Origin of the sequence: Leptospira tipperaryensis (assembly GCF_001729245.1) — a bacterium.
GTDB lineage: Bacteria > Spirochaetota > Leptospiria > Leptospirales > Leptospiraceae > Leptospira > Leptospira tipperaryensis.
The window spans coordinates 2,620,705-2,725,000 of sequence record NZ_CP015217.1; the positions used below are offsets into that span (position 1 = coordinate 2,620,705).

95 protein-coding genes and 2 tRNA genes (2 of these 97 running past the window's edge) are annotated in these 104,296 nt (G+C 43.2%); 48 read left to right on the top strand and 49 right to left on the bottom strand.

Annotated features, from left to right (window positions below):
* From A0128_RS12350 to A0128_RS12360, 3 genes are all read right to left on the bottom strand, one after another.
* Nucleotides 1-1,003: the 5' portion of an adenylate/guanylate cyclase domain-containing protein gene (locus tag A0128_RS12350; protein WP_069607798.1), read on the bottom strand. It extends 323 nt beyond the left edge of the window; the window shows 1,003 of its 1,326 coding nt (coding positions 1-1,003); the start codon lies at nucleotides 1,001-1,003; the stop codon falls past the left edge of the window.
* A gap of 122 nt (nucleotides 1,004-1,125) precedes the next feature.
* A complete protein-coding gene (locus tag A0128_RS12355; protein WP_069607799.1) occupies nucleotides 1,126-2,034 on the bottom strand; it encodes a glycosyltransferase family 2 protein in 909 nt (302 codons plus the stop codon).
* Nucleotides 2,031-4,088, bottom strand: a complete 2,058-nt coding sequence (locus A0128_RS12360) for an O-antigen ligase family protein (protein WP_069607800.1) — start codon at nucleotides 4,086-4,088, stop codon at nucleotides 2,031-2,033. The genes A0128_RS12355 and A0128_RS12360 overlap by 4 nt, the downstream gene beginning before the upstream one ends.
* Nucleotides 4,089-4,233: 145 nt before the next feature.
* Here A0128_RS12360 and A0128_RS12365 point away from each other — a divergent pair, with 145 nt between their 5' ends.
* The 6 genes from A0128_RS12365 (at nucleotide 4,234) to A0128_RS12390 (ending at nucleotide 9,096) form a co-directional block, all read left to right on the top strand.
* Complete coding sequence (locus A0128_RS12365) at nucleotides 4,234-4,536, top strand: sulfate transporter (RefSeq protein WP_069607801.1); 303 nt, start codon at nucleotides 4,234-4,236, stop codon at nucleotides 4,534-4,536.
* The gene (locus A0128_RS12370) at nucleotides 4,533-4,973 is read left to right on the top strand and encodes an LIC_11090 family protein (protein ID WP_069607802.1); all 441 of its coding nucleotides are present in this window, start codon (nucleotides 4,533-4,535) and stop codon (nucleotides 4,971-4,973) included. Before A0128_RS12365 ends, A0128_RS12370 begins: the two co-directional genes overlap by 4 nt.
* A 78-nt stretch (nucleotides 4,974-5,051) precedes the next feature.
* Nucleotides 5,052-5,993 (top strand): MbnP family copper-binding protein, encoded by a 942-nt coding sequence (locus A0128_RS12375; protein ID WP_069607803.1) that lies wholly within the window; start codon nucleotides 5,052-5,054, stop codon nucleotides 5,991-5,993.
* Nucleotides 5,994-6,036: 43 nt separating this feature from the next.
* On the top strand, nucleotides 6,037-7,236 hold the full coding sequence (locus tag A0128_RS12380; RefSeq protein ID WP_069607804.1) for an MbnH family di-heme enzyme: 1,200 nt from the start codon (nucleotides 6,037-6,039) through the stop codon (nucleotides 7,234-7,236).
* Nucleotides 7,211-8,089 (top strand): laminin/fibronectin-binding adhesin Lsa30, encoded by an 879-nt coding sequence (gene lsa30 / locus A0128_RS12385; protein WP_069607805.1) that lies wholly within the window; start codon nucleotides 7,211-7,213, stop codon nucleotides 8,087-8,089. The genes A0128_RS12380 and lsa30 overlap by 26 nt, the downstream gene beginning before the upstream one ends.
* Complete coding sequence (locus tag A0128_RS12390; RefSeq protein WP_069607806.1) at nucleotides 8,089-9,096, top strand: LIC11086 family outer membrane transporter; 1,008 nt, start codon at nucleotides 8,089-8,091, stop codon at nucleotides 9,094-9,096. Before lsa30 ends, A0128_RS12390 begins: the two co-directional genes overlap by 1 nt.
* 8 nt (nucleotides 9,097-9,104) lie before the next feature.
* Here A0128_RS12390 and A0128_RS12395 read toward each other — a convergent pair whose 3' ends face one another.
* The gene (locus tag A0128_RS12395; protein WP_069607807.1) at nucleotides 9,105-9,707 is read right to left on the bottom strand and encodes a hypothetical protein; all 603 of its coding nucleotides are present in this window, start codon (nucleotides 9,705-9,707) and stop codon (nucleotides 9,105-9,107) included.
* A gap of 28 nt (nucleotides 9,708-9,735) precedes the next feature.
* The gene (locus A0128_RS12400; RefSeq protein WP_069607808.1) at nucleotides 9,736-10,740 is read right to left on the bottom strand and encodes an adhesin OmpL37 family surface protein; all 1,005 of its coding nucleotides are present in this window, start codon (nucleotides 10,738-10,740) and stop codon (nucleotides 9,736-9,738) included.
* A gap of 523 nt (nucleotides 10,741-11,263) precedes the next feature.
* Between A0128_RS12400 and A0128_RS22265 the strand changes: the two genes are divergently transcribed.
* A complete protein-coding gene (locus A0128_RS22265; protein ID WP_069607809.1) occupies nucleotides 11,264-11,998 on the top strand; it encodes a hypothetical protein in 735 nt (244 codons plus the stop codon).
* Here A0128_RS22265 and nhaC read toward each other — a convergent pair.
* The 8 genes from nhaC to A0128_RS12445 all read right to left on the bottom strand — a co-directional run bounded on the left by nhaC (nucleotide 11,995) and on the right by A0128_RS12445 (nucleotide 21,333).
* On the bottom strand, nucleotides 11,995-13,410 hold the full coding sequence (gene nhaC / locus A0128_RS12410; RefSeq protein WP_245667151.1) for a Na+/H+ antiporter NhaC: 1,416 nt from the start codon (nucleotides 13,408-13,410) through the stop codon (nucleotides 11,995-11,997). The genes A0128_RS22265 and nhaC overlap by 4 nt on opposite strands.
* Nucleotides 13,407-14,438: a pseudouridine synthase gene (locus tag A0128_RS12415; protein WP_069607810.1), complete on the bottom strand. Its 1,032-nt coding sequence runs from the start codon at nucleotides 14,436-14,438 to the stop codon at nucleotides 13,407-13,409. The genes nhaC and A0128_RS12415 overlap by 4 nt, the downstream gene beginning before the upstream one ends.
* 5 nt (nucleotides 14,439-14,443) lie before the next feature.
* Nucleotides 14,444-15,523, bottom strand: a complete 1,080-nt coding sequence (locus tag A0128_RS12420; RefSeq protein WP_069607811.1) for a PilZ domain-containing protein — start codon at nucleotides 15,521-15,523, stop codon at nucleotides 14,444-14,446.
* A 110-nt stretch (nucleotides 15,524-15,633) separates the two neighbouring features.
* Nucleotides 15,634-17,913 (bottom strand): alpha-hydroxy-acid oxidizing protein, encoded by a 2,280-nt coding sequence (locus tag A0128_RS12425; RefSeq protein ID WP_069607812.1) that lies wholly within the window; start codon nucleotides 17,911-17,913, stop codon nucleotides 15,634-15,636.
* 15 nt (nucleotides 17,914-17,928) lie between these two features.
* Nucleotides 17,929-19,062 (bottom strand): tRNA 2-thiouridine(34) synthase MnmA, encoded by a 1,134-nt coding sequence (gene mnmA, locus A0128_RS12430; RefSeq protein ID WP_069607813.1) that lies wholly within the window; start codon nucleotides 19,060-19,062, stop codon nucleotides 17,929-17,931.
* Nucleotide 19,063: 1 nt separating this feature from the next.
* Nucleotides 19,064-20,023 carry a pepsin/retropepsin-like aspartic protease family protein gene (locus tag A0128_RS12435; protein ID WP_069607814.1) on the bottom strand — a complete coding sequence of 320 codons (960 nt, stop codon included), beginning with the start codon at nucleotides 20,021-20,023 and terminating at the stop codon, nucleotides 19,064-19,066.
* Nucleotides 20,002-20,232 carry a hypothetical protein gene (locus A0128_RS12440; protein WP_069607815.1) on the bottom strand — a complete coding sequence of 77 codons (231 nt, stop codon included), beginning with the start codon at nucleotides 20,230-20,232 and terminating at the stop codon, nucleotides 20,002-20,004. The genes A0128_RS12435 and A0128_RS12440 overlap by 22 nt, the downstream gene beginning before the upstream one ends.
* 42 nt (nucleotides 20,233-20,274) lie before the next feature.
* Nucleotides 20,275-21,333, bottom strand: a complete 1,059-nt coding sequence (locus A0128_RS12445) for a sensor domain-containing diguanylate cyclase (protein ID WP_069607816.1) — start codon at nucleotides 21,331-21,333, stop codon at nucleotides 20,275-20,277.
* A 201-nt stretch (nucleotides 21,334-21,534) separates the two neighbouring features.
* Between A0128_RS12445 and A0128_RS12450 the strand changes: the two genes are divergently transcribed.
* Nucleotides 21,535-21,607, top strand: a tRNA-Met gene (locus A0128_RS12450).
* A gap of 243 nt (nucleotides 21,608-21,850) precedes the next feature.
* Here the strand turns inward: A0128_RS12450 and proC are convergent.
* Genes proC through A0128_RS12465 form a run of 3 tightly spaced genes read right to left on the bottom strand, consistent with a single transcriptional unit; the run spans nucleotide 21,851 to nucleotide 24,010 of the window.
* Nucleotides 21,851-22,624, bottom strand: a complete 774-nt coding sequence (gene proC, locus A0128_RS12455) for a pyrroline-5-carboxylate reductase (protein ID WP_069607817.1) — start codon at nucleotides 22,622-22,624, stop codon at nucleotides 21,851-21,853.
* 2 nt (nucleotides 22,625-22,626) lie between these two features.
* A complete protein-coding gene (locus tag A0128_RS12460) occupies nucleotides 22,627-23,295 on the bottom strand; it encodes a YggS family pyridoxal phosphate-dependent enzyme (RefSeq protein WP_069607818.1) in 669 nt (222 codons plus the stop codon).
* A gap of 1 nt (nucleotide 23,296) precedes the next feature.
* On the bottom strand, nucleotides 23,297-24,010 hold the full coding sequence (locus tag A0128_RS12465) for a hypothetical protein (RefSeq protein WP_069607819.1): 714 nt from the start codon (nucleotides 24,008-24,010) through the stop codon (nucleotides 23,297-23,299).
* A gap of 137 nt (nucleotides 24,011-24,147) precedes the next feature.
* On the opposite strand from A0128_RS12465, the gene A0128_RS12470 reads away from it, so the two are divergent.
* Nucleotides 24,148-24,870 carry a flagellar assembly protein FlaA gene (locus A0128_RS12470; RefSeq protein ID WP_069609276.1) on the top strand — a complete coding sequence of 241 codons (723 nt, stop codon included), beginning with the start codon at nucleotides 24,148-24,150 and terminating at the stop codon, nucleotides 24,868-24,870.
* On the opposite strand, the gene A0128_RS12475 is transcribed toward A0128_RS12470, so the two are convergent.
* Nucleotides 24,842-25,459, bottom strand: coding sequence for an HAD family hydrolase (locus tag A0128_RS12475; RefSeq protein ID WP_069609275.1), 618 nt, complete (start codon nucleotides 25,457-25,459; stop codon nucleotides 24,842-24,844). The two genes, A0128_RS12470 and A0128_RS12475, sit on opposite strands and share 29 nt — an antisense overlap.
* A gap of 6 nt (nucleotides 25,460-25,465) precedes the next feature.
* On the opposite strand from A0128_RS12475, the gene A0128_RS12480 reads away from it, so the two are divergent.
* Nucleotides 25,466-26,722, top strand: a complete 1,257-nt coding sequence (locus A0128_RS12480; RefSeq protein WP_069607820.1) for a 3-deoxy-D-manno-octulosonic acid transferase — start codon at nucleotides 25,466-25,468, stop codon at nucleotides 26,720-26,722.
* A gap of 241 nt (nucleotides 26,723-26,963) precedes the next feature.
* Here the strand turns inward: A0128_RS12480 and A0128_RS12485 are convergent, their stop codons facing one another.
* The gene (locus A0128_RS12485; protein ID WP_156781832.1) at nucleotides 26,964-27,926 is read right to left on the bottom strand and encodes an SRPBCC family protein; all 963 of its coding nucleotides are present in this window, start codon (nucleotides 27,924-27,926) and stop codon (nucleotides 26,964-26,966) included.
* A gap of 208 nt (nucleotides 27,927-28,134) precedes the next feature.
* Here A0128_RS12485 and A0128_RS12490 point away from each other — a divergent pair, with 208 nt between their 5' ends.
* A complete protein-coding gene (locus A0128_RS12490; protein ID WP_069607821.1) occupies nucleotides 28,135-28,662 on the top strand; it encodes a DUF1564 domain-containing protein in 528 nt (175 codons plus the stop codon).
* Nucleotides 28,663-28,903: 241 nt separating this feature from the next.
* Here A0128_RS12490 and A0128_RS12495 read toward each other — a convergent pair whose 3' ends face one another.
* A complete protein-coding gene (locus A0128_RS12495) occupies nucleotides 28,904-31,018 on the bottom strand; it encodes a sodium-translocating pyrophosphatase (protein WP_069607822.1) in 2,115 nt (704 codons plus the stop codon).
* Between the two features lie 13 nt (nucleotides 31,019-31,031).
* On the opposite strand from A0128_RS12495, the gene A0128_RS12500 reads away from it, so the two are divergent.
* From A0128_RS12500 to A0128_RS12540, 9 genes are all read left to right on the top strand, one after another.
* Nucleotides 31,032-32,252, top strand: a complete 1,221-nt coding sequence (locus A0128_RS12500; protein WP_069607823.1) for a tetratricopeptide repeat protein — start codon at nucleotides 31,032-31,034, stop codon at nucleotides 32,250-32,252.
* A gap of 276 nt (nucleotides 32,253-32,528) precedes the next feature.
* Nucleotides 32,529-33,044 (top strand): adhesin Lsa14, encoded by a 516-nt coding sequence (gene lsa14 / locus A0128_RS12505; protein WP_069607824.1) that lies wholly within the window; start codon nucleotides 32,529-32,531, stop codon nucleotides 33,042-33,044.
* The gene (locus tag A0128_RS12510; protein WP_069607825.1) at nucleotides 33,041-33,367 is read left to right on the top strand and encodes a TRL-like family protein; all 327 of its coding nucleotides are present in this window, start codon (nucleotides 33,041-33,043) and stop codon (nucleotides 33,365-33,367) included. The genes lsa14 and A0128_RS12510 overlap by 4 nt, the downstream gene beginning before the upstream one ends.
* Nucleotides 33,364-33,726: a TRL domain-containing protein gene (locus A0128_RS12515; RefSeq protein ID WP_069607826.1), complete on the top strand. Its 363-nt coding sequence runs from the start codon at nucleotides 33,364-33,366 to the stop codon at nucleotides 33,724-33,726. Before A0128_RS12510 ends, A0128_RS12515 begins: the two co-directional genes overlap by 4 nt.
* A gap of 348 nt (nucleotides 33,727-34,074) precedes the next feature.
* Nucleotides 34,075-34,431, top strand: a complete 357-nt coding sequence (locus tag A0128_RS12520; RefSeq protein ID WP_069607827.1) for a hypothetical protein — start codon at nucleotides 34,075-34,077, stop codon at nucleotides 34,429-34,431.
* Nucleotides 34,428-34,760 (top strand): hypothetical protein, encoded by a 333-nt coding sequence (locus tag A0128_RS12525; protein ID WP_069607828.1) that lies wholly within the window; start codon nucleotides 34,428-34,430, stop codon nucleotides 34,758-34,760. The genes A0128_RS12520 and A0128_RS12525 overlap by 4 nt, the downstream gene beginning before the upstream one ends.
* Nucleotides 34,761-34,762: 2 nt before the next feature.
* Nucleotides 34,763-35,500, top strand: coding sequence for a hypothetical protein (locus tag A0128_RS12530; RefSeq protein WP_427854307.1), 738 nt, complete (start codon nucleotides 34,763-34,765; stop codon nucleotides 35,498-35,500).
* A complete protein-coding gene (locus tag A0128_RS12535; protein ID WP_069607829.1) occupies nucleotides 35,497-36,381 on the top strand; it encodes a hypothetical protein in 885 nt (294 codons plus the stop codon). Before A0128_RS12530 ends, A0128_RS12535 begins: the two co-directional genes overlap by 4 nt.
* 293 nt (nucleotides 36,382-36,674) lie before the next feature.
* Nucleotides 36,675-37,301, top strand: coding sequence for a hypothetical protein (locus A0128_RS12540; RefSeq protein WP_156781833.1), 627 nt, complete (start codon nucleotides 36,675-36,677; stop codon nucleotides 37,299-37,301).
* Nucleotides 37,302-37,412: 111 nt separating this feature from the next.
* Here A0128_RS12540 and A0128_RS12545 read toward each other — a convergent pair whose 3' ends face one another.
* Together A0128_RS12545 and A0128_RS12550 are read right to left on the bottom strand one after the other, a co-directional pair.
* On the bottom strand, nucleotides 37,413-38,150 hold the full coding sequence (locus A0128_RS12545; RefSeq protein ID WP_069607831.1) for a hypothetical protein: 738 nt from the start codon (nucleotides 38,148-38,150) through the stop codon (nucleotides 37,413-37,415).
* 15 nt (nucleotides 38,151-38,165) lie between these two features.
* Complete coding sequence (locus tag A0128_RS12550) at nucleotides 38,166-38,573, bottom strand: hypothetical protein (protein ID WP_069607832.1); 408 nt, start codon at nucleotides 38,571-38,573, stop codon at nucleotides 38,166-38,168.
* Nucleotides 38,574-39,524: 951 nt separating this feature from the next.
* Between A0128_RS12550 and A0128_RS12555 the strand changes: the two genes are divergently transcribed.
* The gene (locus tag A0128_RS12555; protein ID WP_069609279.1) at nucleotides 39,525-39,986 is read left to right on the top strand and encodes a hypothetical protein; all 462 of its coding nucleotides are present in this window, start codon (nucleotides 39,525-39,527) and stop codon (nucleotides 39,984-39,986) included.
* 2 nt (nucleotides 39,987-39,988) lie between these two features.
* Here the strand turns inward: A0128_RS12555 and A0128_RS12560 are convergent, their stop codons facing one another.
* From A0128_RS12560 to A0128_RS12570, 3 genes are read right to left on the bottom strand one after another with little or no spacing between them, the layout of a single operon-like run.
* Nucleotides 39,989-40,798, bottom strand: a complete 810-nt coding sequence (locus A0128_RS12560; RefSeq protein ID WP_069607833.1) for an ABC transporter permease — start codon at nucleotides 40,796-40,798, stop codon at nucleotides 39,989-39,991.
* Nucleotides 40,795-41,577: an ABC transporter permease gene (locus A0128_RS12565; protein WP_069607834.1), complete on the bottom strand. Its 783-nt coding sequence runs from the start codon at nucleotides 41,575-41,577 to the stop codon at nucleotides 40,795-40,797. Before A0128_RS12565 ends, A0128_RS12560 begins: the two co-directional genes overlap by 4 nt.
* The gene (locus A0128_RS12570) at nucleotides 41,577-42,554 is read right to left on the bottom strand and encodes an ABC transporter ATP-binding protein (RefSeq protein WP_069607835.1); all 978 of its coding nucleotides are present in this window, start codon (nucleotides 42,552-42,554) and stop codon (nucleotides 41,577-41,579) included. Before A0128_RS12570 ends, A0128_RS12565 begins: the two co-directional genes overlap by 1 nt.
* 118 nt (nucleotides 42,555-42,672) lie before the next feature.
* Here A0128_RS12570 and rlmD point away from each other — a divergent pair, with 118 nt between their 5' ends.
* The 5 genes from rlmD to A0128_RS12595 all read left to right on the top strand — a co-directional run bounded on the left by rlmD (nucleotide 42,673) and on the right by A0128_RS12595 (nucleotide 49,715).
* Entirely contained in the window at nucleotides 42,673-44,037 is a 1,365-nt protein-coding gene (gene rlmD / locus A0128_RS12575) for a 23S rRNA (uracil(1939)-C(5))-methyltransferase RlmD (RefSeq protein WP_069607836.1), read from the top strand.
* Nucleotides 44,038-44,125: 88 nt separating this feature from the next.
* Nucleotides 44,126-45,250, top strand: coding sequence for a SpoIID/LytB domain-containing protein (locus tag A0128_RS12580; RefSeq protein WP_069607837.1), 1,125 nt, complete (start codon nucleotides 44,126-44,128; stop codon nucleotides 45,248-45,250).
* A 252-nt stretch (nucleotides 45,251-45,502) separates the two neighbouring features.
* The gene (locus A0128_RS12585; protein ID WP_069607838.1) at nucleotides 45,503-46,204 is read left to right on the top strand and encodes an ABC transporter ATP-binding protein; all 702 of its coding nucleotides are present in this window, start codon (nucleotides 45,503-45,505) and stop codon (nucleotides 46,202-46,204) included.
* Between the two features lie 7 nt (nucleotides 46,205-46,211).
* The gene (locus A0128_RS12590) at nucleotides 46,212-48,701 is read left to right on the top strand and encodes an ABC transporter permease (protein WP_069607839.1); all 2,490 of its coding nucleotides are present in this window, start codon (nucleotides 46,212-46,214) and stop codon (nucleotides 48,699-48,701) included.
* Nucleotides 48,702-48,782: 81 nt separating this feature from the next.
* Entirely contained in the window at nucleotides 48,783-49,715 is a 933-nt protein-coding gene (locus A0128_RS12595; protein ID WP_069607840.1) for a hypothetical protein, read from the top strand.
* Between the two features lie 12 nt (nucleotides 49,716-49,727).
* On the opposite strand, the gene A0128_RS12600 is transcribed toward A0128_RS12595, so the two are convergent.
* Nucleotides 49,728-50,435 (bottom strand): hypothetical protein, encoded by a 708-nt coding sequence (locus A0128_RS12600; protein ID WP_069607841.1) that lies wholly within the window; start codon nucleotides 50,433-50,435, stop codon nucleotides 49,728-49,730.
* A complete protein-coding gene (gene pyrE / locus A0128_RS12605; protein WP_069607842.1) occupies nucleotides 50,428-50,991 on the bottom strand; it encodes an orotate phosphoribosyltransferase in 564 nt (187 codons plus the stop codon). The genes A0128_RS12600 and pyrE overlap by 8 nt, the downstream gene beginning before the upstream one ends.
* 114 nt (nucleotides 50,992-51,105) lie before the next feature.
* Between pyrE and nadE the strand changes: the two genes are divergently transcribed.
* Entirely contained in the window at nucleotides 51,106-53,040 is a 1,935-nt protein-coding gene (gene nadE / locus A0128_RS12610; protein WP_069607843.1) for an NAD(+) synthase, read from the top strand.
* Between the two features lie 2 nt (nucleotides 53,041-53,042).
* Here the strand turns inward: nadE and A0128_RS12615 are convergent, their stop codons facing one another.
* Together A0128_RS12615 and A0128_RS12620 are read right to left on the bottom strand one after the other, a co-directional pair.
* Complete coding sequence (locus A0128_RS12615) at nucleotides 53,043-53,354, bottom strand: HigA family addiction module antitoxin (protein ID WP_069607844.1); 312 nt, start codon at nucleotides 53,352-53,354, stop codon at nucleotides 53,043-53,045.
* 154 nt (nucleotides 53,355-53,508) lie between these two features.
* Nucleotides 53,509-54,210 carry an LIC_20245 family lipoprotein gene (locus A0128_RS12620; RefSeq protein WP_069607845.1) on the bottom strand — a complete coding sequence of 234 codons (702 nt, stop codon included), beginning with the start codon at nucleotides 54,208-54,210 and terminating at the stop codon, nucleotides 53,509-53,511.
* A 120-nt stretch (nucleotides 54,211-54,330) separates the two neighbouring features.
* Between A0128_RS12620 and A0128_RS12625 the strand changes: the two genes are divergently transcribed.
* The 6 genes from A0128_RS12625 to recJ all read left to right on the top strand — a co-directional run bounded on the left by A0128_RS12625 (nucleotide 54,331) and on the right by recJ (nucleotide 60,346).
* Nucleotides 54,331-55,071, top strand: coding sequence for an LIC11073 family putative lipoprotein (locus A0128_RS12625; protein ID WP_069607846.1), 741 nt, complete (start codon nucleotides 54,331-54,333; stop codon nucleotides 55,069-55,071).
* Entirely contained in the window at nucleotides 55,068-55,835 is a 768-nt protein-coding gene (rsmI, locus tag A0128_RS12630) for a 16S rRNA (cytidine(1402)-2'-O)-methyltransferase (RefSeq protein WP_069607847.1), read from the top strand. The genes A0128_RS12625 and rsmI overlap by 4 nt, the downstream gene beginning before the upstream one ends.
* A 12-nt stretch (nucleotides 55,836-55,847) precedes the next feature.
* Nucleotides 55,848-56,171, top strand: coding sequence for a flagellar biosynthesis anti-sigma factor FlgM (locus A0128_RS12635; protein ID WP_069607848.1), 324 nt, complete (start codon nucleotides 55,848-55,850; stop codon nucleotides 56,169-56,171).
* A gap of 82 nt (nucleotides 56,172-56,253) precedes the next feature.
* Entirely contained in the window at nucleotides 56,254-57,420 is a 1,167-nt protein-coding gene (locus A0128_RS12640; protein ID WP_069607849.1) for an iron-containing alcohol dehydrogenase, read from the top strand.
* A gap of 671 nt (nucleotides 57,421-58,091) precedes the next feature.
* Entirely contained in the window at nucleotides 58,092-58,412 is a 321-nt protein-coding gene (locus tag A0128_RS12655; RefSeq protein WP_069607852.1) for a bactofilin family protein, read from the top strand.
* 2 nt (nucleotides 58,413-58,414) lie between these two features.
* Nucleotides 58,415-60,346, top strand: a complete 1,932-nt coding sequence (gene recJ, locus A0128_RS12660; RefSeq protein WP_069607853.1) for a single-stranded-DNA-specific exonuclease RecJ — start codon at nucleotides 58,415-58,417, stop codon at nucleotides 60,344-60,346.
* On the opposite strand, the gene pcnB is transcribed toward recJ, so the two are convergent.
* Entirely contained in the window at nucleotides 60,343-61,872 is a 1,530-nt protein-coding gene (gene pcnB / locus A0128_RS12665) for a polynucleotide adenylyltransferase PcnB (protein WP_069607854.1), read from the bottom strand. The genes recJ and pcnB overlap by 4 nt on opposite strands.
* Nucleotides 61,873-61,925: 53 nt before the next feature.
* Here pcnB and A0128_RS12670 point away from each other — a divergent pair, with 53 nt between their 5' ends.
* The gene (locus A0128_RS12670; protein WP_069607855.1) at nucleotides 61,926-62,942 is read left to right on the top strand and encodes a M23 family metallopeptidase; all 1,017 of its coding nucleotides are present in this window, start codon (nucleotides 61,926-61,928) and stop codon (nucleotides 62,940-62,942) included.
* Between the two features lie 156 nt (nucleotides 62,943-63,098).
* Nucleotides 63,099-64,031 (top strand): prolipoprotein diacylglyceryl transferase, encoded by a 933-nt coding sequence (locus tag A0128_RS12675; protein WP_069607856.1) that lies wholly within the window; start codon nucleotides 63,099-63,101, stop codon nucleotides 64,029-64,031.
* Nucleotides 64,032-64,840: 809 nt separating this feature from the next.
* Here A0128_RS12675 and A0128_RS12685 read toward each other — a convergent pair.
* Together A0128_RS12685 and A0128_RS12690 are read right to left on the bottom strand one after the other, a co-directional pair.
* The gene (locus A0128_RS12685; RefSeq protein WP_069607858.1) at nucleotides 64,841-65,053 is read right to left on the bottom strand and encodes a hypothetical protein; all 213 of its coding nucleotides are present in this window, start codon (nucleotides 65,051-65,053) and stop codon (nucleotides 64,841-64,843) included.
* Nucleotides 65,054-65,066: 13 nt separating this feature from the next.
* On the bottom strand, nucleotides 65,067-66,452 hold the full coding sequence (locus A0128_RS12690; protein WP_069607859.1) for a protein-disulfide reductase DsbD family protein: 1,386 nt from the start codon (nucleotides 66,450-66,452) through the stop codon (nucleotides 65,067-65,069).
* A gap of 278 nt (nucleotides 66,453-66,730) precedes the next feature.
* Between A0128_RS12690 and A0128_RS12695 the strand changes: the two genes are divergently transcribed.
* The gene (locus A0128_RS12695) at nucleotides 66,731-67,459 is read left to right on the top strand and encodes a hypothetical protein (RefSeq protein ID WP_069607860.1); all 729 of its coding nucleotides are present in this window, start codon (nucleotides 66,731-66,733) and stop codon (nucleotides 67,457-67,459) included.
* Nucleotides 67,460-67,930: 471 nt separating this feature from the next.
* Here A0128_RS12695 and glnA read toward each other — a convergent pair whose 3' ends face one another.
* Nucleotides 67,931-69,352 (bottom strand): type I glutamate--ammonia ligase, encoded by a 1,422-nt coding sequence (gene glnA / locus A0128_RS12700; protein ID WP_069607861.1) that lies wholly within the window; start codon nucleotides 69,350-69,352, stop codon nucleotides 67,931-67,933.
* Between the two features lie 327 nt (nucleotides 69,353-69,679).
* Between glnA and A0128_RS12705 the strand changes: the two genes are divergently transcribed.
* From A0128_RS12705 to A0128_RS12715, 3 genes are all read left to right on the top strand, one after another.
* Nucleotides 69,680-70,966, top strand: a complete 1,287-nt coding sequence (locus A0128_RS12705; RefSeq protein ID WP_069607862.1) for a hypothetical protein — start codon at nucleotides 69,680-69,682, stop codon at nucleotides 70,964-70,966.
* A 76-nt stretch (nucleotides 70,967-71,042) separates the two neighbouring features.
* Nucleotides 71,043-71,116: transfer RNA gene (locus A0128_RS12710), tRNA-Met, on the top strand.
* A 20-nt stretch (nucleotides 71,117-71,136) separates the two neighbouring features.
* On the top strand, nucleotides 71,137-71,421 hold the full coding sequence (locus A0128_RS12715) for a Cys-rich protein (protein ID WP_069607863.1): 285 nt from the start codon (nucleotides 71,137-71,139) through the stop codon (nucleotides 71,419-71,421).
* A 344-nt stretch (nucleotides 71,422-71,765) separates the two neighbouring features.
* Here the strand turns inward: A0128_RS12715 and thiH are convergent, their stop codons facing one another.
* Entirely contained in the window at nucleotides 71,766-72,884 is a 1,119-nt protein-coding gene (gene thiH / locus A0128_RS12720) for a 2-iminoacetate synthase ThiH (protein ID WP_069607864.1), read from the bottom strand.
* Nucleotides 72,865-73,692 (bottom strand): thiazole synthase, encoded by an 828-nt coding sequence (locus A0128_RS12725; protein ID WP_069607865.1) that lies wholly within the window; start codon nucleotides 73,690-73,692, stop codon nucleotides 72,865-72,867. The genes thiH and A0128_RS12725 overlap by 20 nt, the downstream gene beginning before the upstream one ends.
* Before the next feature lie 557 nt (nucleotides 73,693-74,249).
* Here A0128_RS12725 and A0128_RS12735 point away from each other — a divergent pair.
* Together A0128_RS12735 and A0128_RS12740 are read left to right on the top strand one after the other, a co-directional pair.
* Complete coding sequence (locus A0128_RS12735; RefSeq protein WP_069607867.1) at nucleotides 74,250-75,155, top strand: HD domain-containing phosphohydrolase; 906 nt, start codon at nucleotides 74,250-74,252, stop codon at nucleotides 75,153-75,155.
* A gap of 100 nt (nucleotides 75,156-75,255) precedes the next feature.
* On the top strand, nucleotides 75,256-75,780 hold the full coding sequence (locus tag A0128_RS12740; RefSeq protein ID WP_069607868.1) for a DUF1564 domain-containing protein: 525 nt from the start codon (nucleotides 75,256-75,258) through the stop codon (nucleotides 75,778-75,780).
* Nucleotides 75,781-75,928: 148 nt separating this feature from the next.
* Here the strand turns inward: A0128_RS12740 and A0128_RS12745 are convergent, their stop codons facing one another.
* Nucleotides 75,929-78,703, bottom strand: a complete 2,775-nt coding sequence (locus tag A0128_RS12745; protein WP_069607869.1) for a chromosome segregation SMC family protein — start codon at nucleotides 78,701-78,703, stop codon at nucleotides 75,929-75,931.
* A 90-nt stretch (nucleotides 78,704-78,793) separates the two neighbouring features.
* On the opposite strand from A0128_RS12745, the gene A0128_RS12750 reads away from it, so the two are divergent.
* The gene (locus tag A0128_RS12750) at nucleotides 78,794-80,632 is read left to right on the top strand and encodes a motility associated factor glycosyltransferase family protein (RefSeq protein WP_069607870.1); all 1,839 of its coding nucleotides are present in this window, start codon (nucleotides 78,794-78,796) and stop codon (nucleotides 80,630-80,632) included.
* Between the two features lie 398 nt (nucleotides 80,633-81,030).
* Here the strand turns inward: A0128_RS12750 and A0128_RS12755 are convergent, their stop codons facing one another.
* The 7 genes from A0128_RS12755 to A0128_RS12785 form a co-directional block, all read right to left on the bottom strand.
* Nucleotides 81,031-81,615 carry a hypothetical protein gene (locus tag A0128_RS12755; protein WP_069607871.1) on the bottom strand — a complete coding sequence of 195 codons (585 nt, stop codon included), beginning with the start codon at nucleotides 81,613-81,615 and terminating at the stop codon, nucleotides 81,031-81,033.
* A 138-nt stretch (nucleotides 81,616-81,753) separates the two neighbouring features.
* Complete coding sequence (locus A0128_RS12760; RefSeq protein ID WP_069607872.1) at nucleotides 81,754-81,966, bottom strand: hypothetical protein; 213 nt, start codon at nucleotides 81,964-81,966, stop codon at nucleotides 81,754-81,756.
* Between the two features lie 113 nt (nucleotides 81,967-82,079).
* On the bottom strand, nucleotides 82,080-82,826 hold the full coding sequence (locus tag A0128_RS12765) for a hypothetical protein (protein WP_069607873.1): 747 nt from the start codon (nucleotides 82,824-82,826) through the stop codon (nucleotides 82,080-82,082).
* A complete protein-coding gene (gene plsY, locus A0128_RS12770; protein ID WP_069607874.1) occupies nucleotides 82,801-83,451 on the bottom strand; it encodes a glycerol-3-phosphate 1-O-acyltransferase PlsY in 651 nt (216 codons plus the stop codon). The genes A0128_RS12765 and plsY overlap by 26 nt, the downstream gene beginning before the upstream one ends.
* A complete protein-coding gene (gene der, locus A0128_RS12775; protein ID WP_069607875.1) occupies nucleotides 83,448-84,920 on the bottom strand; it encodes a ribosome biogenesis GTPase Der in 1,473 nt (490 codons plus the stop codon). The genes plsY and der overlap by 4 nt, the downstream gene beginning before the upstream one ends.
* A 21-nt stretch (nucleotides 84,921-84,941) precedes the next feature.
* Nucleotides 84,942-85,427 carry an SsrA-binding protein gene (gene smpB / locus A0128_RS12780; RefSeq protein WP_069607876.1) on the bottom strand — a complete coding sequence of 162 codons (486 nt, stop codon included), beginning with the start codon at nucleotides 85,425-85,427 and terminating at the stop codon, nucleotides 84,942-84,944.
* 102 nt (nucleotides 85,428-85,529) lie between these two features.
* Complete coding sequence (locus A0128_RS12785; RefSeq protein WP_069607877.1) at nucleotides 85,530-88,562, bottom strand: AAA family ATPase; 3,033 nt, start codon at nucleotides 88,560-88,562, stop codon at nucleotides 85,530-85,532.
* A gap of 165 nt (nucleotides 88,563-88,727) precedes the next feature.
* Between A0128_RS12785 and A0128_RS12790 the strand changes: the two genes are divergently transcribed.
* Nucleotides 88,728-89,840, top strand: a complete 1,113-nt coding sequence (locus A0128_RS12790; protein WP_069607878.1) for a pyridoxal phosphate-dependent aminotransferase — start codon at nucleotides 88,728-88,730, stop codon at nucleotides 89,838-89,840.
* Nucleotides 89,824-90,681: a prepilin peptidase gene (locus A0128_RS12795; protein ID WP_069607879.1), complete on the top strand. Its 858-nt coding sequence runs from the start codon at nucleotides 89,824-89,826 to the stop codon at nucleotides 90,679-90,681. The genes A0128_RS12790 and A0128_RS12795 overlap by 17 nt, the downstream gene beginning before the upstream one ends.
* An 816-nt stretch (nucleotides 90,682-91,497) precedes the next feature.
* On the opposite strand, the gene A0128_RS12800 is transcribed toward A0128_RS12795, so the two are convergent.
* From A0128_RS12800 to A0128_RS12830, 6 genes are all read right to left on the bottom strand, one after another.
* Nucleotides 91,498-91,887, bottom strand: a complete 390-nt coding sequence (locus tag A0128_RS12800; RefSeq protein WP_069607880.1) for a hypothetical protein — start codon at nucleotides 91,885-91,887, stop codon at nucleotides 91,498-91,500.
* A gap of 635 nt (nucleotides 91,888-92,522) precedes the next feature.
* Nucleotides 92,523-93,743: a hypothetical protein gene (locus tag A0128_RS12810; protein WP_069607882.1), complete on the bottom strand. Its 1,221-nt coding sequence runs from the start codon at nucleotides 93,741-93,743 to the stop codon at nucleotides 92,523-92,525.
* Nucleotides 93,744-93,805: 62 nt separating this feature from the next.
* Nucleotides 93,806-94,522, bottom strand: coding sequence for an ABC transporter ATP-binding protein (locus A0128_RS12815; RefSeq protein ID WP_069607883.1), 717 nt, complete (start codon nucleotides 94,520-94,522; stop codon nucleotides 93,806-93,808).
* Nucleotides 94,523-94,524: 2 nt separating this feature from the next.
* Nucleotides 94,525-95,763, bottom strand: a complete 1,239-nt coding sequence (locus A0128_RS12820) for an ABC transporter permease (RefSeq protein WP_069607884.1) — start codon at nucleotides 95,761-95,763, stop codon at nucleotides 94,525-94,527.
* Complete coding sequence (locus tag A0128_RS12825; RefSeq protein WP_069607885.1) at nucleotides 95,763-96,578, bottom strand: secretion protein HlyD; 816 nt, start codon at nucleotides 96,576-96,578, stop codon at nucleotides 95,763-95,765. Before A0128_RS12825 ends, A0128_RS12820 begins: the two co-directional genes overlap by 1 nt.
* Nucleotides 96,579-96,594: 16 nt before the next feature.
* The gene (locus tag A0128_RS12830) at nucleotides 96,595-97,311 is read right to left on the bottom strand and encodes a TetR/AcrR family transcriptional regulator (protein WP_173662792.1); all 717 of its coding nucleotides are present in this window, start codon (nucleotides 97,309-97,311) and stop codon (nucleotides 96,595-96,597) included.
* A 365-nt stretch (nucleotides 97,312-97,676) separates the two neighbouring features.
* On the opposite strand from A0128_RS12830, the gene A0128_RS12835 reads away from it, so the two are divergent.
* Complete coding sequence (locus tag A0128_RS12835; RefSeq protein ID WP_069607887.1) at nucleotides 97,677-99,653, top strand: LTA synthase family protein; 1,977 nt, start codon at nucleotides 97,677-97,679, stop codon at nucleotides 99,651-99,653.
* Nucleotides 99,654-99,849: 196 nt separating this feature from the next.
* On the opposite strand, the gene A0128_RS12840 is transcribed toward A0128_RS12835, so the two are convergent.
* The gene (locus A0128_RS12840; protein ID WP_069607888.1) at nucleotides 99,850-101,766 is read right to left on the bottom strand and encodes a phosphoethanolamine transferase family protein; all 1,917 of its coding nucleotides are present in this window, start codon (nucleotides 101,764-101,766) and stop codon (nucleotides 99,850-99,852) included.
* 662 nt (nucleotides 101,767-102,428) lie between these two features.
* On the opposite strand from A0128_RS12840, the gene A0128_RS12850 reads away from it, so the two are divergent.
* The 3 genes from A0128_RS12850 to A0128_RS12860 form a co-directional block, all read left to right on the top strand.
* Nucleotides 102,429-102,890 carry a DUF2721 domain-containing protein gene (locus A0128_RS12850; RefSeq protein ID WP_069607890.1) on the top strand — a complete coding sequence of 154 codons (462 nt, stop codon included), beginning with the start codon at nucleotides 102,429-102,431 and terminating at the stop codon, nucleotides 102,888-102,890.
* 194 nt (nucleotides 102,891-103,084) lie between these two features.
* A complete protein-coding gene (locus A0128_RS12855; RefSeq protein WP_069607891.1) occupies nucleotides 103,085-103,891 on the top strand; it encodes a hypothetical protein in 807 nt (268 codons plus the stop codon).
* Nucleotides 103,892-104,076: 185 nt separating this feature from the next.
* Nucleotides 104,077-104,296, top strand: the start of a protein-coding gene (locus A0128_RS12860; RefSeq protein ID WP_069607892.1) for an IPT/TIG domain-containing protein. The gene runs 767 nt beyond the window's last position; 220 of the gene's 987 nt are visible here — the first part of the coding sequence; it begins with the start codon at nucleotides 104,077-104,079; the stop codon falls past the right edge of the window.

Consider the following 104,296-nt stretch of genomic DNA (forward strand, 5'->3'; position numbering starts at 1 on the left):
AAGCATTCACCGCGTTGTGAATATCGTTCGCGCCGTCCGAGATCGGAGCTCCAAAAACAGCCATAAAGCCATCGCCAAGAAATTTATTGATCATCCCGTTGTGCATGTTTACGATATCGATCAAGTGGGTAAAAAGATAGTTGAGATAATCGATCACTTCACCGGGTGATCTTTTTTCGGAGAATCTCGTAAAGTTACGGATATCCAAAAACATCACACAAACGTGTTTGAACTCGGAAAAATTTTCGTTCTTCTGCTCGAGCAAACGATCCACAACTTCCGGTGAAACATACTGACCGAACATTCCAATTACCTTATTCTTTTCTTGAACCGCATCCGTCGCAGAAACCAAGGTCTTTTTTAACTGAACCGCAACCAAACCGGAAACAAAACCGCCCGTCACCAAAAGACATCCCTTTCCAAAAAAGGGCATAAAGGAATTAAAAAACTGGAGTTCAAGCTTCACTTGGCTCGCTGGAATGTAAAAAAACGCGAGACCGAACAACTGAACCCCCGCCACTAAACCCGTAAAAACGCTCAGAGAAAACTCAAGACGAAGAACGGAAAGAATGATAAAGATAAAATAAATATAAGGCGCCGGAGAATAAAGAGGAATCAGAGGAGAATCAAAAGAGTTGATATTCAGCCACAAAAGCAAAGTGACAAAGGAAATTTCGACAAAAGCGTTTCCAAATCTTGCGGGTGGAAAAACGACCTTTCGTTTTCTCTGATACGATTGAAAAATTCTATAAACGATGTATTCGTATAAGGAAATGCCGAGGCCGGTAAGAACAATCGCTTCAAATGGAAGACGAACTCCGACTTCTTTTGTCATTCTATCCCCAAGCAAAAAATAGACCGTGCCTACCACGAGACTCGCGACAAAAAAGAAACGGAACAAAATCCGCGTACGAACGATTTCACTTTTTAAAACTTCAAAAGAAAGTGCATCCATCACGAGCATTCTTTTTCTATGAATGAGTTCTTGAAAACCTTTGAGCATCTAAAATTCTCCAGCGGATCTCGATTTTAACATAAAACGATCCAAGTGGGAATTATATTTCAGATCATGAATAAAAAGAAAACCAGAAATCTATTCAGAGTTAAAAAACGAAACGAACTTGATTAAGCGCGAGTCCAGTTTTCACTCGCGAGCAAAAACTTTCGCAAGGATTCTCCGGAAGGAGAAAGGAAACCATCTCGTATTGTTTCATTCCAGAGAAGATCCAATGTTTCATTCCAAGTATTTCTTTTGAGTCTTCCTTGTTTTAATACATTCCACTTTATAAACAGAATTGCCTTCGCCTGCTCTTTTTGCGCGTCGGTCAATCGTTGCGTATTTAATAATTTTAGAATGGAGTAAATTCGAAATCGATCCATGACCGGGAACTGAAACGAAAGCTGATCTTCGTGACCACCGTAACGAATCAAAAGTTCTTCGCTTAACAACGCGACCTCGTTTTGAGAACTGATCCTTAACCAGAGGTCGTAGTCTTCACACGCGGGAAGATCCTCGTCCATTCCGCCGCTTAGCACATAGAGTTCTTTTTCTAGGATCACCGAAGAAGGAGTGATGGCGCAGAACTCGAGGCTTTCCGAAAAAATCGATCCGCCTTTTTTTTGTAAATAAATCGGAGGATTGACCCTTTTCCCGTTTCGAATCCAGACCTCTAAGGATTGAAGAATTCTTATCTCCGGATGTTCCTGAAGATATTTCCATTGTCTTTCCAGCTTCAAAGGAAGCCATTCGTCGTCCGAATCAAGAAATGCGATCCAGTTGGATCTGGCTTTTTCCACTCCGAGATTGCGCGCGGAACTCACGCCCTTATGTTCTTTGGAAAGAATCTGAATTCTTTGAATAGAATTTGAAAATCGTTCTCGAATGTTTGCGACCGTCTCGTCCATAGAACCGTCGTCCACGATTAGAATCTCTGCAGGCAATTGAGTTTGTTTTAGAACACTCTCGATCGCATTTAAAACTTTTTGCTCTCGATTGTAAGTGGGGATGATTACTGTGATCGGGAGAGAATTCATAAAAGACTTTTTCGAATCGTAATTTGCCCGCAAAGCTTTCGAGGCTCCGGATCCAAAACTTCAGGACTCCAGAAAAAAATTTGCTTCCATCCGCTGTTCTGCTCACTTATAGAACATTCAAATTTTAGAATATTATCACCTTCGATTGTTCGAAAGTCGATATCGTCTTTAGGGATCATCGTCTTCAAAAATGGATAAATCTGACGATATCCGCCTTCTATATCGATCTTGGAAATTCCGTTTGGAAAATCCGAGTTGAAGCCTACGGAATAAATGTCGGGCTTCGAGACTAATACGATCCGACTATGACCTTCCAAAATCCAAGCCGTAAACTTGTCCCCGCCGGGAGGAAAGTAAACTCCGGATCGAAACATTTTCGTGGGAAATAAATAGAGGGAGAAAAAAAGTAGAATTGCCAGAGAAAATAAAAACTTTAAAACATTCTTTTTTTGGAATATTCTAAAAACAACATTTTCCCATAACGAATTTCTTGCTCCGAAATAGGCAAACAAAGCGATCCACTGAAGATAAACCGCGCGTAGATAAAACCATTCTTGAAAAAAGGAATAGATAAAAATCGCGACGACGGAACCGAAATACAAGGCGCGAGCCCCGATGGATTCTTTATTTTCCTTTTTTGCAAACGCAATCGAATCCAAAAGAAATCCCCAGAGAAGGGCATAAAAGAATGCACCGAAAATTCCCAGTCCCGAAAAAATTTGGATCCACTGATTGTGAGTCGTGTGATACGGACTTTCTTTTCCGCTTTGCGTCAGACAACATTCGTTGTACCAGCCATAGGATTCAAAACCTCCCCCAAAAAGCGGCTTACTCAAAAAAAGTTTCCAACCTCCCAGAAAATGAGAAAGGCGTTCGGGATCACCGGCTCCGAGTTTTGTATAGATTACAAGGATTGGAAATCCAATTCCGCAAAGAATGAGGAACACGATTCCAAAACGAATCGCCCCTTTTTGAATGGATTCTTTTTTTACCAATCGGAAGAAGAGAAAGTAAACTCCCGCGCTGATCCAAAGAACCAAAAACGAAAGCATTCCTCCTCTCGCTCCGATCCACACAAAGGTCAGACTCAAAACGATAAAAGCACCCAATAACAAAAAAAGTCGGATTCGATTCTTACTCTTGAATGTCTTTGAGTTTGTATCCGATCGATCGTCTGCAAACGAATCGTCCTTGTTTTGAAAAAGAACATAGAATAAAAAAGGAAGACCGGAGATGAGATACACTGCAAACCAACTTCGATTCCAAAACAAGGATTGAATCGCAAACTGGTTCTGCAAATCTTCCATCCACGAAAAATAAGAATGAGGAAGCGCGATCAGTTTGTATCCGTCGAGCCAGAAGTGATACGCGTCTAACTTCGATTTTGCGAAAGGAAAAAAATATTCCATCCATCCCACAAAGACGGAGATCGATAGACCGATAACGATTCCGACCGCAAAAAAATACAAAAGCCGATCCGGTTTTCGAGTTTCACCTAACCATTCCCTTCTCGCGTGTAATCCGATCCAAAATAGAATTCCGATTCCCAAAAGTTTGATCGGATACCAAGGTTCCAACTCCGTGGAATGCAAAAACCAGAACCATCCTTTTTGATAAAAACGGATATCGGATACGAGTTCCGGATTGGCGAGAAGGCTCACGATCCCCGAAGCAAAAAAACAAAGAAGAAGAATTCCGATCGGACGTTTCCAAAATTCCAAAGAAAAAACGGAAGTTCCGGAAAACTTGAGTTCGATGATTCCACGAAGAGACCAATAGATCCAAAAAGAATCTTGGAGTTCTAAAAATCTTCCTCCGGGATGATTCCCGAATAAAACGCCGGTACTCGCGAGAATCGCTGTGGCGACTAACGGAGAAAACAAGTCGATAAGAACAAAGACAAACATCAAAACTGTGAAAGCGATTCTATACTTCCAGGGATAGAAGCTCAAAAGAGGAAGTAGGAGCAAGATGGAAAATCCAATCCAAAATGCGATCTTCGTGGAAGAAATCTGCAAAGGAATGAAGAATGGATTTCGCTTCTGGTTTTGCATAAGGATACAGAAATTCAAAAGGATTTTTTCCGAAACGATAAAATGGATCACTTTCGGTTTGAATTTAGATTCTTATCCCGAAAGTGGATTTTTTTGTTTCCAGGAAAAACTCACCTCTGAAATAGTTGTATAGAAGTTCCCTTTTATGCAACAACTGGAAGAATCCACAATCTACCCCGATAAAAATCAGTTCCGCGTAGTATTTCGTAAGAATATCTGTTCCGTGGAATCCGAAGAAATCGAAATCATCCTTTCTCAGATCCGTGAAGTTCGTCCGAATTCTGTGCTTTTGGATCTCACCCCGGTCGTTGCGATTCCTTCTATGGTCCTCAACCGAATTCTAAAATTAATCTCCGACTTAAAGAAGGAAGAAATTCAAATCTCGGAAGTTAAATTGAGCGAAGGATTGCAACTCGTGCTTTCCAAACTCAAGATCAATTTGGGATGAAACTCCTTCTTTCCTTTTATCTCTCGATCACAATCCTCTTTCAAGCCGTCGTATTTTCCAGCGGTCTTTTCGGTTGTGTATTGGCGGAACAAGCCAAGATCTGCGAGTGTAATCATGGAAGCCGGGTTCAAAAACATTCCAACAAAGAAGACGATCGTTTTTCAAAGGTCGTTCGTTCTAAATCCGAAACGTCCCACGTTTCTAAAAAACTTCCGGATTGCCATTCCGCAAAGTCGGGTGAAACACACGCCTGCGCTTGTAAAAAATCGGAAAACAAGGCTTCTCAACTCAGCGCTTTCCACTCCGTTCTTTTTAATCCGGCAACCTTTTGGATCGTAGAACCCGTTTCCGATCTTTTAGAAATCATCGTATTCAAAGATTTGAATACTGGCATCCATTCTTCTTTTTCCCTTCTCAAACCCCCTCAATTCTCCTAAATTTTAAATCCGCTTAGGAACCCTCACCGAAGATTTTCTAAGTTTTTAAATCGGTATTTATATTTCAGGAGAATTCTCATGACTAAAAAATTATTAGTCGTTTTGACAATTGTATTTATAGGTTTTACTTTCATTCACTGTCCTTGGGACAAAAAAAAGAACGACGACGATATGACCGCGCTCGCCGCAATCGTCGCGTTAGGCGGTGCGCCGGGGATTCAATTTTCCGCATATGCAGGATCTCAAAAGTTAGAATGCGGACAGACTCTCAAAGGTCACGCCTTGACTTTAGAATCGCTTCCCTTTATTCCTACGGCTCATATCGCGGAGAGTACGACGTTTCAGTTACATGACTTTAGACTTTATGTTCACGGAGTCACTCTTATCGGAGCGGACGGAAACGAAATTCCTCTCACTTTGACCCAAGACGGAAAGTTTCAAAATGGAAACGTGACACTTTTGGACTTTGAAGACAAGACCGGAAAGTGTACTGGAACTACGGAGACCAACAACCTCGTTATGGCCGCGATCCCACCCGGAGCCTACAAAGGTATCAAGTTTATCGTCGGAGTTCCGGAAAATAAGAATCACTTAGACGCGGACAACCAACCTTCTCCAATGAATCTAAGCGGTATGTTCTGGGGTTGGACCGGAGGTTACAAATTTTTCAAATTAGATTTTGAAACGGCCGAAACCGGAGCGGGAGGAACCTCGGTTCATATCGGATCCGGAACTTGCACTGGCACCGGAAGTACGAGCACTTGCACAAGACCCAATCGTGTTACCGTTTCTCTCACTCCCGACGGAGGTTTTAACCCGGTGACCCAGGCGATCAAGATCAACGTCCAAAGCTTATTACAAGGAATCGATCTGACAGCAAACGCGAATAACGCGCTCTGCATGTCCGGACTTGCGGATGCGGGTTGTGCAACCATCTTTCCGAATATCGGCTTGAACCTTACGACCGGACTACCGATCACTCCGACTCAAACCGTGTTTACCGTCATTCCGAAGAATTAATTCCAAAAAAGTCCGATTTATCGGGCTTACTGGGGATAAAAACATGAAACTTTTTGTATATTCTATTTTTATACTATTTTTTTTGAATTGTGGTTCCGGAATTCTTCCGATCGATCCTTTCAAAAAGAAAGAATCCAATAACGACGACGCGCTCCTTCTGTTGCTCCTGCCTCAGAATTCCTATGTTTGGAACCTTCCTCCCGGATTTCCGGTTCCACTCGTCCCGGCCTCCAATCCGATGACTCAGGAAAAGGTGGATCTCGGAAGATTCTTATTTTATGATAAACGAATTTCCGGAAATCAAACTCAGTCCTGCGGATCTTGTCACAAACAATCGAAAGCGTTTACGGACGGATTCGTTACGGCGGTAGGTTCTACGGGAGATATTCATCCTAGAAATTCTCAAGGAATTATCAACGTCGCCTACAACATTCGCCAAACTTGGGTTAACCCGAATCTGAAAAATTTAGAGGATCAGATGTTGGTTCCGATTTTCGGGGAACATCCGGTGGAACTCGGACTTGCCAATAGGGAAAACGAAATGTTGGATCGTCTTCGTTCGGATAACCGTTATCAGGCGATGTTTGCAAGCGCCTTTCCGGGAGGAGATCCTTTTTCGACGGCTAACGTGGTAAAGGCGATTGCAAGTTTTGAAAGAACTCTGATCTCGGGACGTTCTCCTTATGATAAGTATCTCTACGACGGGGACGTCTCAGCTCTTGGAAATTCCACGCAGAGGGCTTCCATCCTAAGAGGAGCCCAGATCTTTTTTTCCGAAAAAGGAGAATGTTTTCACTGTCACGGAGGTTTTAATCTCGCGGCGACCAGCGTTCACGTAGGAACCGTTTTGGAGGAAGTCACCTTTCACAACAACGGACTCTACAATATCGGCGGAACCGGAAGTTATCCCACAGGCAACCAAGGTCTTTTTGAATTCACGGGTGTTGCATCCGATAAGGGAAAATTTAGAGCACCATCGATTCGTAATATAGAATTGACCGCGCCTTATATGCACGACGGTTCGATCGACACTCTTGAGAATATCGTGGAACACTATAACGCCGGTGGAAGAAACATCACAACCGGACCCAATACCGGAGACGGAAGGACCAATCCCAACAAGAACAACTTCGTCTTTGCGATCGGACTTACCGCGGGTGAAAAAACGGACCTCGTGAACTTTCTCAAAAGTTTAACCGATACGGAATTTGTGAACAATGCGAAAAACAGCGATCCTTTTTAGTCTATTCTGTATCTTTTCCCTTCTCGAATCGTGCACGTTCGGCTCGGTTGGAGACTCGGAAAAAGAAGAAGCTAAGATGTTGCAGAGACTTTTGACTCTTTTTAATCAAAGGCCTTCCACCTTTCAAACTGGGATCTATTTTACGGACGATCAGCAAGACGCAAACATCGGTACCTTTAGTCTTGTATCCGGCGCGACGACTTACAACTTACAGTTGTTAGCCGGATCTAAGATCGTTTGGGACGGAGTCGGCGTTCGAGTCAATCCCAATCCGGTTCCTACAGTTCCGAATCAATCGAGAACGATAGGCAAGGACGAACATTCCGCAGCTTCTCACACTCCTTATACCGTTCCGTTGGATTTGCCGGTGACTTCTCCTTATGGAGTTGAATACGGAACTCCTTCCTTTACGGACTTGAGTCTGGAAGTAGTCAACGGATCGATTCTTACGGGGGACGTTCATTCTTCCGTCGTTCCTCGTGTCCAAGGGATTCCTTCCGGTTATCTTGCTTCGGTGAAATATAAGGTGCAATCGTTAGATCTAACCTTTCAGATCACCGCCCCCGGACCCATCAACACTACGGTAAGAATCCAACTGGCTCCCTTCGTAGTAGAATTGTTTCCAAGATGCAGATTCGATATCGTCCCGGAAAAGCTCGGTAGTTTTCCGGTGACTTGGAACTTGACGGGAATTCTACAGGATCAAGGCGGGACTTCCCTCTTGGGTTCGATTCCCGCTGCCGGAACTTTTAACATCAATCCATATCAGAACGGAACACTTTACAATCTGATCTTGGCGAATTTTCAACAACAGGACAGGGTTTTGTATCAGACGGGATGCAGTCTATTTTAATGAAACTGAATATTCTAATTTTATTGATCTTTTCTATTTTTTTATCGTCACGTTCAGCTCTCGCCCATCACACAGGAATGGCGGGAAGTGATCAATCCTCCACCCGTTTTGTGGATCCTTTTACGGGAAAGAGGGAAAAACCGGCAAACTACTTTGTGTTGACTCAGGACTTCTACAAACAGACCGCCGAAAACAGCAACATCCATACGACCACGTTCTACGGCGAAATGAATCTTAAAAACGGAATGTTCGCGCTCAATCTAAGCACGCCTTATACCTACTATGAACAAAAAGATCGATCGGACGCGGCTCGAATAGGAAAGACATACATCGGAATGAAGTATCTTCCTCTGATCGACTTTCAAAAAAATTATTTTGTCGTGCTCAGCGCGAACGTAGGTTTTCCTTCCGGACCCGACACGGATAAGTTCACGGGTGGAAATTATTATTCCGGAATTCCGGGGCTCACTCTCGGTTATCTTTTGGGAAAGTTCAGCTTCGTGACGAGACTCAGCGGAATTTTTCCTCTTACTCGATCGCAACCAAACAACTTACAAGACAACGACGGAATCGTATATTGGCTTCGCGATCCGTCTTCCTCTCCCCCGGAAGAAACGTATTTACTCAAAAAAACAACTCTGCTCTCGGGTTACGTAACTTGGCTTTGGAAACCGGGGCTTTCTTTTTTTACGGGATATCTTTATAGAACTCCTTACGAAGGAGTGGATCTCAAAAGGACCGATCAAGGAAAAGTCCCTTCGATCTTTAGAGAAGTCAGCGTCGGATTCTCCGCAAACGTTTCGGAAAAACTCAACTTCAACCTCGCCTATCGTTATCCTCTCTTTCGAGGAGAAGAACATAGATTGTATGATTATGCGATTACGGCCGCTGTCTCGATCGAGATCTCAGGTTTGGATGACGAGGAAAACGAGGTTAAAAAAGAATCTGACGCAAGATCTCCTCAGGAACCCGATCCAAAATCGGAAACCAAAAAGGAAGAAAACTAATCGCCTAATTACGATTTGATTTTCTTTTTAAGAATTCCTTCGTAACCCTTTGGAGGATCTAAAGAAAGAGAATCCATCGCTTTTAAAGAATATTGAATGGATCTTCCATAAAGAACAAGCGCGTAGAAGTCATTTCGATCTCGATCAAACTTCTCGGCTTGATTGAATTCTTCTTTTGCCATACGAAAGTAGTTCGAAGATTTTTCCTCGTCTTTGACGTTAAGCGGAGTTTCCTCAGGATGATTCTTTTTTTGTAAGTATACTTCGGAATAACGTACGATGAGATTTTTCGCGGATACTTTTCCTTCCGCGGCAAACTCGGAGGTGATCTGAGGAACAGCTCTCTCCAGAAGGAGCAAGGATTCCTCTCTTTCTTGAATACTTCCGGAACGTGCAAAGTTTTGAAAACGTTCTTTTAGATTTTGAAGTTTCGACCAGTTCTCGTCTTGTTTGTTATAAGGAATCGCCTTTTTAGAATCTTCCAAAATTTTGATCTTTCTTTCGATCGATTTTTTCTTTTCTCGAAAGGAAAGAGTTCCCGCGTCTGCAAAACTTTGAAAAACGAAAAAGCTGATTAAACAAATAAAGAAATATTTTTTGGATCGATTCATAAATCTATTTCCTGATGAAAATCGAATTTTAGTTTCCGGTTTTTGCAGGAATCGGAGGAAGAGTTTCCTTCTGAATCATATCGTCGGTTTTGATTTCGTCGTTACTCATATCCATAAAAGAAACTCTTCCGGAGGTGATAAAAGAATAATTATCATCATGAATTTCTAATATATCGATGGGTTTATCCTTGGATTCGCCCGGAGGAACGATTTTTCTTTGAATGAGATCGTTATCGATATAATTGATCAGAGTATTGCGAATTCTTTCATAATCGGAAATACTTTCTTTTTCGGCGGCCGCCCTAATATCGTCGAGGTTTACAAACTGATATTCCGGTTTATCCTCGGCCGGTGTTTTAGACGCGATCATAGCGAGTAACGCGAATCTTCTCGCCCTTCTCGCAATCTTGATTCCTTCGCTATGAAGTAAAAGTTTATAACGAAACTGATAAGGTGCTGAATTGTAGGCCGTCGTAAAATGATCTTCGGAACTTTTAAGATCTCGAAATCCGAGACGAAGGAGATGTTGCGCGATCTTATCGTTACTTCTCACGATTAAGGGAGAAGCGTATTCTAAAATCACCCGTGAATTTTGAAGATATTGTTCGTGTGTGGCTTGATAAAGATCTTTCATCTCGCCTTGAGCGCCGCGAAGATTTTTAAAAGAAAGACTATAATTGCTCTGATAATACCACATGTTCCCGTTAAAGTCGAACTGATTTGCTTTTTTCAAACTCGTATAAGAAGGAAGCGCGTTTAATTTTTTATACTGCTCTTCGTTTCCAGCCGTGTTTCCGGTCTGGGCTTGAGTTCCCGCTTCCGCCTTCGTACTGTTTGGCGGCGTTTTTTCTCCGGCGGCTCCCTCTTCGAGAGGCGGTGAAAGGTTACTCACGCAGATATTGATAAACTTCAGATTGATTTTATTTTCGCCAATCAATATCCCGAGATTGGTTTGATCCGGAGATACAGCCCACAAAAGGCCGCCGGAAAGGGAGATGAGTACGATCAGTGCTGTTTGAATTCTGGAAACCATGGCTTTCTCTACCTTTTTATATCGGCCTTCCCCCCTTTTTCCAAGGCAAAAAAAGCTCGAAATTCCGATTTTGACCCCGTTGTTTTCCGAGTTAAAAAGGTTTTTCTCCGAGTCCTTTTTTAAAAATCGAAAAGATCGATCTTAGGATCGCTCTGAAAAACGGATCCCAAGTGGACGATGCAAAATAGACGGTTTGCTGGATAACAGCAACGAAAATCTAAACAAAGCGACTAACGATCCAAACTTTGCTTCGGATAAGTTTTCTCGAGAATTGGCAATATAAAAACAGTAGAATCGTTCCGTTAAACTTCGATTTGACGAAAGGTAGCAAGAATGATATTCAATACCGGTGTCTCTTCTTTCTTCCGGCCGCGTTGGTGTTCTGCGAAACGCGGATCCTAAATCGATTCTTCCGAATTTTCGAGATCCATTCTTCTCTTTTCCTTAATAATTTATAGACTCAAATTTATAGAAATGATTTTCTGAGATTCCATTCCGACCGGGAAAGGAGAGACGTATCTCTATGAAAATAGACAAAATAACCCTGCTAAAATCGACCGCCAAAGCCTCTTTCACCGGCCTTTTTAACATAGCTTTCTTTACCTTAATTGGACTTACTTTCAACTGGATTCTTCTTGCGTTTCTTTTTCCCGAGATGAAAACTCTGTCTTCCAATTTAGGCGGTGTTCCGGCCGCAAGAGCTGGAGGAATCGGAGCCGCCATCGCTCTCGTTTTTATCCTGATCGAACTTTGGCCGGTCACCTTAATCGTGTTAGGTTTTGGAATCGTATTTCCAGGACTCCATTTCCTTTTTGGAAAAAAATATGCGGTCACAAAAGCGCTCTATCAACTCCTCGGTGACAACCGCGGGATCATCAGCGAATACCTTTCGGAACGTCTGGAAGAATCCATCCGTAAAAAAGTCGAAACGGACAATGCAAAAGGGAAAAGTTTTTCTATCGCGCAACAGATTCAGAATCTTCCCTATTATCTGACAAAGTTAGACAACCTTCCCTTTCCTCTCACGGCTCTCGTTTCAAGACTTGCACAAAAACTAAAAGTCGAAACTCTTCTGAAAGAAATTTCCGCGAAAATTCCCGATCAGGAAAATCCGAATTCCGAAACCTTACAAAACGCCCTCAAAAAAACGATCGACTTCGCGATTTTGGAAACGATCTCGTCTCCGAGTTTTCAATGGTTTTATATCTTAGGCGGAATCAATTTGAGTATATTCATCATTTTGAAAGTGTTGATTTAGGTTTCGGATTCTTTCTTACGGATCGTCCATCCCGTCCAAGCGCAGATCAAAGAAATGATGGGACTGCTCAAATTCAAAAAGGCATAGGGAAGAAATACGATCACAGGAACGCCTAACGTGGCCGCCATAAACGAACCGCAGGTATTCCAAGGAACAAGCGCGGAAGTCATTGTCCCGGAATCTTCCAGCGCTCTTGAAAGATTTTTCGGATCCAACCCTCTTTCTTCATAGGCTTTTTTAAACATCTTTCCCGGAACAAGAATCGAAAGATACTGATCGGAGGAAAGTAGGTTCGCGGCAAAACTCGTAAGAATCGTTCCCGTCAAAAGAGAACGATCGGTTGTCGCGAATCTTAGGATCGCAGTCGTTATCTTCTGAATAAATCCGGCACCTTCCATCGCACCCGCAAAAAACATCGCCGAAAAAATAAGCCAGACCGTAGGAAGCATCGAGGCCATCCCTCCCCTCGAAAGAAGGGCGTTTGTGAGAGTATTTCCTGTCTCCATAGAATTTCCTTTCGAAGCCGCATTCAAAATCTGTCTATAGGCTTCTTGAAAACTCAAATCAGGATGTTGTAAAAAAATACCGGAGAGGATTCCGGAAAGAATTCCCGCCAAGATGGAAGGAATTGCGGGAATCTTAAAGTAGATCAAAACAAAGGTGAGAACGGGTGGAAAGAGCAACGCCGGATGAATCCGAAAGGAAGACTCGAGTAAACGAATGACCTCTTCGGTCTTTTGATTGGAAACGGGTCCGGAAAATTCTCCAAAACCGATCCAGGCAAATGCAACGAGCGCCACACAAAGCGCCGGAATCGTTGTATATAACATATGTTGAATATGCGTAAAAAGTGGTGTTCCCGCGATCGAAGAAGCGAGATTGGTAGTCTCCGAAAAGGGAGAAAGTTTATCTCCGAAGTAAGCTCCGGAAACGATTGCGCCCGCGGAAATTCCGGGTGGGATTCCCAAGGTGGTTCCGATTCCCATCAGAGCGACACCTACCGTACCGGCGGTGGACCAAGAACTTCCCGTGATCAAAGAAACCACGGAAGAAAGAAGACAGGCCGTGATCAAGAAGTAAGAAGGATGTAAAATTTTTAAACCCCAGACGATCATCGAAGGAACGATCCCGGACCAGATCCAAACCCCGATCAAGGAACCGATCAACAAAAGGATGAGTACCGGTTTTAAAACATTCTTCAGTGATTCTAAGATCTGATCTTCTAAGGTTTCCCATTTTACTCCGAGACGAAGTCCGAGTAAACTCGCGACCGTCCCCGATAAAATCAAAAGCATCTGAGCGGGTCCGTCCACGGTTCCGTTTCCGAATACAACGCCTGCGTATCCAAGGCCCAAGACCAAAACAAAAACCGGGATGATCGATTCAAACAAGCCGGGTTGAATGATTCTCACAAAAAATCCTCCGGTAACGGAGATCTAATTTTCATCTTCTGATTTGTATCCGGATGCAAAAAACAAACCGCATACGCGTGTAAGGCCTGTCTTTCCATTCCCAATCTTTTGACCAGATCGGGTTTTTTTCCTTCTATGAATTCTAAAAAAACTTCTTCGTCTTTGCCGTAGAGTTTATCGCCGAACAAAGGATAACCGAGGCCGTAAAGAGTCGCGCGGATTTGATGCATTCTTCCCGTAATCGGCTTACAAAGAACATACGAAGATATATTATAATGATTTGATGTTTCGATCCGATCTGATTTTATTCTGCGAAAATAGGTCAAGCTAACCTCTTCCTCTAAGGAAGTTTCCGTCTCCAGAAGCAGATTTTGTTTCGATATAAATTTCTTTTTTTCCAAGGGTAAAAACTTTCTCTTTTTGCGGATCTTAGATTTGTCGTCGAATTTTAGAATTCCATAACCCGACACAGAGGCTGGAAAACTACCCCATACTTTTGTAATATAGAATTTTTGAATATTCCCGCTGCTAAAGAGTCCGGAAAGTTTGGACGCGGTCTTTTGATTTTTTGCAAAAAGGATCACACCCGAAGTCTCTCGATCCAGACGATGAATCGTATAGAGTTCTTGAAACCTACCGGATTCTTGCAAAAGAGTGAGAAGATTTCCCTTTCTGTAGATTCCCGCCGGATGTACGGGAAGATCTCCCGGTTTATCCACGGCAACGAGCCATTCGTCCTCAAACAGAATTTTGTAATCGGTCCTTACGGGAGGTTCCGTTTTGTTTTCAATTTGATAAACGACTTGGTCTCCTTCTCGTAGGATGATACCCGGTTTTACTTTTTTGCCGGAGAGAAGAATTCTGCCGGCTGAAATTTCTTTTTGCCAAACGGTCCTTGAATGATAAGTGAATTTTCTGGATAGAAAATGATCGAGTCTGACGGAAGAATCCTCGGCACGAATCGTAATTTGCAAAGACTCAGACTCAGATTCTTCCGGTTCCAAGATTTGAGAAGGCGCGATTAAAATCGGATTCAGGACGCCTGTTCCTTGGAATCGATATAACTCTGAATCATCGATTCTTCTTTTTCATTCAGGTTGAAGAATTCGCAACCGATACGAAACATCTTATCCGTGTTGTTGATGTTTCGGATCACGGCTCGAAAGGTTCCTTTGCTTTCGGACGAAAGATTCAGATCGAAAAGAATCGTTTCACCGACGGTAAAACTTCTTGAGAAGAAGATGGACTGAGGATGAAAAAAACCGAGACCTTGCAGTGAAACGTTATCCACCGTACATTTCTCTTTGGATTCCTGAAAGAAACCGGAAGCGATGACGTCCTTGGAAACCGCGCTCGCTGAAATATTGGCCGCGTTGAAATCGTTCGTATTCAATTCATTTTCGGAAAGAATCTGAACGTAACCGAGCGGAGTATAACCTTTGTAACGAATCATGATCGATACTTCAGAGGTGATACCGGATTCTAATTTATGGACCGTAAGCAATTTTTGATATTCCGGAAACGGAAGAAACTGAAAACCTCCGCTCCCATCCCCTTTTGAATAACGATCCAAAACATAAATCGACTGATCGAAGTTATACATCAATCGCAGACGATTGTCCATTCGATCGGAAAAGAATATTGTGGAATTCGGATATTTTTCCCTGAGAAGTTTCGCGTGTTTTTTTACGATCTCGTCGATCTTTTTATCAGCAAATGCTAATGTCTTTCTAAGATTCCCCTGATTGATAATGTTTGTAAGCATCGTCTGAGATCCGGAAGACGCATCGACACGGATTCGTTCTTCCGTTCTTTGAGCGATCGTGACTTGAATCGAAGTCGCAAGCAACAACTCGACTCCGTTGGAAGGATTGTGCATTTCGACGGCAAAGTTCGCCGCAAAACGATGATTGTTATGAATCAGATATAACTTTCGATTCGGCTCCGGAGTTGTTCCGGCGGGAAGCGTCACCACGAGACGGATTGCGTCCTTAAGTCCGACAACTCTTACGGGAAGAGGACGATTCCCCACAACGATCGCAACGGGAAGTCTCGTAAAAAGAGACTGTAGAATTTTGTGAATCCCTTCCGGGTCGTTGATGAGTTTATCCATGATTCTATTGTTACTATATAAAATCCATTTTAGTATCGGATTCTATAAACTGACGATCGTAAGTTTGAATATTCAATCTGAAAAGTCGAGTTAGTAAAACGATTTTCTCATCAGGGGCCGGAATTTTCTTCGTCAATTTTTTTCCGAAAAAGGAGATCCATCCCAATTCCTTTTAAATTTTCCACTCCGGTAACATTCATGGATTGTAATAAATTTTCAGTATATTGAGAAATCAGAAAACGAATTCCAGCGACTCCACCGCCCACGGCAAAGATCGCCATCGGCCTTCCCACGAGGACCGTATCGGCTCCGAGTGCGAGCATCTTAAAGATGTCCATTCCACTTCGAACGCCTCCGTCAACCGCGATCGGAAACGATTCTCCAACCGCTTTTCGAATTCCAGAAAGAACCCTCGCGGTCCCGGGCATATCGTCGAGAACTCTTCCTCCGTGATTGGAAACAACAATACAATCAGCGCCCGCATCGATCGCGAGTTGAGCGTCTTCGGGTGTCATCACTCCCTTTACGATAAACGGAAGTTTGGTGAGAGAGCGGATCTTTGCGAGCTTGGATGCGTTTCTCGTCACCGAGGAAATGTTTTTCATGGTCATCGTTTTGAAATTGACCGCGTCCACGTCCATCCCGATCGCAAAAAGCCCGGCGTTTTCCGATTCTTGAAAACGTTCTTTTAAAAGACCTTCATCCTCTCTCGGCTTACAGATAAGAATCGCTTCCGCCTTTGTTTTACGAATCGCTTCGAGCATGATCAGATATTTATCCGGACTCGCGCCGTCGCCTAACCACGCTAAGGTGCCTGCGGATTGACAACCTTCCAGAAGAGTCGCGGCGAACGTAAACTCGTCCATAGCTCCGTTCATGTTTGTGACGGCTCCGGTCATAGGCGCCGCCATCATCGGAGTTTTTAATTTTTTGCCTAAGAATGTCGTATCAACGTTCGCATTTGTATGTTCCCGAATATAACGGGGAAGAATGGAATATTCCTGAAGCGCGGCGACGTTGTCTTGGAACGTAAGCATTCTTCCCAAACCGCCCATACCGGGAACTCCCGAAGCGCAATCGGTTCCGTCGCAGACCTTACAGACCCAACAGACTTCTTTTCCAAAACGAATTCTTGCGTTTTGTTGGATTTCTTTTTCGGAGATAGAATAGAGTTCGTCGCAGGTAAAACGAATCGTGTTTTTGACTTTTTCAAAAATCGATTCCGCGTTTTGTAGAGTGTCCGCGCTGATGATGACGTGTCCCGTCTTTTCGATGTTATTCGTTGGTTCTTGGATGATGTCTCCGATCTTATTCATAAAGAAGAGATCGTTGACTCCTTCGATTTTGCGCGCGTCTTCGAGTCCGTCAATGGCGAGTAACTTTCCTCTCGGAGCCAAAAGACAACGTTCGATGGAAACTCTCTCGACCGTAGGCGTGAGATTGTCCGGCTCTTCTCCGAGCGCAATGAGAATGGCCGCACGATTTAAGTTGATCCCCGAAGAAAGAGGAAACGTAAACGCGGACATAAAACCGCCCGAAAGTCTTGCTGCGATTTCTCCGACCTTGACACCGTCCGGAGTCACCTTGATGTCTCCTTTGCCGGCGCCTAAGTTGATCCCAAGAGCCTTCATACTTCGAAACATCACGTCTTCCACTTCTTTCAAAACGGAAGGACTCAAAGCGGAAGGCATGTTGTGTCCCATCTCGATAAAAAAAGGTTCCCTTTCGATGATTCGATCGGCGATTCCCGTAATCACGAAATTTCCGTTCCATGTTAAGGCGTCTACGGAGACTTCCGGGCCGGGCATATATTCTTCGAGAATCATTTCCCCTGTGGGAGAATATTTTTTTGCGTGTTTGAAGGCGGCTTGTAATTCTTCTCTGTTCTCGACTTTGATCACTCCCCTGGCGCCCATATTGTCAGCGGGTTTCATCACAAGAGGAAATTTCAAAAATTCTAATGCTTCTCTCGTATCGGCGAGGCTCCAGACGGGAGCGAAACCGGGAAGTGGAATGCCCGCTTTTTTCAAACGCTCACGCATCTTGACCTTGTTGGAAGCGGCTTCCGCGTCCACATAACGAATGCCGGGAAGATCAAGTGCGTTTGCGACGGCCGCCACCGTCATACTCGCGTCGGTTCCTGCGGTGATGACTCCGTCGATCTTGATCTTGGTCGCGAGTTTTTTGGATTCTCGCACCATACCTTCGATGTCCTTCGTGCTCATCACCATCGGAATATCGCAGATCTTCATTCCCGGAGCGTCTCCGTTCATGTCGGCGACTACGGTCGTGAGTTTCATCATTCTCGCGGTTTGGATGATAGGAACCTGAAGAAGTCCCCCACCCACGATCATTATGGTTTTCCCGGTGATTTTGTGATTCACTGACAAAAAAGAAAGTCCTAGTTAGTTCTGAAGAGCCACGGCCGGGATCGTTTCTCGGATTTGCATTTCGATACTTCCCTTCCTGATGATCCCGCCTAACAAAAGATAGTCGGAATCGACCGGATAGAATACCGCGGATTGTCCGGGGGTAACACCTCTTACGTCTTCGAGAGGTTCGACTACAAGATCGTCCTTTCGTTTTGTGATCGTACAACGGATCGGCGAATGTCTATAACGGACTTGCACGCGGCATTCCAAGGATTCCCCTTCCGAAAGAGGAGCCAAACCTTGGTAGTTATAATCGATTACGGAGAAGGAGCCCGTGTAGGTTTCATTCTCTTCTCCTAATATTACGGATCCATCATCTTCGATCGCGATGACATACAACGGATTTTTCCATGCGATCCCGAGTCCCTTTCGCTGACCGATCGTAAAGTTCTCTCTTCCCTTGTGTTTGCCGATGATCCTTCCGTCTCTGAGTTTGAAAAAACCGGGAGTAAATTCCACTTTTTTCTTTTCTAAGAATTTTCTATAATCGTTCTCGGGGATAAAACAGATTTCTTGCGACTCCGCTTTCTCAGCGACGGGAAGTCCCATTCTTCTTGCGATTTCTCTGACTTCGGGTTTTGTCATTTCACCCAAAGGAAAGATTACGTTTTTGAGATTCTCCTGAGAGAGTCCGTATAAATAATAAGCCTGATTTTTACCCATGTCGAGACCGTTTGCGATCGCGTAACGATCTCCGTTCTGTGCGATCCGAGCGTAGTGGCCCGTCGCGATCTTGTCGATTCCAAGGGCCTTTGCTTTTTCAAAGAGCGCGCCGAACTTGACGAAGGTATTACATTCCACACAAGGGTTCGGAGTTTTTCCGTGTTGATAGTCGTCTATAAAACGATCGATGACTTTCTCTTGAAAGACCTTTTCCATCTTCACGACGTAGAATGGAATTTTGAGCGAAAGACCTACGTCTCTCGCGTCCCGGATGTCTTCGGGAGAACAACAGGATTTTTTAGTGGTGTCGCAAGCAGGCGCCTCGTATTCCCAGGTTCGGAGGTTGACCCCTATGACTTCGTAGCCTTCTTCCATAAGAAGTCCCGCGGTTACGGCGCTGTCCACTCCGCCGCTCATGGCTACTATGATTTTACCCTTGCTCATCTTACTTCCCGCCGTCTTTCCCTACTATACCTATAAGACTCCGTTTCATGTCCAAGAGAATTCTATGCTCGTTCAACCAGTTTACGCCGAGAATTCCCTGAATCCGAACTCCGGTCGAAACCCCGGCGAAATCGACCGGAAGCCCCGAAGGTAGAATTTCGAGATCGTTTACACAATTGGACGTCATGAGAATACAAAGTTTACGAACAAAACGCGTTCTCACGTTCAAAACCTTTCCTTGGAAGTTAAGAATCTGAACGGGACGACTCGAGGAAGTCTCTTCCACAAAACCGGGGATCACATTTGGCAATTCCAAAAGACTTAAGTCCGCGCCCGTGTCCATGAGAAGAAGCGCTTTGTCTTGGGTTCCATATTCGATTTCTAAAACCGGATGTCCGGAAAAAAATCGGAGCGGTTCCGTATTCTGAGCCAAACCCGGAAAGGGAGAAAGCATGGCCTCGGTAAATTCTCCACCTGCGCTTTCTAAAAAACGGATCTGAGTCGGATATTCTAAGATTAGAATTTTCTCATAGAGTGCGTCCATGCCGATGATTCCGTCGAGTTCGAGATTCCCGGAAAAGGTATGAGAATGTACGATGAGATCTTTGAAGATGGAATGAGATTTGGAAAAAAGCTGAATCGTTCTCACTTTTCGGTAAGAATCGTCTTTTCCTCCGGGATACGTGACCGCGATCCTTCGTTTGGAATCCTGTTCTGTGAAAAATTTTTCATCCAAAAAGGAGAATCGAGAACCGGTATCCACTAAGAAGCGAAGGGGTTTTTCCTCGGGACTCAAGGAAAGCTGTATAAAACGAAAACCGTGTTTTTCAAAAAAGGGAAGAATGATTTCAACTCCCCCGGAAACTACAGTGACCTGTGTTTTCGAGGGAAGAAGGGAGCAGGATAGAAATGCAAAAAGAAAAAGTGTAAGGAAAAACCTCAGATCAATTTTTTGATACATTTCTGATTGGAACATCGTGTGTAGTCTATCACGCAGTCCCTGTATTGAATGCCTGTCACCGGGTCCGCTGGTTTGTATTCTATAAAACACGAATACGGAGAAAAATCAAATTTTTCTTTCCCGAGCGCTCGGTCTTGGATCCGTTTTGTGAGTTCTCTTTCTTCGATTTGAGTCAGAGGAACTTGGTACAGCAGGAGATTCTTTTCCATGCTGTACTGATCGGCAAATTCCGAAAAAAGAAAAAGGTTTTCTTAAGTTTCTTTATAACAAATGGTCTGATTTTTTCCGGAATGTTTCGCCATATAAAGGGCCTTATCCGCTCTTTCAATCAGATCTCGGTTATTTTTATCTTTCGGCCAAAACTCGGAAACTCCCACGGAAAGAGTGACTTTGAGATCGGGACCACCGTTCGGATTCTTCACGCTACTGGCTTCCACCGCTGCGCGAATTTTTTCTCCCATCTCGTATCCTCTTTCCAGATCCGCTCCCGGCATCACGAGGCAAAATTCTTCCCCGCCGTAACGAGCCGGTGTATCGTGTTTGCCCGCGTTTCGAATCAATTGTCTCGCGACTTCGATCAGAACCTGATCCCCGGCTTGGTGCCCGTGCGTATCATTGAACTTCTTAAAGTTGTCCACGTCCGTAAAAAGAAGAGTCAGATGAGACTTCTTCTTTCGACAACGATCCATCTCTTCTTTGAGTTTTGTCTGGAAGTAGTGATGCACTTTGAGACCGGTCATCATGTCCACGGTCGCGAGTTCGTACAGACGAGAGTTCTCGACGGCGATTCCCGCAAGTGTGGAAAGAGTCGTTAAAAAATCTCGGTCCTCTTCTTGAACCTCGTTCATGGTCATCTTTTCTCCGAGCACGAGAAGACCGTTCACCTTTCCCTTTGCGTTCAAAGGTATGATGAGGTCGGCTCCGATTCCCCGGAGAAAATCGATTTCGGTTACGGATCGGCCCATGCTCTCTTCAATCTGATTTACAGTCATCGCTTTCATTCTGGTTTCTAAAAACTGAATGAGGGCAGCGTCCGTTTTTATACGGAATGATTTTTCATTTTCAGAAAGATCAAAACCTTTGTAACTCGGATCCAATTCAAAAAAATCGGAATCCGCTTCCGGGCTGACATAAATGGCGGCCTGTAAGGTTTGTAACTGCGCGAGACAAATATTAAGAATTGCATCCATTAGATATTTATAATCTAAAGTGGAATTGAGAGCTTTGCTGATTTCTAATAATTGCTTTTGATCATAGATTTTCTTTTCCAGATACTCTATCATCAAGGGATCATTTTCTTTACTGATCAAACGGTTGGTTCTCCGGTGTCTATAGATACGAAAGGAGCCTTTTCCAATTTATTGCCGAAGTTTTGAACGGCTTTCTTTTTCATTCGAAATGAATCTCTTATACCAAAGGATATAAGATCTAATTTTTCTTTAAAAATCAATTCTTTTTGTCGATTTATTCTTGCTTTCGAGGGTTCAGCACAAATACTGACCTACATACACCGCGCGGTGGAGCAGCTGGTAGCTCGTTGGGCTCATAACCCAAAGGTCATAGGTTCGAATCCTGTCCGCGCTAGTGTTTTAATCCTTCCCTCTTTCTTTTCAAGATAAATTTTTCCATTCCTGCCTTGTTTTCCAATATAACTGCATATTGAGCGAAGTTTGCGTCCTTTTTCTAAAAACGAACGTGAATGTTTACTCGCACTTCAACGTTAGTCTCTTCTTGTTATACGAATTAATCAGAAAGAACTATGATTCTTATTTCCTCAAGAAGGTTTCAAGAGGAAGTCTTGAGTTTAAATTGAATTCCAATTTCGCATTAATTTCCGAGTTCTTGGGAACGTCTGGCCGCGGCTTGGACCGCCTCGAGAACGGCGTGTGTAAATCCGTGTTTTTCAAGCTCCGCAAGTCCGGCGATCGTGGTTCCTCCCGGAGAAGTCACTTTATTCTTCCAAACCTCGGGATGGGTTTGTGGATCTTTTTTTCTTTCTTTTCTAAGAAGTTCGGCGGAACCGATGACGGTTTGTATGCTCAAATCGAGAGCTTCTTGATAACCGAGACCGGAAAGAACCCCTCCTTCTGCGAGCGCTTGGATGAATTTAAAAACATAAGCGGGTCCCGATCCGGAAAGTCCGGTCACAGCGTCCATCAAAGACTCGGAACTTAAGGGGAGTGAATGGCCGAGAGATTGGAAAATTTCCTCTACGGTTTCGTAGAGTTCGTCGTCTCCGTAGTAACCGATTGCGGATTCTCCAACAAGAAGCGGAAGGTTCGGCATGATTCGAACAACCTTGGATCCGGAAGGAAGAGAGTTTCGAATCGTTTGTGTACTGATTCCCGCCGCGACGGAGAGGATCATTTTTTGAGAAGTGATTCGTTTTAAGAGTTCGACTACCTTTCCCGGTTTTACACATACGATGATCAGATCCGCTTGCGAAGAAAATTCTTCCCAGGAAGAAACGAGTTCTATCTTTTTATTCGAGGTCATGTAGGGATCGTATCCAAGAACCTGTGTCGGATAACGTTTCTTCAGAGAGAGATAGATCGCTCCTCCCATATTTCCACAACCTGCGATTCCAATCGTATGTTTCATGATTAATTCCTTTCTCCAAAGATGGCGCTTCCGATCCTTACAAAGTCGCTTCCCTCTTCGATCGCGATTTTATAATCTCCGGACATTCCCATCGATAATTTTCCTTCGGGGTAATATTCTTTTCGGATGTTTGCGAGTTCTCGAAAAACTTCTCTCGTTTTGTTGGGTTCTCCGTCCGAAGGCCCCATCACCATCATCCCTTCGAGTTTACAAAACTCGTTGGAAAGAGTTTCCTTTTTGGAAAGAATTTCGAGCAGTTCTTTTTTGTCGAATCCGTGTTTGCTTTCTTCTTCCGTGAGATTGGCCTGTAGAAAGTAGCGTATTTTTTTTTGTTCTTTTTGCGCTCGATTCAAAAGTTCTTCCACGGTTCCGATACTACCGACTCCGTGCGCATACGAATAACCTAAGAATAATTTACGAAGGGTTCCGCTCTGAACCGGCCCTATATGATGCAGAACCAATGGAGAATTTTTTTCTTTCAACCATTCTTCAAACTTTTCCAATCCTTCCTGGATTCGATTTTCACCGAAGTGAAGAACTCCTCCGTTTACCGCTTCTCGAACGGCTTCCAGGGTTTGAAACTTGGAAACCGCGATGAGCGTGGGAGGTTTCTCCGGTCTTAACCTTGTGAGTTCTTCTTGGATTTGAAAATAACGTTCTCGGATCCCCATATCATTCTTTGGATTTTAAGTTCTTCATTTCTCTTTCGAGTTTTTCCACTCGTTTTTCCAGACTTCGTTTGGAAGAAGCCTTTTTGGTTTTACCCTTTTTTTTGGAAGAAGAGATTCCCAATTTTTTTTCCAATCGATTGACTCTTGTTTCCAAGGAACGAATTCGTTTTCCGGTTTTGAGAGAAGAATGTTTTTTTGGATGCCTTTTCTTTTTTACGGAATGTTTTCTTTCCGCTTTGTCTTCCCAATCCGTTTTGTCTTCTTTCATTCTTTCTTTTTTGGATTTGGGTTCTTCGTCTTTATAAGAGCTCGTGTCGTCCTTGGGAGGATTCCATTTTTCTTCCGGGTATTTTTCTTTTTCCGGTTTTGAGGGAGAAGTTGTCTTCTTTTCCTCGGGCCATTCTTCTTTGAGACTTTTGGTTTCCTTGGATGGAGATTTCTCTTTTTCCATTCCTGAAGATTCTTCTGGAGCTTTGGAATTTTTTTCTTCGGTCGGAAGCGTATTTAAGTCGTTTGGCGAAAGCGGAGGTTCGGTATTCATCTCGGGACTTAGGATGACCCGATCCGTTTTAGAATTGTTTGAGACTTCTTCGCCTTCTTTCTTTTTTAAGAATTTGGAGATGTCTTCCCGAAAGAGATAACTGTAGAGGATCAAGGATCCTAAGAGTAAAACTAAAATTCCGGAAAGTAAGATTTTCAACTGGTCTCGTCTCATGGGCATACCTTTTTAGAATATCGGTTTTTTCCTTCGAAAAAGGGAAGGGAAAACGGGATAAGTATCTCTTTTTAAGTCTCAATTTCACCGAATAGAAACCTGTGAACCGCCGTTTTTTTCGTCTCTCCCTATTCTCCATTCTGGCTCTGAGCCTCTTCGGAAGTCTTACGGATCTTCCTTCGGCTCCCGTCAAAAGAGACGAAGACGAAATCAGCCGGGTTCTGATCTTGGAAAAGATACTCTCCGATTGGAAGCAATACAATCTTTTTCTTGTGGATTCCTTCGATGGAGAAAGGCCCTGGGAAATCTATCGAGGTGTTTCTTTTTTAAACGAGATCCGTTTCAATTCTCAGATCCCTTCCAATTCCGCTTTTTTGAAAGAAAGAGAATGTTATCCAACGCTCGCTCCGGCAAACGACTATCGATCGATGATGGTACAGACCTTTTTTGAAAATCCAAAACACGCGCATCTGGAGATTCGTCCAAAGGAAAAGATTCGTCTTCCAATCGGCGCTCCTACTCGGATCTTTTTTTGGATGTATGCTTCTTCCCAAAATGCAAAGATTGAATTGGTCCTCCATCAATATCGCTCCAAAGAAATCGTGATCGAACTTTCGGATTTGAGTTTTGACGGTTGGAAAAGGATCGAGAAGAAGTTGGAGATTCCGGCGAGAAACACAAGACTCAATCGAAGTCTGCGTTATCCGTTCGAAATTGCGGCGATCCGATTGATCCCCGGACCTTTTCAAAAAAAGGGAGAATTTGTTTTCTACATCGATCGGATGGGACTTCTCATCGATACGAGGGACGAAGCGTATCCGGGAGCCGAGATCAAAGATAATTGGGGTACTGGTTTTTAAAAAATTCCTCGAGCTCCGATGGAGTTTTCGGACTAAATCGAAACGTGTCCCAACCCATATAACCCGCGGCTTCCACGTTAGTCGCGTTATCATCGATCAAAACGTAACGCATTCCCGGATAATCTGTTTGGATCCACTGAAAGTATTCTTCCGCGGGTTTTCGGGTTCCGAGTTCGCAGGAAAAATAGAGTTGATCGAATTGGGAAAAAACTTCCTGCATTTCGGGAAATTTTTGAAGTTCCTTATACCAGATGGAATAGTTACTCGCGAGAACGAGTTTGTTTCCGTTCGCCTTCAGTAGTTTTACGATGCTCACACTTTCCGAAATCAACCGAACTTTGTGGAACATCAATTCTTTGATCTTGCGAGGGTCCGGGAGATCGGTTTCCCTATATTCGGGAAGATAGAATCTTTCGAAAAATTCTTCTTCTTCGATATGCCCTTTTTCAAATTCGATAAAGGCGTTTCTTTCTCTTCCCTGAATGAATTTTTCTCTCGATTCGCTGGGAAGTATTTTATAAAGTGCAGAATGAAAGGGATCCTTGATCAAGGTATCCATCAGATCAAAAGCAAATAGAACTCCGCTCATAAACCAATGATTTTTCTCTATCAAATCCTGACGATCTTTCTTCGTATCTTTATCGTTCCTCTTTTTCTGTTATTTCCTGCCGGAAGAATTTTCCTAAAAAAGAGAAAGGAAGATCGAAAAAGAATTCTTTCCAAACCCTTTGAGTCTCAAGGAAAAAAAGTGATTTGGCTCCACGCGGCTTCGGTTGGAGAACTGGATCAGTGCAGAGCCTTGGCTCTTGAATTTCGGAAAAAAGATCCTTCCGCATTTTTGATTCAATCCGTTTTTTCAGAGAGCGTAAGAGATTCTCAGTTGGAAGCCTTTCCCGCAGACGAAACCTTTCGTCTTCCGATCGATACTCCCTTTGGATACAACTGGATCTTACGACACTTTCATCCCAAGGTTCTTGTTCTTATGGCCTGGGACACTTGGCCGAATCTGATTTTATCCGCGAATCGATCGGGAACCAAGGTCGTTTTAGGTTCGGCCGTAATAGGAAGCCGTAAAAAAGGAATTTTAGGAATGTTGACAAAATCCGTTTTTCAGCGTTTAAGCGGAATCTATCCTTCTCACGAAAGTTTTTACGATTCGTTTCGTTCCCTTGTGCCGGAAAGAATTCCCGTAAAAGTTTTAGGCGATACAAGGTTCGATACGGTTCTAAAAAAAATAGAGGACAACAAAAAGGAATTTTCAAGACCTAAAAATTATCCATATTCGAAAATCATACTATTTGCATCCACTTACGAACCCTGCGAAGAACTTCTTGTTTCCTTTTACAAACTCGCGAGAGAAAAACAACCGAATTTGTTAAACGAATTTGCCTTCTGGATATTCCCCCACAAAACCTCCCCCGAGAGAATCACTTCCATAGAACACAGATTGCAGGACGCAAAGATGGAGTACCAGACCTGGACTTCCACTCCTTACGAGAAGATGAGCGCTCAAACGATCGTCTTTGACGTTTTGGGAATTCTGGCGTTTGCGTATCAAGCAGTGGACTTTGCCTATGTCGGCGGGGCGCTTCACAACCGTGTCCACAATGTTTTGGAACCGGCGACCTTCGGCCTTCCTCTGATGACAGGTCCTAAAATTTCCAATTCTCCGGAGGCGACGATCTTAAACAAAACCGGAGGTTTGTTTGTTGTCTCCAAACCGGAGGATATATTAAGAATTTTGAATTTTCCTCAGGAAAAAATCGCTAAGATCCGAAAACAGAACTCGGAGTTTGTTCAACAAGGTCGAGGCGCGGCGGAAAGATTGTACGAAGAGATCCAAAAGTTATAATAGAATCTCATTTTGTCGTAGTTCCTACATTTTCCGTAATTCAAAAGATGGCCCCCGCCCGATTTTGGGTGGAGGTGGCGGGCCTTGTGGGAAATTTCGGGCAAATTTTCCTATATCAGAAAATCAAACTTTTTGCAAGGAAAATTGTTTCGGCGGATTTGTAGGAACTCCTACATTTCTATGGAACGGAAATGCGTTGCTCCTCGGGCCAATCATCAGATCAAGGACGCCCGCATGGGTGTCAGATTACTTCCATTCTCTTTTTCAAAATTCTCAAGATCGTATTCTGAATGTCTCGCATCAAAAAATCCCCCCAGAAGGATGCGTAAAAATTAAAATGAGTCGAAAGACGATACTTGCTTCGGAGGTGTAAGATTATTTTTTGTTTTTCGTTCAGGCCGGCGCCGTTTGGATATTCCAATTCGTATTCTCCTTGGAGAGCGTCGAAATAAGCTCCGCCGGGAACGACATGAGCGTCTAACGTAGTGAGTGGTGTAAGATTTGGATCGGCCTTGATCTCGAATTTTAATCGCGATTGGGGTTTCCATTCTGTGATCGTTTCGTAAAAGAAAAGTCCCTTTTCGAATTTGGCTTCTCGGATTCCACCGACACCTTCGTGAGAAAGTGTGGCCTCGATCGGTCTTGGAAACCCCATCTTGTAGAAAAAACCTTCCTCCGTTTTTTCAAGTTCGGAAATTCGAATGATATTCTTCCAGACGGTTTCCGGTTTTGCTTTCACTTCGATACTCGTTTCTACCATACGAATCTCATTCGGTAACTCCCAATGAGATTCTAAATATCCCGAGATAAGAGGAAGTGAAAGAATGCCTAACGCGCCCAGAAAATTCATCCGATTTTCCGGAAAGACGTAATACCAGATTCCGACCGCGATCCCTCCCACGCTCGACAATACGAGATAGATCGGAAGCCCCATGATCAGGCAGATCATTCCTTCCCAGTTTACGATAAACGAAAGAAGCATCGAAATCGTCGTAGGCAACCAAGGAAAGAATATGGAACGTGGTCTTTCCTTTTCGGCCCAATAGACGCTGATCACTCCGATCAAAAACGGTAATATAAAAACTCCTCCGTAGGCCATCGTGATTCCTAAATTTTTTAAGGATTCAATTCTGATAATATACTGAACAGCGGTTGCGTAAAAGACTGAGAAGAGTGCGGGAATCAGAAAGGACCTAAGTTTCATAGGGTTTAGAAAGAACTTCTTTCCCAGATTTGCAAGTGAGAAAGTGGAGCGCGGATCGAACTGGAGATGGGAATTCCAACACGATTCCGCCAGATTCTAATCTGGATCCGATTTTCAAGGAGTTCCCTTTTTTTTGTTCGGATCTTTTTTGCAGATTTTTTTTTCATTTCCGGATTCTGTTCTGCCGCTAAGGAGAACCGTTTCGAGTATGGACGTTCTTTTACTTTCTTCCCAGAAAAAGATTCTTTCCGCTCTGAATGAAGGCGAGGTCGGGTCGGATTCTCTTTTGATTCCGATGAGTTACTGGAATCGTTTAGACAAAATTCAAAAGAAGGCTCTGCCTCGGAAACTTCCTCTTCTTCTGATGAGATACACGAAATACCTCGCTTCCCTGAATCGTCTTCATTGGAAAGCGGGTAAGATCAAATACAATTGGGGAGTTGGCGATCTGAAGAAAATGACAATTCATGTGAATTCGGGAGTTTGGGCGGTTCTGGGGGCTTTGGCGGCGGCCCACGGTGTTTCCAGGTGTTTTCTTTTTAACTATCTCTTGTGGTTGGAAGACGTCGGTGTTGGGGATTCTATCGTTGAAACGATGAATCGAGGAGTTCCTCAGTTCCATACCGTCTACCAAATGACATGGACTTTAAATCTACGGAAAAATCAAATCTCCCGTGACTTACACTTCGAACCGAACCCGATCACAAGCGAATCTCTCCCGGATCCCTTTCCCTAAAAGACGCCCCTCCTAAGCAAATTCAAAAATCCAGGGTCTCCAACGCGTGAGTGATCGATGCGGAGTCAAGTTATTGCTTCGAAATCCAAGACGATCCTCAATCGGTATCATTCAATAACTTGACTGAAGCGGAGAGCGCGACCTTCGCATCGCGAAGGCACGCCCGCGAAAATAAAAAAGCCCTTCCCGCTTTTTTTCGCGAAAAGGGCTTTCCCAAGTTTTAGAATCGAATTCTAAAATTCTAATGAAACAATCTCAAAACCAATCCGCCGTGCTGAACAAAAAATTCGGCAAAGACGAGGCTTGTGATCGCCATCAACTTGATAAGAATGTTGATCGATGGTCCGGAAGTATCTTTGAACGGATCCCCTACGGTATCACCGACTACGGCCGCCTTGTGTTGGTCGGAACCCTTTCCACCGGCTTTTTTCTCGATGTATTTCTTCGCGTTGTCCCATCCGCCGCCTGAGTTCGCAGCAGAGATCGCGAGGACCACACCCGCAACAAGAGCGCCTGCGAGAACTCCCGCAAGAGATTTCACTCCGAAAAGATAACCTACTACGATCGGAGTCAAAAGAACGAGTAATCCCGGAAGAATCATTTCTCTCAGAGCCGCAGTCGTGGAAATATCCACACAACGTTTGTAATCGGGCTTGTTCTTTCCTTCCATAATTCCTGGAATTTCACGGAACTGTTTACGAACCTCTTCCACCATATCCACAGCCGCTTTTCCGACCGACTTCATCGTCATCGCAGTGAATAAGAAAGGCAACATCGCTCCGAACATCAAACCGCCGAATACTTCCGGGTTGAGAATTTCGAGACTCGTTGTCTGAGTTCTTGTGATAAACGCCGCAAAAAGTGCGAGAGATGTCAAAGCCGCCGATCCGATCGCAAATCCTTTTCCGATCGCCGCAGTGGTATTTCCCGCCGCATCCAGAGTATCCGTTCTATCACGAACTTCTTTTCCGAGTTCCGCCATCTCAGCGATTCCACCCGCGTTATCCGAAACCGGACCGTAAGCGTCGATCGTAAGACCGATTGCGATGGTAGAAATCATCCCAAGAGCCGCGATCGCGATTCCATACATACCAGCGAGGATATTCGCCGTTACGATGGTGATCACGAGAAGAATCACGGGAATCACGGAAGAATGATATCCGAGCGCGAGTCCGTAGATGATGTTTGTCGCCGCACCGGTGTTAGACGCTTCCGCGACTTCTCTCACAGGCTTATAAGAATGAGAAGTATAATATTCCGTTACGATTCCTATGAACATTCCGGAAAAAAGACCCACGAGCATGGAAATGTAAACATCCCATTTTGTGATCGTCTTTCCTGCGATTTCAAAAGAATCCACCATGAAAACATTGGTTACGAAATACATGATTCCCGCGACGAGGATCGTGGAAACCCAGAGCTGAATTTTCAGAGTGGTTTCTACGTTTCCGCCTTCTTTCACTCTTGCGAGAAAACTCGTCAAAAGAGAAGCGGGAATTCCAAACGCTGAAATCAAAAGCGGATACAAAAGTGCGTCCACGGATCCGGAAAGAGCCGAAGCGGTAGCTCCGATCACAAGAGCCGCGCAAGTCGCTTCCGCACAGGAACCAAAAAGATCGGCTCCCATTCCGGCAACGTCACCCACGTTGTCTCCCACGTTATCCGCAATCGTAGCCGGGTTTCTCGGATCATCTTCCGGGATTCCCTTTTCTACCTTTCCAACCAAATCCGCTCCTACGTCGGCCGCCTTGGTGTAAATTCCCCCGCCCACTCTTCCAAAAAGTGCAACGGCAGAACCACCAAGTCCGAAACCTGCGAGAGATTCCATAAGGAAGTGTTTTTCAACTCCGGGATGAAGCCCGGTAAAAATGAGGAAGAGAACGATCATTCCGAGGATCGCAAGACCCACGAGACCGAATCCCATAACGGCACCGGAATCAAAAGCGACTCGAAAAGCCTTAGAAAGAGAAGTTTTTGCGGCTTCCGCGGTTCTTACGTTTCCTGCGGTCGCAATTTTCATACCGATAAATCCGCAGAGGCAGGAAATAACGGCACCGGAAACAAATGCGATCGCAGTGTGAATTCCGTCGTTAAAACCTTCCGAACCCGGATTGTCCAAAAGAAGAACGATCAGGACCGCCATAAAGGCGATGAATACGGAAATGACCTTGTATTCCCGAACCAGGAAGGCCATGGCACCTTCGGAGATGGCGGAAGATATTTCGATGAGTTTTTGAGTCTCTTTATCGTTACTGCCCGGGGCACCGACTTTGATACGGATTACCTTCAGGGCATACACTACTGCAGTAACGATCGCCAAAATAGACATGGCGATAATAATCGTAACTGAATTCATTCAGTGAAACCTCTTGTTTTTTTTCAATGTTCCGATGTTTAAAAAGATGGGAAGAATTCTACCTGACAGAGCGCCTGGGAAACTGCTATCCACTTGTTTCTTTTTTGTACTTTGCACAGGTTATTCAACGCTCCATGGGAATTCAACCTTTTCTTACGGAGAGTTGCTCAGACAGGCTCGGGAAGAATTAGGACGTCTTCGTTACGACGAAGCCCTCCAAAAATTGGAAATCGCAGACTCCCTGGGAACCAAGAGAACCGCACCCTACTACGAAATTGAGGGAAGAGCTTGGATCGGAAAGGGAGATCTAACGACGGCCCTGGAGAGTTTTGAAAAGAGCATTCAGATCGAACCGGCCAATCAAGTCCTCTTAAGAGAAATGGTCGCGGGATATGAAGAATTAAAAAAGCCGGACAAGGCCTTTCGATTTACAAGGCTCAGCCTGACTCAGAATTCCGAACAACCGGAATACCGATACAAAGCTCTCGTCTTAAGTTCCAGACTGGGGAATCTGAATTATTACAAAGAAACCCTCCTCTGGATTCAAAAAAACAATCCTTACAGAGAAGACCGGGAAGCGATCGAGGCGGAAGTCAAAACCTCGCACGAAGGGGGAAAGATCGACGAAGCGATCACGAAGTGTAGAAAGTATCTTCTTTACTTTCCGGAAAATTCCTTTCTTCATCGGATCCTTCTTCTTTCCCTGAAAAAAAAACAATCGCAACTTTTAGAACAGGCGTTGCTGGACCGAGCCGCGGTCTTTCGCACGGAACCGATCTACGCCTACGAATCCGGACTTGAATTCTTACAAAACAAAAGGTTTAACGAATCTTTGGCGATGTCAAGAAGAGCCTTTTATCTCAGCCTAAAGAAGGACGGAAGAGCTGGAAAAGAAATTCTCTATCCATTGCATAGAATCTACAGACAAAGGGGAAGTGTCTCCGATATCCAAGCGATCGAACTCCTCCAAGAAATCGTAGAATCCGATCGAGTCCTGGATGAAGAATTTTTAGACGCCAAGCTAAAACAAACCGGCTTCAACAGGGAACTTCTTTTATTCGCGCTTTTTTATATTCAAAAAAATGAAACTTCGACTTCCAAGCAGAGGAAAGAAGAATGGAAGAATATTTTCGGAAAAATCCGAAAACAAAAAGAAGAGGAAGATATCTCACTCGTCATCTCCCCTTTTTCCTTCGATTCGGAAGAATCAGAGATGCTCTCCGAAAAAAACTAATTTTTTCGTATTCTATAACCCCAAATAAAAAATCGTCTCTAAAATAGAATCGAGACTTTATTAGAAAAATAGCCAAAATCGAAATCTCTGATCCGGAATCGAGTTTTTTTTGGAAATATTTAATTTCGAAAAGTAGGAACTCGTACGATTCCCTTCGGGTCTTTTTTAGCGTAAGAAGAATTTTCAAAAAATAAGATATTCCTTTTTTTATAAAAAATACAAATTCTTCTGTCTTAAAATTTTATAAAGAAGTGATATAAGGCTTAGGGGGAATTTATGATTTCAGAGTTTTTATTCCTAAAAGAACTTAGGTTTTACTCCGGCGCGTTTCTATTGGGAATCCTTCTCTCTTTCGGATGCACCGGAGTCAATATTATCAACTCTCCCGTAGGCCCGGAAGAAATCAATACAAACCCTACTCCCGCTTACGGACGCCCTTCTCTGGAACTTTTTTATAAGGGAGGAATGATCTATCACAACGAATCCATTCCGGTTACCTTAACCGGAAATGCAAGAAGTATCGAACGAGGGGAAGCCTGTTCTCGATCGGTTCTGTCTTTGTTCGCGTGGGGAGATTCTTCCATTCTCACCGCAACACAAAACGGAAACATTAAAAAAATTGCACATATAGAATACGAACACACTGCGATCTTTGCGATCGTTTATCATAGTTTTTGCACGATCGTAACGGGAGAATCAAAACCGGCTCCGACCGTGGGAGAAGACGCTCAAAATTACAATTTGAATTCCGAAATCGTAAGAAAGAAAAAAAACAAAGGGGAATCAGAATGAAAAACAAAAGATCTCTTCTAATTATTATTTTTTCCTTACTTTTCTCCGTAAACTGCGCGTCCGGTCCCGTTGGAGGTTTGCTCTTTACATACAACAAATATCCTGGACAAATCAATCCGGCTAACGACGTTAAGCCGGAAGCCGTCGCCGAAGGATGTATCCACAATATTTTAGGTTTGATCAGTTTCGGAAACGCGGGGGTTGGGTCCGTCGCCAAATCCAACGGCATTCAAAGAATATCGATGATCGATTTTAGCGCACTTCATATCTTCGCAATCGTCTATCGAAATCACTGCGTAATCGTTGCGGGAGAAAAAGGATGAAACAAGTTCTTAAAAGAAATCGAATCTTTCTCTTCTGCTCCGCCTTTCTGATTCTGCATTTCTCAAATTGTATCGCGACGTCAGAACCGGCGCTTTTGTTTTCTTACAATACACAGCACATTCTTTCCAAAAGTAACGGAAGTCTAATCTCCTCGGCGAGAGTTTTAAAAAAAGGAGAAAGTTGTTCCTATGCAATCTCTCTTTTCTATTACAATACAACCTATCGCGGGCCCAAAAATAGCGTAACAGAAATTGCCAAGGACTTTGGAATTGAAAAAATCGCGGTAGTCGACTACGCAACCTTTAGTTTCTTAGGTCCGGTCTTTTATAAAAACTGCGTCGTCGTTTGGGGAGAATAATGCTACTGCCCGGAAAGCTCCGTGCGAGAATCAGTCGATCAAAATAAATCGCTCGATGTAACTTTCGATGATTCGGCGTATGTTTAAAATATAGTTATTAGGCAAAGCTTTTGTATTTCGATTTTCCTTTTTTCAAATTGCCGCTCCAGAGAGGACCAGGAGTACATTCCAATTTCCGAATACACTCAATTTAGATGCATTTGTTTCAATTCTAACTTAGAATTTCTCGAAATTACTTTTGTGATCTTCAACGATAAGAATAGGATAAAGATTCATCTATCAAAACCCTAATAAAAAATACTTTACTACATTCTATGCTTCAAGATCATTCTGAATCGAGAACCATCCATGAAACAATCGATCTTTCTTTTATATCTCTTCCTTACGATTTATTTTTTTCATAGCTGTTCTTCGGATCATATTCTGCTTCAACCCGTTTTAACGGGAAACGAGAAGACGTTAGGCGATGTAAAAGGAAAAGCTTGCGGATTTGTAGGATTTCCCCTCCCTGTATTCACTCTTTTTCCGATTCATTACTTTATTCCGATCCGACAAACGTCGAAGATCGAAAGGGCATATCAAAATGCGTTAGAGCAGATTCCCGGAACAAAGTCGATTAAGAACATCAAAATAGAAGAATACTGGTTTTGGGGAATTGTCGGAACCTTCCAATGCCTTACCATCTCAGGAGAGGCTATTCAATGACTTCAAAAATGGGATCTTTTATTCTATTCCTTTTTCTTTTCATTTCGTGTATTTCAAATCCGGTTTTCATCGAGCAGAAGCAGATAACGGAAACCGAAGTCGTGAGTTCTCCGGCCTTTGCAAGAGAATGTGGAATCGTGTTATTGTATTTAATTCCGATCGATGTCAACGATCGATATTCAAGAGCCTATGCAAAATTAGTCGAACAAGCTAAAGACGGGGGGGTTTTAACCGAAATTAGAATCCAAGAATCCTGGTATTATCAGTTTTTAGGAACAAAATACTGCACGACGTTTACGGCCAAGGTGATTCGAGGAATCTCAAAATGAAAATGATGCGCACAACATCTAGCCTATTCAATATGTCCTTTTTATTTTACAAAAAAAAGATCCTTTTACTTTTTTATCCTTTTTTGTTTTTCTTTTTCTTGAACTGTATCGCAATCCGAGTTTATATTCCCAAAAAAGGAACGAATGCGTTCGATATAGGAAACGTCGATACGATACCGCAGTTTGCAGTTCCAAACATCCATCCAAGCTTTGAAGTCATCGAATCACCGGAAACGACTCGATATCTTTTTGCAATCAGAGATCCCTCTTTATTCTTCCTAGCTCCCCGCAAATTGGAAAACGAATATGGTTCTGTAAAAACTCTGATTCAAAGAGAACTGGATCGAAATCGAGACGAGTACAAAACCGATCGGCGTTTCAAAATTCATATTAAGAATTTTGAACTCAAGACGGAAGATCATTGTTTTTTTGGAAGCACGACTTCCGTAAAACTGGAAATCGACGTAAATCGAGTCGAAAAAGAAGAGAAAATTTTGGATTTCCGATTCGAAGATTCTATCGATTCCAATGTCACGGATTGTAACTTTGCTCTCGCCACAGGAACTATCGTCGGCTGGTTGATCTATATGCCTTATCTTGGATTCAGGGGAAACAGGGAAGATCAGCTCAATCAACTCGGTCGAATTGCTCTATTAGAATTTTCTGAAAAACTAAAGTCTTCCGTCGAAAAATCGTCCTCTCCAAACCCGGATAAAAAAGTTAGGACTTCTCATCCATGAATCGAAGTTTTAAAACGTTTGGCGCTCTTCTACTCCTCCTATGTATTTTCTCTTCAATCGGTTGTTCCTATTCGGTGGAAAAAAAATACGTCTTTGCAAAACCGTATTATCCGAACGAAAACTACTTCGACGAAAACAATCCTCAGTTTGAAGAAGGAGAACCTTACTGGCTCTTGGATTTTTTGGGCAACGTCTTCGGCTCTTTGACAAAACTCATTCTCTGGAATAAAAAAATGAACAGTCATAGCATCTCCGAAGAAACCAAAAAATATCTAATGGATTACATTCGAGAGAACAATCTCAAAGACGTCAAAGTTCGTTTTAATCAGTATTCTCCCTGGAGCGATTTGAAACAGCTCTGGAAATCGGATACGGTTCATCCCGTCTTAAAATATACCCTGGGAATCGTTAGCTGGTTTCTCTCTACCCTCATCCCCGAAAGACTCTTCGCGGGTTTTATTTTCGGAGGCGGAGATCATTACAATCCTTATACAAACACGATCAATATCTACAGCGATCTTCCCTCGGTCGTATTACACGAAGGCGGGCACTCCAAAGACTTCGCGATGAGAAAATACAAATCTTTGTATAGCCTTGGATATTCGATTCCATTTTTAGGAGCCCTCTATCCGGAAGCAAGAGCATCGGATGATGCACTCCGTTACCTCAGACACAAATGTGATAAGAAGAATGAACTTCTCGCCTACAGAACGTTATACCCCGCTTATTCCACCTATGCAACTGGCTCGCTTTTAGGATCCGCCGGTCAGTATCTTGGTTTGTTTTCCTCGATTCCGGGACATATCACTGGATATAGAAAAGAAAAACGGGTAGAAAAAGAAGAGATTCCGGAATGCAAATTACTCGAAGAGATAAAGTGAGTTTTTTACCTCTGTGATTTGATTCAAATTTATTCCTTATTAAAAAATGATTTTACGGGAAACAGAAATATTCAATCTTCTATTTTTAGGAGATTTCATTTTTCACCATGTTCAAAAATAAAAAAACGTTTTCATTATTCTTTGTTTGTATTGTCATTTTTTTCGCTTCGTGCACTTCGAAAAAATACTATTCGATTCGTTCTAATCAGATTCAAAGTTCGATAAAGGAAGAAAATATTTTATTAGTCCGACCGTTATTAGCCTCGGACTTAGCCGGTTACAAGAAAACGGAGATGGCATTTGAAAATAATGCTTTCGTTGGATTTATTCATTTCACTGGAGGACTCATCCGAGTGCAGAAGGATTTTGGTGTACAGGTAGAATCCAAAAATAAAGAATTTAAAGGACAAACAGAATTAAAGCCGATGGTTCTCAATTGGTTGGAAAAAAGCCTTTCAGAAATCTTAAAAACGAAAAATAAACCGATAAAGATCGCAACAGTAAAACAACCATTTTCGAAAGTGAATACGGTTAAAAACTACGAACTTAGCCCCGACAACGGACAGGACAATATCAACGTTCCGAACATTCATTTTGTCTTTGAAGAAGCATCCAAAGAATTCAATCAAGTCTTAACAGCAGAAAATGTAAGATTTGCTGTGGTTCCCATCATACAGCAATACTACGCACATTCCGGCGGTTGGTTCAATGGCCAAGACTGGGGTTGCTTAGCAGGAATCCGTACAGGAATTCAAATTATAGTATATGATACCAAAGATAAAAAAATCGTTTTTGATTCCTTTGTCTCAAGGAAGTGGGTTGCGCAAGCTAAAAGCGGAGTAAATGAAAACGAATATCAGATTGAATTTTTGAAGTTACAAAAACAGAATAACGAAGACTTCGCTAACTTAATCGAGTAGCCAACCTAAAAAAGTTTACGAATTTATTTTTTAATAAAAGCCGTCCTTTTTATTGGGACGGCTTTTATTAGCGGATTTTATTCCCTAACGTAATTTAAGTAAATGGGACATTTACTTTTTCTTCGGGGTAACCGCTGTTTTACCAGCTATTGCGACTCGAGGTCCTGTAAACTTAACTCCAGTTCCTCTAACGGTCGCACATGCATTTGAAGTAACTCCACCAAAGGTAATATACTTCAGTATTCGAGACGCTGCTTTCTCATCATAATCTACCTTAACATCAATTAAGGCATCAGCACTAAGATTTTCCAAGGCTTTGAAAAGCGCAATGTTAAATGCATCTCTTTGATCGATCGTGCTACCTTTGCGAATTGGATTCTGATCTCTTTCAGACTCGACACCAAGATACTGAGCAAGATAAATCTCTCGCCTATCTCGCCTATCTGATAAATTGCTGTTTGTTGTCCCTAATACAGCAAGAGACTCGTTCCAAATATCATAGGCAAAATAGCCAATATCTTCGTACACTTTCCAAATGGCTTTTAAAAGAATCGCCCCAGGAACTCTACTTTCGTTTAATCCCCCTATATCAGCATAATCATTTCGATTATTTTCAAACAACACTGGGTTCGATTCTTCAAAAGATGCATATCTTTTTAAATTTGCCACAGTCGTTCGATGAAAGGGGTCATCAAAAGAGCATCCTTTTCCGGAAGTCTCTCCAAGAATCTCATAACCCAATTTCGCAAGCCTTAAGTCAGGCGTACGAAGCTCGTTTCCCGATACTTTGGATTTGTACACACACCCAATAAGGAGGGTGCCTAATAGGATCGCTATTAGAATTCTCATGCGAACCCCCTAGGATTATTTAGAAGCTACTGGTCCGTTTTTCAGAGTAATCGCGCGAGCTTTAACGGTTACACAGGAATGAGTTCCAATTACGTAGTTTGTAGACTCAGATTCATATTTTGGATTAACAATATAAGTCGCTGTTTCTAATTTTGAAAGTGCATCAAATTGCGCTTCTGCTGTTAAAGATCCAGTAACTCCATTTCCAATAAAACCGAAATTTCCACCGAAAACACTAGATCCAATTACGTGGAAAAGAAAAAATCCGCAAGCTTTTCCAGAAGTTTCAGCACCTACAGTATAATCCGCTTCAGCAAGTCTCAATACGGAAGTCCCAACTTCAGGAGCCTCTTTGTATTTGTAAGTACAGTTTGCCACGGTTACAGCTGCAACTGTCATAAGAACCAAAATTGATTTTTTCATTCAATAGCCTCATTCAATAATTTTCCATAAGAAAAGAATAAATAAGGAATATGTCAATACAATTTGAGCCGAATTCTATAAATGGCCCCTAAGTAGGTCGAAAAATTCTCCCGCAACGTATTTCTGAAATTACTTCATTAAATTACGTAAAAAAAAATAAAGATGGCTTAACGTTCCGCAGGCCGGTGTATAACTCAAATTGGGGATATTACAAAGCTAATCTATCGATTCCATTTAAAATTTAGTTAAGAAAAGGTACCTCATTCGCAATTCAATACAACCTTTTTCAGTCTCTTTAAGACTTCGATTCCAAAACCAAGCTGAAATTACTCAGGATTTTTGACTTAAATAAACTGACAAAGCGATTCGAATCTAAGAATGCACCCTCTTCACCTAGAGTGAAACTCTAAAAGATATCCCCCGGATCTTCATATTTAACTTAGAATTCCTCTTTTAAGTCAGTTAAGATTTCTCAATTTTTTGCAAATATTCAAATCCTTCCGATTTTCTTTTAAGAAAGAATATCGAAAGACAGAAAAACCCACTCCCCAATTTAAAAGCTGCAAGATATTTACATTTAAAGCTCCTCACCGGAAGTAATTTTGAATAGTCATTACATGCAAATTTCTGAATTTTCTTAAGGCCCTGATTCCTTATCAAACGAATTCGGCTTCAATATTAATACAACGCTCGGTTTTCCTCACTGAGTTTTTATCTATGTGCGCGAGATTTGAAGACAAGAGAAAATGCCTATTTTGTAAGTTCTCGAAAACTCAGAAAATAAAGCGGCCTGAAAGTCTTTTTTTAACTACACAAGTTTTGAATTTTGATATGACCGCTCGACGATATCGGAGTAAAGGAGATTCTAAATCCATTTTCGATCGTTTACCGAAAATTTCTTAGAGAAATAGATTTGGCAATCCGCGCCTCCTCCATGAAATGGGAATTGCAATGAATATCGAACTCACACGCGAACAATACGAAGCCCTTCTTAAGTCCTTGGCGATCACCCGCTTTCTCTATCACTCGATCTTAGAGGAAGAAGAGCCGGCTCCCGATCGTCTGGATTCGTATGATGCCTACGAAGACATGGAACAACAAGTTCTTTCCTATGCAAAGGCCTTGGAAGTTTCCCACTTGGTCTCGTATGATAGTGAGGAAGAGCTTCACTACCTTACGAGAGAGTTCGAAGAAAAGACTGACATTTCGGATTTAATCACCGAATACCAAGATAGCATCTTCTGGGACGAACTCGTTCAAAGATTGGCAGGAAGAGATTTTACGCGAACTTATACCGAAGCCGAAATCAAAGGAATGGCGATCGAAGAAAGAATCGAAAAGGAAGCTCCCTTTATTTCGAAGTATGAGGAAATTTTTACAGAGTCCGGAATCGAGCACCTGGAAATCAAATAAACTTAAGTCCCGGTCGATTCGTATCTTTTTTGTCCTTTTTTCCAAAGAAATAAGGATCCGAAAAAAAGAAAACAACCGACCGGGAAATTCAAATATATAAAGAAAGGATGAAATAAGGAATCGCTATTCTTATCCAAAAAATAGTGAGCCGGATAAAAATTAACGAACCCTAAAGGAAGTAGGAACGTTAAAAGAATTCGAATCGACATATTGTAGATATTCATCGGATACATCATAAATTCACGACTCGAAAAAATAAACAAATGTACTAAAGAATAATTCTGAATCGCATAGAACGCGATCGACGCGATCGCGATTCGAATTCCCGCCAAAATCATCGCACTCCCAAAAACGACCAAAAACAACATACAAATCTTAGCAAAAGTCCATTCAATATTTGTAAACTGATTGGCGGCGATAAACGTAATCACTCCCAAAATCAAATGAAGAAGCCCGGTAATATCGAAATGGTTCATCAATACCTGACCGATCGGGGAAAGCGGCCTCAAAAGATATCGATCGTATCCTCCGTCCCTTACCAAGGATCCGAATTCTACCATTCCTGAAAATACCGAAGCTACGATTCCTTGCGCAAAAATCAAAAGACTATAAAGGAATGCGATTTCGCCCCTTGTCCAACCTCCGATGGAAACGAACTTGGAAAGTAGAATAAAAATCGTAGCCGCCTGCGCGGAATAATAGATGAGCAAGGTCACGAGATAAATCCAAAAACTCGCCTTATACTCCATATGCGATTGAACGGAAGAGACGGCTAACTTGAGATATGTTTTGAAGGAAGCAAACAAAATCATCCTCCTGCCAATTCCAGACGTTTTAATCCGGAAAGATAGATTGCGGAAGCGCTTATGGTAAGAATCCCAATCATCAGAAAATATCGAGCGATCAATTCTCCGAATTCCATTCCGATCGGCTGCGAGGTTAATACTTGAGTCGGATAATAATATAGATAAGCGAAGGGAAGCCAAGAAGAGATATTTCGTAAAAATTCAGGAAAAAGATCGAGTGGAATGACGGCTCCGGAAAACAAAGTGATCAATGCAAAGTAAAGAAGGAAGAAGGAAAACACTTCCGTAAAATAGAAAGATAAGGATGAGATCATAAAACCGATCAGAAAAAAAATAAAAAACGCCAAGGTATAAACGCATACAAAGGAAAGAAGAGAAGTAATTTGCGGAAAGAATCTAAGATCTAAAACCGTATACGCAAGAATTAAAAGCGGAAGCGATCTCGAAAGAAGATGATAAATACTGACTCCGATCGTATCCGCAAAGACGATCAACGGAAAACGAATCGGTTTTAAAAGGTCAAAGACGATTGTTCCATTCTTAATTTTGGAAGATACAAGACCGTCCTGTCTTCCAAAAGAAACCTTGATCAAAGTCGAGATAACCGCGTATAAAATCAGAGATTCTCGAGTTCTTCCCCCTTCCAGATCGTTTCCCGAAACCGATTGCCAAACCGAAGTTAGAATCGCGAGATACAAAACCGCGTTCAGAACTCCCGTAAAATATTCGAGCCGATACGTGGAAGACCTCTGAAACGCTTTGGAAATAACTTTTAGATAAAGCATCAGGGTTTTTCCCCGTAGATCTGTTTGATAACGGTAGCGAGATCGGGTTTTTTAAAATTGATTTCGGTTATCTCCAGACCGGAAGAACTCAAAAAAGAAAGAAGTCGATTCAAAGACTCCCCTTCCTTTACTACGATACTCGCGTGATTGGGTGATCCGTTCTGAATCCAAGTAAACTCGGAAGGAAGTTTTAAAACGGCCTCTCCTCTGTATTGAAGCTCGACTACATTATCCGTTCCTCCCAATCCTCGAAAAGAATTCAGATCCCCGTCAAAACGAATTTTTCCGTGATCGATGAGAATGATCCTTTTTGCGAGATATTCTATATCTTGAACGTCGTGAGTTGTCAAAAGAATCGTGACTTTTTCTTCCTGGTTGATGGTCCGAATAAACTCTCTTACTTTTTCTTTTACAAGAACATCAAGTCCGATCGTTGGTTCGTCCAAAAACAACACTCGAGGAAAGTGAAGAAGACTCGCCGCGATCTCCGCCTTCATCCTCTGACCCAAGCTCAGCTTTCTGACCTGCTGTTGAAAAAATTCTTGAAGTCCCAGGAGATCGTTAAACATCTCCATTCTCTTTTTGTAATCTTTCGTTTCGATTTTATAGATGGATCTAAGGAGATCAAAGGATTCCCCGACGGGAAGATCCCACCAGAGCTGGGTCTTTTGTCCGAAAACGACTCCGATTTGTTTTGAATTCTCCCTTCTGTCCCTAGAGGGATCGAGACCAAAGATCCGAATTTCTCCTTGATCGGGAGTCAAGACCCCGGTCAATAATTTAATGGTAGTGGATTTACCGGCGCCGTTGGGACCGATATATCCGAGAAATTCCCCGGGTTGAATTTCAAAGGATACATTTTCCACCGCGTGGATGATTTCTTTTTTTGTATAGAAGAGTGAACCGATGGCTCCCAAGAGTCCGGGTTTTCTCTTGGAGATTTGAAAGGATTTCTGAAGGTTTTTGACTGTGATCAAAGAATCTAACTCCGACCTATATCAGACCAAGTTTGTTATCAAAGTAGAGTAAAAAATTGCAGTTGATCTCGAAAACAAGCGATTTACAGAGTTTCGCTCGCTCCTAACCTGACCTAAAATGGAAATCGATCCGGATCTCGAAAGAAATAAAGGACTTCTCCCCTCCCAGGTCGAAAAAATCCGACCCAATCTCCGAGGCGTTCTCGTTTTCGAAAAAAATCAAATCGAAGTCCCCTACTCCTTACCAGGAGATCTTTACAACGTTACTCTCTTTAAAAAGAAACGAAGAAAGCCTTCCGCAAAACTCGAGTTAGTTTCTCAAGTTCCAAGAACCGTGACCCCTCCTTGTCCCGCATTCACTCGCTGCGGAGGTTGTTCGGCTCAACACATTCCTTACGAAGAACAATTTTTATTAAAGACATCTTCTCTTTCCCAAAGTTATCAAAAAGATTTCGGAGTCGTTCCGATTTTGATTCCGGCAACAACAATCTACCATTACAGAAATCGAATGGACTTTTCGGTCTTTCCCGGACCGATCGTAGGACAGAGAGAATCCGGTTCTTTTCGTTACGTCGTAGATTTAGAATCTTGTTTTATACAAAGTCCGGAAGCCAACGCCGAGCTCGAACGATTTCGAAATCTCATTCAAGAATTTTCGAGTCTTCCTTACGACCGAAGAGAAGATTCCGGATTCTTAAAATACTTAACGCTTCGAAAAGCAAGAAACACCAATGAGCTCATGTCCATTCTCACATTCGTAGAAGAATTTAAAGACACGGAAGAAGAATTACGATTTGCCGAAGCTTGTAAAAAATCTCTCCAAGCGGATCATCTTCTCTTTTGTTTCAATCGAAGAAAGGGAGAAGTTTCCGCCATGGGAGAAATCAAAATTCTCAGAGGAAAAGATTCGTATCTGGAGCTCGTAGCAAATAAGGAATTTCGGGTTCCCTTTGATTCTTTCTTTCAACCGAATCCTACCGGATTTCAACCGATCTTGGATTTTATTCAAAACGAAATTCCGGAATCTTCGGAACATCTCATCGATCTCTTTTGCGGTTCCGGTTTTTTTAGCAGAATTCTCGCGAACCGTTTTCAAAAGATCACGGGGATCGATTCTATCGAAAGTTCTCTGGAGATCGCACGCAAACAAATGCAAACGGACTTTCCGGAAGTTTCTTTCTCTTATCTTCGAGAAGATCTCTTTTCCAAAAAAGCCGCGGATGGTCTGGAAAAACTTTTCCAAGGGGATGAGGAGAATCTTCTCATCGCGGATCCTCCTCGTGCGGGTTTGGGCGAATTTGTAATCGAAGCCTTAAAGAATTCTAAGATTTCTTCCTTCCTCTATGTTTCCTGTAATCCTTCTTCTCAAAAAGATGATCTCTGGAAACTGAAAGATCACTTTCAAATTCAGAAGATTCTCGTTACGGATCCCTATCCTCAAACTCCTCATTTGGAGTCCGTGGCTCTTTTGAAATCAATTTAGATTCTCCAAAAATCCAAAAATCTCTGCAGGGATTTGGAATTCCCAACGATATTTAAGAAGAGAGATAGACGTATCTCCAGGAATTCCAATGACCAGAAAACTAGTTTTATTCTTCTTACTCTTCTTAATTCTTTGGGAAACGGGTTGTAACACCGTAATCATCCGCCCCTGGACCCCGCCTTACAAAAGCCGATCCGTTCACGACGTTCGAGTTCTCATCGGTAAAGCCGAAGGTGATCTTCAGATCCGCGGCGAAGGAATCATCTCTGTCTACGACGCGAACGATCTTCTTATTAAAAAAGGAATCGATATCATTTCTCTGGACGTCTCTCGTCTCAAGGCACCGATTCGTTTCGTGGGAGAATCAGGCGGCCTAGAATACAAATCTCTAAAGGTCCGAGGTTCGATCAACGTGGTTCCTCAAGGCCAGGGTCCGGCTCTCATCGTAAACTCTCTTCCTTTAGAAGAATATCTCTACGCGGTTGTTCCTTCCGAGGTTCCTTATAGCTGGCCGAACGAAGCTCTGAAAGCTCAGGCGATCTGCGCGAGAACTTATGCGGTTCGCGAAATATTAAATAAAAAGAATGCACTCTACGACGTGGAAGCGACTACCAATTCCCAAGTCTACGGCGGATTGGAAAAAGAACATCCGTCCACTACCAAAGCCGTACAAGATACCACAGGAGTGATGGCGGTTTACGAAGAGACTCCGATCCAGGCGTTCTTTCATTCGAATAGCGGCGGTAAGACGGAAACTCCGGATAACGTCTGGGGTGGAAAAAAAATTCCTTACTTGCCTGCGGTGGTTTCCGAGTTTGATCGCGCGGGGGACAACTTCTATTGGAAGGAAACGATCTCTCAAGATCTCATCGTTTCCAAATTTTCAAATCTCAAGATCGGAGAAATCCAATCCATTCAAGTTTTATCCAGAACGGGATCGGGAAGAGTCGACCTCATGGAATTTGTGGGAAGCGAAGGTTCTACAAGAATCCGCGGAAAAGAATTTAGACAGACCCTCGGCACTCCGGTTCGTTCTCTTCGTTTCGGAATTCAAAAGGAAGGAAACGGATATCTCGTCAAAGGGATGGGTTCCGGTCACGGAGTTGGACTCAGCCAGTGGGGAAGTTTTGGAATGGCGAAAGAAAATTTTAATTACGTTGAAATTCTCAGACACTATTATCCGGGAATCGAACTCGCGAGAATCACTCGATAACTTAGAATTTCTAAAACGACAAAGAGTTTTAGAAATCACCTTCTTAGATGCGCCCTTTGATAAACCCGCTTCTGCGGATATTTCAGGGCGTTTTCACTTTTTGGTCCTTTGAGTAGAATTTAGAAAGCCTCGAAGAAAACGATATCTCCTTTGGGACAGGATTGAAACGTTTCCTTTTTCTAAAACCAAACCGGAACTTTTTTTTCTCTTTTCACGATCTCGATTCTACGATCTTCTGTCTGATCATAAGAAATGACAAACTCCATTCTCTCTCAATCCTCTCTCAAAAGAATCCGTATCTCTCATCTTAGAAAATCCTATCGGAGCGGAAAACTCCAGACTTCAGTTTTGAAAGGTGTCGATTTGGATATTCAGAGCGAATCGGTCATCACTCTTATGGGGCCTTCTGGTTCGGGTAAATCAACTTTTTTGAATATACTCTCCGGGATCGACACTCCCGACTCCGGCGAAATTTTTGTAAACGGTCATCCGCTTCATTCCATGAACGAAAAGGAACTCACGAAATATAGAAGAGAGGAAACGGGAATCATCTTTCAATTCTTTCATCTCCTTCCCTATCTGAGCGCCCTGGAAAATGTCGCGGTCCCTCTCTACATTTCCGGGACCGGTAAAACAGAGGCTCAGCAAAAAGCCAAAGAAGCTCTGGAAAAAGTCGGACTCGTCCCGAGATTGTCTCACAAACCGGATGAACTATCAGGAGGGGAACAACAAAGGGTTGCGATCGCCCGAGCGATCTGTAAAAATCCTTCCTTGATTCTCGCAGACGAACCCACGGGAAATTTGGATACGAAGAATGCAGAAAACGTAATGCGTCTTTTGATGGATCTCCAAAAAGAACAAAAGTTTACGCTTCTCATCGTTACACACGATCAAACCCTCGGTTCTCTTGGAGAATTCAGACTCAAAATGGCGGACGGGGTTTTGGTTTCCTAAAGTTCTTATGTCCTTTCGAATCTACACCTTATTCTTATTCGAATACTTTCGAAGTCATAAACTCGCAGCATTTTTTGCGTTATCCGGAATCGCGCTCGGAGTCGGACTTTTTATTTCCACAACCGCAAACGGAATGAAGGCGGAAAAAAGTCTCACCGACTTTGCCATGGGATACTTTCAAGGGGAATATAAAATCAAGATCACCTCTTCCCAAGGAGATCAAAATCTTCCCGCGACTCTGATCCGGGAACTTTCCTCGGATCCCGAACTCGACTGGATCACAAAGATCGTTCCCCGTTTTCAAAAAGAAGTAATCTTAGAAGACGGAGTCCGCGCCGTTTATCTGGGACTCGACTTTCTAAAAGAGACAGGAAGCTTACGAGGTCGGGAAGTTTTTGCAAATCCAAACAACGCGGAAACCTTAGAATCGATCTACGTTAGCAGGGCTTTGTTTGAAAAACTCGGCAAATCGGAAACAAAACTTCGTTCTCAGTCTAAGACCTTCGATCTCAAAAATCTTAAACCCTTCGATAGCGAAGGAGGAAGTATTCTTATCGAAGATATCGAATCCGCGATGGAACGATTTGAAACGAAAGGAAACGTTAGTTTTCTTTTGATCCAACCGAACACGTTCCGTTCTTCTCAAAAAGAAATCCTGGAGAAAAAACTCGGAAACTTATACAGAGTCGAAACGATAGACGACATCCGTGAGAAATCGGGAAACGCGCTTCGTTCCTTTCAACTCAATCTTCTTGTGATCTCTTTTATCTCCCTCATCATCGCGTTCTTTATGGTTTCCAATACGATGTCCGGTTTGTACATCGCCCGCGAAAAAGAATTGGGAATCTTAAAAACGATGGGGCTCGGCGCCGGTCACACGTTTCTTTTGTTCGTATCTCAGGCTCTTCTTTTGGGAATCGCGGGAAGTATTCTCGGCCTCGGGCTCGGATTCTTTTTTTCAAGACTTGATTTTTTTAGTCCTGAAGCCGCCTCCGCGGATTTATCTTATATCAAAACGTATCGGTTTATTCCTTCCTCGATTTGGATTTTAGGTTTGGGAATCGGAATCTTGGGTTCGTTTCTTTCCGCAGCATTTCCATCCTTTAGAGCCGGAAAGATTTCTCCGGTCTCAATCCTGAGAGAATCTTCTTCCGGAAACAATCGAGTTTCGGAAAAAAAACTTTTGTTTTATGGAATTCTTCTTTTGCTCTTATTTACGGGAGTCGCTTTTTTTCCCGTTCGATGGAGATTTCCTATTACCGGACTTTTGGGAATCGGAGGAATCGTAATCGGCGTTACGCTCTGCTTTCCTTGGATCTTTCAGACGATTACGAGCGTCTTCTTTCGACTCGGTGATCGTTCCGATCGATCCTTTGTATTTATGAAAGTGGGTTTGGAAGAAACAAAAAATCAACCCCTTCGAAACACACTCACCTCCGCGACCTTGATGCTCGCGACTTCTCTCGTGGTTTGTCTTTCCATTCTTACCGATAGTTATCGAAGATCCCTAAACGATTGGGTCGATTCCGAATTTCCGGCGCAACTTACGATCATCAACACCGAAAACCTCGCCGCGGGAATCCACGGAGGAGTTCCCCTCTTTTTGTTAAACGAACTCGCTCAGCTTCCGGAAGTAAAATCTCTGGACGGTTTTTGTGTAAACACAAGAGTTGAAACCGATCACGGGAACTTTACAATTCACGCATATACTTTTTCCACATACGATCGCCCGGATTCGGCCGAAAAACTCGCGTCCAAGGAGAATGAAATTCTAATCTCTTCGAACATGGCTTATCTGCAAAACTTCAAAGTTGGAGATAGAATTTTTCTCTCCACAAAGTTCGGGAAGGAAGAATTTTTTATCAGAGGAATCAAGGAACACTTTTTCTCCGAGCGCGGAACGATCATGATGGATATCAAAAACTACGACCGATTTTTCGGTCTCTCCGGATACAATTCGATCAAGATATTCTTAAAAGAACCTTCGAAAGAAAAAGAAGCCGAACTTTCGATTTCGAAAATTTTAATACAAAATCCCTCTCTGAAATTGTTAAATTCTCAGGAACTAAGAGAAATTTATACCGAAGGAGTGGATAAGGTTTTTGGAGTTTTAAACACGCTCAAGACGACCGCGTTTATCATCGCGATGATCTCCTTGGTTTCTTCTCTTCTCCACAATCTGATCTCGAAAAAAATGACGTTAGGAATTCTTAAATACCTGGGAGCCGATCACAAACAACTCGGCACGATCCTTTTGACGGAAAGTATCTTTCTTACGGTCCTCTCCACTTTTTTCGGAATTCTTCTCGCGTTTCTTTTATCTCCGATCGTCCTTTATGTCGTCAATAAGAACGCCTTCGGATGGACTCTTAAGTTTACAGTGACCCCGGAAGTTTCAGTCGTCTTTCTCATTCTTTCTCCGATCCTCGGAATTCTTTCCGCCTTGGTTCCGTTGTATACTCTGCGAAAACTCGGATTCCGAATCAGTCAAGAATGATTTCAAACGTTGTGCCTTTGAAGCAAAGATGAAAACCAACTTGATTGTAAAAGAACTTTCGATTAGGATGTTCCAACCGTTATGAAGAGCCTCACAGACGTAGCCTTAGAAATCGCATCCGAAATTCGGAAGATCAATCTTCAAGACGACGATAAGATCCCTACTTCCGATACGTTTGTAAAAGAATTGATGGCTCTCTATTCGAGAGAACCGGAAGACCTTCGTAATATCATAGAATCGCTTCGAGAAGCCAAAGTCATCTTTGTCATCAAGATCGTTTTACCCGAGGAAAGGGCAGGAAAGATGAGCGATCCCGGAGTGGACGCATACGCCTATGCGGATCTCAAAATTCTTACCGATCTAAAATACTATGCTGAAAAAAAATTAGAACGTCTTTATGAGGCGACCTACTACAAAAAAAAATCTCCCTCGCTCATCGCCAGAGAACTCTTTCCAAAAATTCGAGAACTAAACAACACCCCGATCGGAAGACTCGTGAACATCGCGGTGATGATCGAAGAGTTTATTCGGATGGTGAACAACAATCCGAACGACTTCCAAGAAGAATTCAGAGTTCAGGCCTTAGAAGAAATTTTAGTCTCCAAGGGAAGCAGTCCGACCGAAGGCAAAGACATCGGCGAGGAAAATCCGACGACTTCGTTTTCAAGTTCGTTCGGCCCCTCCCTTTCTCAAAGAGCGACGGATCGGATTGAGGAACAATTCAACAACGTAAATCCAAACAGTCCTTGGGGAAGAATGGTTTCCAAGTTCTCGATCGATTTTTTACTTCGAGTTCATCTCAGAAAATGCGAATTTGAAACGGTTCGAAAACTGATCATCACCGGAAAAGTCGCAGAAGCTGAACATCTACGTTTGGTTAGAGACAATCTACTCAAGATGGAAAAAAACATCCACGTCGACAAGGTACTCGCCTCCTACCTTGACGAAATGGTCGAACTCAGAAGACTCACACAGAGAAAACTCAATCTACTCGGAAAGTCTAAGATTATCTAAAAGAATTCTAAATTAGAAAAGTTTTAAATAGATCGCACACTGAGCGATCAAAAGCGCTCCCAAAAGAAAAATCCAACGGCGTTTTGCGGAAAACGCCATCTTAATCTTATCCTCCGGAAAGTAGATCGCCACAAGAAGTGAGTTCACGTTTGCGACGAGATAAAAGGATTCTATCTTGATTCCAAAAGGTTTGTAAAACGACGCCACGAGAACAGCAAAAGAAGGAATAAAATAAAGAAGAGTTTTCGGTTGAAAAAAGCCGCCCTTGCTCTCCGTAAGAATCACTTTTTTACCCGTATGTTTCTCCAGAGTCGATTGAAACAAATCAGGCTCCAAAAGATTGAGAACCGGAATTTGGTCTTCCTTTGTTGAAACCAAAAAACGAACGTAGGAACGAAAAAGATCTCTTTCGACCGAAACTACGGACTTGAGTTTTGTTTCCAAGGATTGTCCTTTCGAATTGAAAAGTTTCAAAGAATTCGGTCCCAACTCCACCTTGGCGCCTTCGAGAACGCGGAGTTGTCTCGAAAAATTTCTATAAAGAAGAAACCCGAGAAAGATTGAGAGAAGACCAAAAATTCTCACAAAATCCGTACGTCCCTCTTCCGGGACCTTTAAAAAGTTCCATGCCAAAAAGGAAAGATAAAGAAGAATCACCGCCACCGAACGAAGAAGGAGATTTTTACGAAATTTCGCAGAATCATATAAGAATTCACGCATGTTCTAAATTACCAAAATCACTTTTTTTGAATATAGGAAAAATCTGAACTCCTTCGTCGAGAATCGCTTCCATCCCGCCTTCCTGACGATCCAAAATACAAATTCCTTGAGTGACCTCGATGCCCGAGTCTCTTAGACTCCGAATCGCCTGAATCGTAGAACCGCCGGTCGTGATCACGTCGTCTACGATCACGCAACTTTTGACCGCGTGAACGGCGCCTTCGACCAGCTTTTTGGTCCCGTGTTCTTTGGAGGTTTTGCGGATGATCAACGGATAGACGTTCTTATTTTGTTTTCTAAATTCTAAACTGATTCCGTAACAGATCGGATCCGCGCCCATCGTAAGTCCGCCAAAGGCTTCCGGTTTTGTGATCCCCACTTGAGGAAGGTGTTCGTCTACGATGTATTTGCAAAGAAGCTCCAAACGATCGGGGACAAGAGTGATTTCCTTACAATTAAAATAGTGTCTGGACTGTTTACCCGAAGCGAGAGTAAAGGGTTGTTCGGAGTATCGATAAGCGTGATTTCGAATGAGGTCTAAAAGATCTTGTTTCATGAAGAGTTCTCGTTCTTTTTAATAAATATTTTTAACCAGAATCCGAAATGGAAAGAATCTGGAAAACCGGAAAAAACACTTTCAAAAGGAGTTCGAACCTGAATTCTGTAAATCATGCAGTCAGTGAGACTTACATCAGTTTCTCTCAAAACTAGAGTATTGGATTTTTCGGGGAACTTTGAAAAAATCAAGAAGGTCCTCGAGAAGGAAAAAGATTCCGATCTGATCTTATTTCCGGAACTTTGTATCTCCGGATACGGATGCGAAGATTCCTTCTTTTTTCCCAGAGTCTGGAAGGATTCTTGGGAATCTTTAAACAAACTCCTTCCTTTTACAGAAAATAAGATCGTAGTGGTCGGTCTTCCTATATTCCAAAATCCTTATCTATTCAATTGCGCGGCGGTTCTTTGCAACGGAGCCATCGCCGGGATCGTTCCCAAATCCAATCTTGCGACGACCGGAGTCCACTACGAGAACAGATGGTTTGCAAAAGGAGAAGAAGCCCAGGAGAATCTGGTCGCGCCGGACGGATCTGCGATTCCCTTTGGATCTTTGATCTTTGAAACGGATCATTTTTCTTTTGGAGTCGAGATCTGCGAAGATTCTTGGGTTTTACAAAAACCTTCCCTCACACTTTCGGAATCCGGAACCGACCTCATTCTTTCACCGGGAGCTTCTCACTTCGCGTTTGGAAAACAAAGAATCCGAAGACAGATTTTCAAGGAAAGCTCGAGAAGAGAGTCTAACGTATATCTTTTTTCCAATCTCTGCGGAAACGAATCCGGAAGGCTGATCTTTGAAGGCGGCTCTTTAGTGGTACAAAACGGAAAGCTGATCGCGGAATCGGAACGATTGTTTTTCGGAGATTCTAAAGTTTGTTCTTCGGAAATCGATTTTGACGCGTCGAGATCGGATCGTGCGAGAAACTTTCGTCCTTCCGGAAACCGCTCCCAGAAAAATCGGACCGAAGAAGACAATCGAATCTATCTCGGAATCCAATTCAAAGAAAGAAAACCGAAGATCCAGCGTTCTATCGCCGAACCTTCCCTTTCCAAAGAGGAAGAATCCTACGCGGACTTTACAAGAGCCGTTGCACTCGGTCTATTCGATTATCTGATTCAATCTAAAACAAAGGGTTATACACTTTCCTTATCCGGAGGAGCCGACAGCGCGACTTGCGCGTTACTCGTCACCGCGATGAAAAAGATCGCCAAACAAGAATTAGGTGAGAATTACTTTCAAACAAAAGACATTTCCGAAAATACAATTCTTTCGACGCTCTATCAAGCTACGAAGAATAATTCGGAAAGAACGAGGACTCTTGCGGCGGAGCTCGCAAAAGATCTGCAAACGGTTCACGGAGATCTGACGATCGACGAGGAAGTAAAGAGTATCTCGGATAAAATTTCAAAGGTCACGGGAGTTTTTTTCGATTGGGAAAAACACAATCTCGTTCTACAAAATATTCAAGCAAGGGTTCGTTCTCCGATCATCTGGATGCTCGCGAATCTAAACGGGCATCTTCTTCTTTCTACGGGAAATAGGAGCGAGGCGAGCGCGGGTTATACGACCATGGATGGAGATTCTTCCGGTTCTGTGGCGCCTTTGACGGGTGTCAGCAAAGAATTTATTCTCCAGTGGATGCATTTTGTAGCGGAAGGAAGGGATCCGATTCTTCCTTCTTATCCTTCCGTAAAAGAAATCGTAAAGTCCCCTCCGAGCGCCGAGTTAAAACCTCTCGAAGAGAAACAAGAAGACGAGAAAGATCTTATGCCCTATCCTCTTTTGCAAAAGATCGAAGAACTCTTCGTCGTCCGAGGGGCGGGTTATAGCGAGATCGTTCAACTTCTTTCCCACGAACCCGAGGTTCAAAAACTTCCTTCGGGATTTTTAGAAGAAAGTGTTCGGAAATACATTCAGTTGTTTCACAGAAATCAGTGGAAACGAGAAAGGCTTCCGCCCTCGTTTCATTTGGATGAATATGGATTGGATCCGAAATCGAGTTTTCGTTTTCCGATCCTCTCCGAAGAAAAAGGATCGGGGATTTAGAATCAACCGACCTTTAAAGTGGTTGGTTTGATTTTATTGTATTCTTTTCCTTTGATTCGAACGAGTTCTTCCAGATCGAAGGCCATTTGATAATTGAGCCAGAAATCGGGAGTCATCTTAAAATACTTTGCAAGTCGCAGCGCCGTATCCGGCGTTATCGACTTTTTACGGTGAATGATCTGAGAGATGAGACTTTCCGAAATGCCGATGTCTTTCGACAAACGGTACGCCGACAAGGACATCGGTTCTAAAAAATCAAACTTCAATACATCTCCTGGATGCGGATTGGAAACTCTTCTGTTTTTTATTTTCATAATGTAAACCTTCTTACAAGGCAATGTTTATCAGATTCTTCGCGAAAAAAAACGGAGATAGAATTTCAGAGCGATGTTTTGATTTTTAAAATGTAGGAAACGATCCAACATCGGCGGAGAATCAAATACCGACGTTGGATTGAACTTTTGAGTTTTAGAAGCCGGCTTGTTTGAAAGCGTTTTCCTTATCTCTTTGAACTTGTTGGAGCTGGTTCTTGATCGAGTCTTGGATGTTTTGTAATTTTTTCTCGGTCTCTTCTTCCCCGGAACCTTTTTGAAGATCTACGAGATAGTTGATGATATCCATACGATCCTGGGTTTGTTTTTCCATGTGATTGTAATAGGAACGAATCTGAGTAGGAGAAGCGGTTCTCGCGTAGACGTTTCTTGCGGCTTCGGCGATCTGATTCTCCTCTTGTTTTTTGGCTTCTCTTTCTGCGGCATTCAGTTTTTTAGGAACCAGAGAATTGTTCGGAAAACGTTCTCTCAACTGCGCAAAACGTTCCATCTCTTCGTTTGTATAAGGTTTGTTTGTCTGTGGATTGAGAGGGTTGTCCGGATCGGATGCGTTCGGGTCCGCTTCTTTTGCTTCCCCTTTTTCGGATTCTATGTATTCCCCTTTTCCCGCTTTGTAAAAGGAAGAATCAAAGATCGAATCGTTGGTTCTTCCGCCGGAGGAACCGGAGGAAGATGAGGACGAACTCCCGCCTCCTCCCAAAAGAAGAGCGACGCTGTCTGCTTCTCTGTTTTTCTTTTCTCTTTCTCCCGGATCGTCGGAAGAAAAGAGAATCCAAATTAGGGCTACAAGAGCGATGGAAATCCCAGAATAGAGGATGATTTTACGAATGCTGACCACGGTTTGTTCTCCGGAAGAATTCAGGAAATTTTGATTGTAAGACCGCCGTTCTAGGAAATTCTATCCTGAAAGCGGATCCTTTCTAATTTTTAAGAATTTGAATCCGAAGCAAGATAAAAAATGTCTTCTAAAACACTGCATCCAGCGATTCTTTCCACCCTCTTTGCGATTTTTCTTTTTCTCGGATGTGGTCAAAATACGGAGACAGCTCAGTCCCCCTTTGTTTTTCTTTCTCCCGTAGGAGTTCCTCAGTTCTTGAGCGTAATCGCCGTGAACGAAGGAATTACGGACAAGGCGGTAAAGGACATAGATTTTGTATCCGAGCCTAACAGCTACAAACCCGAATATCTGATCCGCTATTATATTACGAATGGAGAACCTCAGTTCGTAGGTTATAATCTTTATATTACTACCGCGGCCCCTTCCGTAGCGGAAACGTTAGCCGGTGGAAATGTCTATCTCGAAGACGGGGTCCAACCTTCTTTTCCTCATTTGGCTTCCGAGGCTTCGACTAGTTCTACGAAATTACAAACCCATCGTGTTCTAAATCAAGTTCCTCCGCCCGGTGTTTTTCCATTTATCAAATGTGAAATTTATACCTTCACGATGAGAGCCCTCTTGAACAATGGAATCTTTTCCAATCCTTCTACGGCCGTTCGAATGTGTTCTTCCTCTCGTCCTTATCTCTGTCCCGTAGGATCCAGTTGTAATCCATCGGAATGTAATACAGGTTCTTGTAGCACGACCGTAAAACAAAACTGTCCGGTAGGAACTCTTTGCAATCCATGTCTGATCGCCGGCGCCGAAGAAACGGGATGTGTTTGTCCTTCCGGCGTTTCTCCTCCCGGCTGTAATCTATGAGTTTAGAGGAAGAATTCGAAGAATCTTCCTCGGAAGAAATTCCACTCCAACCGGGAACACTTTACGTCGTTTCCACTCCGATCGGAAACCTAGAAGACCTCACTTTTCGAGCCCTTCGCATTCTTAAAAATACAAATCGAATCCTCTGTGAGAACGCGGGACATTCCAGAAGACTTCTGAAATACTATGGAATTGATACCCCGGCTTCCACGCTTTATAAGGATCAATCCGCGGTTCCCTATTCCGGGCTGATCGAAGAATTGAGAGAAGGAAAGAATTTTGCTCTCATCTCGGACGCGGGCGCCCCTGGGGTTTCGGATCCAGGTTCCCATCTCATACGAATGGTTCGAGAAGCGGGGTTAAACGTCACTCCGGTTCCCGGAGCGAGCGCCCTCACCGCGTTACTCTCCATCTCGGGTTGGCAGGCGAATCCGTTTTTATTTCTGGGATTTGTGTCCGAGAAAAAAGGAAAGAAAAGAAATCAACTGGGAGAATGGAAAGAATTCGAAGGATTGATTATGATCTTCGAATCGGTGCACCGAATCGGAGATACAATCGACGCCGTGAAAGAAATTTTTCCGGATGGAGAATTCCTGATCGGACGGGAAATGACCAAAATTCACGAGGAAATTCTTCATTATTCTCCCCTTTCCGAAGGAAAACTCAAGGAATTTGCCCGAAAGGGCGAATTTGTGGTTTTAATCAACACGAATCGGAAAAAAATGCTTAAAGGCTCTCTTGGATCGGCCGATAGAATTCAGTAGAGGTAAGAAATCATGACTATCGATAAAATCGGTGGGATCGGCGGAAGCGGATACGAACCGAAAAGAACCACTCCGGTTAAAAAAGCGGAATCAAAAGAGACTTTTGATAACGTTTCTATTTCCGATACCGCAAAACAAAAAGCATCCGAAGCAAGACTTCAGGCTGAAGTTCAAACGATTACACGTAAAATTCTTTCTACTCCCGAAGAATCGGATCGTTCCGTGAAATTAAAAGAAGTTAAAGAAAAACTCAAAAACGGAGACTATGACAATCTGAGTTCCGATGTTTTAAACACCATCGCAGACAGAATCTCTGAGACCATGTTAGGTCAATAAAAACGTTACGGAAGACTGATTTTTACCTCTATTTAAATTAGAATGATTCCGAGTCACTAGGTTACTCTGGGGGACGACGACGATGCCGATACTCCCCGATTGGGTTAATTACACATTTCCACCTAAAATCCACTTTGAAGCTGACTGCGGTTACAAAGTGGGCAACTTCGTTAAAAACATCGGGACAAGAACCGTCATTTTTTCCACGCAACAAGAGCTGGAGAATATGGACGAGTTGTCCATTATCAAAACCAGTTTAGAAAAACATATCGATGGAGTCATTCTCTACGACGACATCGTAAAACAACCCACGCTCGAAGAGTTGGATACGGCCGCTTACTTTGCTAAGATTGCAAACGCGGATTGTATCATCGGTTACGGTTCCTACGAAACCATAAGTATGGCGAAGATCATCGCCCTTCTCGTTACAAACGACATCTTCGCAGAAGAGATGTTAAACGATAAAAAGACAAAGTTCAAAAAACCGCTTCCCTTAATCCTGATTCCCACACATCCCGTTTTTGGTTTGGAATGTTCTCCTATTTCTACGGTTCTTTTGGGAGAGGATAAGATTATCAAATATTTCTCTCATGAACTCCTTTTCCCGGAACTGATCATCGCCGATCCGAAAATTTCTTCTTTTATGAGTTCTTCCGATATCTCAAAAGTCGGAGTCGGGATTTTGGCCGCGGCGGTCGATACGATCCTTTCTAAATTCTCCACCGAGTTGACAATTTCTTCCGCGCTCAGAGCGATCGAACTCCTTCAGAAAAACCTGATTCCTTCGATAAGAGATCCGAAAAACGTAAACTATAAAAACGGCCTCTACGCCGCGAGTCTTTTGACCGGGATCGCCCAGTCTTCCAGTTCCCTGGGGCTTTGTTTCGCGCTTTCATTAGCAAGTTCGAATATTACAAATCTTGATATCTTTCAATCCATGTCCATCCTACTCCCCCACGTGATGGAATACAATCTCACTTCCTCCGCCGGTAAATACGTTATGATCGCAAGAGCCTTAGACGAAGACATCACGAATATTTCCGTGATCGAGGCAGCCATCAAAGCCGTGGAAGGAATTCGGAAAATTTTTATCGAATTGAAAATTCCCCAGAGATTGTCCGAGTATGAAGTGAGAAAGATCGATTTACCTTTGATCGCAAATCTCGCGGCTTCGTTTCCGTTTTTAGATTCTCTTCCGAGAGAACTTCCGAAAAACGAAATCGAAACGATTTTGGTCGCGGCGTTCTAAGAATTCGTTTTTTACGGAGAATCTTTTATCTTCTGAGAACTGTTGGAGTTCCTACAAAGAGTCGGAGAAGATCCTTCTTGCAAAGTCGGCTTTTCTGTGATAGAGAAAAAACTTCCGATTCTTCCCGCCACCTCACCCCTCCACCCAAGATTTGGGTGGGGCGCGTGCCTTTCACAGAGAGTGTCGGAGTTCCGACAAAAAGTCGAAGAAGATTCTTCTAGCAAAGTCGGCTTTTCTGTGATAGAGAAAAAACTTCCGATTCTTCCCGCCACCTCTCCTCCTCCACCCAAGAAACTCAGTGCATAGCTCCCGATGGGTCGCTTACGCAGGGCGGGGCCCGCGACTTTCACGAAAAGACTTGTAGGAGTTCCTACAAAGGAATTTTTACTTGCGAAATTAGAATTTTGTGATATAGGAAAGTCACCCGTAGTTTTTTCCGCCACCCGCCCCTCCTCCCAAGATTTGGGTGGGGCGCGCGACTTTCACAGCAGAAGTCGGAACTCCGACAAAGATCTTCTCCAAAATTTCATCCCCGACAACTTCGCGTATGGATTTCCCCTCTTTGAACTTTCCTCTTTTTTTGTAAAAGATAGTAGGAAGGCAATTTCAGCCGCACAAACCGCAAAAAAACATTTGAATCTGCCTCTCTTCCCCTAAAACTTGGAGACAGAATGAGTGACGAACACATCGATACAATCATCGGAGACGATATCCATTTCCGTGGGAAACTGAAATTCAGCAATTCCCTGAAGATCAAAGGAAACTTCAAAGGCACGATCGAGACGACCGGAAGACTCGTGGTCGGAGATACGGGAGAAGTGGAAGCCGACATCCAGACCGGAACCCTTGAGGTCGAAGGCGCTTTGAAAGGAAACGTTTCTGCAAATGAAAAGGTTTCCATCCGCAAAACCGGCAAAGTGATCGGAGACGTCCGCACGCCCGATTTAGAAATAGAATCCGGAGCAAGATTTAGCGGCAATAGCGCAATGTAAGGATGCTCAAAAATTCTCCCTATTCTCATGGCCCGGGTTTAAAGGAACTCCCTTCCTCCGGGCTTCGCCAACACCTCAGCCCTCTTCAGCATAAATTCTACCAAACCCACTTACGCGAAAAATCAAATCCGGAACATCTCCTCTATCACGGACTCAGAGAACTTCCTTCTCCCTTTTTACTTCCGGATCTGGAACCGGCCCTCGAACTCTTAAAAGAATCCGTTGCCTCTGAAAAGAAAATTCTTCTCTTTGGAGATCGGGATTGCGACGGAGTTTCTTCCACAAGTCTCCTTGGAGGTTTTTTAAAAAAAATTCATCGGGGAGAATTGATCCTCAAGGTTTCCAACGAAGAGGACTACGGGCTCTCTCCTGCCGCGCTTGGCTTTGTAAAAAAACACAAACCCGATCTTCTCATCACTCTCGACTTTGGAACCACGAATCACGTTCAGATCGACGAACTCGCTTCTCTCGGAATCAAGGTCATCGTCCTCGATCATCACGAGATTCCGGAAAGAATTCCCGCTTGTTTTCTTGTTTCTCCTAAACGTCCGGACTCACAATATCCGAGCGAAAAAATCTGCACGGCAGTTCTCGCGCTCAAATTTATCCAGGCCTATCTCTATTCTTCCTTGGAAGAATACAACATGGGGACTTGGATTGGAGACGGAAATTCCCTCTTCTCGGGTTATCTCATCTACAGAGGAAAGCTCGTCTTTCAAGGGGAAAGACAGGAAGTAGAATCCAAATTCTCCTTTCCCATCTGCGAAGCGCATTACAGCTTCACCTCCGAATATCCGGAAAGAGAATGGTTCTATCAAGAATTTCTAAAATACCCCGCGATCTTGGAACAGTATCTCCAGAACTTCGATCTCGCGGCGGTCGGAACCGTCTCCGATATGATGCCCCTCTTCGGAGAAAATCGAATCATCGTCAAGGAAGGATGTAAGATTCTTTCCAAACTCTATCGTAAGGAAACGAGACACAGAGAAGGATTGTTTCAACTTCTTCAGCTCATGGAACTCAGCGAAAAACACGTAACCTCGAAAGATCTCGGCTGGGGACTCGGACCCATGATCAACTCCGCGGGAAGAATGAATTCCACCGAAGTCGCGCTCAATCTTCTTTTGGAGGAGAATCCGGAACGTGCAAAAACAGGCGCCAAAGAACTCCAAAAATTAAACGAAGAACGAAGAGAAAGAACCAAACGAAATCTTTTCAAAGTGGACGGATTTCTAAAACGAAAACAGGAAAGAACTCAGAAAGCGGTTCTCTTTTGTTACGAACCCGACTTCGAACCCGGAGTTTCCGGAATCGTCGCGACCCGTCTTGTAGAAGAATATAAAAAACCGGTTTTGTTTATTACACCGGATCACGGTCACGCAAAGGGAAGCATTCGTTCCTATGGAAAGGAGAATGTTTTGAATCTCCTAAGGAAAGCGGAATCGATCTTCTTTCAATACGGAGGCCACAAAGAAGCCGGGGGATTTTCTCTTTCTATCGATAGAATTCCCGAACTCGCAAAGGTCATCTTTGAACACGCGGATTCTTGGTTGGAAGAAGAACAAAAACAGGCGATCTTAGATTCCACTTCGAGTTTAGTTTCTCTCGAACCCACCGAACTGGGCGCAAAGATCTTTCAAGAACTCTCCGTCTTTGAACCCTTCGGACATGAAAATCCGGTTCCACTTTATTCCATCAAAGGTGCAAAGATCTATCACACCAAGCCGATGACCGACGGAAAACACGTTCGTTTTAGAATTTTGGGAGCTCCCGAAACGATCCAGTGTTTGATCTGGAATCGGGGGAAAGACTTTTTAGATTTACTCAGCAAAACCGGAAGTCTGGATCTCTGGGGTTCCTTGGAGGAATCTACCTTTCGATCCAAAACTTCACTTCAGTTTGTAGTGAACTACTTTCAAGAAGCGGAGAATTAAGATTCTTCTCCGGGATAGTTTGCGGAATTGTTTCCGCGAGAATCGTCGGACTCGCTTTTAGAGTTTCCACTTTCACCGTTCGAAGCTTCTTCTTTTCGGTTTCCGCGTTCTCCTCTCTGTCCTCCGTCTTCTCCTCGGTTTTTATTCCGAAAATTCTTGTTCCGATTTTTATTCGGACGCGGACCTGGTCTGTCTGGGCCGCCTTGGCTTTGATTTCCACCGCCGCCACCTCTTCCTTCGTTAAACTTCTTAACGGGAATCGGTCTCTTTCTTACGGAAATTTCCCAGAAGAAAGCGCTCTGAATCGACTGTTCGTCGTTCTCTGCGATGGCGCCGATTTTAAAAACCATAAAGGCGTCGTAAAAGTAATCCTTCATACGGAAGAAATTATTCTGAGACGATTTTTCGTCTTCCGTGCTTAGGAATCTCTGCTGACTTGCAAAAATCTTAATCAATCGATCCTTGTCTTTTTTAGGAGTTTCGAGTCGATTGAAGATCGGATCCAAGCTGGTTTTAATTGCCGGAACCAAATGCATATTCTCTTTCGTTAGCGCATCGCTCGCGAGATCCGAAAAGATAAGAGAATAGAAAATATGAGGAGTCATCTCCTCTCTTTCCGTCAGAAGTTTGTCCGCGATCGCAAGACGTTTTCCGATATTGGTTTCTAAAAACTTATCTCCAAAATTGGAATTCTTCTTACGTTCTTTATCAAAGGCTTCTTTGAAGAGAACTTCCAAGAGACCGTGCTCCGCCATTCCCTGAAAGATCAGAGAAGTTTTCCAAGTGCGGAAGATCTTATTGTATTCTTCCAACATTCGGGAACTGGAAGCTTTTTCCAATTCGACTTTGTGTTTGCGGATCGCCTTTGCGGTCGCTTTTTCAATTGTTAAACCAAGAATCTCCGCGAACTTTACGGCGCGAAGCATTCTTACAGGATCTTCCCGAAACGAAATATCCGGGTCTCCGATAACTCGCAGTACCTTATTCTGAATGTCTTCAAATCCACCGACGTAATCGATGATAGAATCATTTCGAACGTCATAATATAAAGAATTGATTGTAAAGTCTCTGCGAGCGGCATCTTCCTGAGGTGTGCCGAACTTGTTGTCTCTCTTGATGAGGTAATCCTGATCTTCCACGGCTTTTCCCAACCGGTAATCCGGCAGAGAACGAAACGTACTTACTTCTATCACTTTTCCACGAAAAAGAATATGCACAATTTTGAATCTTCTTCCGATGATTCGACAGTTGTTGAAGATTTTTTTTATCTGGTTCGGAGTTGCGTTAGTGACTACGTCGAAGTCTTTAGGCTTTCTTCCAAGGAGAAGGTCTCGGACCCCTCCTCCAACGATATAAGCCTTAAAGCCAAATTTATTCAGCCTATGAATGATCTTGACCGCGTCCTCATCTATCATGTTTTTGCGGATCAGATGGGCATCCCGATAATAGCGCTTGCCATCCGGGTGAGAGAGAATATCCTCAACTGATCCTATTTTTTTCTTGAACAGATTGGACAGGAATTTCATATAAAGAATGAGTCTATAATCCTTTCATTCCCCCTACCTGCAAGTAAAAATCTATGACAAGCCCGGCAAAGTTCGATCTCAAATTAACGCATTCTGAGCGTCTGCAGGTCCGAATTCTCAAGTTCAAAAATCGGTTTCGCAAATTCAAAGAGAGCGGGTCCAGAAAGATCTCCTTTTTACTCGTACCACACAGCCACGAGAACGTAATTCGGATCGAACTGAACGTTTTTATGGCTTGGTTCCTCGGAATCCTCTTAGGATCGATTCTTGCGTTGGCTTTTGTCTTTCTTTCTTATCTCAATTTCTTCTATCGACCCGACGAAGACCTTTTTCAAAAAAGCGACGAGAATGTGAGCCAATATCTCTATTATGATATGCTCCTCCAAGACGCCAAAAAGGAGATTCGAGGTCTGGAAAGAAAAACCGAGCAGTTGAATCTTGTGGCTTGGGACGAGGTTCCTTGGAAACGAATTCTTACCTACGAAGTGATCCCCGAGTTTCGACTCAAAAAAGAGATCCCGGATTCCGAAACCAATCTAGAACTCTATAAGAATACGGTGGAAGGATTTGCGGCTCAGAACATAGAGCTCTTCCGAATTCGTCAGGCCTTTGAAAACGCGTTCGATTATCTCGAAGAAAGAGAATCCATTCTCTACGCATTGCCCAGGGGCCGTCCCCTCAAACCCGGAGTGGGATTTGTTTCTTCTACGTTTGGAGGAAGGGTCGATCCATTCGGCCTCGTCGTCTTAGGAGAGCATCACTCGGGTGTGGACTTTGCTTCTTCCGAGGGAACTCCGATCTACGCGACCGCTCCCGGAATCGTAGTAGAATCCGGTCAGTCTTCCGGAGGATTGGGGAAGAATATTCGGATCAATCACTTAAACGGAATTTTTACCGTCTACGGTCACTGTTCTCAGATCCTGGTAGAAAAGAATCAGATTGTAAAACGAGGAGATCTCATCGGTCTCGTCGGCTCGACTGGAAAAGCTACGGGGCCTCACGTTCACTACGAGGTTCACATGGGACAGGATCCGCCTCTGGATCCCGCGGAATTTATCAACATCGAGTGATTGTTCCCAAAAGAAAGAAGACCAAAGTTTTCATTTCCTCGTTCCTACGTTTCTAAAAAAAGAATTTCATTTTCAAATCTCCGAACGGCTCTTTGCCTTTTTCAAAAAAGGATTATGGGTTGATCCATTCCTGCAATCGAGAGAATTGGTTACACTATGATCGATAGAATTCCTGTGCCCTTTCTCAAACAATTCTTCAATTGGGATGGACCTTCCACATTTAGCATTCTCATGATGCTCGGTTTTTTAGCCGCGTCCTATCTTCTTCCTAAAGAATTAAAAAGAAGAAACTTAGAACCCGAACATTCCGACTGGCTTCTTCTTTTGGGAATCTTAGGAACCTTGGTCGGCGCTAAGATATTTTTTATCTTTGAAATCTGGGATCAGATCTTTATGGAAACTCCCGGCTTTGACGGAAGATTTCTCTACCCTCTCACGCACTGGTATGGTTTTCCCGGAAGAATGGCTCTTTGGGATAATTTGTTTTCCGGAAGTGGTCTTGTGTTCTACGGAGGATTTCTTTTCGGAATTCTTTTTATCTCCCTCTATATGAAATATTTCAAACTCGACGTGGCCTCTTATTTGGACGCTGCAGTTCCGAGTATGGCGATCGGTTATGCGATCGGAAGATTGGGTTGTTGGGTTTCGGGTGACGGATGTTACGGCTTCGCGACCGATCTCAGAATTCCTCTTTTGGTTTTTGATTATCACGGGGCACATCCTTCCGGAGTTCCGGTTTGGAACACTCCTCTCATCGAATCGATCATCTCTTTTGTATTCTTTGCCTACTTTCAATTTTGGGCAAAAGATCAGGGCTTTCGAAAGTTCTCGATCGGAGCTCAGTATTTGATTCTTCACGGATTTGCAAGACTCATGGTAGAATTTTTGAGAGTCAACAAAGCAGTATTCCCTTTTATCGATCCTCCACCTTTGGTGAACATTCCAAACGCGGAACAAAATCCGGAATTCTTGAGCCAGTATTATTGGCACGGATTTTCCCAATCACAGTGGGTTTCGATTGCGATCATCGCGGTGGGAATTTTCTTTTTTGTGAAATGGAAACTCTGGGAGAAAGAAGCGACCGTTTGATTGAAACCATTTCTTTCGAACGACTTCGAAAGGCCGTGGGAACAAGGCTCAGTTTTTTTAGTACCGACGGCTCCTCCGCCCGGACTTTCTATAACCTTACCTACAAGTGGAAGGGGCCTAAAGAAAAACCGTCGGAACTACGACAAGTTCCTCCGTAAAAGTCGCGCGCCCCACCCAAATTTTGGGCGGAGGGGCGGGTGGTGGAAAAATTCCGGAAACTTTCCTATATCACAAAATTCTAATTTTGCAAGAAAAAAGTCCAGTGTAGGAACTCCTAAAAAATCCTTCCTTGTGGGACGATTCTCGTTGGAGTTCCTCTCAATTAGTGGGCAAGGTTATGCTGGCCACTCTCCCGGCTCAACCTTTTATTGGAAAAATTGAGATCTTGCCTTCCAGACTGAGAATGTAGGAACTCACACGAGGGAATCGATTTTTATAAAACGAGATTCTTTCCTTCCTTTGAGGACTTTGGAAGCGATTCTTATTTCTCCGATTCTAAAAACGAAACGTTTGTCCTAAAATTTTAGGACAACGCCGATAACACTTTACAAACTCGTAATAGAGGGAGTTCCCACACTGAACTACACTTTTACGATCTTGAACGTTCGGTTTCTATTTAATTCCGATTGAAATTTCCAAGGATTGCCGCCCTTTTCGCAGTGAAAAACTTATCTCAAAAGATCGATTGCGGCTCCCTTCTCATTGGAGTTCCTACATTCCGAGTTTTTGACGTTAGTAGCCCTTCTTAAAACGAACTTAAAGTCTGTAAGAGAATAGATCGGTGGGAAGATTTTTAGTGCCGAATATTACTAAGTTCTTTTCTTCAAAAGTTCAGCACGCAACTTGCAGTTGGCTCTCAGAAGAAAAAAGACGAATCCGATAAGAATCAGATTAAAAATCGGCCAGATCACGCAAAATATATAAACGTTGATTTCGTTGTAAGTAATCCCGAAAATTTTCGCCCAAAAAATTAATACATCCACACACCAGTTGAAAATCTGATCGATCGAAGGAAATCTCATCCGCCAATGTCTCCTAACGTCGCTCTTTTAGATTCTCGATCATGGTCTTCGTGTCCAGATAGTCTGTATTCTTATACAAAAGATTTCCTTCCCCATCCAAGATCACAAAGAATGGAAGACCGATTTTTAATTCTTCAAAACGAGGATCTCTCGCATAGGTTTCAAAAATCGGATCGTTGTCTTTTATTTTCAAAAGGACCGCGCCTTGCAAAGCCTCGTTCAAAGAAGAATCCGAAAGCGTCAATTCTTCAAATGCTTTACAGTTCGTACACCAGTCCGCGTAGAAATCGATAAATACTTTTTTGCCGGAGTCCTTTCCTACTTCATAGGCTTTTTCGGGAAGTCGAAACCAGGTCAGATTTCCTTTTGTTTCGGTTTTGGGAACTCCGGAAGCGAGACCTCCGCCAAGCCCGCCGGAAAGAAGAATCACGAGCCCCGTCGCCGACAAAACGACCCCGCCTAAGAAAAGGGCCTTTTTCATTCTCTTGTATTTGTCCCAGTCTTCGGGAAGAAAAAAGTAAAGACATACGAGAAGAATCAAAACACCGAGAGCCGCGATTGGAATCGAGCGATCCACGACTCCCCAACCGGAAAGCGCCTTTTGAAAGTAAGTATAAGAAAAATATAATACAAAAAGTCCAAGAACCCATTGGATCCAACGCATCCATTTCCCTGACTTCGGAAGGCTGAGACCAAAAACTCCGATCATCAAAAACGGAAAACCCAATCCAACTCCAAACAAGAACATCTTAAAGGAAGCAAGAAGAATGGAACCGATCGTTATCGCACCGGATCCCGCCGTGATCTGCAAAAGAATGGCGACTACAACAGGGCCTACGCAGGGAGAAGAAAGAAGCCCCGCTACCATTCCAAGAAGGAAGGTTCCCTTACAACCCTGTCCGGTATTGACTTCTTTGGATTGAAAGAAAGGAAGATGAATGAGATCTAAGGAAGCGAGCGCTAAAAGAAAAATGAGGACGGCGAGTGCGAGGTTCGTGAAAGGATAACGGAGGATAACGTTGAAGGCTCCTCCGGAGAATCCTGCGATCAGTCCGAAACACCAATAGACCGCGACGAGCCCTAAATAATAAACCGCGGGATGAAGAATTTTCGGAGACCCTTCCCCCCTTGCCCTCACGATTCCCACTGTGATCGGATAGAGTGGATAGACACATGGCAAGAGACTCGCCAAGACCCCGCCCGCAATTAGGACGAAACCTGTAGTCCATTCAAAACCTCCCCCGGAGGCGCCCGCAGAAACGGACTTTTGAATTTCCTCAAACCAGGAGACTGACAGATCTTCAGCGGAAAGGGAAAGAGTGATGAGAAAAAAAGACAGAAAGCCCAGGACCAAAAATCTGCTCTTCGAATTTTTATGTGGCTGGGTTCTTAATAGCACGGATCAAACGACCAGAAAAAAACAAAACTTCATCCAAGAACAATGCTTTTGCTAAAAAATCAGGGGTCAACTCGATTCCCTGCAAAGATGAGCTTGAACTCGTAGTTTAGACTCTAGGCTCTTCTAAAAGGATATTTTTTTTAAAATCCGGATTCTAAAAAGCTCCTCGAATTTTGAATTCAAACGGGAATTCCGTTGAGAATCACGGTTTGCCCTTCCGGCTTTTTAAGACATTCCCGGCTCACCTAAAAGTAGAAATCTGCCGAAAATCAAGGGGAATGAACGCCGGATTTTTTAGACTTCTCATTTGCATCCTTTTAGGAGTGGTAAGCAACTTCGGAACGAATCCGATTTCGGCTGAAGTCGATCTGGACTACAACTACGAATATGAGAAGAACGGACCTTATACAAAATTCTCGGACTGGGTTCCTTACAAGCTTCATAAGTGGGAACCGAAATTCTTAGAAGACTTCTATCAACTCTACGGTCTCAAACTTCACTACAAAGAAAACGATCTCAGAAGGGATATCTACTTTTTAAAGATCGGACTCAAGAAACGTTTTCGACATCCGAAGAACGCCCTCTGCCCCGTGAAAGACGAAGATGAATATTATAAATATCGCAATTTACTTTTTATGCATATCAATCTCCAGATCATGAGATCTTATATGAGAATCGCATCCCAATTTGATAAGCGACATCTTTACTTTTACAATTTGGACTTTGCATACGATCTCAATCGATCCTTCGAAGTCGCTGACGGTTTTTATAAGGAAGCGATTCCTTATTGGAAGGAAGCGCAGAGATACGCGGACCGTTCTTCCGAGATCGACTCGGATCTGGATTTAGGAACCTTGGAAACGGAAAGATACGAGATCATTACGGGGAAACTCGATTTCGGAAAAATCATCGAAGATCATCTTTCTCGTTTAGAAAAAAAAAGAAACACAGTCAAGGAATATCTCGTCCAACACCCCGACGCAAACAAACCTCTTCTTGAACAGTAAAGCCGAAAAGAAATTGTGGAGTTCCTACAAGATCTGGTAGTGAAGAATCTACTTGCAAAAAGAAGAATATTCTGATATGGCAGATCGACGCGAGTTTTTCCCGCCACCCAAGTTCGGGATAACCTTACCCCCGAGCTGCCTGAATCTTCAGAAAAATCTGTCGGAACTCCGACAACTCTTCCGTGAAAGTCGCGCGCCCCACCCAAATTTCGGGTGGCGGGAAAAACCACTGCGGACTTTCCTCTATCACAAAATTCTAAATTTTGCAAGAATAAATCCCCGTGTAGGAACTTCACACAAACCCCTTTTCTCGGGACGATTCCCGTCGTCTCTCCTCTGAATCCCAAAAAAAATCTGTCGTAACTCCGACATGTCTTCCTTGAAAATAAAAAAGCCCGGTTTTTAACGCCGGGCTTTTTTATTTTCCTTAAACGAGAGGAGCGCTTCCCAAAGGGTCCACACTCTCCCAAATTAACAGGAATAAGTAGTAAGAAATTCGAATGGGTGAGGTCTTCCTTCCCAAGGCCAAATTTCAGTTTCAAACTTATAAGCTTTGTAAGTTTGAAGGAAGTCTTCAGTAAACACGTCTCCCTTTTTGAGGAAGTCTCTGTCCGCAAGCATGTGCTCCACCGCTTCTCTCAAAGTGTGAGGCATCTGCTGAATTCCTTTTTCACGGATTTCATCCAGAGAAAGTTCGAAAAGGTCTTCTTCCCGAGGTGGACCCGGATCGATTTTCTTTTGAACTCCGTCGATACCCGCCATCAACATCGATGCAAAAGCGAGGTAAGGATTCGCGGAAGAATCAGGAAAACGGAATTCTACCCTTCTTGCTTTGTCTCCGTTTACGAAAGGAATCCGGCAAGAAGCGGAACGGTTCTGAGCGGAATACGCCAGAATCGAAGGAGCTTCGAAACCAGGAAGAAGTCTCTTATAAGAATTTGTGGAAGCATTTGTAAATGCCGCACAAGACTTAGCGTGAGTTAAAACACCGCCGATATAATTCATCGCAGTGTCGCTTAAGTTTTGGTATCCTTTCCCAGCGAAAAGATTCACACCGTTTTTCCAAATAGATTGGTGACAGTGCATCCCGTTTCCGTTGTCTCCGTAAAGAGGCTTCGGCATAAAAGTAGCGGTTTTACCGTGTTGGTGAGCGACCATCTTAACTACGTATTTCAGTTTTTGAACGTTATCCGCAGCTTCAATCAGAGTTCCGAATTTTACTCCGATCTCTCCTTGACCTTGCGCAACCTCGTGGTGAACCACGAAAGTTTCCATTCCAATTTGGTGAAGAGTCTTAACGATAGAAGCTCTCAAATCAACTTGAGAATCCACAGGAGCTACCGGAAAGTAACCACCTTTCGTTCCAGGACGGTGACCGGTATTGGTAGCGCCAGGGAAATCAGTGTGAGAATTCCAAATCCCTTCCGAAGAATCGATTTCATAGTATTGAACGTTGATTGCGTCTCTTACTTTGATGCTGTCGAAGATAAAGAATTCGTTTTCAGGACCGAAGTAAGCGGTGTCTGCGAGTCCGGAAGACTCGAGATATTTCAGAGCTTTTTTCGCGATGGAACGAGGACATTTTTCGTAAAGAGCGCCTTTGTAGATATCAAATACGTCGCAAAACACTACGAGTGTCGGATCCGCAGTAAATGGATCTAAGAAAATCGCGTCCGTATCAGGGATCAATTGCATATCAGATCGATCGATTGGTTGCCATGCAGGGATGGAACTTCCATCGAAAGGAAGACCTTTGAAAGATTCTTCACTAATGGCAACGGTGTGATAAGATACGTGGTGCCAAGCTCCTTTGATATCCGTAAAACGGAAATCGTAGAAAAGAACGTTATTCGCCTTGGCGTATGCGATAACTTCACTAGGTGTTCTGGACATTCTATTCTCCTATTTGTCTTCGAGTATTAATAACTAATCTCTAATTCACGCTCAGCGTGCGTCTGTAGATTCGATGCAAATTTCGTACCATTGGATGGAAATCCACGGTTTTCCGAAAAAAAGAGTCAGTTCTACTCTTTGGATCCGTTTTGAAGACGAATCCGGAATCAGAGTAAAATTCCTTGAACATCAGGCAAGCCCTAAAATACAATGCGGTAGCAGATTTTATCTTTTTTCCAATCCCGTTGGCAACTAGCTTAAATTTCGTACAGACCCGGTACCGAGAATTTACATTCTGCATAAATATTATCCAGCAATGAGAACCAGATGAAACAGATTCAATTCCTGACCGAAGCGGCCCTAAAGAAAATGGTCGACAGAGAAACGATGGAAGTCTTATTCTCAAAAGATCAGAGCTCCGAAACCGCTCTGAAAGAATTCTATCGCCAATTGAAACATTGGGCCGGGGAACAGAACGCAAATTATTGTATCGAATTTCCGGAAACAGCAATCGAACAATCGCCACTTCCCGATTTGTTACGCGACACGGATCGTTCCATTCAAACCCTCGCTGAATTTTCCAATTCTCCCCATAAAAAAAATCCATCCGCGACGTTTCCGGCCTTTGTCTGGAAGAATTTGTTTTACTTTCCTTTTTCTTCCAAAGAAGAATCCGTTGCGTCCAAGATTTCTTTTCTGGAGGAAAAAATTCAGGCCGAACGATTCCGAAAGACAAAGGAGAATTCCGAATCGCAGATCTTTCAGTTGGAGTTTTTGATTTCTTCAGAAACAAACGATTCTTTGGAAAGAATTTTAGAAGCGGAAATTCCCGAGAACTTCGTAGAAAGAATTTTAGAAAGGGGAAATCAAAAAATTCTGATCACACCCAAACTCGGCGCGGTTCAGAGTTTGTTTGCGATCTATCTTTTTAACGAATGTATTTCCGATCTTGAATTTACGTTTCAGAGTTTAAGAATCGATCTTTCTTGGATGAAAGAAATTCTTCCGATTTGGACCGAGCGTTCGGGAAACGTTCTCGCGGGACTCGATTTTGAAAACGCTCCGGTTTATGAAGAATCGTCTCTGGAGATTACGGTTTCTCCTTGGCTCAGCGCGTCTTTCGTATTCTTAGTTTTAAATTCTTCGATCTTGGATGCTTGGGAAAAATGGGAATCCGGAAATTCCACGATTTCAAATTCGAATCCGATTACGAAGTTTACGAAAAGTGAATCCTGGAGAGATCTTACGGAACATCGTTTTGCGGCTCGTGTCGCGAGACATTTGGAAAACGACGAGAAGTTCTTTTTTGATCTTCTTCAGAAAGAATTCGAAGTTTCCAAAAAAATCTTAGATTCTCACTTGGATGTTCGTAAAGAAGAATTGGAAGAGATCGAAATTCCGGAACTACTAGATCGTCTCAAGATCATCCAAGAATCTTCTCAGAATATTTCCGCCGACGAATCGACAAAGGAAGTTTGGAAATCTCTTCAATCTGCGACGAGCGATTTGATTCTTCAGAAATGGAAGGAACGAAACTCGCTCTCGACGAAAAAAATTGACGAAATCGCAAGCGCTTCTTCCTGGAAATCTCTTATTGAAATCTGGAAATCCTGAATCTCAAGAAACCTTGACAGGCCGATTCCCTTCAAAAAAATAGCACTGGAACCGACTTGTCGGGTCCAATAAAAGCGGCGACGTAGCTCAGCTGGTTAGAGCAACGGAATCATAATCCGCAGGTCCGGGGTTCGAATCCCTGCGTCGCTAATAGTTTCAAGGAGAAGACATTGAAATATCTCTTTCTAATGATTCTTTCTTTCTTCCTTCTGGCTCAGTCTGTGCCAGCTCAGTCCCCGGTGTGTGCCGAAATCTGCGGATTTTATTCGGGATGTGTGGAGCAAAACGCTCCAAGAAAGTTAAGCGCGGACGAAAAAACAAAGGTGAAAGCCGGTTGTTTGAATTCCTGCAAAAAACATTCGCAAGCTGTTTCCGCTTGTTTCGAGAACCACAAAAATCAGTGCAAACCGTTTAATGAGTGTATCGTAAACGCTTACAACGCGAACAAGAAATAGACTTTTTGAAAATCATTCTTCTCAAGATTTGGATGGAATGATTCCGATCAAATCTTCTTTAGTTAAAATGTAAAAGAGCGGGTTTACCCGCTCTTTTTTTATACTCTCCTACTTTAAAACAAAATACCGAAACCTTCCTTTCAATAAGATGAAAAACGAAGATCGATCCTCTGTTTCGTTCTTTACTTCTATATAAATACTACCGAACACTTTTACAATCGGATGTTACTTAGGCTTGAAATACAATCGCGGGTAAATTCTAAATTTTGAATATTCTTTCTGCGATCCTCTCGGCTTCCTGAGAAAATCATCGGTTTCTTTGTAATCGATGGAATGGCTGATTTTTAGATCAGAAGAGCGCGGTCAAAGTCTTTGAAGATCGGATCCAGTCCCGCTTTTTTTAGAGAATCCACCAATTCCGACATAGGACGATCGTCCTCGATTTCAAATTGTTTGAGCGCGCCCGAGTTGGAATAACCGCCCGGTTCCGTTTTGGATTCCACTGACATGCTCGTGATCCCAAGACCCGCGAGACGATCTCTGAGAGTTTTGGATTCTCTCGTGGAAAGAACGAGTCCTATGTCCGGAAACGAAATACGAAGTGCGAGAAGATAACGAACAAAATCACGGTCGTTCACGGGAATGATCTTTTGAAAGTCCCCGGCCGCAGGCCGCATTCTCGGAAGAGAAATCTGAAAAGAGGTTCTCCAGTATTCTTTCATTAGATATTTCGCATGTTCCCCAAGTTTATACAATTCTCCCAGAGGATCCGAGAGCCCGAGTAATACCCCGAGTCCGATCTTTCGAAAGCCGGCCTTCCCTCCTCGGTCCGGAGCTTCCAAACGATAACCCATGTTTTTTTTGATTCCCCGGTAGTGATTTTCCGCGTAAACTTCTCTGTCATAGGTTTCTTGATAAACGATCAGACCTTCGACTCCGGATGCGATCACGGATCGATAGTCGTCCGTATCCAAAGGATAGATTTCGATCGAGAGAGAATCAAAGAATTCTTTTAAAATAGAAATTGCATGAAGAATATAGTCCAAGTTGGTTTTACTATAATCTTCTCCGGTTAGAATTACGAGATGACGGATTCCTTTTTTTTTGAGAACTTCCGCCTCTTTGTAAATTTCTTTTTCAGTTAGGGTTTTTCTCGGAATCTTATTTTCATAACTGAATCCGCAATAAAGACAAGAAGAACGGCATTCGTTGGAAAGATAGAGAGGCATAAAAAGTTGAATCGTATTTCCGAATCTTTCTCTTTTGATTTCTTTCGATAGAAAGGCCATGGGTTCGAGATACGAAGAAGCAAGAGGAGAAACAAGTGAGAGATAGTCTTGAAAGTCGAGGGGGATCCCGGAAGATGCGCAGTGAAGGGCTTTTTCTATGTCTTCTTTTTTTTTGGACCGGATGATTTCCGAACCGGTTGCAAACGGAGTCTTATCAAAAAGATCCGTGAACATTTCTTTCCTCTTCGTCTAAAAAACCGGTGAGCGGACTCGATGCGGATGCTTCCCATTTGAATTTCGCTCCGCTTCCGCCGTAGAGACGAGCCAACCTTCCCGCCGTTGTCGCGAGTTGAAAAGCTCTCGCGACCGCCACTGGATCTTTTGCGATTGCGATCGCGGTGTTTACAAGAACCGCGTCCGCTCCAAGCTCCATCGCTTCCGCGGCGTGGGATGGAAGCCCAAGGCCCGCGTCCACCACGACCGGAATCTTGGATTGAGAGATGATGATTTCGAGATTGGTTCTTGTGGTGATTCCCAAATTGGATCCAATCGGGGAACCCAAGGGCATCACCGTCACACAACCGGCTTCTTCCAGATGTTTACAGAGAATCGGATCCGCGTTGATGTAAGGAAGCACCTTAAAACCTTCTTGGACAAGAATCTTTGCGGCCTTGAGGGTTTCTATCGGATCGGGTAGCAGATAGACCGGATCGGGCGTTACTTCCAGTTTTACCCAATCTCCCGCTCCCAATTCTCTCGCGAGAATGGCAAGACGCACAGCCTCTTCCGCGTTGCGAGCTCCGCTCGTATTTGCGAGAAGAAGAATTTTGTTTCGATCGATATGAGAAAGAATATCGTCTTCGGGAGATTCTAAATCAACTCTTCGAAGCGCGACCGTGACTACTTCCGTTTCAGATGCTTCAATGGCCCTTTGCATGATATGCCCGGAAGAAAATTTTCCGGTTCCGAGAAAGAGTCTGGAGTGAAAAGTCTTTCCGGCGATTACGAGAGAATCCGGACTTTCTTTGGGGGAAGTTGACATTCTTCTGTAGAGATCCTCCGAGGCGGCTCGCTCGTCAAGAAGGCTTCAAAAATTACAGCCTTCCTTTTTACAATTTTGGCTTAGAATGGGAGCGATATTTTCTTCGTATAAAAACGGACATAGGGAATTTCGCTTATCATTTTCGATTCTAACCTCGACTCAATTCCAAAGTCGTCTCCGATTCTCCATTCCAAACAAAAGAATTCGATCCAAGTAGAAGTCCCTTTTTAAAATGCGATCGTTTGAAAATGACTCAATTGACTCAACCTTTCGTCCGGGATAACGTTTTGAATTTTTTCTTCGAATAAAAAACCATGCTTTTGAATCTCGGAAGCCCGGAAATCTACTTAGGTAATTCTTATATTCAAAATGAGAAGAGCGGGAAAAAACCTTCAATGACATACATTCAATAAATTTGATATATTCCTTTATATCTATTTTTATTAATAAAAACTAATTATTTACAATTTTTTCTAAGTCCATTGATGCAAAGGTGAAACCTTCCAAAGCTAAACGTTCATTCGATTTTTCTACAATACTTACACGAGCCAAAGAATATGCATGCAGTTCCGATTCAGAGAAAAAAGAAAGTTATGATCGTGGAAGACAGCCTACTCGATCTACAAGTGATCCAACATCACTTAGAGAAGGATTACGAAACGATTTTAGTGCAGGATCCGAACCTGGCGATCCAATTGGCGAGAACAAATCAACCCGATTTGATTCTTATGGATATCGTCATGCCGAAAATCGGCGGTGTGGAAGTCTGTCGTAAACTAAAGAACAATCCTCAATCAAATCAAATCAAATCAAATCAAATCAAATCCTCTCGATTGGAAATCAGTCGAAGACTGGCGATCGCCTCCGAATACAAAGACAATGATACTCGGGACCATATTCTAAGAATGAGTAAATACAGCCAAGTATTAGAAAAACATTATGAATTTTCTTCGGAAGAGATCGAAGAAATCTACAACACGTCGGCAATGTACGACGTCGGTAAAATCGGAATCCCGGATGCGATTCTTAGAAAGAACGGTCGATTGACTTCGGAAGAATTCGAGATCATCAAAACGCATCCGCTCATCGGGGCTAATATTATAGGGGAACACGAAACAGGTCTTCTCAAAGTTGCGAGAGAAATTTGTATCGGACATCACGAAAAATGGGACGGCTCCGGCTATCCCTACGGACTCAAAGGAGAAGAGATCAGCGTATCAGCAAGAATCGCATCGGTCGCAGACGTCTTTGACGCTTTGACAAACAACCGCCCCTACAAAAGCGGATGGCCGATCGGACAGGCGGTGAAATACATACGATCACAGGCGGGAACCTCTTTCGATCCGGCGATCGTAAAAATCTTCGGCGAAAAGATGGTCGATCTCTTGAAAGCGAAAGTTGAATTTACGGCTCACACTCAGATGAACGGCGAGGAAACACGAAGCGAAGAAAGTATCGCATAATCTCCCCTCTTTCAAAAAGGCATCTAAAAAAAAGGGTTTCAAAAGGGATTTTTTTTCTAAAACAGACGACGTCCGATTCTTTCCCGGAACCGGAAAGAATATGGGACAAATCTTTTTAAACACGAATCGAGAAATTAAATCTACTTTAGTTTTATCCAGGATGAACGTGGAGACGATCCTAATTCCTGAAAAATATTTGAATCGTTTGAGCGAAAAAGAAAGAAAAGCGCTTCCGAAACGAATCCTACCACTTTTGAGGAGATACCAAAAACTCATTCTTTCCCTGAAGAGAATCAATAGGAACGCGAGAAAGACTCTTTATCAGAGGGATCAAGGAAAACTCATTCGAATCAATATGAGAATTGATACCGGAATTTGGGCTCTCCTCGGTGTCTTGGCAGCGGCGCACGGAGTCTCTCGCTGTTTTATGGTAAATTACCTCTTCTGGTTGGAGGATTCTGGAGGCGGAATTTACCTTGATAGAATTTTGAATGTGGGATGTCCCACCTTTCAAAATATCTACAGCTATATCTGGCACCTAAATCTACTAAAAAACGAGATTACAAAAAGGTTGGAATTCGAACCAAATCCTATTCACGTCCTATCACCGGAAGATTTTCCCTAAAAATTCAATCTTCGATCGAATCTCAAAACAATCTATGTTAAGAGAATTTAATATGCAAATTCTCTTAACATAGATATACTCTAAAGAATCTGCCTAGTTTTGCTTTTCTATGAACCCGCCGCGCTCTTTTTTCAAAACACCGATTCTATTAAACCGCGGCCTCGGTCACTCTCTCCGCGAGATGAGAGGCTTCGTCGAGTTTCAAAGAAAGAATTTTAGAAATTCCGGGTTCTTCGTTCGTTACACCGAAGATAGAATTCGCTCTGTTGATCGTGGATTGCGCGTGCGTGATCACAATGAACTGAGATTTGTCTTTAAACTTATCCAGGATCTGACAGAAGCGAAGTTTGTTCGCCTCGTCCAAAGCCGCGTCAATCTCATCCAAGAAACAGAACGGAGAAGGTTTTACCATGTAGATCGCAAACAAAAGCGCAATCGCCGTCATGGATTTTTCACCGCCGGAAAGAAGTCTTAGGTTTTGAACGTGTTTGCCGGGAGGTTCCGCCATAATTTCAATTCCTGCGTTTAAGCTGTCTTCACTTTCGGTAAGTTCAAGAATCGCCCTTCCACCGTTGAAAAGTGTGGAAAAGGTTTCTTGAAAATTCTCGCGGATCTTTTCAAAGGTTTCTCGGAAGAGTTTTTCGGATTCTTCGTTGATTCGATTGAGAACGTCTTCCACGTCCCCTTTCGACTTTTCGATATCTTCTTTTTGAACACGATGGTGTTCGTAAATTTCTTTGACACTTCTATATTCTTCGATGGAAAGAGGGTTGATCGATCCCAACATCTGAATGTCGGACTTGAGACGTTTGAGTTTGACTTCTTCCTTGGTTCTTTCCAAGTCTCTCTTTTCAAACTCGGCGCTCAGCTCTTGTTCCGAAATCGAATAGTCGTTGTACAATTCTTCGGTGAAAGAATCGATCTGCACTTTCAGACCGGAAGCCGTTCTTTCTTTTTCAGTCAAAACGGGGATAAGATTCTTAAAATCGTCCTGATTTTTCTGAATATCGTGTTTGAGAGTTTGTATTTCTTTTAAGATATTACGAAGCGTTTCTTTTTCGGATTCTAAGGCGCGGCTCATATCTAAGAATTCGTTGTAGCTCGACTCGATCTGTTGTTCGAGTTCGGAAACTTCTCTTTCGAATTCCTGTTTTTTAGCGATTACGTTCTGGATAGAATCCTTTGCGTTCTGGATTCTTTTTTCGATTTCTTCTTTTCTGAGCCCGATCGCTTTCGAAGCTTCGAGTCTTGAATTTCTTTCGGATCCGAGTTCCAAAACCTTCTTTTCTAAGAATACGGTTTGTTCCTTGTTCGCTTCCAGATCTTCTCTGAGAGATTCGATCTTTAAACCCGAGTCTTTGATACTTCTTGTGAGGTTTTCGTTGTCCAGGATGAGATCTTCGATCTGCTGATCCAAGGTTTCTTTGCGCGAAAGAAAACCGTCCCGATCAAAAAGAATGTTTCGGATCATATCTTCAAGATGAACAAATTCTTCCAACTTGGATTGAACGTCTCCGAGATCGAGCGTTTCCAAAACCGCAGCAATCTTAGAATTGTCCGATAGTTGTAGATTGTTTCGTAACTCTTGGATTTGAACCGCGTATTCGGACATCTTGGAAAGAAGAAATTCCTTGAGTTCCTTTCTGCGAGTTTCCGTATCGATGGCTTCTTTTTTTCTGGATTCGAGTTGGCTGATCAATTCAAAGATGACTTCTTTGAGTCTTTCTCTGAGTTCATTGTGAGCCCTGTCATTCGCGCCGATCTTGGATTCTTTTTCAAGAACGCTGTGATTTTCGTCTTCGATTTGTTTTTCAAGAACCAGTTTAGAATTTTTTAATTTAGCAATTTCTTCCTCGAGGAGTTCTACTTCTCCTTGGAGTTCGGAACATTCTCTTTGGATTCTTTCCAAATCGATGACGAGAAGACTCAGAGAAGATTCTTCGGAGTTTAGAGTTTCCGTCATATCGGAAATTCTTTCTTCGTATTCGAGAATGATCTGCTTGTTCTTTTCGATCTTTTCTTTTTGGATCTTGGTTTGAGAAAGGTGATCGTATAATTTTTTATCGATTTCGGAAACTCGTTTTTCGATCTCAGCTTTATCTTTTTCTAATACTTCGATTCTTCCGGTTTCTTCGCTGATCGTTTCGAGAAGAGTTTGATTCTTATCCTTAATGGATTGGAGTTCCTCTTCGGAAGCCTTTAGTTTTTTTGTAAGAGTGCTGTATTTGAGATAACGGATGATCTTATCCGTTTCGTCTAACTCGGCCTTGAGTTTAAAATAGGCCTCCGCTCTTTCGGCTTGTTTCTCCTTGACTTCCATTTCCTTTTTCATGGAATTCATGATGTCTTGGATACGAAGAAGGTTTTGTTTTGTATCGTCCAGACGTTTGAGGGCCTCTTGACGTTCCACTTTGAAACGGGAAACACCGGCCGCCTCTTCAAAGATCAATCTTCTTTCTTCCGGTTTGGAATGGAGAATCCGATCCACCTTTCCTTGCTCCATAATGGAATAAGAAGACTTTCCGATCCCAGTATCCATGAGAAGTTTTTCGATGTCCTTTCTCTGAACTCGGGAATCGTTGATGCAGTATTCGTTGTTCCCATCCAAATAAAGACGACGAGTCATCTTGACCGAGGGATAATCCATCTTGATCAGTCTCGAAGTATTATCAAAGATCACCGAGACTTCGGCGTAACCGGCGGGTTTGCGAGCTTCGGAACCGTGAAAGATGACGTCGTCCATCTTATCACCGCGAAGTCCCTTCGCAGACTTTTCACCGAAGACCCATTTTACTGCGTCTACGATATTCGACTTACCACTTCCATTCGGTCCTACTACGGCGGTAAATCCCGGGTCGAGAAGAACTTCCGTCTCGTCCGCAAACGTTTTGAATCCAACAATATTCAGGCTTTTTAAATACATAGTTTTTGTGTTTTTCAATTCCGGATCTTCCGGAAAGATGATTCCAATTGACCAGATTTCGGCAGGGAATAGAATGCACCCTGGGTTATTATGTCTCACAATCTCTCTGAAAAGACAAGAGAAATATTCGGGAAAAAGCCGTACTTATCCCTCTATTTCCAAAGACAACCCGACCCGAGCGTCCAATTCACACTCAAGGCCGCGAAGAATCCGGAAGAATGGTTTCTCGACTTAAACGGGCGCGCGCTTTCGAGCGCGGTGGCCCCTTTGACGCAAGCGCTTCGATCCCTTCAGGCGCAAAAAATTTCAGCGACCGATTTGGTCGCGGTGATCGGGCTCGGAAATCCACATCTTATCTACGAAGTTCATAAGAATTTAGAACCAGGTCAGATTCTTCTTTTGATAGACGAACATCCCGAACTGATCTTTCCTCTTTGGGACGGGGTTTTGGAACCGGTGATGGACGTGCCCGGAAGACATTTGTTCCTCGGACATTCCGCGCTCAACCTCCTCTGGAATTATATGGAATCTCTTCCCGTCGAAAGAGTTTCCGGGATCCGAATTTTTCGTAACGCCGCGAGCACTTCTCTCAACGAATTGTATTACAGCGAACTGGAGATCAAAATTCGAAAGATTCTCGCTTCGAAGATGAGCGATCTTTTGACCAAGTTCGAGTTTGAAAGAATCTGGGTTCGAAACACGTTCGTGAACACCGCGAACTTTCCGGATTCTAAAAATCCCCGAACAAGAATCGAACTTTTAAAAGAAAAATTTGCAAACACTCCGGCGATGCTCGTCTCCGCGGGACCTTCTCTTCGAAGTCAGTGCGAATGGATTCGTAAGATCAGAGACAAGGTCTTTTTATTTTCCTGCGATACTTCCTTAAAAGCGCTCCTCAAATTCGGAATCGTTCCCGACGGTGTGATCACACTCGACGCACAAACTCATTCTTTCTTTCATTTTATGGGCGCTGAATCATCTAACGTTCCTTTGTTCGCGGATTTGGTAAGTTCTCCTCCGATTCTAAGATCTCAAAAATTTTCCAAAGTTGTTCATTCCTTGACCGCGAAGTATGTGGTGGATGCGAGCGGCGAACTTCGAAGAGAAGTTACGGCAGGTTCTAAAACCGCTGAAAAAATATTAGGTCCGATCGGAGACATTCAATCCGGTGGAAGCGTCGCAACGACTGCGTTTGACCTGCTTCGAAACCTTGGATGCAAGCCGATCTTTTTGGTGGGTCAGGATCTTGCTTATTCGGGAAGAGAGATTCATTCTACCGGAACTCATCACAACGAAAAATGGCTCACCCTTTTAAAACGAACTCAGAGTCTCGAAAGAATCAACGAGATGATCATCCGAAAACGGGACACTCGTTTGGTTCCGTCCGCGGGTGGTGGAGAGGTTTTGACGGATTACGTTTTGGACTTATACCGTCACTGGTTTGAGGAATCCTTTAAGACCCTCAACTTTCCGGTTTACAACGTCAATGTTCGCGGAGCCAAGATTGAAAACTGTGAAAACGTTTCGATCGAAGAAGCAGACTCGATACTTACACAATTCCCCGATCACGGTTTTTTCTGGAGAAAATTTCTTCCCTGGAGTGACGAACAAGACCCGGAAGTTTCTTTGGAGACCGCCGAAAACTTTCGAAAAGATCTTTTAGAAAAGATCGGGAACGTCCTGGAAACATTTTCAAATCCTTCTCAAAGGGAAGAATCCTATGAAACGATTCTCGCTCTTTTTCGAAAGCTGATCGTAGACTGGGAAGATTTGGGTTACTTGGTTCGAAAGACGGAAATTTATATTCTCAGACACAGAGACACGTTAGACGAAACAAGAAAGACAAATCTTTTTTTAGCCGCAGTTTTGAAGGAATTTACGGGCTTAAAACGAAAACTTCTTTCGGGAATCGAAACGAATCCGTTCTGAAGATAAAAGCCGCCGCACATACATTTCGAAGCCAGCCCCCATAGAGTTACGAATCTTGCCGCAAGTTAGAAAGCGATTTAGAAACAACAATGACTTTAATCATGCTTCCTGTAGGAACTCCGACAGGAATAAATCTTCTTGACAACATGCAATTTCTGTGATAGAGAAAAGTCTCCGGAAATTTTCCGCCTCCCACCCCTCCACCCAAAATTAGGGAGGGGATTTCGTTCAACGGGGGTCGTCGTTCTTACGACAAATCCTTTTCAAGAATCAGTACACATGCGGGAAAGTCACGATCATCGGTCGGAGAGAAGAGCGAAGAGCGAAGCGATGAACCTGAAACTCACCCTGGATCGGCTTTCAGAGAAAACTCTGAAAGAATTTTCTCCATCGCAAAATCATCTTTTTTGCAAGTGAACGTCTCCCTCAAGAATTCTCGTGGGAACTCCTGCAAAAATACCTAGAGAAACTTCTGATTCTAAAAATGAAAAACAGGAAACCTGTTTTCGAACAGATCGTTCTTCTTGAAACCGAATCTCCACACAATTCTTAGATTGAAAAACCGTTTCTCGGTAATCCCGAAGGTAAGTAATTTCTCTCATCGGAAAATTGCCGGAACCTTGGATCTTCGAAATCACCGTCTGTCGCTTCCCGTTCTCGATTGTTCTTACCTGAAAGGCAGTGGTTTGAAGTGTAAGACAGAGTTTATCTTTCTTTCGAGGTTGCAGAAGATACCAGTCGCTATTCTTAGAAGGTGTGAAATCGATCAGCCAAAAACTTCCGTCGGAAAATGTAGTCTTCTTTATTTTGAGATTTTCATCTTCGTTTCCTTTGGGACCTGCGATCGATTCGATCCATTGATCTAAAGACGAATAGCAAGTTCCTACAAAACCGTTCTGATTCTGAGCCGATAAGGGAAATGGTTTCCAGAGACAGAGACAACAAGAAACCGTCATCATCGCGGAAACAAAACGCAACTTCATCTTATATGCGGGATTTTTTTTAGGGAGAGGCTAAATTCTTTTTAGATACGGGTAAGAACCCGTTTTTTTTAAGAACTTTGAAAACGGAGCCTTAGTAGGAACTTCTCTCAAGTATGAGTTCCTACTTTTTAGAATCTCTCAGGCGTTCAAATCGATCAGATATCCTCTGCGAGTCGCTTGATCGTCCGTATTGACTCCCACCTTTGCGATGTTTCTCGCTCCGGAATTTACGCTTTCCAATTCGGAAAGTGGATGAAGACGATCGGGCATGTTTCTGATCGTGAACTCGGATTTTGAAAATTGGCGAGCGCCCGGTGAACTTTGGAGTGCAAAATTGATTTCTTTGAGCATGACCTGCGAATGTCCTTTTCTTTCAAGATAACGACAAATTTAGAACTTTGTAAAGCGAAAATCAATTTTGAATCTGAGGAGAAAATCCCCATTTTGTCCCAAGATTCGAATTCTTATAAACCATCGAAATTGAAATTTTCAGTCTCGACTTCCTCTTCTATCGTCGAGGATTCTTCCAAGTGCACCTCTTTTTCCGGATCTTTTTTCTTTCGTGGCAACAAATCCATTTCATCCTCTTCCTTCGCTTTCATAAGAAGAGAAAAACCTTTCGGTTCTCTCACGAATTCGGGAAAGTATTCGTAAAATAATTTTGCGGATACGACGCGGAACTTGTATGGATAGGCGCTCTTGTATGTCGGAGAAAGTTCCACGTCCGGTAACTGTTGAAACTGGATTCTATCCTCAAAGTCGTTAAACTCTTGTTTGGTGTAAACGGGAAGTCTTTCCGTGATCAAATCTTTTAAGATGATCCAGTCCAACTTGAAACGCATTCGATAACCTTGAAACGCGGAGGATCTCTGAATTAAATTGACCAGTCTTTTGAGAGGATAATCCCGTTTTGCATACGGAGTCAGATAGATCAGAAGATATCTCTGAGAAAAACCGAGAGGTTCCCAGACTCTCTCCGGAAAAAGTTTCCCCTCTTCTTCCTTTAGGTCGTCGAGAATGGACTGTAATTCGGGAACGATTTCGGAATGATCCGAATAGAACTCTTGTTTTTCAACTTCTCCAAATTCTCCATAATAGAGCCATTTGTAAAGGTCGGCGATTTCAAAGACGGGATGATAGATCAAAAATCGATCTAAGAATTCGATCTTTTCTTCGCGAGTTTTGTTATCGTCGATTTCTCTCTGAATCACTTTTTTGATCCTCGTTTTTGACCGCAAACAACTCGGACTGATTTAAAATCCGAAGTATGTTCTCTCTATGAGTCAGTATGATCCCGATAGAGATAAAAATCATGGTTCCTAAGACCCAATACGAAATTTCTTCGTGTAAAAGAAGAACCGAGGAAAAAGCATAAACGAGTGGAAGAGTTAGGGAAGCAAAAATTGATCCCAGTGAAACAAATTTAAAAAATTTATAAACCGCTAAAAAGACAAGAACCGCACCCAGACACGCGATCGGAGTCAAAACCAAGAACACGCCTAACGCGGTCGCAACTCCCTTCCCGCCGCGAAAACGAAGAAAAGGAGAAAACATATGTCCGAGAACCGCCAAAACCCCGCAGAGGAGTTGAAACGGAATTCCTCCTTCCGGAAGATATTGACCGGAAAGATAAACCGGAAGCGCTCCTTTTGCGACGTCCAAAACCAAAACCGGAAAACCGTATCTCCAACCGACCAAACGGCCCACGTTCGTCGCGCCGATGTTCTTACTTCCGGATTTACGAATGTCCACTCCGGCCAATCGAAACGCGATCCAATATCCAAAAGGAATGGAACCCGCGGCAAAACTTAGGAAAGCGAATAAGAGGAAATTCATTTTCTATCCGAGCGAAACTCCAATTGAACCGGGATCCCTTGGAGTTCATAGGTTTCCGTAAGTTTCTTTTTCAAAAAAGAAACGAGGTTCGGTTTGAAGTAGTCCACGTGATTTACAAACAGAATGAGATGAAACGGAGAAGTCGACACTTGCGTGCAATACAACATCTTCGGCGGCTGATGAGCGGAAAAAGATCTTCCCGCGAGTCCCATCCAAGACTTGAGATTTTTGTTCAACTCGGAAGTGCTTACCTTTCTCTGGGAGCGAGTCGCGAGATCAAAGGCGAGATCCACCAGTTTTTTGACGCGGAGTTTTTCGGTCGCGCTGATCGTTATGATCGGGACTTCGTTTAACAAAGGAAACCGACTAAAGAGTTTTTCCTTATATTCTTTGAACGTTTTGTCGCTCTTGTCTTCGATGGAATCCCATTTGTTGACCGCGATCAAAAACGGTTTTCCTTTTTCCTGAAGAAGCGAAGTGATCTTTTTATCAAAATCCCCGAATCCTTTTTTTGCGTCCAGAAGATGGATTACAAGATCGCTTCCGTCTATTGCCTTGAGAGTTCTCTGATACGAATAAAATTCAAGAGCTTCCGCGGATTTACTGTGTCTTCGGATCCCGGCCGTGTCCGTCAAAAGCAAACGTCTATCACCAAATTCTAATAGAGTATCGACCGAGTCGCGTGTGGTTCCGGCGACGGCGCTCACAACGGCTCTTTCGTAACCGCAGATCGCGTTTAACAAACTGGATTTTCCGGAATTCGGTTTTCCTACGATCGCGAGACGGAATTCGTAGTCTTCTTCCGCGAGAGGAAGCGGTTGTGCGTCCTTCTTCTTCGCCGGATTCATCTTTTCGATCCAGACTTTTCCGAGCTTTCTTCCGCTTAAGAAAAATTTAATCTTTTCCAGGAGAAGTCCTAGATTCTTTCTTCCCACCGCGGAGATCGGAAGGACCTCGGCGAGACCCATTCTATAGAATTCTTCGAGATCGAACTCGTCGAGTTCCTTGTCCGCTTTGTTTACGCAGTAGATGATCGGCTTACTCGCGACTTCCGGTTCCCTTCTTAGATAACCGAGAAGAGTATGATCCGCCGGAGTGACCTCATTCTTATCCAATAAAAAGATGATGAGATCGGAGGCCTTGAGTTGTCTATAAGCGGCTTCTAATATGGATTGGGCAAGCGTATCGGGATTGTCGATATCGAGTCCCGGAGTATCGCAGAGATAAAAATCCAAGTCCTTGTCTTCTTGATAGATTCTCGCGGAAAGAACGTCACGCGTCACACCGGGATAGTCTTCGGTGATCGCTAATTTCTTTTTTAAGAGCGCGTTGAAAAGCGTGGACTTTCCGACGTTCTGTCTTCCCACGATCGAAACTACGGGAATGATTTCACCGGGTTCTTTTCGAGGAGCTTTGATCGGAACGATTTCGTCCGATTCTTCGGTTGTTTTTTTTCTGGCTTTAGCCATATAGATCCTAATTTGAACTGCCTAAGAATCGTAACGATTGGAAGATTTTAAGGCGCGTGCGATTTCTTGCTGCGCGTCTTTTTTCTGCATGTCATCCCGTTTATCGTGTATCTTCTTCGGCTTGGCGACGGCGATCTCCACTTTCACTCGAAGGTTATTCTTAAAATAAACCTTGGTGGCGACGAGAACCAAACCCTTTTCTTTTACCTGACGATCCAACTTTTCGATTTCCCTCTTATGCAGAAGAAGCTTTCGAGCTCGGATCTCCGGATGATTGGCGTAACCTCCGTTTTTATACGGAGTGATGGAAAAGTTTTCTAAAAAGATTTCGCCGTTTTTGATCTTGGCGAACGCGTCGGTAAGATTTCCTTTTTTTTCACGAAGACTTTTGACTTCGGATCCGGTCAAAACGATGCCCGCTTCGATGAATGAAATCAATTCGAAGTTGAACTTGGCCTTTTTGTTGACCAAGGGCGAATGCCCGGATTCTTCTTTTTTGTCTGCCATCTTACTTTGTTAAACCGTCTTCTTGGACGGTTTTTTATTTGCATCGATTCTAGATTCGGCGGTCCGTTGCGGATTTCAGCGCCGAAGAACGTCGAATTCCGATTAATTTCTCATGCTATGATGCGTGAGAATCAATCTGCCTAGTTCGGTCCCGATCAGGTTGGGCATATTGTAAAAATTATCCGAAGTGATCTGGATGGAATCCTGAAACAGATGTTCCGCTATGTATCGTCTTCCGAGACCGACTCCCAGAAAGACGTAGTTCCGATTCTGGTTTTTCAGAATTTCGGCGTGGAGTTTGCGGTTGTCCCGAGAATTGATTTCGTCGGAAACTTCTGCTTTGCCCCTTTGTCCCCGAAAATCGGAGATCATTACCACAATTTTCGTCTGTGCCTCTGGCGAAAAGTACGATTCTACTTTTTCGAGAAGTTGATACTCTTCTACGGAGTCTCCTTGCCAGTCGGTTCGCAGATAATTGAACATTTCCTCTTCTTTGGCGTCGTCGTAATCTTCGTCGAGGCGTTTGATCGGAACGAGGTCGATGCGATCCTTCTTATTGTTTCGATCCGAGTAAGCGTGAATCGAAAAATCCACCTCGTGTTCTTTGAGAATATAAGCGGAAGAAAGCATCGCCGAAATCACAGCGACCGCGTATTCAAAGTTGAAGATCCTTCTCGACTTGGAGACGAGAAACGCTACTTCCACACCTTTGAGTTTTTCTTCGTTCTTATCGATGATCGTACGATCGAAAACTTTCGAGTCTCCTCTTCCGGATAAGAATGAAATATATTTCCGAGTATCGATACGATTTCCTTCGTTTCGATACATTCTCGTGATGTCGATCTCGGGATCAAAGAGACGATCGAGATTGAGTTCGATGTCTTCCAAACTCTGACCGAATACTTCTTTGAATTCTTTTAAAGAAACTTGGATCGTGTAGTCCCAGAGGATCTTACGTTTGGCAAGAAATTGTTTATAGAGTTCTTCGGTGCGATAACCCCAGGCTCCGCCTCCGCCCGCGGGTTCTCCTTGGCCTTTGTTGCCTCGAGTGTCCTGACCATACCAAGCGTCGGCGCCTTCCTTCATCTGACCTCCCGTTTCGGGAGTGTCGATTTCGATTCCACGTTTGAGTGGATTGCCCGAGTTGAGAAGTTTCGCCTTTCCGGTTAACGCTTCTCTTTTATGAAGTTCGGGATTCCACCAACGTTTTTTTTCAATGTCGGTGGCCGTTGTTAGAGTTTTTTTTTTCTTATCCTCAAGAACCTTGAAGAAATCGGACTCTACTTCGATGCCTGACATTTGGAAATCTAAGATTTTTTCGAGTTCCTGTCTTTCCTTCGGATCTGCGATCTGATTTGTATAAGCGATCTTTCCGCCTCGCACCGCGGTTTCTTTCAAGCCGGCTTCTCCCGTTTTTTCATCCGCGTAACGAAGAATATGATCCTTCCAAAAAAGAAGATTGGAAAGACCGAACAGATACGGCAATAAATTCGCGGAACCGATCGTTCTCTTTTTTGCGAGATCGCGGATCTTTGTGTGAAAGGTCACCATCTTCGAAATCAGACTGCTTCCCGGAAGATAAAAGGAAAGAATTTCGGTTAACGTGGATTCGTCTTCGAGATCCGGAAACAAGACGCTCGTAAAACGATTTCGAAACGCGCGGGAAATCGTAGCGGTCGATTTTGACTTTCTAAAAAGTTTGAGAGCGAAGATGCGGGAATCTCCGGTCAACTGAATCGGTTCGCTTCTTCCCGCTTCGGGAGGAAGTGTGAGGGATCTCGCGTCGTCCGTGAGCATATTCAATTTTTCTACTAGTTCGGCTCCGGCCGCTTCCAGGTTTGTGATGAGAATGTTTCCGCCTTCTCGGATTCCACGAGTGAGAGGACCGTCCACCCAATCCACCTTGGAACCGCTGATCGGTTTCAAAGCTCCGATGATATCCGAAGTATGAATTCCCTTACACAAACTCACGGTCTCCAGAGGAAGACCCGAAATTTCGGTGAAGAGCGGAAGAAGAATCTGAGGATCCTGTTCTTCCGAATATTCGATCAAAACGTTTTCCTGAAACTGAACCGCGGTAAAAATCTTTTCGGAAAATTCACGAAGTTTCAGAGGAAGAGGAACGCTGCTCAAAAGATTCTTCGCTTTGTTTTCATCCACAACCGGAAAAGCCTTATCGTTACAATATAAAAATCCTTTGTGAACTTGAAAGCTCGGTTCCGGAAGTTCGGGAGTCATCTTCAGGCCGGTTTCGCTTAACAAAAGTTCGACTTGAAGGTCTCTGTCTTCTTTTTTACGGAACGGCTCCACATAAAAATTCCAGAACTCACGAAACTGAAGTTCGCTCGTTTCGGCCTTTAAACCGAGAATACGATTACAAAGTTTTTTGAGATTTCGAATGTTGAAGTGATACTTTTCCAGATCTCCCTTACCGAGTTTTCCAGTGATCACACGATTCTCCGTTTCCAAAGAAATACGGATGCAGGATTGAAGAAGCGATTCGCTCAAGGCAGGATAGAGTTTTTTAAGAATAAAAAGAATTTCATCGGGAGTATGAGGATCGATAAAGACGACGGAGAAGAATCGAGTGATGTCGAAAGGAAGAGGTTTTCTTCCTTCAAAACCTTCGGACGGGTTCTGGGTTCCGATAAAATTAAAACCTTCACCGCAGGAAATTCTCGAGCCGTCTCCTTCGATTAACTCTAAATAGGCGGACTCGTAAACGGTGGAAAATCGTTTGATGATATGTGGAGGACAGAGATTCATCTCGTCGGCCACAAAACTCTGACCCGAACGTATCGCAGCCGTAAGAGGACCGTCCGACCAAGCAAAACCTTGACCGTCCATGAGGATTCGATACGAACCGATCAGATCTTCCGGAAGCGTATCCTCGTTAAAACTAAAACGAGAAGTCGGATGTTTTCTCATGAAGTTAATATAATAGATGAGCGCGTTCTTTCCCACACCGGCGTCTCCCACGAGGAGCACGGGTTTTCCTTCCAGAAGAGGATAGAGAATATTGGATAGATTGCGAACGGTGGAATCGGTCTCAACGAGATCGGATCCAAGACTTCCTGTGTTGATTCCCGATTTAGAAACGGGAACATTCAGACCGGCGATTTTTACGGTTTCCATGACTCAAAGTTTATCAGGTAGAATCCTCTGGCAACCTGAATTCCCGAATTTATATTTTGAACGATTTGAATTGTTTGACTATCAAATCAACTTTTCGAGATGATTCTTTTGAGAAGACCGTTTTGCGGTAGTTCTCTCCGATAGAGATTTCAAAAAGGATCTAGTATGAGTCAGAATACGTTAGAATATGTTTTAGCAAATCGAATCCAAGGTCTGGACACTTCCGCAATCCGCAAAGCGTTCGAACTCGCAGGAAGTTTAAAAAATCCGATCAACTTGTCCATAGGTCAGCCTCATTTCCCTTGTCCCGCAAATATCATAGAAGCCGGATGTAAGGCCCTCAAAGACGGAAAGACCGCTTACACTCTTACCGGTGGAATTCCGGAACTTCGTTCCGCGCTTGCAGAAAAATACAAGACGACTAACGGTATCTCCTACGCGACGCCCGAAAGAATTTTGGTCACTTCCGGAATCAGCTCCGCATTCTTACTTTTATTCAACGCATTGTTAAACGAAGGAGACGAATGTCTCGTAGTAACTCCTCACTTTTTGATGTATCCCGCGTATATCAAGATCTACGGAGGAAAGATGAACACGGTGCATCAATCCTTCGAACCGGAAGATCTAAAGGATTTCTCCAATAAAAAATTGAAGATCATCATCTATTCTTCTCCTTCCAATCCTACCGGTAAAATTCTTTCCAGAAAACAATTGGAAGCACTTGCTGAACTCGCCGAGAAGACCGGAGCCTATTTGATTTCGGATGAGATCTACGAACTTTTTGACTATGATAAGAAGTTTATTTCAGCGGGTTCTTTTTACGAGAAGACAATCACTCTTTCCGGTTTTTCCAAAACTTACAGTATGACTGGACTCCGTCTGTCCTCCATTCTCGCGCCGGAACCCATTACAAAAGCATTAACTACTCTGCAACAATACACGATCGTCTGCGCTCCTTCGGTCACTCAGTGGATGGGACTCGAGGCCCTCAAAACGGATATGAGCTCCTACATCGCGGACTACAAAGAAAAAAGGGACTTTGTCTACGATTCATTGAAAGATCACTACGAAGTGGAGAAAAGCGAAGGCGCATTCTACTTCTTTATCAAGATCAAAGAAAAGGACGATGATTTTATCCTAAGAGCCATCAAAGAGAAGGAATTGATCTTGGTTCCGGGTTATATCTTTGCCGATTCTAAAAATTACATTCGGATCAGCTTTGCTTCCGAATGGGATAATTTGAAGAAGGGAATTTCCGCGCTTGTCGCACTCGCTTGATCCGTTAAACTTCTGGATCTTTTTGGGATTCGGAAGTTTGGGCGCGGCTTCCTTGGGAAGTTTTTACGTGACCCTCGGTTATCGAATCTTAGAATACTATTACGGTAAAAAAAGAAAGTCCCTTTCTTTTCGAGAGAAGTGGAAACAGATTTTTACTTCTCCGAGCGCCTGCGATCACTGCGGAAAGGAAATCCGTTATCCGGAACTTCTTCCCGTGGTTGGATATCTGATCACAAAAGGAAAATGCAAAGAATGTAAAAAGCCGATCCGTGTGATCTTTCCTCTGGTTGAATTTTCTTTTTTTTCTATCTTTGTTTTTTGTTTTCTTCTTACCCAAAATCCCGCTTTCAGTTTTGTTTTTTTGTTTTTATGCGGGCATCTTTTGATTTCCTGTCTGACCGATGCGTATCATTTCTCTTTGGACTATGAAAATCTTCCCTGGATTTTATTCTTCGGTTTGACCGCAGTTTATCTTTTGAACGGCAAACTCCCCGGCTGGAACGAACTCTTTGTCTTCGGAGGTTTTTTCGCCGCGTTTCTGATCTTGTTTCTTTTCTTTCCGGGCGGAATCGGTTTTGGAGACGTTCTCTTTGCACCGGTTCTTGCGATGATCGCCGGTCATCCTTGGTGGATGTTTTTTTTAAACGCCTCTTATATTCCTGCGGTTTTGTTTACGGTCGCGCTTCGAAAAAAAGGGGAAAGCCTTCGTAGAACTCCGATTCCGATGGGTTTGTATTTTGGCCTGGGAACAGTTCTTACTTTTTTTGGTAAGATCCTTTTTGAATCCGAGCTCCTTTCGATTCCGATCTTTTCCGATCTTTTGGATCAAAACCCGCAATAAAAAATCGAAGAACTTTCGAAGGACCGGTGGGAAGTTTTTATAAAACGGGAATGCCGGGTTTCAAATTAGCATATTTTTATTTTAGAATATTCTAATTTAAGAATCTACCTCATCTATCTTTTCCTGAGACGGTTTCTATTTTGAGTGAAAACTTTTGTTCCAATCCAACAAAAATGAGGATTCTTCTTTGCTTCAATCTTTTGAGAACCGAATCTCTCTGTGATTTGAGCAACTTTCTATCCGAAAGCCTGAGGAGAGCATTGGAACGATAAGGACCTTTGTCGTAGTTCCGACGAGAGGAATTTTACTTGCAAGAAGCGCGATTTTGTGATAGAGGAAAAGTCACACGAGTTTTCCCACGAGCCCGCCTCCTCCACCCAATCAGGGTGGGGCCGCGCGAGTTTCACGGAGGGACCTTTGTCGTACTTCCGACGAGAGGAATTTTACTTGCAAGAAGCGCGATTTTGTGATAGAGGAAAGTCGCACGAGTTTTCCCACGAGCCCGCCTCCTCCACCCATTCAGGGCGGGGCCGCGCGAGTTTCACAGAGGACCTTTGTCGTAGTTCCGACGAAAGGAATTTTATTTGCAAGAAGCGCGATTCTGTGATAGAGGAAAGTCGCACGAGTTTTCCCACGAGCCCGCCTCCTCCACCCATTCAGGGTGGGGCCGCGCGAGTTTCACGGAAGGACCTTTGTCGTAGTTCCGACAGACCAATCTTTACGGTCTGGATTTTATCCAAAACGAACTGGAAGTCCGACTGAATGCAAAACCTTTTTCTAAAAAAGAACTTTGTCGGAACAACAAGCCCAAGCCGATTAGATCGGATAAAAAAAGAGTCCGCAAAAAAAGAGGATCAACCAAAAACCCGTCTCGATCGTTTCGCTGAGAGGTTGGATTCTTCTAATTCCTCCGTAAGCGTGAACGATCACCATCAAACCAAAACATCCGAGAAGAATGTTAAAATAAAACGGCTGCACCGCGCGATTTCCGGCGGCGACAAAACCCATATAACAAAGGACGCACATCACGCTCGCAAGACAACGTCCGTAATAAATGGACAAGTTGCCTTGATCTGGAATCTCCCATCCTAAAACCGCGGCCCAACGAAGAGGCACTAAAAACATAGGAAGCGCGAACACAAAAAAAGTCGCGGCCACGAGCACATATAAGAATAAACTGGATTCACTTCCCCAGATTCCGATCATAACTTTTCCTCCACAAAAAATTCAGATTCATTCAAAGCCGAAAACATACCTTAACTCGGAGAAATTTTCGACTCGCACGAAATCGATTTCGATTCGCGGTGCCGAATAACGCACAAATTATACATTTATGTCATATTATTCACTTCATTGACTCATATTTTCGTAAAGAAAAATACTTTTGATGAAAATAAAATATTTCTTCGAGAATGAATTTCGCATTTCAAAAACACTCTCTAACTTACGTTTTCTTAGAAAGAGAACGCAAAGCAAGCTCCTGATAAATAAATCAGAGTGAATTTCAAAACTCTTACTTATAATTTAGAGTTCGATTGTGTCTTTGGGAAATGCTTCGACCGAACCCGAGGAAAGGTTACTTTTTTCTAATATGATTTTGGAAATTGCAGAGAATGGATCTGTTTTTGTTCTTATTTTTTTTGTAAGAATTTTTAAGATCTTTTGTAACTTTTTAGAATCGTTTGCGTATGGAAAGAATGGTTTAAAAAATTCTGAAATTTTGTTTGGTGGACGGTAAACCGGCCAAGACGATATTTTAGAAAGCGGGAAAGTTTTCGCCTCCTAAAATGAGGAAACGAAAACACATTCAAAATTTGGAATGATTTTAGAAATTTCTTTATTCAAAAATAAACAACCCTCAGATCCACGCCGCCGTGAGTCACGTGGATCGTATCGGTCTTGATTCCCATATTACGATTGAGAATGGACCAAGAATCTTCGTCAGGACAAAGAATCAATCCGCTGATTTCCACGGGGAGTTCCCACCAGAGTTTAAGTTTTTCACCCAACTTTTTGTAGAACGCGTTAGTCGCACCAGCCTCCATTCTTAATCCGTAAGGAGGATTGAGGGGCATCCAGATTCGTTTCGGCTTCCCGACGCTTTCCCAGATATCTTTTGGAGAACCAGTGAAAAAATCTCCCTGCCACTCCTGCATCGAAACCAAATCCAGAATTTCAGATTCCTTTAGAAAAGCTTGATATTGATCCATTCTCTTCTTCGTGTATTGAAACGTTTCTTCGTTCAGTTCGTTCCACCAGACCGCGATCGGATTTTTGCCCGGAGGTTTTAGAGTTTTCTTTTTTAGAAAGTCCCAAGTGGATTCAGGAAATTCTCCCATATCTTGAAACAAAAAAGTTCTCTGATAATGAGGAAAGCCGACTCCAAAAATAGAATCCACCGATTCTCTGATAAGGGTTCCAGTTCCTGCAAAAGGAACAAAAACAGCATCCGGGTTCGGAAGAATCTTGTGCATTCTCTGAATCAAAAATCTCGCGAGGTCTTCCCGGATCGGAGCCGACTTAGAAAGAGGTTTGAACTTTCCTCTTTGATTGAGAGGTTCTCCGGCGAGACTTACGTTCATCACGATTTCGTCGTCCATGATCATCGCGCTGAGTTCGGTCGTCCTTTTTCCGTTAGTCGGATTGGTATGTTCCGTTTCCCAGAGCCTTCTTAGATCTTCCGGAGTCCATTCGGTTGCGCCCTTGACCTGAGGATGGAACTGAAGATCCCAATCCGACGGAAGAACTTCCGACTTACGAAGAGAGTTTTCGAATTCTTTAAAATCAAAAGACCGTTTTAAGGGATACATCCCCAAGTTGAGTCTAAAATCCCGAACCCAAGGAATTCTTACCAAAAGTTCGAGAGCCTGACGGAAGTTCGCATTCTCGAGCAGAATCTTCCCGGGTAGAACTTTGAGAAACGGCGTAGACATTTTCGGAAGATAAGAATCGCTGATGATCCTCTTCGCCGTTTGTTCGGTTTCCTTCGCGGATCCCGTGGGGAGCAGATATTCCCATCTCCTCAGCTGGCCCGACTTAAATTTAGGAAACTTCCATAGCATGGTAGTAGAATTTAATATCGCTTCCGTACGGCCTATCTCAAAACTTTCTCAAATTCAAATAATCAGCGTCCTACTTTCGAAGCCTTCTGGATTGCCTCCCATTCCTTGCCGGAGACGATTCTTCCATCCACGAGATGGATCTGTCTTTTGGTCCTTGCAGCAAAATCCGGATCGTGTGTTACCACGACGATCGTGGTTTTTCTCTCCTCATTCACCTTCGCAAGAATATTCATCACCACTTTGGTGTTCGCCGAGTCCAAGGCTCCCGTGGGTTCGTCCGCAAAGATATACTTAGGGCTCATCACAAGCGCACGGGCGATCGCTACCCTTTGGGCCTGACCTCCGGAGAGTCGGTTGATCCGATAGTCCATCCTATCTTTCAGATCGAATTCTTCGAGAAGGTGTTCCGCATAACTTTGATGTTCATTCAAAAGGCCCGCCTTTCTCGCGGGCATCAAAACGTTTTCGAGGGCCGTAAACTCGGGAAGTAGATAGTGAAACTGAAAGATAAATCCCATTCTTTTGTTTCGAAACTCGTGAATTTCTTCTTCGTCCATCTGATAGATATCTTTTCCGTCGATATGAATCTCTCCCCTACTCGGCGGATCCAAAGAACTGATCATATAAAGAAGCGTGCTCTTTCCGGATCCGGACTTTCCGGTGAGAGAAACATAATCTCCTTCTTGGATATCGAGGCTAACACCTTTGATGATTTCCGAATTTCCAAACATCTTCTGAAGATTGAAAACGGAGATTCCATTTTGAACGGCGGTCTGCATTCTTATTCTCCTCTTATGATCTCGATCGGAGAAAGTTTTCCCGCGGACCTCGCGGGAATCCAACTCGCAATCAACGTGGCGACCATCGACTGTAAAAATGCCTGGAAGTAGATCGCCGGCGCAAAGGAAACGACCATGGATCCAGCTCCGGCCGAAAATAAAGGATTTGAAAAAGGAAGAGATTCGATTCTCAAGCAGACTAAAAATCCGACGATGAGTCCGATGATTCCCCCAACGACTCCGAGAATCATTCCCTGCATCAAAAAGATCATAAGAACTTCTTTGGGTCGAAATCCAATCGAACGAAGAATGGCGATTTCTCTTTTCTTTTGGTTGATAATTACATTCAAAATATTGTATATTCCAAATCCTGCTACCACGAGAATGGCCGCGGTCATCGAATACCGGATCGCGTCCTGCAACTTAAAGATCGCAAAAAAACTGGAGTTGGCTTCCTGCCAGCTTAGAACCTTGTCTTCTCCGAGACCTCTCCATTCCTCAGCTTTTAAGATGGAACGATTTACGTCCTTTAGACGAACCGCGATGTCCGTGATCATTCCGGATTGTCCCGTCAACTGCTGCACTTCGGATAACAATCCGTAGGCGATGCTGTCGTCCAGAGCCTTGTTTCCGGAACGAAAGATTCCGGAAATACGAAACGGAGTTCTTTCCTGCAAACCCGCGGTGATCCAGACCGTTTTGTTGAGTCCCAATCCTAAGAGTTTCGAAAGTCCGTCTCCGAGGATGAGTCTGTTTCCGGCCGCAAGGGATTCTACACTTCCTTCCGTGATGTAATCCGCGAGAGGAGTGATCAAAATCTGTCTCGAAGGGATGATGCCTATGATCTTACCGGCTTCTTGATTGGAACCGGAATAAAGAAAGATTCTTCCGCTAACTTGCGGAGAATAAGCCTCCACTTCGGGATCGAGGTCCAACCTTTCATACCAGAGACTCGCCTGGTTCAAATGAGTGGATCCTCGTTTACCGGAAGGAGGAGAAAGCCAGAACACATTCTCGTTGGGAAAAAGATCGTCCATAGAATTGGCCTGGATGATTTCTTGTCTGGGTGAGATTCGAACGTGGCAGTCCGCGTTGATCAATTGATCGATGAGATAACCCCGGAAACCGAGTAAAACCCCGGAGATGATGATAAACGCGGCGGTTCCCAAAACGATTCCGGAAAGAGTCGTCAGAGTTTGTTTTCCCCTGACTAGCATTTGTCTGAGGGCGATAAACAACATCAGGGCGCCTCGGAGAGTCGATCTCCCGCTTGAATATCCCCTTCTTTGACTTCTATAAACTGTTCGGATCTGAGTCCGGGGGTAAAGGAGACTGCAAGAGATTTACCGTTTCTGAATATTATAATTTTATGTTTCTTTTCGTATTTTCGAGGAACCAAGACCGCGTTATCCCGTTTACCGACTTCGATCGCAACGTCCGCCGTCATTCCTGGAAGAACTCCTTCCGGAAAACGGGCGGCTTCGATCCTCGCAAAAAATTGTCCCGCGTGAGAAAAGGTTCCTTGAACCTTTCCTTGTATGACTTCGTTCGGTTTTCCTTCAAAGCGTATGAGCGCCGACTGTCCCTTTTTTATCGAAAGAAGAATCTGTTCGTCCAGAGCCACCACGAGATATTTCGCCCCGACTCCCAAAACCTCTACGGCCTGCATCGTTTGAAACGCGACCTCTCCCTCGTGATAACCGATATCCGAAACGATTCCTCGGATCGGAGATCGAACTGTGGTAAGACCTTCCAACTGTAAAAGACTCTGGCCCGGAAAGACTTCGTCTCCTTCCAAAACAAAAACCTTGGTCACTTTTGTGGGAACCCCAACTCGAAATCGAAACGTATCCAAGGAATGTACGGTTCCTAATCCGTAGGCTTTTTCCGATATCGGACCTACGACGGCGACGTCCTCAGTTTTCGGTTTGTTTTTCAATTGAAAGATCAGAATCAAAACCGCGATCGGAAGAAGCGCGGAAACAATTCTATAGGGAAGTCGCAAAGACTTATAAATTCTCCAAAAGGATTTGAGCTTGTTGACTACAACTTTCATTCTCACTGACTCCAACTTACTTTTTTTTCTTCGTCTTTGTAGTTTTGGGAACCGTCTTCTTTTTCTTTGCTTGCGGCTTTGCAACTGCGACTTCTTTCTTTTTAGGCGCGAGTCCCGCCGCGATAAAATCGGTAGTTCGTTTTAACTCGGCTTCTGCGTCCCAATCTTTATCTTCTTCCGGCTGAAAGAATACTTCGGTAAGAAGGATATAACCGGAAAGATTGGTAGCAACGAGTCGAAACGCGGACGGGATCGGAATGTCTTTGATGAGCCCCTTGTCCTGAAACGCCTTGAGACGTTCCACGATCAAGGGTGCGAGTTTTTGTTTAAAGACCCTTTCCAGAATTCCTCGAATCTCCGGTGAGATCATCGCTTCTTGAACGATGATACGAATGAGGTTTCGATTTTTTCGGATAAAAGCGATTCTCTCTTCAAAGACGGCCTGTAGGAATTCTTCGAAGGTTGAATAGTCTTGGGAAAAGACTACTTTCAATCGTTTTAAAGTGAGGGGCGCGATAAAACTTTCCATGATCGGCATCGCGAGACTCAAAAGAAGTTCTTTCTTACTCTTGAAGTGTTTGAAGATCAGGCCTTCGGCGACTCCTGCCTTTTTTGCGATCTCGCCGGTGGTTGTTGCGGAAAATCCCTTTTGCGCGAAGATTTCCATCGCCGCCAAAAAGATCTTTTTTTGACCTTCGGGCCAACCCGGATCCAATTCTATATTTTCTTTGATTTCTTGCATGGTGAGTGATTACTCACTCATGATAACAAAAGCACGTATTTCTGTCAAGGGTCAAAGTGAATCCAAACCTTCTTTTTAGAAAAAAATTTCAGGAGAACCGTAAGGGTTAGAATATCAAAAACGTTCGATTCTTACTAAAAACCGTGAGTGGAATGATTCAGGATCAGGCTTCCCACGGCGGACTTTCCCAAATTTCGTAAGAGATTTGTAATCGGATCCGTTCTTCATCCAGTTCGAATTTCCTTTGTTTTTGACTTGAGCGTCTGCCTCCTTTCCGGCTTATTATAAGAATCGGGTCGGCTCCTGCGGACTTTGTGTCGAACCGGTAATCAGAGAAAAAATTAAAAAGAGCCAGAATGTTTCAACGTATACCCACTCATCTCAAATTGATTTTTAGCTACATAGTCTACTTCGCAGTCATCTTACTCTTATACAAGATCGCCTTTCTTTCCGTTTATTGGTATCGATTGCACGGAGTTCCTTTGGACGAGATCGCACTCGCGTTTCTTTTGGGATTCCGATTCGATTTCGCGGTGATAGGAATGACACTCGGTGTCTTTGCGTTCTTATCCGTACTTCCCTATTTGAATCGTTTTAGAGCGTATCGTTTTTTCTGGGGTTATACTCCGATCCTTTTGGGAATTTGGATGATCGCACATTTGATCGCTGACATCATCTACTTCGAAAACGCCAACAAACACATAGGCTACGAAGGTTTTGTCTTTATCGGAAAGGACTTAGGCGTGATTTTAAAATCCGCCTTGGAACAAAATACAACGACGTTTATCATAGGAATCGGATTCCTACTGATCTTTCTTCCACTATCAACTTGGCTCTTTCTTAAATACAATCCTTACGAATACAAAAAAGAATCCTGGAAGACTTACGGAGCTCATATAGGAATCGTATTGGTTCTTACGGTCATCGCCGTGCGTGGAGGAATTCAAGAATCTCCGATCCGTGCGACTAACGCAATCGTCTCCGGAAACAATTTCGTCAACAATATCGCGTTAAACGGAGTTTTTACTTCCATCATGGATTTAAAAAGCCAGTCGATTCCGAAATTCTTAAAATTAGAAACGGAAGAAGCGGTCGCGATCGTTCGAAAAGAAATCAGTTATACCGGAGCGGAATTTATAAGCGAGAAGTATCCGATCCTAAGAGTTCAAAAAGAAACCAGACCGGGCACTCCGCCTAACATCGTTTTGATTATGCTCGAGAATTGGACCGGAAAATTCATCCGCCCCATTTCGGACGGACTCGTGGAAGGAAAGGAAGTGGCTCCCCACTTCAATCAACTTCTAAAAAAAGGAAGATTTTACAATCGTTTTGTCGCGTCCGGAGGAAGAACCACAAACGGGATGATGTCCATTCTTACTGGAATTCCCGACCGCCCGGGATTGACGGTGGTAAGAACTCATCAGGTTCTCGGAAATTTTTCCGGGATCGGAAGTATCTTTAAAAGAATGGGATACGAGACCTTTTTTGTGACGGGTGGCGACTTAAGCTTTGATAACAAGAGCACACTCATGCCTCACTGGGGTTTTGATACGGTCCTGGGGGAAAAAGAAATCTCCAAACTCGGAAGATTTAAGCTCGGAGCCTGGGGATACGACGACGCTGACGTATTACAATTATTGCATGAACGAATTGCCTCTTCCAAAAAACCGATCTTAGGTCTGGCCTTGACTCTCACGACTCATTATCCATACCGCACTCCGTCCGAAAAGTTTAGAATCTTCGGTCCTGAAACGAGAGACTATGATTTTTTGAACGTCTACAACTACGCAGATTGGGCGGTTCATAATTTTATCACACAAGCCGAAAAATCCGGTTATTTTAAAAATACGATTTTTGTCTTTGTTGCGGATCATACTCACCATCGTTATCTGGACTACTATGAGGACAGAAACGTTCCATTCCTCATCTACGCTCCCGGAAGAATCGCTCCCGCGTTAGACGAAACCATCGCGTCGCAGTTGGACGTAATTCCTACGATCCTCGGACTCGTCGGAAAGAAGGTAGCATTTTCGGCGATGGGAAGAAATCTTCTGGCTCCGGGGAGATCGGAGACCGCATACTTTGCTTACGGGAATCTCTTCGGCTGGATCGAGAACGAACATTTTTATCTGAGATTTTTTGACGGAAAAGAAGATCTTTCCTACAACATCGTTCCTCCTCGTGAGAAAAATAATTTCTGCGAAAAGGATCCTTCCGTCTGCGAGGAAATGAGCAAAAAGGCAAAGGCCTATCTCAATCTAAGTTACGAATTGTTAAATAAGAACGTGGTCTTCCCTTCTGAAACCGAGTTGATCCAGTTGACCAAACCTTAGAATCACAACAAGTCGCAAGTGTCCCCGTTATATCTGAAAGCGGACTTTCAGTCCGTAGCAATCTATTTTTCGGGGAAAACAGGTTTGTCGGAACAACCTTTAGGAATAAAAAGAATCGACGGACGAAGGTTGAATTCGTCCGAGGTTTTTTGATTTCGTAATTTTCAAAAAAAAGAAATTAACTTTTTTCTTCGGATCAAAACTTAATTCCGGAAGTGGAATATAAGTCCTGACAGAGACTACAACCATCCAATTGTTTTCGGATCTCTTTTTTCCTTTCTAAATCCAAGGACGGCCAAAGATTCTTTTTCTCAATCGGATCGGCTTGAATGTCATAGGCTTCCTCGTCGGGAGGAAACGCGTTCAAACGTAGCATATAATGCAGATTCCCTTGAATATAACTCATACCGACTCGATAGAGGGATGTTTCGTTATTGTTTGCGATAAAAATACGGCGATCGTCCGAAAGATTGGAAAAAAGGGACTTCCCTTCCAATCTGGAAAGATATCCCTTCACCTCCGACTGATTAGAAATTCCTAATATATCCGCGACAGTAGGAATTAAATCCGTATTGGACACGTTTCGTTCCACATTTTTTTTCAGACGATCCAGAGGAACCGTTTTCTTTAAAGAATCCGGAACGTAAAACAACATCGGAATCGCAACCGTCTCGATATGATTGCTTTCGATATGACCGATATAATCGTGCTCGAAAATTCCTTCGCCGTGATCCGAAGTAAAAATCACGAGAGTATCCTTTGCGAGATCTTCTTGTTGCAAAAAACGGAATACACTTTGCAAAAGATCATCCAAATATCTTACCGAATTGTCATAAGGTGCATACGCGTCTTTTCCGATCGGGAAAACAATCGATTCTTCCGGAATGATATAAGGGAAATGATTTGTATTGAGATGGAGAACGCCGGCAAAGTGTTGATTTTTTTCTTTGAGACCTTTGACGTGATGTTCAAACTCCTCGACCGTCTTACGATCGTCGATTCCTATATCGTTAAAGACGCTGTGCCCGCTGATTTCCTTATTCCAGAGAAAATCGATTCCCGCATTCTTAAAAAAGCCCGAAAAATTATTCCAGCGAAAGCTATGACTGGAAATGTAAAACGTGGAAAGACCGGCTGCTTGTCCGTATTCCCAAAACAAGGGAGCGCTGTGAGTCAAAGAAACAGGTTGAATCGGAGAAACTCCGGACAACAAACTCGGAACCGAAATCAAAGTGGAACTCGAATTGGAGAACGCATTCTTAAAAACGACAACCGTACCGCCGCCAGGATTTTTAGACCAACGATTGAGAAAGGGAGTAGTATCTCTTTCGTATCCGTAAAGTCCCATACTTTTTCTTCGAAGACTCTCGCTCAAGACGATAAGAATGTTCATCTTCGCCGGATTCGAACTCGGTTTTATAAGAGGTTTGTTTCTGGATTGTAAACCAGCAGAACCGAGCCTATCGCCGGTAACGATATTATAAAGATTCCGATTGATAAACGAAATAGAATTCGTATCCGAAACATAGATCTGATCGTTAAATCGAGTGTTGTTATGAAAGAAAGCCGCTAAGAGAAGAATCACGAGACTCAAAGAAACCATTCTGCTTTTTAAAAACCGGGAAGGTTTTGGAAACGAGGAAGCGGTTTTTAGAGTAACTAACAAAAGTAGAAAAAGAAAAACAAAACCGATCAGACTCCAAATCGTAAGTCCGCCCTTAAAGATGGTCCAGCTATTAAACGGCTCTTGAAAGATATAAGAGAATACAAAAAAGTTCGGCATGATTCCCGAATACAAATAGTATCCGTAAGAACCGACGATACAGATCGTATAACCAAGACTCGCGTAAACAAGAAGCGCCCAGTAGAAACGCATCTTGGAAAAAGAAAGGAGAAGATTGAGAATCAGGAGAATCAGCGAGTAAATCAGAACCGAATAGAAAAAAGAAAGAAGATAGTAAGACCACTGAAGTCTTTCCATCTGACTCACGATTTTCCAGCGAATCACCAGATCCGTCAGAAGGATAATCGAAGGAAGAATAAAAATCGAAACGATTTTAAATTGAAAATCGGAAACGAAAAAATTCCATTTCTGTTTGATAAATGAAAACAAAAGGACACCCCGTTCTTGATCGGAAAACCTGAAAGGGATTTTTTATGTTTCTTCCGATCGAAATCGGAAATCCTTCCAGGCGTTTTATAGTAAGCAATTGCTTACATGTTTATTTTTTGAATGCTTCTACAAATCAAGTTTTTTTCCCCGCGATGGAGAAAAATAACCTCAATTCTATCACGCGTTTTCCATTTTTATAGAGAATATAGGTTTTTATAGAAGTGACCAGGACTAAATGGCAAGCAAAGTGCCTTACCTTCGTTGCGATATTTTGGTGAGCTAAAAGTCCATTTCATCCAACCCAAAAATACGAATTATCTTTTCTGAATAGGTGAACTCAACAAGTCCTTGGTTGAGCTCAAGGGGGAATTCTACATCCCGCAGCGGAAGTCCTTTCCAAAAAGAATCCCGCGTAAAATTCTAAGATCGGAAAAGATGGAAGGAGAATCCGAACTCACCTAACAGTGGAAATGCGATTACAAAGAAAAACGAATTTGGATTTTTCTTGAAAACAGGAAGTCTCATTTTCCATTTCGGCCTTACAAAAAGTCCCTTGAGAAGGTTCGAAGACGAAGCCCAAATCTTATGGACAAAATATCCGAAGAGAACAAGGATTGATTGTGTTCTTCGAATCTCTTTCCAATACAAGTATCCTTACGGGGATGATCACTCCTGCGGTGATGATCACCGCTTGCGCCAGTCTGATATTTTCCACCGCCAATCGCCTCGGAAGAATTTTTGACAGGGTTAATCTTCTCAAGGCCGAAGTCGAAGGGGTTCTCGCCGGAAAACTACTCTTTCCTACCGAAAGAATGGAAAGTCTCAAAACACAACTTCAAATCCAAAGAATCCGCGCGATTCTGATTCAAAGATCGATGGCATTCCTTTACACTGCGACTTCTCTTTTCGTCCTTTCAAGCCTTGGCTTTGCGTTTTCCAGAGCCCTATTTCCGGAATATTCCTGGTTTGCAACGCTCACGGCTCTTCTTGGAGGCATTTTTCTTTTTATCGCGAGCATCTTTCTACTCTATGAAAGCCGCTACAATCTGAAATTTATCAAGGGCTTGATCGATCTCACCGAATTTTTAGGAAGTAAAATTCCCGATTCGAATTCTCCCCGATAACCAACACCAACCCGCCCAAGCGAAAATCTCCTTTGGGCCTTCCCACTTCCTTTTTCTACTTTTGTTTCACTTCGCTTAATAAAAATCACTTCCGCCAAAGCGTAAAATTCTCAGATCGCATCCCGGTTTTTTTAAAAATATTTCGAACCTTTTTTAAAATTCAGGTCTAAATAAGTAAGCAGTTACTTACTATCATGAAACGATTCTTTTCTTTTACGGGGATTCTCCCACTCCTTTTCCTATTCTTAGATATTTTTCCATCGCTTTCCTTAAACGCCTTTGGCCCGGCCGGATCCTTCAATCATAGCCGAATTCTAAAAGAATCCTTTCGAGATTTTACCGAAAGAACGGGTTACGAAATTCGAGTCGATTGTCAAGAGATGATCCTTCAAGGAAATCTCCATTCCGACTCGGAGCTGATGGATGCGGAGTCGTTTCACTGTGATAACAATAATATCTTTGGATGTGGAATCGAACTCAGGAACTTAAAGTCAAAATCCGAAAAAGCCGGACTCTTTACGGATTCCATGAAATATATGGGACACGCGACTCATATCATCCAGGACTTTTACGCACACAGCAATTGGACGGAAAACCATCCCAATCAAACTGCAATCGCACCTTTGGAAGAACCTTGGCTTTTGCTTTCCAGACCGGAAATTCAAACCGGTTATTACGATCTATCACCCGTCATTCAGCATGAAGAGGAAGCGATCGAATGTTTGGATCTTTCCTTTGACGAGATGAAAACCTTTCAGCCGTTTGCGACTCATCTTTGTCTGAATAAGGATTCTGAAAAAACGCTTCGGGGTGGGAATCCAGTGGAGAATAATCAAAACGTAAATTTACACGAATGGGCCGGACTACACGCCGTCGAACACACGACTCAGTTCTTAGTCGACGCCTATCACAGTAATCATAAGAATCTTACTCTCTGTCTGATTCCGAAGAAGGTAAGTTTTTCCTGCAACAACACAATTTTCAAAATGAGAAACGATTGAGAATTTTTCTTTGAGGACAAGGTCTTCAATTGAAAAAGATATCATCTCGCGATATCACAATCCGTATTAACACGGTTCTTTAAAGAATTTCTACGTAGTTTCCGAGATTCATTCAAAGTCTTTTCTCTGATATCCTTGGACATAAATCACCGATTCCAAGGTGAATTTAAAAAGGGGTTCTTTGAATGAAAAAAATAATCGCATTGATTCAGACGGCGATTCTTTTGATTTTCCTTTCGGGTTGTAAAAAAGGCGGATCGGGCGATGATACCACTTCTTTTATTACTTTGTTTGCTATTTTGAATTCTGAAAACGTAGCCGATTTCTACCCGGAACTGGGAATTCCCGGAAGTATGACCACGATCACGGGAAGTGATTTTTCAGGCAGTGCTTCCCAGTATGCGG

Excerpts from the sequence above, each read along its gene's own strand:
- A0128_RS12755 (WP_069607871.1), bottom strand. The coding sequence starts at position 81,615 with ATGAAGTTGCGTTTTGTTTCCGCGATGATGACGGTTTCTTGTTGTCTC.
- A0128_RS12375 (WP_069607803.1), top strand. The coding sequence starts at position 5,052 with ATGACTAAAAAATTATTAGTCGTTTTGACAATTGTATTTATAGGTTTT.
- A0128_RS12640 (WP_069607849.1), top strand. The coding sequence starts at position 56,254 with ATGCCGATACTCCCCGATTGGGTTAATTACACATTTCCACCTAAAATC.
- A0128_RS12485 (WP_156781832.1), bottom strand. The coding sequence starts at position 27,926 with ATGAAACTTAGGTCCTTTCTGATTCCCGCACTCTTCTCAGTCTTTTAC.
- pyrE (WP_069607842.1), bottom strand. The coding sequence starts at position 50,991 with ATGAAACAAGATCTTTTAGACCTCATTCGAAATCACGCTTATCGATAC.
- A0128_RS12435 (WP_069607814.1), bottom strand. The coding sequence starts at position 20,023 with ATGTATCAAAAAATTGATCTGAGGTTTTTCCTTACACTTTTTCTTTTT.
- nadE (WP_069607843.1), top strand. The coding sequence starts at position 51,106 with ATGCAGTCAGTGAGACTTACATCAGTTTCTCTCAAAACTAGAGTATTG.
- A0128_RS12760 (WP_069607872.1), bottom strand. The coding sequence starts at position 81,966 with ATGCTCAAAGAAATCAATTTTGCACTCCAAAGTTCACCGGGCGCTCGC.
- A0128_RS12555 (WP_069609279.1), top strand. The coding sequence starts at position 39,525 with ATGAATATCGAACTCACACGCGAACAATACGAAGCCCTTCTTAAGTCC.
- A0128_RS12625 (WP_069607846.1), top strand. The coding sequence starts at position 54,331 with ATGTCTTCTAAAACACTGCATCCAGCGATTCTTTCCACCCTCTTTGCG.
- A0128_RS12465 (WP_069607819.1), bottom strand. The coding sequence starts at position 24,010 with ATGAGACGAGACCAGTTGAAAATCTTACTTTCCGGAATTTTAGTTTTA.
- lsa30 (WP_069607805.1), top strand. The coding sequence starts at position 7,211 with ATGCGAAAAACAGCGATCCTTTTTAGTCTATTCTGTATCTTTTCCCTT.
- pcnB (WP_069607854.1), bottom strand. The coding sequence starts at position 61,872 with ATGAAATTCCTGTCCAATCTGTTCAAGAAAAAAATAGGATCAGTTGAG.
- A0128_RS12390 (WP_069607806.1), top strand. The coding sequence starts at position 8,089 with ATGAAACTGAATATTCTAATTTTATTGATCTTTTCTATTTTTTTATCG.
- A0128_RS12705 (WP_069607862.1), top strand. The coding sequence starts at position 69,680 with ATGAAACAGATTCAATTCCTGACCGAAGCGGCCCTAAAGAAAATGGTC.
- A0128_RS12420 (WP_069607811.1), bottom strand. The coding sequence starts at position 15,523 with ATGGATAAACTCATCAACGACCCGGAAGGGATTCACAAAATTCTACAG.
- rlmD (WP_069607836.1), top strand. The coding sequence starts at position 42,673 with ATGGAAATCGATCCGGATCTCGAAAGAAATAAAGGACTTCTCCCCTCC.
- glnA (WP_069607861.1), bottom strand. The coding sequence starts at position 69,352 with ATGTCCAGAACACCTAGTGAAGTTATCGCATACGCCAAGGCGAATAAC.
- A0128_RS12685 (WP_069607858.1), bottom strand. The coding sequence starts at position 65,053 with ATGAGATTTCCTTCGATCGATCAGATTTTCAACTGGTGTGTGGATGTA.
- der (WP_069607875.1), bottom strand. The coding sequence starts at position 84,920 with ATGGCTAAAGCCAGAAAAAAAACAACCGAAGAATCGGACGAAATCGTT.
- A0128_RS12460 (WP_069607818.1), bottom strand. The coding sequence starts at position 23,295 with ATGGGGATCCGAGAACGTTATTTTCAAATCCAAGAAGAACTCACAAGG.
- A0128_RS12725 (WP_069607865.1), bottom strand. The coding sequence starts at position 73,692 with ATGTCAACTTCCCCCAAAGAAAGTCCGGATTCTCTCGTAATCGCCGGA.
- A0128_RS12635 (WP_069607848.1), top strand. The coding sequence starts at position 55,848 with ATGACTATCGATAAAATCGGTGGGATCGGCGGAAGCGGATACGAACCG.
- A0128_RS12750 (WP_069607870.1), top strand. The coding sequence starts at position 78,794 with ATGTCTCACAATCTCTCTGAAAAGACAAGAGAAATATTCGGGAAAAAG.
- proC (WP_069607817.1), bottom strand. The coding sequence starts at position 22,624 with ATGAAACATACGATTGGAATCGCAGGTTGTGGAAATATGGGAGGAGCG.
- A0128_RS12540 (WP_156781833.1), top strand. The coding sequence starts at position 36,675 with ATGGCATTTGAAAATAATGCTTTCGTTGGATTTATTCATTTCACTGGA.
- lsa14 (WP_069607824.1), top strand. The coding sequence starts at position 32,529 with ATGATTTCAGAGTTTTTATTCCTAAAAGAACTTAGGTTTTACTCCGGC.
- A0128_RS12850 (WP_069607890.1), top strand. The coding sequence starts at position 102,429 with ATGATCACTCCTGCGGTGATGATCACCGCTTGCGCCAGTCTGATATTT.
- A0128_RS12810 (WP_069607882.1), bottom strand. The coding sequence starts at position 93,743 with ATGCTATGGAAGTTTCCTAAATTTAAGTCGGGCCAGCTGAGGAGATGG.
- smpB (WP_069607876.1), bottom strand. The coding sequence starts at position 85,427 with ATGGCAGACAAAAAAGAAGAATCCGGGCATTCGCCCTTGGTCAACAAA.
- rsmI (WP_069607847.1), top strand. The coding sequence starts at position 55,068 with ATGAGTTTAGAGGAAGAATTCGAAGAATCTTCCTCGGAAGAAATTCCA.
- A0128_RS12585 (WP_069607838.1), top strand. The coding sequence starts at position 45,503 with ATGACAAACTCCATTCTCTCTCAATCCTCTCTCAAAAGAATCCGTATC.
- A0128_RS22265 (WP_069607809.1), top strand. The coding sequence starts at position 11,264 with ATGAAAATAGACAAAATAACCCTGCTAAAATCGACCGCCAAAGCCTCT.
- A0128_RS12800 (WP_069607880.1), bottom strand. The coding sequence starts at position 91,887 with ATGATCGGAATCTGGGGAAGTGAATCCAGTTTATTCTTATATGTGCTC.
- A0128_RS12785 (WP_069607877.1), bottom strand. The coding sequence starts at position 88,562 with ATGGAAACCGTAAAAATCGCCGGTCTGAATGTTCCCGTTTCTAAATCG.
- plsY (WP_069607874.1), bottom strand. The coding sequence starts at position 83,451 with ATGAATTTCCTCTTATTCGCTTTCCTAAGTTTTGCCGCGGGTTCCATT.
- A0128_RS12560 (WP_069607833.1), bottom strand. The coding sequence starts at position 40,798 with ATGATTTTGTTTGCTTCCTTCAAAACATATCTCAAGTTAGCCGTCTCT.
- A0128_RS12815 (WP_069607883.1), bottom strand. The coding sequence starts at position 94,522 with ATGCAGACCGCCGTTCAAAATGGAATCTCCGTTTTCAATCTTCAGAAG.
- thiH (WP_069607864.1), bottom strand. The coding sequence starts at position 72,884 with ATGTTCACGGATCTTTTTGATAAGACTCCGTTTGCAACCGGTTCGGAA.
- A0128_RS12595 (WP_069607840.1), top strand. The coding sequence starts at position 48,783 with ATGAAGAGCCTCACAGACGTAGCCTTAGAAATCGCATCCGAAATTCGG.
- A0128_RS12355 (WP_069607799.1), bottom strand. The coding sequence starts at position 2,034 with ATGAATTCTCTCCCGATCACAGTAATCATCCCCACTTACAATCGAGAG.
- A0128_RS12545 (WP_069607831.1), bottom strand. The coding sequence starts at position 38,150 with ATGAGAATTCTAATAGCGATCCTATTAGGCACCCTCCTTATTGGGTGT.
- A0128_RS12835 (WP_069607887.1), top strand. The coding sequence starts at position 97,677 with ATGTTTCAACGTATACCCACTCATCTCAAATTGATTTTTAGCTACATA.
- A0128_RS12480 (WP_069607820.1), top strand. The coding sequence starts at position 25,466 with ATGATTTTTCTCTATCAAATCCTGACGATCTTTCTTCGTATCTTTATC.
- A0128_RS12550 (WP_069607832.1), bottom strand. The coding sequence starts at position 38,573 with ATGAAAAAATCAATTTTGGTTCTTATGACAGTTGCAGCTGTAACCGTG.
- A0128_RS12670 (WP_069607855.1), top strand. The coding sequence starts at position 61,926 with ATGACAAGCCCGGCAAAGTTCGATCTCAAATTAACGCATTCTGAGCGT.
- A0128_RS12600 (WP_069607841.1), bottom strand. The coding sequence starts at position 50,435 with ATGCGTGAATTCTTATATGATTCTGCGAAATTTCGTAAAAATCTCCTT.
- A0128_RS12740 (WP_069607868.1), top strand. The coding sequence starts at position 75,256 with ATGGGACAAATCTTTTTAAACACGAATCGAGAAATTAAATCTACTTTA.
- A0128_RS12790 (WP_069607878.1), top strand. The coding sequence starts at position 88,728 with ATGAGTCAGAATACGTTAGAATATGTTTTAGCAAATCGAATCCAAGGT.
- A0128_RS12495 (WP_069607822.1), bottom strand. The coding sequence starts at position 31,018 with ATGAATTCAGTTACGATTATTATCGCCATGTCTATTTTGGCGATCGTT.
- A0128_RS12530 (WP_427854307.1), top strand. The coding sequence starts at position 34,763 with ATGATGCGCACAACATCTAGCCTATTCAATATGTCCTTTTTATTTTAC.
- A0128_RS12820 (WP_069607884.1), bottom strand. The coding sequence starts at position 95,763 with ATGTTGTTTATCGCCCTCAGACAAATGCTAGTCAGGGGAAAACAAACT.
- A0128_RS12475 (WP_069609275.1), bottom strand. The coding sequence starts at position 25,459 with ATGAGCGGAGTTCTATTTGCTTTTGATCTGATGGATACCTTGATCAAG.
- A0128_RS12365 (WP_069607801.1), top strand. The coding sequence starts at position 4,234 with ATGCAACAACTGGAAGAATCCACAATCTACCCCGATAAAAATCAGTTC.
- A0128_RS12515 (WP_069607826.1), top strand. The coding sequence starts at position 33,364 with ATGAAACAAGTTCTTAAAAGAAATCGAATCTTTCTCTTCTGCTCCGCC.
- A0128_RS12400 (WP_069607808.1), bottom strand. The coding sequence starts at position 10,740 with ATGGTTTCCAGAATTCAAACAGCACTGATCGTACTCATCTCCCTTTCC.
- A0128_RS12735 (WP_069607867.1), top strand. The coding sequence starts at position 74,250 with ATGCATGCAGTTCCGATTCAGAGAAAAAAGAAAGTTATGATCGTGGAA.
- A0128_RS12380 (WP_069607804.1), top strand. The coding sequence starts at position 6,037 with ATGAAACTTTTTGTATATTCTATTTTTATACTATTTTTTTTGAATTGT.
- A0128_RS12370 (WP_069607802.1), top strand. The coding sequence starts at position 4,533 with ATGAAACTCCTTCTTTCCTTTTATCTCTCGATCACAATCCTCTTTCAA.
- A0128_RS12510 (WP_069607825.1), top strand. The coding sequence starts at position 33,041 with ATGAAAAACAAAAGATCTCTTCTAATTATTATTTTTTCCTTACTTTTC.
- A0128_RS12615 (WP_069607844.1), bottom strand. The coding sequence starts at position 53,354 with ATGAAAATAAAAAACAGAAGAGTTTCCAATCCGCATCCAGGAGATGTA.
- A0128_RS12655 (WP_069607852.1), top strand. The coding sequence starts at position 58,092 with ATGAGTGACGAACACATCGATACAATCATCGGAGACGATATCCATTTC.
- A0128_RS12395 (WP_069607807.1), bottom strand. The coding sequence starts at position 9,707 with ATGAATCGATCCAAAAAATATTTCTTTATTTGTTTAATCAGCTTTTTC.
- A0128_RS12360 (WP_069607800.1), bottom strand. The coding sequence starts at position 4,088 with ATGCAAAACCAGAAGCGAAATCCATTCTTCATTCCTTTGCAGATTTCT.
- A0128_RS12490 (WP_069607821.1), top strand. The coding sequence starts at position 28,135 with ATGGACGTTCTTTTACTTTCTTCCCAGAAAAAGATTCTTTCCGCTCTG.
- A0128_RS12535 (WP_069607829.1), top strand. The coding sequence starts at position 35,497 with ATGAATCGAAGTTTTAAAACGTTTGGCGCTCTTCTACTCCTCCTATGT.
- A0128_RS12580 (WP_069607837.1), top strand. The coding sequence starts at position 44,126 with ATGACCAGAAAACTAGTTTTATTCTTCTTACTCTTCTTAATTCTTTGG.
- A0128_RS12695 (WP_069607860.1), top strand. The coding sequence starts at position 66,731 with ATGAACGCCGGATTTTTTAGACTTCTCATTTGCATCCTTTTAGGAGTG.
- A0128_RS12825 (WP_069607885.1), bottom strand. The coding sequence starts at position 96,578 with ATGAAAGTTGTAGTCAACAAGCTCAAATCCTTTTGGAGAATTTATAAG.
- A0128_RS12745 (WP_069607869.1), bottom strand. The coding sequence starts at position 78,703 with ATGTATTTAAAAAGCCTGAATATTGTTGGATTCAAAACGTTTGCGGAC.
- A0128_RS12675 (WP_069607856.1), top strand. The coding sequence starts at position 63,099 with ATGATCGATAGAATTCCTGTGCCCTTTCTCAAACAATTCTTCAATTGG.
- A0128_RS12440 (WP_069607815.1), bottom strand. The coding sequence starts at position 20,232 with ATGGAAAAGAATCTCCTGCTGTACCAAGTTCCTCTGACTCAAATCGAA.
- A0128_RS12565 (WP_069607834.1), bottom strand. The coding sequence starts at position 41,577 with ATGCTTTATCTAAAAGTTATTTCCAAAGCGTTTCAGAGGTCTTCCACG.
- A0128_RS12590 (WP_069607839.1), top strand. The coding sequence starts at position 46,212 with ATGTCCTTTCGAATCTACACCTTATTCTTATTCGAATACTTTCGAAGT.
- mnmA (WP_069607813.1), bottom strand. The coding sequence starts at position 19,062 with ATGAGCAAGGGTAAAATCATAGTAGCCATGAGCGGCGGAGTGGACAGC.
- A0128_RS12520 (WP_069607827.1), top strand. The coding sequence starts at position 34,075 with ATGAAACAATCGATCTTTCTTTTATATCTCTTCCTTACGATTTATTTT.
- A0128_RS12525 (WP_069607828.1), top strand. The coding sequence starts at position 34,428 with ATGACTTCAAAAATGGGATCTTTTATTCTATTCCTTTTTCTTTTCATT.
- A0128_RS12855 (WP_069607891.1), top strand. The coding sequence starts at position 103,085 with ATGAAACGATTCTTTTCTTTTACGGGGATTCTCCCACTCCTTTTCCTA.
- recJ (WP_069607853.1), top strand. The coding sequence starts at position 58,415 with ATGCTCAAAAATTCTCCCTATTCTCATGGCCCGGGTTTAAAGGAACTC.